Source organism: Sphingobacterium suaedae, assembly GCF_042684625.1.
Classification (GTDB): domain Bacteria; phylum Bacteroidota; class Bacteroidia; order Sphingobacteriales; family Sphingobacteriaceae; genus Sphingobacterium; species Sphingobacterium suaedae.
In genome coordinates this window covers 477,375-592,717 of record NZ_JBHULR010000015.1, presented here as the reverse complement: position 1 = coordinate 592,717, position 115,343 = coordinate 477,375, and the positions used below count along the sequence as shown (strand labels likewise).

Annotated in this window: 83 protein-coding genes (3 of these 83 running past the window's edge); 26 read left to right on the top strand and 57 right to left on the bottom strand. The window is 44.0% G+C overall.

The features are described 5' to 3' along the window. On the top strand, window positions 1–2 hold a 2-nt sliver of the coding sequence (locus ACFSR5_RS18075; protein ID WP_380905878.1) for a ligand-binding sensor domain-containing protein. It extends 3,184 nt beyond the left edge of the window; a 2-nt sliver of its 3,186-nt coding sequence is all that appears in the window; its start codon lies off the left edge, out of view; only part of the stop codon is in view: it crosses the left edge, with 2 bases visible at window positions 1–2. Then, window positions 1–774: the 3' portion of a response regulator transcription factor gene (locus ACFSR5_RS18070; protein WP_380905877.1), read on the top strand. 6 nt of this gene lie to the left of the window's left edge; the window shows 774 of its 780 coding nt (coding positions 7–780); the start codon falls outside the window, past its left edge; it ends in the stop codon at window positions 772–774. Before ACFSR5_RS18075 ends, ACFSR5_RS18070 begins: the two co-directional genes overlap by 8 nt. Window positions 775–1,000: 226 nt before the next feature. After that, window positions 1,001–1,567, top strand: a complete 567-nt coding sequence (locus ACFSR5_RS18065; RefSeq protein WP_380905876.1) for a GrpB family protein — start codon at window positions 1,001–1,003, stop codon at window positions 1,565–1,567. Between the two features lie 96 nt (window positions 1,568–1,663). Next, window positions 1,664–2,116 carry a GNAT family N-acetyltransferase gene (locus tag ACFSR5_RS18060; RefSeq protein WP_380905875.1) on the top strand — a complete coding sequence of 151 codons (453 nt, stop codon included), beginning with the start codon at window positions 1,664–1,666 and terminating at the stop codon, window positions 2,114–2,116. Window positions 2,117–2,192: 76 nt separating this feature from the next. Here the strand turns inward: ACFSR5_RS18060 and ACFSR5_RS18055 are convergent, their stop codons facing one another. Next, on the bottom strand, window positions 2,193–3,008 hold the full coding sequence (locus tag ACFSR5_RS18055; RefSeq protein WP_380905874.1) for a ZIP family metal transporter: 816 nt from the start codon (window positions 3,006–3,008) through the stop codon (window positions 2,193–2,195). A 695-nt stretch (window positions 3,009–3,703) separates the two neighbouring features. On the opposite strand from ACFSR5_RS18055, the gene ACFSR5_RS18050 reads away from it, so the two are divergent. Beyond that, a complete protein-coding gene (locus ACFSR5_RS18050; RefSeq protein WP_380905873.1) occupies window positions 3,704–4,381 on the top strand; it encodes an HAD family hydrolase in 678 nt (225 codons plus the stop codon). 515 nt (window positions 4,382–4,896) lie between these two features. Here the strand turns inward: ACFSR5_RS18050 and ACFSR5_RS18045 are convergent. Beyond that, window positions 4,897–6,312, bottom strand: a complete 1,416-nt coding sequence (locus ACFSR5_RS18045; protein WP_380905872.1) for a Gfo/Idh/MocA family oxidoreductase — start codon at window positions 6,310–6,312, stop codon at window positions 4,897–4,899. Window positions 6,313–6,334: 22 nt separating this feature from the next. Next, the gene (locus tag ACFSR5_RS18040) at window positions 6,335–7,726 is read right to left on the bottom strand and encodes a 3-keto-disaccharide hydrolase (protein WP_380905871.1); all 1,392 of its coding nucleotides are present in this window, start codon (window positions 7,724–7,726) and stop codon (window positions 6,335–6,337) included. A 384-nt stretch (window positions 7,727–8,110) separates the two neighbouring features. Between ACFSR5_RS18040 and ACFSR5_RS18035 the strand changes: the two genes are divergently transcribed. Beyond that, window positions 8,111–8,959, top strand: coding sequence for a universal stress protein (locus tag ACFSR5_RS18035; RefSeq protein ID WP_380905870.1), 849 nt, complete (start codon window positions 8,111–8,113; stop codon window positions 8,957–8,959). 64 nt (window positions 8,960–9,023) lie between these two features. Here ACFSR5_RS18035 and ACFSR5_RS18030 read toward each other — a convergent pair whose 3' ends face one another. Further along, complete coding sequence (locus ACFSR5_RS18030) at window positions 9,024–10,985, bottom strand: polysaccharide biosynthesis protein (RefSeq protein ID WP_380905869.1); 1,962 nt, start codon at window positions 10,983–10,985, stop codon at window positions 9,024–9,026. A 1,246-nt stretch (window positions 10,986–12,231) separates the two neighbouring features. On the opposite strand from ACFSR5_RS18030, the gene ACFSR5_RS18025 reads away from it, so the two are divergent. The 12 genes from ACFSR5_RS18025 (at window position 12,232) to ACFSR5_RS17970 (ending at window position 36,323) form a co-directional block, all read left to right on the top strand. Further along, complete coding sequence (locus ACFSR5_RS18025) at window positions 12,232–13,365, top strand: sensor histidine kinase (RefSeq protein WP_380905868.1); 1,134 nt, start codon at window positions 12,232–12,234, stop codon at window positions 13,363–13,365. 462 nt (window positions 13,366–13,827) lie between these two features. Next, window positions 13,828–14,367 carry a helix-turn-helix domain-containing protein gene (locus ACFSR5_RS18020; protein WP_449325438.1) on the top strand — a complete coding sequence of 180 codons (540 nt, stop codon included), beginning with the start codon at window positions 13,828–13,830 and terminating at the stop codon, window positions 14,365–14,367. A 131-nt stretch (window positions 14,368–14,498) separates the two neighbouring features. Then, entirely contained in the window at window positions 14,499–15,098 is a 600-nt protein-coding gene (locus ACFSR5_RS18015) for a TetR/AcrR family transcriptional regulator (RefSeq protein ID WP_380905866.1), read from the top strand. Between the two features lie 159 nt (window positions 15,099–15,257). Next, window positions 15,258–16,466, top strand: a complete 1,209-nt coding sequence (locus ACFSR5_RS18010) for an efflux RND transporter periplasmic adaptor subunit (RefSeq protein WP_380905865.1) — start codon at window positions 15,258–15,260, stop codon at window positions 16,464–16,466. Window positions 16,467–16,478: 12 nt separating this feature from the next. Continuing rightward, window positions 16,479–19,676 (top strand): efflux RND transporter permease subunit, encoded by a 3,198-nt coding sequence (locus tag ACFSR5_RS18005; protein ID WP_380905864.1) that lies wholly within the window; start codon window positions 16,479–16,481, stop codon window positions 19,674–19,676. 89 nt (window positions 19,677–19,765) lie between these two features. After that, window positions 19,766–21,187, top strand: a complete 1,422-nt coding sequence (locus ACFSR5_RS18000; RefSeq protein ID WP_380905863.1) for an efflux transporter outer membrane subunit — start codon at window positions 19,766–19,768, stop codon at window positions 21,185–21,187. A 472-nt stretch (window positions 21,188–21,659) separates the two neighbouring features. Continuing rightward, window positions 21,660–25,658 (top strand): hybrid sensor histidine kinase/response regulator transcription factor, encoded by a 3,999-nt coding sequence (locus tag ACFSR5_RS17995; RefSeq protein ID WP_380905862.1) that lies wholly within the window; start codon window positions 21,660–21,662, stop codon window positions 25,656–25,658. Window positions 25,659–25,990: 332 nt separating this feature from the next. After that, complete coding sequence (locus ACFSR5_RS17990) at window positions 25,991–29,194, top strand: SusC/RagA family TonB-linked outer membrane protein (RefSeq protein WP_380905861.1); 3,204 nt, start codon at window positions 25,991–25,993, stop codon at window positions 29,192–29,194. A gap of 11 nt (window positions 29,195–29,205) precedes the next feature. Continuing rightward, complete coding sequence (locus tag ACFSR5_RS17985) at window positions 29,206–30,912, top strand: RagB/SusD family nutrient uptake outer membrane protein (RefSeq protein WP_380905860.1); 1,707 nt, start codon at window positions 29,206–29,208, stop codon at window positions 30,910–30,912. 2 nt (window positions 30,913–30,914) lie between these two features. Beyond that, window positions 30,915–32,828, top strand: coding sequence for a heparinase II/III family protein (locus ACFSR5_RS17980; protein ID WP_380905859.1), 1,914 nt, complete (start codon window positions 30,915–30,917; stop codon window positions 32,826–32,828). 311 nt (window positions 32,829–33,139) lie between these two features. Beyond that, complete coding sequence (locus ACFSR5_RS17975; RefSeq protein ID WP_380905858.1) at window positions 33,140–34,387, top strand: glycoside hydrolase family 88 protein; 1,248 nt, start codon at window positions 33,140–33,142, stop codon at window positions 34,385–34,387. Window positions 34,388–34,814: 427 nt separating this feature from the next. After that, a complete protein-coding gene (locus ACFSR5_RS17970) occupies window positions 34,815–36,323 on the top strand; it encodes a tetratricopeptide repeat protein (protein ID WP_380905857.1) in 1,509 nt (502 codons plus the stop codon). A 148-nt stretch (window positions 36,324–36,471) separates the two neighbouring features. Here the strand turns inward: ACFSR5_RS17970 and ACFSR5_RS17965 are convergent, their stop codons facing one another. Continuing rightward, on the bottom strand, window positions 36,472–36,657 hold the full coding sequence (locus tag ACFSR5_RS17965) for an ATP-binding protein (protein WP_380905856.1): 186 nt from the start codon (window positions 36,655–36,657) through the stop codon (window positions 36,472–36,474). Window positions 36,658–37,034: 377 nt separating this feature from the next. Here ACFSR5_RS17965 and ACFSR5_RS17960 point away from each other — a divergent pair, with 377 nt between their 5' ends. Further along, window positions 37,035–38,522, top strand: a complete 1,488-nt coding sequence (locus ACFSR5_RS17960; protein ID WP_380905855.1) for a tetratricopeptide repeat protein — start codon at window positions 37,035–37,037, stop codon at window positions 38,520–38,522. Window positions 38,523–38,768: 246 nt separating this feature from the next. On the opposite strand, the gene ACFSR5_RS17955 is transcribed toward ACFSR5_RS17960, so the two are convergent. The 23 genes from ACFSR5_RS17955 to ACFSR5_RS17845 form a co-directional block, all read right to left on the bottom strand. Beyond that, the gene (locus ACFSR5_RS17955) at window positions 38,769–39,401 is read right to left on the bottom strand and encodes a response regulator (RefSeq protein WP_380905854.1); all 633 of its coding nucleotides are present in this window, start codon (window positions 39,399–39,401) and stop codon (window positions 38,769–38,771) included. Window positions 39,402–39,657: 256 nt separating this feature from the next. Continuing rightward, complete coding sequence (locus ACFSR5_RS17950) at window positions 39,658–42,069, bottom strand: GumC family protein (RefSeq protein WP_380905853.1); 2,412 nt, start codon at window positions 42,067–42,069, stop codon at window positions 39,658–39,660. Continuing rightward, window positions 42,069–42,863 (bottom strand): polysaccharide biosynthesis/export family protein, encoded by a 795-nt coding sequence (locus ACFSR5_RS17945; protein ID WP_380905852.1) that lies wholly within the window; start codon window positions 42,861–42,863, stop codon window positions 42,069–42,071. The genes ACFSR5_RS17950 and ACFSR5_RS17945 overlap by 1 nt, the downstream gene beginning before the upstream one ends. Before the next feature lie 21 nt (window positions 42,864–42,884). After that, the gene (locus ACFSR5_RS17940) at window positions 42,885–44,006 is read right to left on the bottom strand and encodes a nucleotidyltransferase family protein (protein ID WP_380905851.1); all 1,122 of its coding nucleotides are present in this window, start codon (window positions 44,004–44,006) and stop codon (window positions 42,885–42,887) included. Between the two features lie 13 nt (window positions 44,007–44,019). After that, window positions 44,020–45,177, bottom strand: coding sequence for a glycosyltransferase (locus ACFSR5_RS17935; RefSeq protein WP_380905850.1), 1,158 nt, complete (start codon window positions 45,175–45,177; stop codon window positions 44,020–44,022). 6 nt (window positions 45,178–45,183) lie between these two features. Further along, window positions 45,184–46,341, bottom strand: coding sequence for a glycosyltransferase family 4 protein (locus ACFSR5_RS17930; protein ID WP_380905849.1), 1,158 nt, complete (start codon window positions 46,339–46,341; stop codon window positions 45,184–45,186). Next, entirely contained in the window at window positions 46,334–47,485 is a 1,152-nt protein-coding gene (locus ACFSR5_RS17925; RefSeq protein ID WP_380905848.1) for a glycosyltransferase family 4 protein, read from the bottom strand. Before ACFSR5_RS17925 ends, ACFSR5_RS17930 begins: the two co-directional genes overlap by 8 nt. After that, a complete protein-coding gene (locus tag ACFSR5_RS17920; RefSeq protein WP_380905847.1) occupies window positions 47,482–48,735 on the bottom strand; it encodes a hypothetical protein in 1,254 nt (417 codons plus the stop codon). The genes ACFSR5_RS17925 and ACFSR5_RS17920 overlap by 4 nt, the downstream gene beginning before the upstream one ends. 8 nt (window positions 48,736–48,743) lie before the next feature. Then, window positions 48,744–49,745, bottom strand: coding sequence for a glycosyltransferase family 2 protein (locus ACFSR5_RS17915; RefSeq protein ID WP_380905846.1), 1,002 nt, complete (start codon window positions 49,743–49,745; stop codon window positions 48,744–48,746). After that, window positions 49,723–50,634: a beta-1,6-N-acetylglucosaminyltransferase gene (locus tag ACFSR5_RS17910; protein WP_380905845.1), complete on the bottom strand. Its 912-nt coding sequence runs from the start codon at window positions 50,632–50,634 to the stop codon at window positions 49,723–49,725. Before ACFSR5_RS17910 ends, ACFSR5_RS17915 begins: the two co-directional genes overlap by 23 nt. A 3-nt stretch (window positions 50,635–50,637) precedes the next feature. Further along, window positions 50,638–51,585: a capsular polysaccharide synthesis protein gene (locus ACFSR5_RS17905; protein WP_380905844.1), complete on the bottom strand. Its 948-nt coding sequence runs from the start codon at window positions 51,583–51,585 to the stop codon at window positions 50,638–50,640. 12 nt (window positions 51,586–51,597) lie between these two features. After that, on the bottom strand, window positions 51,598–52,458 hold the full coding sequence (locus tag ACFSR5_RS17900; protein ID WP_380905843.1) for a beta-1,6-N-acetylglucosaminyltransferase: 861 nt from the start codon (window positions 52,456–52,458) through the stop codon (window positions 51,598–51,600). Further along, window positions 52,455–53,408 carry a glycosyltransferase family 8 protein gene (locus ACFSR5_RS17895; protein ID WP_380905842.1) on the bottom strand — a complete coding sequence of 318 codons (954 nt, stop codon included), beginning with the start codon at window positions 53,406–53,408 and terminating at the stop codon, window positions 52,455–52,457. Before ACFSR5_RS17895 ends, ACFSR5_RS17900 begins: the two co-directional genes overlap by 4 nt. Before the next feature lie 12 nt (window positions 53,409–53,420). Next, window positions 53,421–54,347: a glycosyltransferase family 2 protein gene (locus ACFSR5_RS17890; RefSeq protein WP_380905841.1), complete on the bottom strand. Its 927-nt coding sequence runs from the start codon at window positions 54,345–54,347 to the stop codon at window positions 53,421–53,423. Between the two features lie 3 nt (window positions 54,348–54,350). Next, the gene (locus ACFSR5_RS17885) at window positions 54,351–54,944 is read right to left on the bottom strand and encodes a serine O-acetyltransferase (RefSeq protein ID WP_380905840.1); all 594 of its coding nucleotides are present in this window, start codon (window positions 54,942–54,944) and stop codon (window positions 54,351–54,353) included. Beyond that, complete coding sequence (locus ACFSR5_RS17880; protein ID WP_380905839.1) at window positions 54,937–55,875, bottom strand: capsular polysaccharide synthesis protein; 939 nt, start codon at window positions 55,873–55,875, stop codon at window positions 54,937–54,939. Before ACFSR5_RS17880 ends, ACFSR5_RS17885 begins: the two co-directional genes overlap by 8 nt. Next, entirely contained in the window at window positions 55,868–56,821 is a 954-nt protein-coding gene (locus tag ACFSR5_RS17875) for a glycosyltransferase family 32 protein (RefSeq protein WP_380905838.1), read from the bottom strand. The genes ACFSR5_RS17880 and ACFSR5_RS17875 overlap by 8 nt, the downstream gene beginning before the upstream one ends. Before the next feature lie 24 nt (window positions 56,822–56,845). After that, window positions 56,846–57,925 carry a polysaccharide pyruvyl transferase family protein gene (locus tag ACFSR5_RS17870; protein ID WP_380905837.1) on the bottom strand — a complete coding sequence of 360 codons (1,080 nt, stop codon included), beginning with the start codon at window positions 57,923–57,925 and terminating at the stop codon, window positions 56,846–56,848. A 16-nt stretch (window positions 57,926–57,941) separates the two neighbouring features. Next, entirely contained in the window at window positions 57,942–59,468 is a 1,527-nt protein-coding gene (locus ACFSR5_RS17865; RefSeq protein WP_380905836.1) for a lipopolysaccharide biosynthesis protein, read from the bottom strand. Between the two features lie 10 nt (window positions 59,469–59,478). Continuing rightward, on the bottom strand, window positions 59,479–60,444 hold the full coding sequence (locus tag ACFSR5_RS17860) for an NAD-dependent epimerase/dehydratase family protein (RefSeq protein ID WP_380905835.1): 966 nt from the start codon (window positions 60,442–60,444) through the stop codon (window positions 59,479–59,481). Beyond that, window positions 60,441–61,601, bottom strand: coding sequence for an MraY family glycosyltransferase (locus tag ACFSR5_RS17855; RefSeq protein WP_380905834.1), 1,161 nt, complete (start codon window positions 61,599–61,601; stop codon window positions 60,441–60,443). The genes ACFSR5_RS17860 and ACFSR5_RS17855 overlap by 4 nt, the downstream gene beginning before the upstream one ends. A 206-nt stretch (window positions 61,602–61,807) precedes the next feature. Next, window positions 61,808–63,007, bottom strand: a complete 1,200-nt coding sequence (locus ACFSR5_RS17850) for an OmpA family protein (RefSeq protein WP_380905833.1) — start codon at window positions 63,005–63,007, stop codon at window positions 61,808–61,810. 700 nt (window positions 63,008–63,707) lie between these two features. Beyond that, the gene (locus ACFSR5_RS17845) at window positions 63,708–64,307 is read right to left on the bottom strand and encodes a helix-turn-helix domain-containing protein (protein WP_380905832.1); all 600 of its coding nucleotides are present in this window, start codon (window positions 64,305–64,307) and stop codon (window positions 63,708–63,710) included. Window positions 64,308–66,501: 2,194 nt separating this feature from the next. Here ACFSR5_RS17845 and ACFSR5_RS17840 point away from each other — a divergent pair. The 3 genes from ACFSR5_RS17840 to ACFSR5_RS17830 all read left to right on the top strand — a co-directional run bounded on the left by ACFSR5_RS17840 (window position 66,502) and on the right by ACFSR5_RS17830 (window position 69,289). Further along, on the top strand, window positions 66,502–66,882 hold the full coding sequence (locus tag ACFSR5_RS17840; protein ID WP_380905831.1) for a helix-turn-helix transcriptional regulator: 381 nt from the start codon (window positions 66,502–66,504) through the stop codon (window positions 66,880–66,882). Window positions 66,883–67,211: 329 nt separating this feature from the next. After that, window positions 67,212–67,397, top strand: a complete 186-nt coding sequence (locus tag ACFSR5_RS17835) for a hypothetical protein (protein ID WP_380905830.1) — start codon at window positions 67,212–67,214, stop codon at window positions 67,395–67,397. 62 nt (window positions 67,398–67,459) lie between these two features. Continuing rightward, window positions 67,460–69,289 (top strand): hypothetical protein, encoded by a 1,830-nt coding sequence (locus ACFSR5_RS17830; RefSeq protein WP_380905829.1) that lies wholly within the window; start codon window positions 67,460–67,462, stop codon window positions 69,287–69,289. Window positions 69,290–70,024: 735 nt separating this feature from the next. Here the strand turns inward: ACFSR5_RS17830 and ACFSR5_RS17825 are convergent. The 6 genes from ACFSR5_RS17825 to ACFSR5_RS17800 form a co-directional block, all read right to left on the bottom strand. Further along, window positions 70,025–71,578: a hypothetical protein gene (locus tag ACFSR5_RS17825; RefSeq protein ID WP_380905828.1), complete on the bottom strand. Its 1,554-nt coding sequence runs from the start codon at window positions 71,576–71,578 to the stop codon at window positions 70,025–70,027. 40 nt (window positions 71,579–71,618) lie between these two features. Beyond that, the gene (locus tag ACFSR5_RS17820) at window positions 71,619–71,792 is read right to left on the bottom strand and encodes a hypothetical protein (protein ID WP_380905827.1); all 174 of its coding nucleotides are present in this window, start codon (window positions 71,790–71,792) and stop codon (window positions 71,619–71,621) included. Window positions 71,793–72,342: 550 nt separating this feature from the next. After that, window positions 72,343–72,582, bottom strand: a complete 240-nt coding sequence (locus ACFSR5_RS17815) for a hypothetical protein (protein WP_380905826.1) — start codon at window positions 72,580–72,582, stop codon at window positions 72,343–72,345. 169 nt (window positions 72,583–72,751) lie between these two features. Beyond that, window positions 72,752–72,925, bottom strand: a complete 174-nt coding sequence (locus tag ACFSR5_RS17810) for a hypothetical protein (protein WP_380905825.1) — start codon at window positions 72,923–72,925, stop codon at window positions 72,752–72,754. Window positions 72,926–73,085: 160 nt separating this feature from the next. Continuing rightward, on the bottom strand, window positions 73,086–74,822 hold the full coding sequence (locus ACFSR5_RS17805; RefSeq protein WP_380905824.1) for a RagB/SusD family nutrient uptake outer membrane protein: 1,737 nt from the start codon (window positions 74,820–74,822) through the stop codon (window positions 73,086–73,088). A gap of 11 nt (window positions 74,823–74,833) precedes the next feature. Then, window positions 74,834–78,043, bottom strand: coding sequence for a SusC/RagA family TonB-linked outer membrane protein (locus ACFSR5_RS17800; RefSeq protein WP_380905823.1), 3,210 nt, complete (start codon window positions 78,041–78,043; stop codon window positions 74,834–74,836). Between the two features lie 737 nt (window positions 78,044–78,780). Here ACFSR5_RS17800 and ACFSR5_RS17795 point away from each other — a divergent pair. After that, window positions 78,781–79,455, top strand: coding sequence for a helix-turn-helix domain-containing protein (locus ACFSR5_RS17795; RefSeq protein ID WP_380905822.1), 675 nt, complete (start codon window positions 78,781–78,783; stop codon window positions 79,453–79,455). A 169-nt stretch (window positions 79,456–79,624) separates the two neighbouring features. Here ACFSR5_RS17795 and ACFSR5_RS17790 read toward each other — a convergent pair whose 3' ends face one another. The 7 genes from ACFSR5_RS17790 to ACFSR5_RS17760 form a co-directional block, all read right to left on the bottom strand. Further along, window positions 79,625–80,599, bottom strand: coding sequence for an Rpn family recombination-promoting nuclease/putative transposase (locus ACFSR5_RS17790; RefSeq protein ID WP_380905821.1), 975 nt, complete (start codon window positions 80,597–80,599; stop codon window positions 79,625–79,627). A gap of 318 nt (window positions 80,600–80,917) precedes the next feature. After that, window positions 80,918–81,895, bottom strand: coding sequence for an endonuclease/exonuclease/phosphatase family protein (locus ACFSR5_RS17785; protein ID WP_380905820.1), 978 nt, complete (start codon window positions 81,893–81,895; stop codon window positions 80,918–80,920). 49 nt (window positions 81,896–81,944) lie between these two features. Further along, a complete protein-coding gene (locus ACFSR5_RS17780) occupies window positions 81,945–83,984 on the bottom strand; it encodes a phosphodiester glycosidase family protein (RefSeq protein WP_380905819.1) in 2,040 nt (679 codons plus the stop codon). A 3-nt stretch (window positions 83,985–83,987) separates the two neighbouring features. Continuing rightward, on the bottom strand, window positions 83,988–85,724 hold the full coding sequence (locus tag ACFSR5_RS17775) for a RagB/SusD family nutrient uptake outer membrane protein (protein WP_380905818.1): 1,737 nt from the start codon (window positions 85,722–85,724) through the stop codon (window positions 83,988–83,990). Window positions 85,725–85,735: 11 nt separating this feature from the next. Continuing rightward, window positions 85,736–89,266: a SusC/RagA family TonB-linked outer membrane protein gene (locus ACFSR5_RS17770; RefSeq protein WP_380905817.1), complete on the bottom strand. Its 3,531-nt coding sequence runs from the start codon at window positions 89,264–89,266 to the stop codon at window positions 85,736–85,738. 182 nt (window positions 89,267–89,448) lie between these two features. Continuing rightward, complete coding sequence (locus ACFSR5_RS17765; protein ID WP_380905816.1) at window positions 89,449–90,621, bottom strand: FecR family protein; 1,173 nt, start codon at window positions 90,619–90,621, stop codon at window positions 89,449–89,451. A gap of 54 nt (window positions 90,622–90,675) precedes the next feature. Further along, a complete protein-coding gene (locus ACFSR5_RS17760; RefSeq protein WP_380905815.1) occupies window positions 90,676–91,260 on the bottom strand; it encodes an RNA polymerase sigma factor in 585 nt (194 codons plus the stop codon). A gap of 813 nt (window positions 91,261–92,073) precedes the next feature. On the opposite strand from ACFSR5_RS17760, the gene ACFSR5_RS17755 reads away from it, so the two are divergent. Further along, window positions 92,074–92,709, top strand: coding sequence for a TetR/AcrR family transcriptional regulator (locus ACFSR5_RS17755; protein WP_380905814.1), 636 nt, complete (start codon window positions 92,074–92,076; stop codon window positions 92,707–92,709). 92 nt (window positions 92,710–92,801) lie between these two features. Here the strand turns inward: ACFSR5_RS17755 and ACFSR5_RS17750 are convergent, their stop codons facing one another. The 15 genes from ACFSR5_RS17750 to ACFSR5_RS17680 all read right to left on the bottom strand — a co-directional run bounded on the left by ACFSR5_RS17750 (window position 92,802) and on the right by ACFSR5_RS17680 (window position 110,974). Next, the gene (locus ACFSR5_RS17750; RefSeq protein WP_380905813.1) at window positions 92,802–93,749 is read right to left on the bottom strand and encodes a hypothetical protein; all 948 of its coding nucleotides are present in this window, start codon (window positions 93,747–93,749) and stop codon (window positions 92,802–92,804) included. A 9-nt stretch (window positions 93,750–93,758) separates the two neighbouring features. After that, window positions 93,759–95,387, bottom strand: a complete 1,629-nt coding sequence (locus ACFSR5_RS17745; RefSeq protein ID WP_380905812.1) for an ABC transporter ATP-binding protein — start codon at window positions 95,385–95,387, stop codon at window positions 93,759–93,761. Between the two features lies 1 nt (window position 95,388). After that, complete coding sequence (locus ACFSR5_RS17740; protein WP_380905811.1) at window positions 95,389–96,495, bottom strand: nucleotidyltransferase family protein; 1,107 nt, start codon at window positions 96,493–96,495, stop codon at window positions 95,389–95,391. Then, the gene (locus ACFSR5_RS17735) at window positions 96,495–96,764 is read right to left on the bottom strand and encodes a PqqD family protein (RefSeq protein WP_380905810.1); all 270 of its coding nucleotides are present in this window, start codon (window positions 96,762–96,764) and stop codon (window positions 96,495–96,497) included. Before ACFSR5_RS17735 ends, ACFSR5_RS17740 begins: the two co-directional genes overlap by 1 nt. A gap of 72 nt (window positions 96,765–96,836) precedes the next feature. Beyond that, window positions 96,837–97,292 carry a S24 family peptidase gene (locus ACFSR5_RS17730; RefSeq protein ID WP_380905809.1) on the bottom strand — a complete coding sequence of 152 codons (456 nt, stop codon included), beginning with the start codon at window positions 97,290–97,292 and terminating at the stop codon, window positions 96,837–96,839. A gap of 361 nt (window positions 97,293–97,653) precedes the next feature. After that, window positions 97,654–98,556 (bottom strand): DUF5106 domain-containing protein, encoded by a 903-nt coding sequence (locus ACFSR5_RS17725; protein WP_380905808.1) that lies wholly within the window; start codon window positions 98,554–98,556, stop codon window positions 97,654–97,656. A 140-nt stretch (window positions 98,557–98,696) separates the two neighbouring features. Continuing rightward, a complete protein-coding gene (locus tag ACFSR5_RS17720) occupies window positions 98,697–100,541 on the bottom strand; it encodes a fimbrillin family protein (protein WP_380905807.1) in 1,845 nt (614 codons plus the stop codon). 33 nt (window positions 100,542–100,574) lie between these two features. Then, window positions 100,575–100,742 (bottom strand): hypothetical protein, encoded by a 168-nt coding sequence (locus tag ACFSR5_RS17715; RefSeq protein ID WP_380905806.1) that lies wholly within the window; start codon window positions 100,740–100,742, stop codon window positions 100,575–100,577. An 840-nt stretch (window positions 100,743–101,582) separates the two neighbouring features. After that, the gene (locus ACFSR5_RS17710; RefSeq protein ID WP_380905805.1) at window positions 101,583–102,833 is read right to left on the bottom strand and encodes an RNA polymerase sigma factor; all 1,251 of its coding nucleotides are present in this window, start codon (window positions 102,831–102,833) and stop codon (window positions 101,583–101,585) included. Next, window positions 102,826–103,170 (bottom strand): YciI family protein, encoded by a 345-nt coding sequence (locus tag ACFSR5_RS17705; protein ID WP_380905804.1) that lies wholly within the window; start codon window positions 103,168–103,170, stop codon window positions 102,826–102,828. Before ACFSR5_RS17705 ends, ACFSR5_RS17710 begins: the two co-directional genes overlap by 8 nt. Before the next feature lie 358 nt (window positions 103,171–103,528). Then, on the bottom strand, window positions 103,529–104,533 hold the full coding sequence (locus ACFSR5_RS17700) for a metallophosphoesterase (RefSeq protein WP_380905803.1): 1,005 nt from the start codon (window positions 104,531–104,533) through the stop codon (window positions 103,529–103,531). An 8-nt stretch (window positions 104,534–104,541) separates the two neighbouring features. Further along, complete coding sequence (locus ACFSR5_RS17695; RefSeq protein WP_380905802.1) at window positions 104,542–106,188, bottom strand: RagB/SusD family nutrient uptake outer membrane protein; 1,647 nt, start codon at window positions 106,186–106,188, stop codon at window positions 104,542–104,544. A gap of 16 nt (window positions 106,189–106,204) precedes the next feature. Then, the gene (locus tag ACFSR5_RS17690; RefSeq protein ID WP_380905801.1) at window positions 106,205–109,246 is read right to left on the bottom strand and encodes a SusC/RagA family TonB-linked outer membrane protein; all 3,042 of its coding nucleotides are present in this window, start codon (window positions 109,244–109,246) and stop codon (window positions 106,205–106,207) included. Window positions 109,247–109,286: 40 nt separating this feature from the next. Continuing rightward, complete coding sequence (locus ACFSR5_RS17685; RefSeq protein WP_380905800.1) at window positions 109,287–110,363, bottom strand: FecR family protein; 1,077 nt, start codon at window positions 110,361–110,363, stop codon at window positions 109,287–109,289. A gap of 86 nt (window positions 110,364–110,449) precedes the next feature. Further along, the gene (locus ACFSR5_RS17680; protein WP_380905799.1) at window positions 110,450–110,974 is read right to left on the bottom strand and encodes an RNA polymerase sigma factor; all 525 of its coding nucleotides are present in this window, start codon (window positions 110,972–110,974) and stop codon (window positions 110,450–110,452) included. Between the two features lie 393 nt (window positions 110,975–111,367). On the opposite strand from ACFSR5_RS17680, the gene ACFSR5_RS17675 reads away from it, so the two are divergent. Further along, window positions 111,368–111,985 (top strand): LuxR C-terminal-related transcriptional regulator, encoded by a 618-nt coding sequence (locus ACFSR5_RS17675; RefSeq protein ID WP_380905798.1) that lies wholly within the window; start codon window positions 111,368–111,370, stop codon window positions 111,983–111,985. 96 nt (window positions 111,986–112,081) lie between these two features. After that, window positions 112,082–114,892 (top strand): hypothetical protein, encoded by a 2,811-nt coding sequence (locus tag ACFSR5_RS17670; protein ID WP_380905797.1) that lies wholly within the window; start codon window positions 112,082–112,084, stop codon window positions 114,890–114,892. On the opposite strand, the gene ACFSR5_RS17665 is transcribed toward ACFSR5_RS17670, so the two are convergent. Further along, window positions 114,889–115,343, bottom strand: the 3' end of a protein-coding gene (locus ACFSR5_RS17665; protein WP_380905796.1) for a hypothetical protein. The gene runs 958 nt beyond the window's last position; the window shows 455 of its 1,413 coding nt (coding positions 959–1,413); its start codon lies beyond the right edge, outside the window; it ends in the stop codon at window positions 114,889–114,891. The two genes, ACFSR5_RS17670 and ACFSR5_RS17665, sit on opposite strands and share 4 nt — an antisense overlap.

The window sequence follows — 115,343 nt, the reverse complement described above, 5'->3', positions numbered from 1 at the left end:
AGCATCGCAAGCGTTAAATCAACCATCCTGGTCGCCGATGACCACCAGGAAATTTTAGATTTCATCACCGAGGATTTGGGTGATAATTACCATGTACTAAAGGCCAAAGACGGCGCCCAAGCACTGGCGTTCCTGGAATCGAGCGCAGTGGACCTAATCGTCAGCGACGTGATGATGCCCGAAATCAATGGATTTGACTTATGTGCAAGGCTCAAAGAGGACATAAACTTCAGCCATATCCCGTTTATTATGCTTACCGCTAAAAACAGCCTGCAATCCAAGATTGAGGGACTTGAATATGGTGCGGACGCCTATATTGAGAAGCCATTTTCCCCAACGTTTCTACAGGCGCAGATATCCAGTCTATTGCGCAACAGAAAGAATGTCAGGGCACACTTTAACCACTCTCCCACCAGTCCCCTTCAAAGCGTAGCACTTAATAAATCTGACCAAATGTTTCTCGAGAAGCTCAATCATTTGATTCTCGACAATATCACAGAGCCGACTCTGTGCGTCGATCTATTAGCTGACCGCATGAACATGAGCCGGCCGACGCTATATCGAAAAACAAAGGCCCTCTCGGATCTTTCCCCGAACGAACTCATCAACGTGACACGCTTAAAGAAGGCCGCCGAACTACTTGGGGAAGGTTACTATAAAGTATATGAGATTTCAACCCTTGTCGGCTTCAGCTCTGCCTCGCATTTCATCAGAAACTTCCAGAAGCAGTTTGGAATCAGTCCTAGGGAATGGGCGGAAAAGCAAAACAAATGAACCTCACAGGATGCATGGCCCGTTAGGGTCTCGCTATGGTAAGGATTTCCGGTAAAGCCTGTGATGTTCGATATGGTATAGCCTCTTTCCTACACGCTAATTATTGCTGATGCTGCATTCTCTTTGTTAACATGCGGATTATTAAATACAGCAGTAGGTAAACTGCTCCAAGAGCGGTATATGCATATCAAAATCTGCGAATTAGCGTTACATTTTTTTTGAACCGATGATTGAAATAGTAGTATACAAAACAGCATGGAAACAGGAGTTCAACGACCTTGGCATGCTGTTAAAGAACGAGCTGGATAGCAACGTTAAGGGGATACATCATATTGGCTCAACAAGTGTTCCGGGTCTGGCCGCAAAGGACGTGATCGATATCCAGATTTCGGTGGGGAATTTTTCCCCTCAAATCATAAAAAAGTTAGCAGGATTAGGCTTTCAGCGGTTAGAGCATATAACGCATGATCACAGGCCAGCAGGAATGGTGAAGCTCGCTGACACTGAACTTTACAAATGGTTCTTTCAAAAAACGAATCGGGCGGTAAACCTCCATGTCAGGAAAACCGGGACTTTTAACCAAAGGTATCCTCTCTTGTGCCGCGACTATCTTCGCCATAATCTTTCGGCAGCCAAAGCATATGAACTTGTTAAGATTAATCTAGCCGCGCGCTTTGCAAATGATATGGATGCTTACTACGATATTAAAGATCCGGTGTTTGATGTCTTGATGGCCGGTGCAGAAATATGGGCTGCTGGGATAAAGTGGCAGCCGAACGATTCTGATATTTAAGTAGGATCAAAGATCAGGAACCAGGGTGATATCGTCAGGATCTCCATGGATTAAAGTGGGATGCTTGCCTGGTATTACAAAGTAGAAATATAACATATGACCAATCAGATATATAAAGCAGTTCCTTCTCAGTTACCGAGGTTGATTGAACTATGGGAGTCTTCCATTCGGGCATCCCATCATTTTTTAAGTGAAGAGGATATCGGATTTTACCGGGAGCTTATCAGGACCTATCTTCCATTAATGGACGTGTACTGTATCGATGAAAATGGTGCGGCAATAGGATTTGCCGGACTTAGTGAAGGAATGCTCGAAGCCCTTTTCGTTCATCCCGGTTATACAGGAAAGGGAATCGGTAAGCAGCTCTTGTTATTCGCGGTACATGAAAAGGGTATCCGGCGGGTAGATGTTAACGAACAGAACCAGCAGGCCCTTTCCTTTTATGAGCATTTTGGCTTCACCATTATCGGACGATCGGAGCTTGATCCGAGCGGCCGTCCCTACCCCATTCTGATGTTACAGCTGGGGGAGGAAGAGATTCAGATGTAAACGGCAACACTCATTTTATTGCCACCGTGCGAGCACGGGTTTGGGTACGAGAATAGCCTTGCGGAAGCGAGGTTATCTACGCCAGCACGACATCGAGCGTCATCATAATGATAAAACCTCCGATAAAACCGATTGTCGCCCAGTCAGAATTTTTATTTTGCTGGGCTTCGGGTATGACTTCTTCTACCACGACGAACATCATCGCACCAGCCGCAAAGGACAGCGCATACGGCAAAAGGGGCGTAAATATACCTACTGCGAGCGCTCCCAGTACAGCCGCCATTGGCTCAACTACCGCCGAGAGCTGCCCATAATAAAAACTTTTAATTCTGGAGACGCCCATACGCCTCAGGGGCATGGATACGGCTATTCCTTCCGGAAAATTCTGCAGTCCGATCCCCACGGCCAAGGCGACCGCCCCTCCAATGCTTGCATCCGGCACACCGGCTGCTACGGCTCCAAAAAGCACGCCCACAGCCAATCCTTCGGGGATGTTGTGCAACGTAATTGCCAGGATCAATAATGTCGTTTTCTGCCATGGAGATTTTACGCCTTCGACCTGTTTGAAGTTGACGTGGAAATGCGGGAGGACCTTATCTAAACCAAGAAGAAATGCAGCCCCCAGCAGGAATCCAATGACCGCCGGCAATACCTTGAGAATCCCTTCACCATCCTGCATTTCTATGGCAGGGATAAGAAGGCTCCAGATACTCGCTGCGACCATGACCCCTCCGGTAAACCCCAGCATGCAGTCTAAGAAATTCCGATTTGCCGTTTTGGAGAAAAAAACCACCGAAGCACCAGCAGCCGTTACGATCCATGTAAATAATGAAGCATAAAAGGCGGCCAGTACGGGAGATAGGTCCGAGAGATATCGTACAATAAAATCCATTTTTAAGGTATTTATGATTGATCACAAAAATAACAAAAGTTAGGATGATCTACCATTCCATGTGAAGGGACGTCCATGTTGGGCACACGTAAAAATCCCGGGGGGATGCCCCGGGATTCCTACACTAATTAACAAACTTAAAATTTATGAAAAAAATTACCTACTGTTATTATTGAAACGCAGTCCGTCCGACATTAGTTTACGGCTGAGGCCCTTTTAACGAACTTTAACAATGCTGCATCAGATACATCACCTATTTGCCTAGGGTCCCTCAGAGCCATTGCCGGTAGCAAAGCATGGAAAAAAGACTGCCCGGCGACCTTTGGGATGTACCACGATCGCACGAGCATTCTTTATAACTAAACAACATATATGAAAAAAGCAGACCGACTAACAACGGTCTTCAACTTTTCCGGGAGAGGGATAAATGGTATAAGAAGTAGGTAGATACTTCACTATACCCAACAAAAGACTAATATTTCCAACAACACAGGTTCATGCCATGCAGCCATTTGCTACAATTCCTATAAAGATACTATTTATTTTCAAAAACTCAAACATTTGATATTTTTTTTTAATTTTTTTCAAAATAACCCTGCTTTTAATATCAAACATCTAGTGACGCGTATCAATAAAGAGTAAAAATGGAGACCTCGAGGATAGTAATATAAACAGGAAACAGTAGTTTTGCCAGCATGAAATTAATTATTTTTGATCTTGACGGCACACTGATAGATACATTGGCAGACTTGGCCAATAGCTGTAATTATGCGCTGAACGCTCACGGCTACCCCGTCCATCCGATTTCCGCTTACCGGATATTTGTGGGAAACGGAATCACCAAGTTGGTACAGCGCGCTTTACCCGACGGACATACCCCCGAGACAATCGAACGCGTAAAAAAGACCTTTGTGGAGTACTACACCTTGCATGCCAACGATAGCACCCAACCCTACCTTGGAATAATGGAGGCATTGATAACATTAAAGGGCAGGGAATATCTTTTAAGCGTTGCTTCTAACAAGTACCATGAGGCGACCGAGGCGCTCGTGGGGAAATACTTTGGAAACATAGGGTTTGACGTAGTACTGGGGCATAGGGAGGGAAAGCCGGCCAAGCCAGACCCGCAGATCGTGTTTGATACACTTGAAACTTTAAATGTCGATCCGAAAAACTGTATCTATGTAGGAGACTCGTCTGTCGACATGAACACAGCCACCGCCGCCGGGGTGACATCGGTAGGCGTTACATGGGGGTTTCGTTCAGAATCGGAACTAAGGGAACACGGTGCTGACCATCTGATCCATCATCCTCGAGAATTACCTGCGTTGGCCGACAGGTTGCTGCGTAGCGTTTCTACTACAAAAACATAAAATAATTTTGAAAATTAAATCAAACACACGACATTTGCACCATCATAATTTAGGTTTATAATTGGTTAGCTAAAGGTTTTCATTCTCCCCGTTTGAAAACCTTTTTTTATTTATCGACCCGGCGTTAGACGCTTGAATTCAGGCACCTATAATTCAACAGCTATAAAGACTCCAGAGCTAGAGACGAATGACAGGAAATCTGTGGCAGGCACGATTCGGATAATAAGTAGATAATTGTCTCTAGTGGACTTCATTTTATAACAAACTCAGAACATAGTAAAGAGCCTGGACGATGGCATCATCCACCTGCAAATTAAAGGGCGGGTTTCCTTATAGCAGATATTTTTTGCAGCGTGATTAATCTGAAAAAACTGCCAAACCGGAATTTATAGAAAGAAAAGGATTAAGGAAAGGACGGAAGTATCGGATCATACAAATCCATCGCGACAACATCATGAAGAACTCGTCCTAAAAAAAGAACTACGGCACGGGTCCGTAGTTCTGGTGATGAATATCTAAACTTTATAATATTGCTCCCACCCTTTCTCCGGCGGTGGACCAACCAATAAGGCCTGCGCGAAAGGATCGTTTGTTATCGTTTTTTGCTGCGGATCAAATTCTATTTTGCCTCCCAGACGTTGGGCGATTACCCCTAAACAAAATACTTGGCTCAAAGGCCCTGCAACATGAAACGGAGAACGCGTCTTCTCCTGGCCTTTACAGGCCTTCAAGAAATTGGCAAAATGGTTTGAAGGGGTCTGCTGGACCTGTGGCAGTTTGCTTTGAAGGTCTTTTGCTTTCTCCTCAGGGATAATCTGCAATGTACTTGCATGCGATCCCCCTTTGAAGGTAAGATCTTTTGAATAAATTATTTTTCCCGGATTAAGCTTGACTGGCTCAATCTTGCCTGTACTTGGCGGTGGGATATTTGGATCGAGTCCAGAGACGCCGTAACCGTCCGGGATAGGTGGTAGGTTATCAAGACCATCGTACCAGTTTATATCAAGAGCTGGCATTCCTTTGCGCTTGGCAAAATGAAATTTCAGCGTAGACGACATTGGGAAAAAGAACGAATTATGCCCGTCCAATCGTGCGACCTCTACAGATGTTGGAAGTCCCAGATCCAAAAATTCATGCGCGGTATCCAGGATATGCGCGCCCCAGTCTCCCAGTGCCCCCATACCGAAATCAAACCAACAGCGCCACTGACCGTTTACGAAATCTTTATTGTAATCATGCCCGATGGTCTGCATTTGCCAAAGGTCCCAGTCAAGGGAGGTCGGTATCGGTTCGCCCTTAGGAAATGATTTGATGTTCGGATCCCAGCTATGCCAGCGCCGGGGCATATTCATATGGGCATCAATCCGCGTGACATCCTTTATAATGCCGGCGTCCTTCCACGCTTTAAACTGAAAATAGTTAGCCTCCGAATGCCCTTGGTTGCCCATTTGGGTAACCACTTTTGGGAATTTTTTCGCCTTTTGCATCATAAGCTCTACCTCCCAAAAGGTCCGGGCCATAGGCTTCTCCACATAAACGTGTTTCCCTTGGTCTATAGCCTGCATCGTTATTGCAAAGTGGGCAAAATCCGGTGTGCCGATGGAGACAGCATCAAATTTATTACCCATTTCCTCGAACATCTTCCTAAAATCCTGATATCGCGGTGCATTAGGAAACATTTTAATGATTTCTTCTGTTTGCTTTGCGCCCATGTCCACGTCGCACAGTGCGACCACATTGCAAAGTCCAGTTTTATATAAATCTTTTATAATTTCGCCACCACGGTTGCCGATACCGATACAGGCTAAATTGACGCGTTCGTTAGCCGATGCCAAGTTAACTTTTCCCAAAACGCTATTTGATAGCAACATGGCTCCTCCGGCCATGGCGGTCTTACTTAGAAAACTCCGACGTGATAAATAGTGATTCATAGCCATTAATTTTTTCGTACCGTTATTTAACTTTCTTGACCTTTATACTTCTAAATGATACATTATCGCCATGATCCTGCAACAGAATATGACCCGAGGCAGCCTCTCCAAAGTTATCCCAATCCTTATATTTACTGATCGCCACCAGATCCCTGAAAGCTTTCGATCCACGTTCATAACTTAACATTTTGATTCCATTGAGGTAATGGGTCACTTTATTATCAGCTGTAACAACGACGCGACCACGGTTCCATTCGCCTATCGGCCGTCGAGCACGCCCATCTTTGTTGGAAGTTATTAAATCGTACAAAGAGGCCAGGGTTCTATTACCGTCACGGCCTAATTTTGCGTCTGGATGTTTTTCATCGTCCAGTACCTGAAATTCCAGCCCAATCGCAGATCCAGCGGTTTTCTCCTTCAGCGTCACAAAGTACTTCACGCCGCTGTTCGCCCCTGGGGTCAGCTTAAATTCAAAAGATAGGTCAAAAACCGCGTACTGGTCCTTGGTAATAATATCTCCGCCATTTGTAGACTCACCGCCATCGGATTTCTGGACTTTAATTTGGCCGTCGGCAATTTTCCATCCCTTTGCGGGAAAATCGGGACCTTTGACACTTCTCCAACCGTCCGCGTTGGTGCCATTAAACAATAACTTATAACCCGCTTTACGTTCTGCCGTGCTGAGGTTGTTTGGTTTCAAGTTGACCACATACACATCCTTGGAAAAATCCTTAGGTTTCAAATTTTCGGTCTGTATCTTGATATTCTTAAAATATACTTTTTTTCCATCGAGCGCATCCGGGACACTGTGTACTTGCAGTCCTATAAACCCTTTACTATCTATAGTATCGATCACATGGGCCACTGCAATTCCGTTGATCCAGGTTTTTAGTTCATCCCCTATGGCTTCAATGCGCACATGATTGAATTCTTCTGCCTTGTATGCGCTTCTCGACTTTTCATTTAGGTCAAGCGGATATAGCCATCCGCGGCGCGCCTCATCGTAAATTCCCCCTGTCCAAGCCCGAGGTGTAGGATCAAATTCCACTTGCCGGCCATATACTCTTCCCCGGCCGCCATTCGCATTGGGATCTAGATGGCTACGGGTCTGTACACCAGAATTCGTCTGATCGCCTTCCAGCTTAATATCTAGTTCCAGGATAAAATCGCCGTATTCTTGTTCGGTAATAAGAAAAGAATTAGGCGTTCCTTTAGTCATTCTACCCACTATGACTCCCTCTTCAATGGTGTATGGGGCTTTTCCCCCCACCGCTTTCCAGCCTTGCAGGGTCTTTCCATCAAAAAGCTCCTTCCACCCTTTTTCCTTTTGAGCGCTAACGGCCACCGGCCATACGAGAGCCAACGCCAGGCCGTAGGCAGGTAACGATTTCACAAACGATTTCATATGTTTCATGATTTTCCTTTAGTTTTTAATTTTTTGTGCTATTTGGTTTATGTTGTTTAGGCCCGCGGATAACATGGTCAAGAATCTTGGGACATGTATCCGTGACCGGCTAGGGCCGATACTCCCGACAATAAAAGCTTAACGCAATGGTTTATACGTGCATGGCCTTACAATTATATCAATAATTTCATTTGTTCGCCAGTAAAAAGTCTTTTATTTACGAAAACGTTTGAGTCACATTTTCAGTATAAAACAATCAAAATACAGCTAAAAACACGGAAATACCGGTTATGCTTCCCATCAAAAGGACACCGGATCGCTGTCCGAGTATAGGAAGCATTGTATTTCCATTCATTTTTTGTTAAGTTTGGTATAGGCCAACTTACCCTGCTCATGAAAAACGCCATCCTTGTTCCGATCGACTTCTCCGAAAATTCGCTGACAGCACTACGATATGCAGCTCAGCTTGCTTTAAGACATAGTTGGCGCGTACATATTCTTCACACGTATACTGTGGTATCCAGCAATCGGATCTCCGCAATAGAAAAGTCTCGATTACAGGACTCTCTGATAGAAACCAACAAACAAAAAATGGCACAAGTGGAGAACAATGTGAGGGAGCGCTATCCTTCCCTTTCGTTCACTTCTGCATGTATGGCCGGCAATCTACGCAAGACGGTCGTTAAATTGTTAGAAGCCGACAGCTATGCTTTTATTGTTATGGGGACAAAAGGCGCCGGAAAGATTAAAGGCACCTTGTTGGGCAGTAATACGTTTGAGCTGATAAAAGCAAGCCCAATAGGCGTTCTTGCTATACCCTCGGATACTCCTGTATTCCGGTTGGAAAAACTTGGTCTACTCACCAATTTCAAAGAAACCGAATGGCAACTTCTGGAAGCTATCACCAAGCGTATCACAGGCAATCTTGAACTAGCGCTACTGCATGTAACCGAACGTGATGAATCTCCGAAAAAGGAGGACGTTGAGTTTTGGGAGGCTGAAATCAGTCGTCGATATCCGTTAGAGTCTATCGAATATGTTGAGTATAATGCCGTATATAGGTTGGATTATCATATGCCAATCCCAAAATGTATCGACTGGATGGTCCAGGCCAAAAACGTAGACCTTTTACTGGTCAGCTATAATCGAAAAAGTTTTTTTGAACACGTTTTTTCACGCAGTTTAACCAAAGCCCTCGCGCACAACCTTCGCGTACCCACATTCTTCAGAAATGTGGAATGAACTACAGAAAATTAAAAAAGGGCACATGCCCTTTCAAGTGAATATGTATATAAAGACCGTAACACTAAACAATATCCTTAGTGATTTCCCGCTTTGCCTCTGTTTCTTCCGAATTGTCTAATTGACTAAATATAGAATTCTGGGAGACAAATTCAGGGACAATCATTTTCAATCGACGGACTACTTCAATCTCATTATTCTTCTCTGTGAGATCTTCTTGCTGTACATAGAGGCAGAGAGATTCAATTAGCCCTCGCTTTTCCGGCAGGTCATCCGTACACACGTTAGCAATCATAATCTTCGGATGATGGGTTTTCTTGGTGTTTTCGTTGTTTGCCAACAGTTCCTCGAAAATTTTCTCTCCTGGACGTAGACCGACGATCTTGATGTCTATATCTTGCGGATAACGATAACCTTTAAGTTTGATCATCCTCTTTGCCAAATCAATGATCTTTACAGATTTACCCATATCAAACACAAATATTTCACCACCTTTTCCCATTGTCCCTGCTTCCAACACCAGCTGACATGCTTCGGGGATTGTCATAAAGTAGCGCGTGATATCCGGATGTGTGAGCGTTAATGGACCTCCTTTTTCCATTTGTTTTTCAAAGAGCGGAATAACCGACCCATTCGATCCCAACACGTTTCCAAAACGCGTGATGATAAAGTTTGTACCACTCCGTGCATTACACGAATTGATATAAATTTCGGCGGCCCGTTTAGAGGCTCCCATGACGTTGGTCGGATTCACCGCTTTATCCGTGGAAATCATGACGAATTTATATACTCCAAATTCCATGGATAAGTCTGCCATAATACGGCTGCCATACACGTTCGTCCAGATCGCCTCATACGGGTTGTCCTCCATCAATGGAACATGCTTATACGCGGCGGCATGAAATACCACGTCAGGTTTATATTTTTCAAATACACGGCGCATAAACACTTTATCCCGCACGTCGCCTACAATAAAATAAGCTTCTTCAGGATTCGACATGTGGATCGTCTGTTGAACATCATACAGTGGCGATTCGGCCTGATCCAACAAAACGACCTTATGGTAAGGAAGACTTGCTATCTGCCGGGCTAGTTCACTCCCGATAGATCCCGCTGCCCCTGTTACCAGGACGGTCCGCCCTTTCAGTTCCTGCTCCACCACAGGATTATCTAATTTAATGGGTTTACGCCCTAACAAATCCTCGATCCGTAACTTTCGGATCTGCCGCTTACCCCCTCCATTTAATAAGGAGCGTCCAGGTTGCATAATCTTTAACTCTAGATTCAATTGTTGGAAATGGTCCGTCACCCGTGACAGACGCTCAGGATCGTTATTCTCCACGGCAATTATCACTTCATCGATATCGTGTTTGCGCACAAATTGTTCGTCGATATCGGTGATGTGCATGATACGAATACCCCGAGAATTTTTTCCAACACGGTTAGGTTTATCTTCCACAAAAGCGAGCACCTTATTCTTAGCACGGATATCATCCTGTAACATCGCATAGGCGACCAAACCGGGGCGCGATGCGCCAAATATTAATAAATGTTTACTTTTCCGCTTGGTAAAAAAGAGCATCTCATACACCTGTCGATATACTACTCGAGCAGCAACAAGCATGACCATGGTGAAAAAGCCGTGTGAGAAAATAAGCGCATAAGATAGTCGGAGATAGTCTCCCATGACCGTGTCTTTGGGAACGAAATGCCTGATTCCTAGACTCACGATAAATAGCAGCATACAGGCTAACCAAACGGTCTTGAAGATACGAATGGCCTCACTTAGCCCCGTATGACGCACAATATCCCGGTAGGTTTTCATCCATAAGAATGCCACGAGATAAATGGAAAGAATCAATATGCTCTTCTTTACCATCAACTCTACATCGAACACTCCTTTGAAACTGTTCACAATAAAATGTGATGCCAGATAGCATCCAAATACAATGATCAGATCAATCAATAAAATAACCCAGCGCGGATTATCTTTTCGCAACTTCCTCTTCAACAAACTTAGATCCATCTTAGGCGATCAAATTTTTATGGTATTTTATAAATGACTTATGCATTGTTTCGCAAATATACTTAGATATCACCCAACAACTATCCTGCCGACTTATTTAACAGTTTTTTAATACAATTAAATTTGGGTGCTGATTATTGGATTCTTTAATTCGAACACAAGTAAACGATGGATGTTAATGTGCTCATGCGGTTCAGGCATGCTAATTATTCCTTTTGTCCAGTTCTTTCTAGGGGGGCGGTGCGCTCCATCAATTTTACCGCATAATTAAAAGATTGGTTAAACTATAGCGGACAAAATGTATCATTTTCGATACAAGTTGTCCTAAATCTTCATCGGTAGAATTGTTGTCGAGCTACTATCCGATCAACTAAACTGCTGGAGCGTGACCAACTGGACCATCACAATTACTGCAAATAATATCACCAACCAAAAAGCGCGTTCAGCAAATGGGGCCCGTATATATCGATTTCTTAATCTATTCATTTCTTTTTCACTAATAATAATTAACTCGCGTTAATTGACTTTTTTATAGGTAGTCGGACTGTTTTAGTCAATAAGCATGCCGAACACCTGCTGTTTTTCTTTTTTTGTATTAAATAAACATTAATTAACACACAACAGCGAATGCACATCTCAAAATTACTTCAAAGTGACCCGGATTAAAATACCACTTTCTAGGTATTTTCCTTCCAGAACGTATTTGTAAAAAGACTGTCACAAAACCGTTTTAGCTTGACAGATCAAAAATCGTGACGTATATTTGTGCTATCATAATTTAGGTTTATAATTGGTTAGCTAAAGGTTTTCATTCTCCCCGTTTGAAAACCTTTTTTTTGTGTACTTAGCCGAGATGCTCCGCTAATTGTTTTCAAATATATCCTCGTCTTGCCCCTCCTCTGACTTTTATAGATTACCCCGCCGTCTTTTCAAAGCAACGCTAGTAGACCCATCGCACTTTTCTGAAATAAAAGAAAGCAAAAGATTAGATTATACTATTTTGGGTATATTTTTTTTCGAAATACACGTTTCCACACCCTTTAAGTATTTTTAATAGTACAATAAACTTTCCAGCGAATTCCATACCCTGTGGACTTATAAAACAAGCTCCATCTCACACCACAGGTACTTGCCATACATTAAGATATCCGCTTATCGCAAACTTTATTTATTGTTTTTCGAAAATAATAGTCACTAATTTTAAGAGACAATAGTTTATCTTTATACGCTAGACTTGTCAACGTATATGAAAAAACCTGCTGAATCGCTTTTAAATATCCTCACGCAGTCGCCCGAAGCAACAGCGGTGTATGATTCGCCTGATCTACATATTGCGTTTGTGAATCAGGCCATGCTGGATATATGGGGCAGAGAAGACAACATTATAGGACAAACGTTTGGAACAGTCTTTCCGGATTTCACCGAGCAGGGATTTACGGATTTGCTTCTCCAAGTTTGGCACACTGGAAAGACACATCGAGCTAACGATTATCCGGCTGACATCACCGTACAAGGGTATACCGAAACGCGGTATTTTGATTTTGAATATAAAGCCGTACTCGATGAAGATGGCCACACTGTCGCCATTTTGCATACCGCTAATGATGTTTCTAGCAGGATATCGGCGTGGCATATCGTAGAAGAACAAGACGCACTGATTTCATTCAACAATGAACTGGAGGTGCTAACCCACACCCTATCCCACGACCTAAAAAACCCTATGGCCATCATAAAAATGAGTGCTCAGTTCATGCGTTCCAAAGACCCTCTAGCAACATTTGACAAAAACAAGTGGTGTGAGACGGTACTGAATGCCGTAGGCAGCATGGAGAATATCATAAACCATACCATACAACTTAATCAAGCACGGCTTTACGGAGTCAATAAATCTACAGTTCTCTTAGAAGACCTGGTCCGTTCGGTCTGCAAAGAAGCTCAGGTACTACATCACTCTCCGCATTGTTTCTTTGATATTGGCACACTTCTACCGCTTCAAGTGGAAAAAAGTGTCCTGTATCAGGTCTTCCTAAATGTGATTGGCAATGCCGTCAAGTATAGCGCGCATTGCGAAAAACCTCAGATTGAAATAAATAGTTTCACTAACGGTATGAACACGACCTATGCCGTCAAAGATAATGGAATAGGCATTCCAAAAGAAGATCTGCCTAATGTTTTTCATTTGTTCAGTCGCGGTTCCAACACCGAAAATCATATGGGAACGGGTATCGGACTATGTGTGGTAAAACGGATCATGCAGCGTTTAGGGGGGGATGTGCTGATTGAGAGTCAGGTAGGCCATGGCACAACAGTTACATTGGTCTTCAATAACCTAAAACCTGATAAAAATACAAACATACCGCCAAAAAAGCTTAGTAAATAAGTACGTCGGAAGTATGCTTTAGTTAGCATGAGCAACTAATGAATCAAACGGTCTTGTAGCGACAAAATTGATGCACAGCCTTGTGAAAAAATATCAACAATTCGCTTCTGTTATCCGGCTGTAAGATAACACTGATCATTGCCTGTTCTTTTAGTAAGAAAGCTCACCAAGTTGAAAACGACCCCTTGTAGCACAAATCCGGTCGAAATATTCAATTCGTAATGGAGACCGTGAATACGCTATCGTCAATTTATGTAGGATCGGCCTATCACACTGATAAACCACGGTCCTAGACTTCCTAAAACAGGAGCAAGTCATATTTCACCCATAATCTCCAGTAAAAATTCTATTGTAATCAAAATATAGAGTGATAATATCTAAATTAGCAGGAAAGCTACCTAAGAATGGCTAGTTTCAATATTGAACCCAAGCATAGACATGGAAACTTTATTTGTAAAAAACATGGTTTGCAATCGTTGCATTTTAGTCGTCCAACAGGAAATTGAACGACTACAACTTACGGCGAAAACGATCAAGCTGGGGGAAATTTACTTCGAAAGCCCACTAACAGCCTCCCAAAAAACAGCGCTTAATAACGCGTTGACACCGTTAGGTTTTGAACTTATCGATGATAAAAAAAGTAAGGTCATCGAAAAAATAAAAAATACCATCATCGACCTGGTCCACTATCAGGATGGCGAAATAAAACACAATCTTTCCGATATTCTTAGCAGGGAACTCGGGCATGATTATAATTACCTCTCTAACGTATTCTCTGAAGTGGAAGGGACAACTATAGAAAAATATCATATCGCGCAAAAAATCGAGAGAGTTAAGGAACTCCTGGTATATGATGAGCTCTCGTTGAGTGAAATTGCCTACAGATTGAACTATTCCAGCGTGGCGTATCTCAGCAACCAGTTTAAAAAAGTTACAGGACTAACCCCTAGCCACTTTAAGCAAATAAAAGAAGATAAAAGGAAGCCCCTGGATCAGGTCTAACATTTACTTCTACCTCACGAGAACGATCGCCCTAATCCTGATATTTTACTTAATGACATTTCGATGTCAGTACAGAAAATAAAAAGGTGCAACTTTGCTTAACATTGTTAAATGATTTACAGGTTTAAGATATGGGTAGCAAGGAACGCATACAACGACAGAAAGACGACAACCGGAATTCCATTCTGGAGGCGTCCCTTCAAATTGTGAAGGAAGAAGGTTGGCAAGCGCTCAGCATGCGTAAAATTGCGGACATTATTGAATACACTGCACCTATGATCTATGAGTATTTTGCTAACAAAGAAGCTATTCTTAATGAATTAGCAAAGCAGGGACACTTATTACTTTCCAAGCGGGTCAAAGAAGCACAGGCGACACAAAATACGTTAGAAAAGCAACTTGAAGCGATGTGGTTCAGTTATTGGAATTTTGCATTTGAGGAACGTGAGTTGTATCAACTGATGTTCGGTGTTGGCACAGCTTGCTGTGGCGCCGACAAAGGCGATAAGGGACGACCATCTTTTGGCGAACGCATTGCAGATGTTATCCGCGACATTATGGCTGATCAAAACCCGTCAGAAGACCTTGTCTGCAGAAAATACTTCACCTATTGGTCCATCATTCATGGCTTGATTTCGATAAATCTAGTTAATAAGGGCAATGGGGAAATTACCAATCAACAGGTGTTGAAAGATGCTATATACGGCATCACAAGGTCTTTGAACGACTAAATTTTTTTGAGCACAAATATACAATGTTTAATAATTTAACACTGTTAAACAAAATAAAAAGTTAATTACGGATCCCAGCCTGATTTCAAGCACACTTGGAAACGGCAAACGATCCAATAGAAAATATTTAGCACATATATCGTTTAAAACAAATTTAAGATGAAAATGCAACTATTTAACCATTCACTTAACCCACGCGCAATAACACTTAACACTGTTAGGTTATTTAATCACATTAAAAACATATCCTTTCTAAGTGCCGTACTTTTTTTGTATAGCTGTACAACCGGAACCAGTAAGCCCGCCGCATCTGCTCCGCCAGCAGTACCAGTTGTCGCTTTAACGAGTGGCGAAGAGACAATTTATCAGGAATATCCAGCAGCTATCGAAGGATCCGCAACTATCGAAATCCGACCACAGGTAGAAGGTATTCTAGACCGCATCTACGTAGATGAAGGTGCAAAAGTTCACAGCGGCCAGCTTCTGTTCAAGATCAATGACCGGCCCTATCAGGAGCAGCTTAACCAAGCAAAAGCGAATTTGCTAGCAGCTGAAGCTGCACTAGCAAATGCAGCATTGGAAGTTGAAAAAAAGACAAAGCTCGTCGCCAACAAGGTACTGACGGATTTTCAATTGAAAGCGGCTGTCAGCGCCCACCAAGCTGCCAAAGCAAGCGTACAACAAGCAAAATCAGCGATTGAAGCTGCAAAAATCAATGTAGGTTATACCGAAATCCGAGCCAATACGACGGGATTCATCGGACGGTTACTAAAAAAACAGGGCAGCCTTGTTACCCCATTAGACGGCGAACCCCTGACCCAACTTTCCAATGTACAGACCCTGCATGTTTACTTTTCGCTGGGCGAAAACGACTTTATCGCTTTCAAAAGCAATACGCAAGGAGAAACGCTGGAACAGAAACTTAAACAAATACCTCCGGTCACTCTAATATTGTCTGATCAGAGCGTGTACGAACATAGAGGAAGAATAGACATGGTGGATGGACAGTTCGATAAAAACACCGGCGCCATCACCCTCCGCGCGAAATTCCCAAACCCAGAAGGCGTGCTTCGAAATGGAAATACTGGAAGAATTCGTCTGGAAAAAAAATACCATCAGGCGCTACTTGTGCCTCAACTGGCGACAATTGAAATTCAGGACAAAACCTTCGTTTACACGGTATCTAAAGACAACAAAGTTAGCCAGCAACCGATTCGTATTATAGGAAAAAGCGGTGAAAACTACCTGGTCGACGACGGCGTAAAGCCAGGAGACAGGATCGTATATAAAGGTATCGATCTTCTACAAGATGGTCAAGTCATCACGCCACAGGCAACTTCGTCGGAAAACAAGCATTCATCTCGTTAATAACAACGCAACATGTTCAAAAAATTTATAGAACGTCCCGTCCTTGCGACGGTCATCTCTATCCTTCTTGTTATTCTAGGAATAATAGGTATCCTCAAACTCCCTTTACAACAGTTTCCTGATATTGCACCTCCCGCCGTCCAAGTTACAGCATTGTACCCTGGGGCAAATGCGGAGACAGTGTTACGGGCTGTAGCCCCCTCATTGGAAGAATCGATCAATGGTGTGGAGAATATGAGCTACATGAGCTCGACAGCAAGTAACGACGGTTCGTTGATGATCACCGTCTATTTCAAGCTAGGGACTGATCCCGATCAAGCGGCAGTGAATGTACAAAACCGTGTTTCGCAAGCAACCAGTCAACTGCCCACTGAAGTTGTTCAGGCCGGTATTACGACAGCGAAACAACAGAACAGCTTAATCATGGTTTTAGATCTCTATACCGAGGATGAGGCAAAATATGATCAAACATTTATCACGAATTATGCGCAGATCAATATCATTCCCGAACTAAAACGGATTCCAGGGGTAGGACAAGCCATAGCCTTCGGAGGGAGTAAAGATTATTCTATGCGTGTCTGGCTAGATCCGAACCAAATGGCCACCTATAAGCTGATACCTGCTGAGGTTATGGCTGCCATTCAAGATAAAAACCTGGAGGCGGCGCCCGGCAAATTTGGTGAAAACAGCAAAGAAGCTTTTGAATTTGTGATCAAATATAAAGGGAAACTCAATCAACCGGCAGATTATGAAAATATTATTATCCGCTCCAATGCGGACGGATCTGTTTTACGCTTAAAAGATGTCGCACGCGTGGAACTCGGTTCCTACACCTATGCCAGCCATACGCGAATTGACGGCAAAGCCGGGTTGAATATCGGCATTATGCAGCTCGCTGGCTCCAATGCTAATGAAATACAGATTGCTATACAAGAATTCATGGATAAAGCTTCCGCTAATTTCCCCAGAGGTGTAAAACATCTTGTTCTGTATAATACCAAAGATGCACTTGATCAGTCAATTGACCAGGTGAAACACACGTTAATCGAAGCATTCATTCTTGTATTCCTCGTGGTCTTCTTATTCCTACAGGATTTCCGGTCGACACTGATACCAGCAATAGCCGTCCCGGTTGCTATTATCGGTACGTTCTTTTTTATGCAACTCTTTGGATTTTCCATCAACCTGCTTACACTATTTGCCCTGGTGTTAGCTATTGGTATTGTAGTGGACGACGCCATTGTTGTTGTTGAGGCCGTGCACAGCAAAATGGAGCATACACACCTGCCCCCTAAGCTTGCGACGACTTCTGCAATGGGGGAAATCACTGGAGCTATTATCTCTATTACGTTGGTCATGTCGGCCGTATTCTTGCCTATCGGATTTATGGAAGGGTCGACGGGGGTATTTTATCGACAGTTTGCATTCACGCTGGCTATTGCCATTGTCATATCCGCAGTCAATGCTCTAACGCTGAGTCCAGCACTTTGCGCTTTATTTCTAAAGCCCACACATCACACCAACGACAGCGGCAAAAAGCTCGGTTTTAAGGAAAAATTTTTTGCTGGATTCAATATCGGCTTTGAAAAGCTAACACGCAACTACGTAGGCAGCTTACGCTTTTTAGTTCGCCATAAATGGGTCGGGCTGTCGGGTCTGGCGATCCTACTTGCCTTGACCATCTTTATGATTCGAAAAACACCGACTGGCTTCATTCCTTCAGAAGATCAAGGGTTTATTGCGATCTCGCTCTCGATGCCAGCCGGAGCATCATTGGACAGAACATCACAGGCCTTACAGGAAGCAGAACAGCAGCTCCAGCATGCCTCCTTTACTAAAACGCTGAATGTCCTGGCGGGATTTAATATCCTCACACAGTCCACGAGTCCTTCCGCCGGTGTGGCATTCATTCTTTTAAAACCGCATGAGGAGCGCGGCGAAATAAAAGACATTGACGCCATTATGGCCGAGGTAAACCAAAAACTGTCGACAATAAAGGGAGCGAACTTTTTTGTCTTTACCTTCCCTACCGTACCCGGCTTCAGTAACGTCGACGGTTTAGATATGGTTTTACAAGATCGGACGGGCGGGCAACTTGGAAAATTCAGTGAGGTTGGTCAAGGGTTTATCGGTCAACTGATGCAGCGCCCAGAAATCCTGATGGCTTTCACCTCCTTCCGAGCAGATTATCCACAATACGAGCTACAGGTCGATGATATCAAGGCAGAACAATTAGGGGTTCGTACAAAAGATATTCTGCAGACTATGCAGGCATACTTCGGCAGTGCACAGGCATCCGATTTCAATCGTTTCGGCAAATATTACCGCGTCATGGTACAAGCCGACTTTCAAAACCGCACAGCACCTACTTCCATGGATGGCATCTATGTAAAAAATAGAATCGGTGACATGGTCCCCATAAACACTCTTGTGCAGCTGAAACGCGTGTATGGTCCCGAGACGGCGTCACGATATAATCTATTCAATTCCATGGGAATCAACGCGATTCCAAAGCCCGGTTATAGTTCCGGAGATGCCATACGCGCAGTGGAAGAGGTTGCTCGTCAACAACTGCCTACTGGCTATACATATGAATTTTCTGGCATGACAAAAGAGGAACTTATTTCGGGGGGGCAGTCGACCATTATTTTTATCTTGTGTCTTGTCTTTGTCTATTTCCTCCTTGCAGCACAGTACGAGAGCTATATTATTCCTTTAGCGGTTATCTTATCCATCCCAACAGGTATATTTGGCGTCTTCGCAGCCATTGGATTGACGGGAATTTCCAATAATATCTATGTGCAGGTGGCCCTAGTCATGCTGATCGGATTGTTGGCAAAAAATGCCATTCTTATCGTAGAATTTGCTCTTCAGGGACGAAAACGCGGACAATCGATCACGAAGGCTGCCTTAGAAGCCGCTAAATTGCGTCTGCGACCTATTATTATGACCTCGCTCGCCTTTATCGTGGGTATGATCCCGATGATGAGTGCAGTTGGTCCATCCGCGCAAGGTAATCATGCCATCAGCATTGCAGCTGCCGGCGGTATGCTTTCAGGCGTGGTGCTGGGACTTTTTATTATTCCTGTATTATTTGTTGTTTTCCAGTATCTACAAGAACGCATCAGTAATTCAGCTCCCGGCAACGACACGGAATCGTCCCCACAAGCAGAACATATATGGATGGACACGACCTCTATACATTCTTAATTTATTAAACGATCACGGATCTATCCAATGGAGTACATGTTCACACACTTCAACATTGGATAGATCCTCCACTAAAAACGTGCATACCCATGAAAATAAAAAGTAATTTTCTTTATTCTCTAGCCATTTCAACAACACTGTGGGCATGTCAAGCCCAGAAAATAAATCCTGACATCACCGTTTCCACGCCTGCTACCTTTCGAAGCGAACAATCCACAAAACCGGACAGCAGCATAGGCAACATTCCTTGGCGGCAGTTTTTCCACGATCCCGTCTTACAAGAATTGATCGATACAGCACTGCAACAGAATATCGACATGCAATTGGCCTTAAAGAACATCGAATCGGCACAGCTTCTTTTTGCGCAGGCAAAAGCGGCTTACCTGCCATCGGTACAGCTACAGGTACAGGCCAACAGCACGAATCCTTCCAACAACAGCCTCAACGGGCTCAGTTTAGGTCAATTCCTGGGACAAAACCATTTGGAAGATTACACGGCTAGCTTAGGTCTCTCCTGGGAAGCAGACATCTGGGGTAAGATAAAAGGTAAGAAAGCAGCTTCACTTGCGGCTTATTTACAAACCGAAGAGGCCAGAAAAACTATTCAAACAGGGCTGGTAAATCAAGTTGCCAAGGGATACTATCAGCTACTCATGCTGTACCGCCTTCAAGATATCGCTAGAGAAAATCTAAAGCTGAGCGATAGTACGTTGCAAGTGGTTCAGCATCAATACGAGGTAGGCGACATCAGCCTACTTGCAGTAGAACAAGTAGCAGCACAGCGGCAGGCTGCTGCATCGTTGATTCCTGACTTTCAACAGCAGATCGCCCTCCAAGAAAATGCACTGCGCATCCTGAGCGGCGAATTTCCAAAAGCGATCCGTACAACGGCGAGTTTGGACGAGGTACGCCTTCCATCGGCCTTGGCTGTGGGAATTCCGGCGGAGCTGCTCGGGAGACGGCCAGATGTAAAACACGCAGAGCTATCAGTAACAGCGGCACAAGCGTATCAACAGGTTGCCCGAGCACAGATGTACCCGTCGTTAGCCATCACTGCCCAGGCAGGCGTGAATGCCTTTAAAGCCAGCAACTGGTTTAATATCCCAGCCTCGCTATTCGGTTCACTGGCGGGTAGTATCACCCAACCCATCTTTCAACGTAAAGAATTGAAAACACAGTACGAAGTCGCCAGGGTCGAGTACGAGAAAAGTGTCTTACAGTTTCGGCAAGCCGTTGTCCTAGCAGTCGGGGAAGTGTCAGACGCGTTAATTTCCATACAAAAACTTCAGGAAAGACACCAGATCGTGCAAGACAAAACAAATCGGTTAAAGACCGCCGTGCGGCATGCTGATCTACTTTTCGAAACCGGAAGCGCTAGCTATCTGGAGGTAATTACCGCTCAAAGCAATGCGCTACAAAGCGAACTGGAACTGGTCCAGCTCCGTAAGGCAGAACTCGTTGCAGTGGTAGACCTGTACCGATCGCTAGGCGGCGGCTGGTCTTTAGACTAAGGGCACAGCTCGCTGTTTTGTCAATAGAAGCAGTTGTCATAAAAGAAGGAGTAATCGCCAAAGAGCTCTCTGATCGCTTTGGCGCGAATGAGCCGATTATGATTCGTAATCGGCTCATTGCGTTGACGTACATAATTTAGGCTGATGATTAGTTTGGTAAAATCCAGCTTCCCCGCTACAGGATTTTCTATTTATAAGCATATTTCATTATATTGATGGATTTTGTAGACAACTTGTGAGATAATTGAATCCTTAGCCGTTAATAAATCATTAAGCGTTGTTCTGCTTGCGCAATCGCGCGAAAAACACAGTTAAAACAACGAAATAAGGAATACAGAAGCCAATCCCGGTCAACACCTCCTCCTCGAGCGAAAAGGATAGAGATTATTTCTAAGTCGACGGTCCCTTGCTGAAAACAGCTAAAAATCTAAATATAATCAAAAGTTTAGCGTACATTCGCACATGTGCCTATATGATAAATCGGAAAAGAAACTTCATCGCTTTATTACTGTTTTTCAGCTTCCTACTCATTTCTGGAGGTAGCACTATTGCTCAGCATACCTATATTTTCAACCGTTTAAACGTAAAGGATGGACTGTCTCAGAGTTCGGTTTTAGATATCGCCAAAGACGGACAGGGCTTGATGTGGTTTGCAACGCGCTACGGATTGAATCGATACGATGGTGTCCGCTTCAAAGTATATGAAAACAATCCATCCGACACTAATAGCATTAATCACCATTACATCAATCGCGTATTCACGGATGCTGCTGGTCAACTGTGGATCGGCACACAGAAAGGCCTCGACGCCTACGATCAAACACTCGGACGTTTTCAGCATTTTAAATTTTATAAGCAAGACACCGCACTAGTGTCCGTCTCTGTCCTCAAGATTATCGAAGATCGTTCAGGAAATTTATGGCTAGGGACGAATAAGGGGCTTTTTATCAAACGCCATGGGGCCACGATTTGCCGATCCGTGAACGGCTTACCTAAACGTCTTCAAGACGAAGCTATTATTGAGATCTTTGAAGATAGTGAACGGCACTTGTGGATCTCGACGACCAAAGGCCTACATCGTTTGCATTTTGATGGCAAACGCTTGATAGAAACGGTAGCCCCAAAAGATTTGAATCGCGTACGAGGCACTATTCGATCTATTGTGGAAGATCCGAATAGCAACATCTGGTTAGGATCCGAGACTGATGGTCTTTTTCGCCTCCATATTCCGTCACAACATGTAGAGCATTACACGTACAACAGAAGCAAAAAAGGGCTAATCCATTACTCAATCAGAAAGCTCCTGATCGGGCGGAATAAACGTCTCCTGATCGGTACGCAAGACGGGATAAGCGTTTTTCATCCCGAACTGGGAACATTTGACAATTACCAAAACGACACACAAGATCCGCACAGCTTAAGTCAAAACTCCGTATACTCCCTCTATGAAGATGAACAGGAATCCCTCTGGGTAGGCACCTATTTTGGTGGCATTAATCTGGCTTACGGCGTGGAGACACGTTTTCATACATTAACAACAAATAGTTCGCCTACGTCGATACCCCATAATGTCATCCGACCTATCCTCGAAGACAGCAAGCGAACGTTGTGGTTTGGAACCGAGGCGGGCGGTGTATTTAGCTTGGATTCGACATTTCGTCATATGCGGACCTTTCCGAATCCAACCCGTGGTTTTGTTGGTTCACGTTCGAATTTTGTTAAGATATTGTACCTCGATCGCCGGGAAAGACTGTGGGTGGGTAGCAGCGGTGGAGGGCTCTATCTGTTAGACAAAAATACAGGTCAATACCAGGCAGCTTCCCTCGGTGTCGATACATTACAGATCCGAAATTCCAACATTCTGGCGCTCTATCAAGACCGGAAAGACCGTTATTGGGTGTGTGGAGAAGGCTATAACAAAGTCTTGTCTTTTTCGGAAACACGTGGCACAGACCGCACACCCGCCGTCATAGCACGTGCGCTTGCTAATCAAGCTGTGGTACAACTCACGGAGGGGTCTGACGGTAGCCTTTGGATACTTACCACCACTACATTGTTCAACTATCAAATAGATACCGGCGTCCTTCGCCGGTATCTGCAAACTGACCAGCAACCATTACATGCCTTCAATTGCATGTACGAAGATGAAGATGGCCTTATCTGGATCGGTGTTGATTACGAGGGCCTGGTGGTGGTTGATCCCAAAAAAAACAGCGTCATCCGGCGCTACACCATGGCAGACGGCTTATCGAGCGAAAATGTTGTAGGCATCGTCGCCGATCGGGATAACAACCTATGGATAACCACTACAAATGGGCTCTCAAAGCTAAAAAAAGACCGGCGCACAATTCAAAACTATTCCCATCTCGATGGCATTGCCAATGATGAATTTAATTATAATTCCGCCTATCTTACACAAGACGGCAAGATCATTTTAGGTTCGCTTGGAGGCTTAACTTGGTTTTTCCCAAAGGAAATAGAAATCAACCGCCGAAAGCCTACCGTTAGATATACGGGACTTCTGCTTTTTGGGTGGGAGTCCCTTGACGTCCGTTCGAAACGACGTATTCTGGTAAAAGATATTACACAGACCCCTCATTTAATCTTCGACGACGATCAGAATATATTTACCATTCAGTTCACCTTAGACAATTTTATTAAATCTGCCCAGAATCGGTTTATGTACAGACTAGAGGGCAGGCAACCCGACTGGACGGTGCTCGACAAGCCGGAAGTAAGTTTTTCCAATCTTTCTCCTGGTCATTACACATTAGTAGTGAAGGGAGCCAACAGCGATGGGATCTGGAGTGATGAAAGCCGCATTGCTTTTACCGTACGTCCCCCGTTTTACCTAACATGGTGGGCAATGTTGACATATGCGTTGTTACTCGCACTTTTCTTGTTTTTCGTTTTGCGTTATTTTTATCTGCGTCAAATCTTGGAAAAAGAAGAGGAAATGCACCAAAGCAAGCTCAATTTCTTCAGTATGATCTCGCATGAAATCCGATCACATCTTGCGTTGATCATTGTTCCGATTGAAAATGCACAAGAGAAAGCCAAGGACGAATTTATCAGTAAGCAATTGCAAAATGCAGCCAGCAACAGCGAGCGTTTGCTTCGGCTAACCTCGGAACTAATCGATTTCCGAAAGGCGGAGACCTCCAACTTTGTCTTACATCGGAAACAGGCTGACATCGTCTCCTTTGTCGAGGAAATCCTTCTTGCCTTTCGGGAAGTGTACACGCAACAAGGCTTTATTTTTACGCACGAAGCGGAACATCCTTCGATAACGACGGTCTTTGATCCATTACAACTCGAAAAAGTTGTATTCAATTTATTGAGTAATGCCGTTAAACATGCCTTACCCAATAGTCCTATCCGAATGCATAGCCGATTGGCCAACGCGAACATATCGATCAGTCTTTCAAACTACGGAAAAGAAATACCCCACGACTATCTGGTAAAAATCTTCGATCGCTATTTCCAAGTCGACCGACTGGACCGGAAACTCGGATATGGCGTGGGATTGGCATTAAGCAAACAGATCATGATCCTACATGGCGGAGATATCACCGCACAGAGTGATCAAGGACTAACGACATTTACGCTTACGCTTCCCTACATCTATACGGCTGAATCTCAGCTGCCGATATCAACGATAGCCCACTCAGACGGATCCCAGATGTCCGCACAAGACGATATGCTGTATCTAGACGACGAAGAATACCAACCAACGATACTTATTCTGGAAGACAATACTGAACTTATGGCGTTGATGGAAGAATTGCTCTCTCCGCACTATGAGCTGCTGAAAGCTTCCAATGGAGAAACTGGCGTACAAATTGCAAAGCGACAGCTACCGGATCTAATTATTTCCGATGTCATGATGCCGCTCAAAAACGGAATCGAGGTCTGTCAGGAACTGAAAGCTCATGTAACAAGCAGCCATATTCCGATTATCTTGCTCACGGCCATGAGTGCGGAACAAGACCGGGTCGCTGGCTTACGTAACCACGCCGACGTCTATCTGACCAAACCTTTCAACAAGAAGATACTGCTTCTGCATATCCGTAATGTACTTCGGGCTACGCGCATACAACAGGAAAAATATCGACAACAGTATATCCTCGAACCAACACAAAAAATTGTAGACAGTACCGATGAAAGGTTCCTCACCAAGGTCATCGCTATTGTGGAAGAAGGAATTGAATCCTCACAGTACAGTGTAGACTATATCGCACAGGGTGTGGGAATGAGCAGCTCGGTCCTCTACAAAAAAATCAAATCGCTTACTGGACTGACTGTTAATGATTTTTCCAAAAGCATTCGACTAAAGAAGGCAGCTCGGCTACTCAAAGAAACAAGTTATTCAGTTACCGAAGTGGCTACTTATGTTGGTTTCATGGATAGTAAGTACTTTACTCGTGAATTTAAAAAGCAGTTCGGAATCCCCCCGAGTCAATATCAATAGATAGATGACCTAGATGCGCCATAAACAGGAACACACATCCCTACACGAAAAAAAACAACGATTTGTAGCTTATTTCGAATTTTCCCCCATAAAAAATAAGATTATCCCCCCTTACAATACAACAAGATAAACAACTTTGTATAGACACAGCTCGAATTTAAAGCCGTGCGGATAACCAAAACAAACGTAAACAGCTGACCATAAACATCCGGTATAGAAACCTTAGGTATAGATATATCGTGGCTGGTACCGAGATAGATAATAATTATATTGATGATATAGCTCTACTAGCGAACAATAACTATACATAACTATAAAAACCACGACAGATTATGACAAAGAAGTGTATTCCATTTAGGAGATCCGGATGGCGCATAAAAAAGTCCTTGTACTGCTCCATCTTGCTCACAACATCGCTTGGCTTCGCAGCGACTGTCCAAGGAGCCTCCGTCGATATCCTCGACAAGATTTCCGGTCGGCCTTTCCAAGTAACCATTAAAGGAAAAGTTGTCGACAAGTTTGGCGAGGCCATTGTTGGTGCAACCATACAGATCAAAGGAGCAACCAGTAGCACCTCGTCGGATCCCACAGGTTCATTTACGCTCACGGGTACGACATTACCGGCAACACTCCTAGTAACCAGCATCAGCCACCTGCCTAAGGAAGTCATCGTTAGCGACAACAGCCCGGTCAATATCATTTTAGATAGCGAATCCAAGGGTTTGGATGAGGTTGTCGTAGTCGGTTTCGGCGCGCAGAAAAAAGAAAACCTTACCGGAGCCGTTTCCTCTATTCAGATGTCTGACGTTGTCGAAAATCGACCGATCACGTCTTTATCCGCCGGATTGTCCGGACAAGCACCTGGACTTTATGTCAATCAAGGGTCCGGTAGACCGGGTGCCGACGGCGGAACACTGCGCGTAAGAGGGCAAGGCACTTTAAACAACGCGAATCCGCTAGTCATTATCGATGGTGTTGCCGGTGATATGAACCTCCTCAACCCGCAAGACGTAGAAAGTATTTCGGTACTCAAAGATGCTGCTTCCGCATCGATCTACGGGTCCCGTGCAGCGAACGGAGTCATCCTGATTACGACCAAACGCGGAAAAACCGATCAATTTAAAGTCAACTACAGTAACTATTTCTCCACACAGCGGCCATCCAATATCATCGGTATGGTTTCCAACTACGCAAACTATATGGAGCTGGTCAATGAGGGGTATCGCAATGGAGACCCCAAAGCTACGCCTATCTTTTCGCAGCAGAGCATTGATCTATGGCGAGACAACGAAGGTGTTGATCCGCTGAAATATCCAAACGTAGACTGGGTCGATGAGGTATTGCAAAGCAAATTGAGTCAAAACCACAACCTGTCCTTCACGGGCGGATCGGAAAAGATTAAACTATTCGGTTCCTATGGGCTACTCCATAACCCCGGTATCATCGAACAGGCGACCTACAAGAGGCATACGGGCAGACTTAATGCGGAAGCCAATGTGAAGCCTTGGTTAACCCTGGGAGCCAATGTCAGCGGATTGGTTTCGAAAACCGACATTGGCACCGACGTTATCAACGACGTATTCACATTCGCGGCTGCCAGTACGCCCGGAATGGTTCTTCGCGCACCAGATGGACGTTTCGGCGCACCGAATAACCCGGAAGACGATCCCCAGTCCAACAACGTGCTTCACCGCCTATACTCCCGTAAAGGAGACCGAAATAAACATCAGTTTGTCACGCGCTTCTTCGGGAAGTTAACACCCGTCAAAGGATTAAGCCTTGAGGGCTCCTATACCTACACGTATAACGACGATTTTATCTACTCACAACCTTTGTTCAATGACCGCTGGAACTTCCTCTCCAATTCTGTATCTATTGCGGGAACGGGACGGACATCGGTCACCAATGAGTCCATCAAATCTCACCGTTACTATATGGATGGTATCGCCCGTTACAAAAACGGGGCAGTGGACGATAGGCTACAATATGAAGTCATGGTGGGTGCCAGTCAGGAGTACTTAAAAGACGGTTGGTTTGCGGCCTCCAAGCTGGATTTGGTTGATCCATCACTTACCGTACTCAATGCAGCGACCATGGATGCATCTGCCACTGGTAATATCACCGATTGGGCGATGCGATCGTTCTTTGGCCGGGTCAACTTGTCGTGGGATGACAAGTATCTCTTTGAAGCTAATCTACGTACCGACGGTTCGTCTCGCTTCATGTCGGGAAAAAGCCGCTGGGGGACTTTCCCCTCTGCGTCCCTAGGTTGGAAAATCTCTTCTGAAGACTTCTATAGCGTCGCCTGGATGCCGACCTTGAAACTACGTGCGTCGTACGGTTCTTTGGGGAACAACGGCACCATTGATGACTCCTTCCGATCAAACGCCAATATTAATAATTACGAATATTTAGCGTTGTACAATCCGGCTAATTATGTCTTGAATAATCAATTGTTTGTTGGTTTCGCACAGACGGTACTGAGCAACAGCCTGCTCACCTGGGAAAGCACAAATATTCTCAACGCCGGGCTCGATTTTGACCTTTTCGGTTATAAACTTAGCGGATCGTTGGATGTTTTTAACAAAACCACAAACAATATCCTGATTAACCTTCCGGCCCCCTTAGTTGTAGGCGACGCGACAATTCCGCGTACGAATGCCGCAAAGGTACGGAACCAAGGGGTAGAATTAAATCTGAACTACCGCGATAAGATAGGCGAAGATCTGAACTTCCAAGTAGGCGGAAACTTCACCTTTATCGATAACAAGGTCGTTAAATTCAAAGGGGACGATCGTTCTATATCGGGAGCCAATTTAATCCAAGAAGGTTATGCCATCAACACCCAATATATTCTGCTTACCGATCGTCTTATACAGACCGATGCGGACCTTGCGCTGGTGCAACAATTCATCGACAATGCCCCCATCAACCCGGCGACCAATGCCAAAGTTAACCCTTTTGCCGCTTATGGGACGCCACAAAAAGGAGATATCCTCTATCAGGATGCTAATGGAGACGGTATCATCAATGACGATGATCGTGTGCCCGTAGGCAACGGCACCGCACCGCGTATGAGTTTTGGTTTCAATCTCGGCTTCGATTACAAAGGATTCGATTTTTCAGTTTTTCTTCAAGGAAATGCGGGGAACAAAGTGGTTTATGTAGATAATTACTATACGCCAACAGTACGTTGGGGCTATCAAATTAACCAAGAAATCGCTGATGGCCGTTGGGTGGATGGAAAAACAGATGCGAGCTACCCCCGTTTATTGCCATATACCAATACGATCAACACGCGTAATAGCGATTTTTGGCTGCAGAATAAATCCTTTGTTCGGGTCAAGAATATACAGCTCGGTTACACGATTCCGAACAACCTCACGCAGCGTTTTTCGGTACAGAATCTGCGCGTCTTCGGTTCGCTGGAAAACTATTGGACCCTTACCAAATACAAGGGATTTGATCCAGAAGTAAGCGGAACAAATTATCCTACGATGAAGCAGGCCGTTTTTGGTGTCAGTCTCACTTTTTAATACAGATCAAGATGAAAAAAATTGCATCCATTATAGCATTAGCCGGAACTCTTAGCCTCACGTCCTGTTACAAATTGGACACCGTTCCGTATAGCCAAGTTAGCGCCAACAGCTTTTGGCAAAATGAAAATCAAGCCCTGGCCGGTGTCCTAGGCGTATATAATGACCTGAAGAAAGAGAACACGTTCGGTCTACAATTTTCGTACGACTGTTTGACAGACGTCGGCTTGGGTTACGATCCTCCAGGGCTAGGCGAAATTATCGCAGGAACATTTACCGATCGATCCAGTATCGTCGTCAATCGTTGGAAATCCGGGTATGACCTTATTCAACGGAGTAATCACGCCATCGGTCAAATCCAGCAAATGGGTATCGAAGAAAACAAGAAAAACACATTCATTGGCGAACTCAAATTTCTACGGGCGCTGATGTACTTTCAACTATCCAACCTATTTGGAGAAATCCCTTTATATGATGAGACGGTAGATCTCAACAAGGATTTTGCGGACCTAAAAAAAGAACGGTCATCTTTGGCCGATGTTCGTCGCTTTATCTTAGCAGACCTTGACTTTGCGGTGGCTAATTTACCGGTATCGTATCCCGAGCAGCACTACGGCCGCATCACCAAAGGAGCAGCATACGCCCTACGTGGCAAAGTATATCTTTACGATCGATCGTGGAAAAACGCGATTCAGGATTTCGAGGAGATTGTCTATAACAAAAGCAACGATTACGGTTATGCCCTATCGGCAAACTATGCTTCCCTCTTTAAAATGGAGGGCGATCAGGCGGCCGAGATGATTTTTGCGATCCAAAACCTGGGGGGAACCGGGTTCCCTTACGGTATGCCTATGACATTTTATATGGGTTCCCGTTCGACCTTTGGCAGCGATTGGAACAACGTTTTGCCAAGCACGAGATTTGCCGATAGTTACGAAAATAAAGACGGTTCTCCTTTCAATTGGAACGACCATTTCCCGAATTATACCGCCGACAATGGGGTAAAAAAAGCCGCGATGATTGCCACTCACTCCAACGGGATTTTCACGCATGTACCCGATACCGCTAAACTCCGGCAAATCTATAGTAATCGTGATCCCCGCATGAACCAGACCTTGATCGTGCCCTATTCTTTTTACCTCGGATGGAATGCCAATGCCGAACGCAACATGCAGCTTGTACTGGCGACTGGAGTAAATGAAAATTTTGGACAGATCCGAAACAACCGTGGGTGGTTAACCTATATGTGGCGTAAGTTTGTACCGGAAGGTAATTTAAAAGGCGCCCTTACCGACCGCGCACATACGCCCATAAACTTCCCTATTTTACGATTAGCCGACGTGCTCCTTATGCTCTCGGAAGCCTACAACGAAGACGGGCAGTTAGCCAAGGCGATAACGGAACTTAACAAGGTTAGAACACGCTCTAACATGCCCGGGCTGAATAGCGGATCACCCTTCCTTCTGGTTGGAAGCAAAGCCGATATGCAACGCCGTATCAGTCACGAGCGGAAAGTCGAGCTGGCCGGCGAAGGATGGCGCTACTTTGACCTCAAGCGTTGGAACCAATTGGACGATCTTTCCACCAATTTTGTGGAGCAAAGTATTGTGGGAGACAACTTAGTCACGCGCGGTTATCAAACCAGACACATACTTTGGCCTATCCCGGGTGAAGAACGGGAGATTAATCCGAATCTAACACAAAACGAAGGATGGTAAGAATGAAAAGAACACATCTTATTGTACTAGTGATCCTGCTCCACAGCCTGCTGTGGAGCAGCACGCATGCACAAAGTTTAAATCTGTTGGCTGGTCGTTTCGACCAGGCCTCCCTACAACGTGTACTACAACCCGAACAGCAGTGGGTTCCTCTCCCTCTGGCCAGTGACCGATCGGCATGGGTAAAGTTATTTGCACCCATAGCAGGTAGCGTGCTGGAAGAGGGTAATCAGGCCTTGGACTACCAGTGGCAAGTGATCAAAGCAACAGACTATCTGGCCTATGAACGTACAGGTTCACGGGTCATTATGGAAAAGCCTCTTAATGAAAACGCCATCGCGCTCAGCCGCCTATTCTTCGCTGAGCTTGCCGAAGGCAAAGGCAAATACCTCGACCAGATCATCAATGGCGTCTGGTATTTTACGGAAATGAGCACTTGGTCGCTTTCCGCCCATGTCCCTGCTTTCCAGTCCTCCAAACGAACACTTCCGCAGGCAGACACGCATGTTGTCGATCTGATGGCAGGTGATCTTGGCTCCATGCTTTCCTGGATCTACTATTTTTACAAGCCCGCTATGGATCAGGTCAATCCTGAAATCAGTGCGCGCTTAAAAAAACACATTCAAGAGCGTATTATACAACCCTATCTGAGCCGAAACGATATGTGGTGGCAAGCTTTCGAGTTGAAACCCGAGCAATTAGTCAACAACTGGAATCCCTGGTGCAATTTCAATGTTTTAACTTGCCTTTTGCTGGTGGAAGACAACCCAGAAACCAAGTTAGCAGGCGTTTATAAGACCATGCGTTCTGTTGACAAATTTATCAACTATGTAAAATCCGATGGAGCCTGTGAAGAAGGACCATCGTACTGGGGACACGCAGCAGGCAAACTCTATGACTACCTTCAGCTGTTGTCACTGGCTACAGATCGTCAAATCGATATTTTCAACCAGCCTATCGTACGCAATATGGGCGAATACATTGCTCAATCCTATATTGGTGGCGATAACTGGGTAGTCAACTTCGCTGATGCATCTGCAAAAGGAGGCGGAGACCCTTATTTGATTTTTCGCTACGGAGAAGCGGTACAAAGTCCAGATATGATGCAATTTGCTGCCTATCTGGCGGAGAAAAAAAATACCAGTCTCAAAAGTAGCAGGGATATTTTCCGCGGTCTGGAAGACCTCCTAACCATTCCTAAACTTGCTGCCACAGTTCCTTCCTTACCCTCCAATCCGCACAAGTGGTACGCAGAAACGCAGTTTTTGTACCTCAAGCAGGGTGATGTATTTTTTGCCGCGAAAGGAGGATATAACAACGAAAGTCATAATCACAATGACATCGGCACGTTTATCTTCTACCGGAACCAGCAACCTATCTTCATTGATGCTGGTGTGGGAACCTACAACAAGAAAACCTTTAGTAACGAGCGCTACGACATCTGGACGATGCAAAGTGGCTATCACAATTTGCCTACTATCAATGGCCGTGATCAACAGTTCGGATCGAAATATCGTGCCCGGGAAGTTAAGTTTGATGCAAAAAATAATCGGTTCGAGCTAGACATCGCCGGAGCGTATCCCGAGTCCTCAGGCGTAAAAACATGGAAACGCAGCTACCAACTGGAACAAGAAGAACTGGTGATACGAGATATATTCGCTATCGACCGGCCTACCAAACCCGCAGTTATTCATTTCCTTCTAGCGGAAAAACCGCAGCTCACCAAAGACGAGGTAATTCTCAATCATGGACAGTACAAACTACTTTTTGACGCCAAGCTATTCGATGCGGCTATCGAAGAGATCGAGCAGGACGATCCACGATTAGGCAATGTTTGGGGAAAAGCCATTTACCGAATTTCCTTTACTGCGAAAAAAATCGTTCACAAGGGGACTTACCAATTTATTGTGAAATGATGCACAGCTAAATAAGCGGTTGCATCCTGATGCGACCCGCTACTTTGAAGTGGCTCAAAATGAAGCAGTCTCCCAAACGATTACCCCTGGAAAAAGGAATTTCTCGTTCGGATACTGCTTCTCTCTTCCGAGCAACCGAAATACAAACACTGTTATCGACAGATGTGGTAGCATATATTACTTAGAAAATAACTCGGGCTTACAAGCTCACGAATAAATACATATAAAATATCCAGGATTGTTACATACAACCATAGACTAGAAATAATCTGGACATTCCATACGACCATTAAAAAATGAATTATCTGTATATGAAACAACGAACGACAATATCCGCGGTGAGCTTTTATTTGACCGCGTTAGCCATTAGTTGCAGCCCCCAATCGGAGTTTGCTATTGACACGCAATTCGCTGCCGCGGAAAAACAGTATGACTACCTCGCTACGGAGGCGGCGAAAACCGGACTTTTTCCGCGAACGACGGATAAGACGGGTAAACTTGTGGGTACAGACGAATGGGATTGGACAGGAGGCTTTTTCCCTGGATCGTTGTGGTACATTTATAATCAAACCCACAATGAGCAAACAAAAAACACTGCCATTAGGTGGACTGAAGCGCTAGAAGCCGCAAAAGATTTAGATCAGCATCATGACATTGGCTTTGTCATGTACTGCTCCTACGGAAATGCTATTAAGTTTCTCGCCGACAGCCAAAAGGTCGCCTATTATAAAAACATCCTCGTACATTCTGCCAATACGGCGCTTAAGCGATATGATCCAAACGTCGGTTTGATCAAATCCTGGAACAAAAAAAAATCTTGGGATGGCAAAACGACTTGGAAATATCCAGTGATCATCGATAATATGATGAATTTAGAAATGCTATGCTATGTCTCTGACCTCACGGGTGATCCGAAATATCGCCAGGTGGCGATAAGCCACGCGGACAAGACCATGGAAAACCATTTCCGCGAAGATTATAGCACATATCACGTTGTCGACTATGATTCTACAGGACAGGCCATCCATCAGCAGACAAACCAAGGGTTTGCTGACAACTCCACCTGGTCCAGGGGACAGGCCTGGGCGATCTACGGTTTTACCATGATGTATCGCGAAACTAAGAAAGAAGGTTATCTAAAGACAGCTCAGGAAGCGGCGAAATTTTATATGAACCACGCTACATTGCCTGCCGATAAAATCCCCTATTGGGATTTCAATGCCGAACAAAAAAGATACACACCGGATGTTGACTTTTCAAGCCGAAAACTGGGGTATATTCCGCGGGATGCCTCGGCCGCGGCTATTGCTGCATCGGCGTTGGTCGAGCTTTCGACCCTTACGGAAGGACCAGAAAGTCAGACATATCTTGACTTTGCGAAGGCGACGTTGGAAAGTCTATCCTCCTCGGAGTACTTTGCCGATCAAGGTACAAACGGAGGTTTTCTGCTCAAGCACAACGTAGGCAGTTTTCCTCACGACTCTGAAGTGGATAGGCCGTTGACATATGCTGACTATTATTACTTGGAAGGCTTGACACGATTAAAGGAAATACGTTGATTTAACAGTAGGAAAATTAGTACGAGTTAAATATAGATACAGAAGAAATGCATAATAAGGGTGCATTTCTTCTGTAATTTCGCCTTTACAGATCAATCGATCGTTAAGCACCTTACGCTTACACAATAGAAATCTAGACGTACCATCCACCCGTAACTTTGTCTATCTATTAAAAAATAGAACCTCAAGTGCTAGCGACAATCGTCCTTCTATATGTCTGATCTCACGATATACAGAAGCAGACGCCCGCTTAGGCGTTTTTTTATTCCAAACTGGAACATCGCGAACATTAACATTAAAATACATTTTTTCATAACGATGAAGAATAAACATCGATTTAATATTCAAAATACCTAGATTTGCCAAAAATTAAAGTTGGACTCAGCTGCGACAAACAAATACCTAATAAAAATTGATGACCTATAAAATGAAAAAACAGGTTCTATTTGTACTCATATTATTATTTACGTTTAAGGTAAGCGCAGGCGATCGCCAGAAACAAGAGATCGATTCACTTATAAGTAAAGCAAGGGAATTCGAAAGTAAAGGTGAATTCCTTTCGCAATTAGAGATTGCTTTGAAGGCGATTGATCTGTCTAATCTGTATAATTCCGATGAAGGACGAGCGAGATCCCACTTTTCCGCGGCAAACGCGCTTGTTAATGTTGGAGTGTTTGAAGAAGGGCTTAAGCACCTTGAAAGCATCGAACCTACGAAATATTATAAGGAAACAATACTTATGCAATCCGAAGTCCATCGGGTACGAGGTAGGGCTTATACAAAACTCCGGTTGTATAAACAAGCCATCCGTGAATACCGTTTACAGTTAGGATGCATTAAGAATCTGACAGGAGAGAAACAAACAATATCCTACCTCTATACCTACGGAAATTTAGGTACTGTCTTTGACCATACGGAGCAACTCGATTCCTTGCAGAAATATATAGAACTGCAGTTGGAAGTCTTACAAAGTTTTGGGGAAGAAAGCGCCGCCGCCATGTTTCTAGGAGCTTATAATGATCTAGGGCAGCTATACATTAAAAAGGAAGATTATGCCAAAGCTAAGCAATACCTCAATAAATCTCTTGCCCTTATTGAGAAATATAAAATTCCTGTATTTTATAATACATATACTTTCTTGGCCAATTTGGAAAAGAAACAAGGTAATCATCAAAAAGCGTTAGCTTTTCATGACAAGAGTCTAGCAAATATGCGGGAGGTGGGAGATCGAAACGCGCTTAGAAATACGTATCGTTACTTATCCGATTATTTTCGAGAGTACAATCTAAATAAGACTAAAGCTAACGAATATGAACTGGCCTTTAGTCGGCTCAACGACTCCTTGGAAAAGGAAAATAGACAAGTCATCGACATTGCACTCAACCAGATTTTGAAATCGAAAGATAAGGAATCTGCCACTAAAGTATCCCAATCACTTACAGTTTCAGTAACAGTGTCGATATTGCTTGCTATGTCAGTCACATTTTATGTTTGGAGATCAAGGCGTAACCGAAAGATTTTAGGTCAAAAAGAGGAAGCTTTGCAAGAAACAGAATCGATTAATAGAGAGCTCACGGAACAAATCGGGGAAAATAAATTTAATAGCCTGATAGAAATGGCAAAAAGCAATAATCCAGAATTCTTGACCTTATTTACAGAATTATATCCTCAATTTATAGAGGCATTGAAATCTTTTGACTCCAATCTTAGAAGTACAGAGCTTGAGTTCTGTGCCATGGCATTTCTCAACTTTTCAACAAAAAATATAGCAGAATATACCTTTGTTACGATCAGAGCTGTACAGGTTCGAAAGAACAGATTACGTAAAAAATTTCAAATCGCTTCGGACGCAGATTTTAATAGCTGGATGCGTGGACTGGCTACTACCTCTGATCAACCAGAAGTTATCGGCTCGCTAAGTCGGAGGGTCATTTAATTTTAGTAGCTTTGTCTTGTGTCCCTGATCGCTGTTAATCGATTGGTCGTAGAGATATTAAAAGCAAGCGCTTAGGCTTTTTTTTAATATTACTGTGTATATTCCATTAATATGCACCAGTTTTAGTGACTGTGCTTTTTGTAAACCATTACAAAGACCTTTTTTTTAGTAAACTTGCACCGACTACATTAAATAGATGGACAGTATGGACCATCCTATTGAGCATTGTATCATCAATAGTTTGTTCAAAAAAAATAGCGAGCCATATGGCTACAGGCATGTGGCTTACGATAATGGTAGATTTGCGCGAATGCATGTCCTCAATTATTTCCATGATATCATTTTGTCGTTATCTATCCAGAACGTTAAGTACAAAGTCTCGAGGATAATTAGGTCAGCTCAGCTAGCTTCTCCAGCCTTTTCATTAGTACGCCTACCGATCTTGCCTACTAAACGTATTGGCATCAGACACAATTTTGTTCTGCTGTTGAGCAGCACCAAAAACTATTCATCGATTTATGCTCGTGAAAGGTCATCAGTTTGCCTCTATATCCTATCGACCAAAGACAACAGATAGTGCTAAGCTGCTCCGTCGTTTTACTCTGATTAACGTTTAAAATATTTAAATTAGCTCACGATAAGTTGCGGGCTGAAACCAACCTGAACTAGCTTCGGCAAAAACTACCTGACAGAAAATTTGATAAAGTACAAATGAAAAAAGAGACTATATTTTTAATCCTATTACTAATTACACTTAAAGCAAGCGCGGGTGACGTTCGGAAACAACAGGTTGATTCGCTGTTAAATAAAACAAGAGAATTATCTAATTCTGGGCAGTTGGTACCATACATAGAAACTGCCATAAAAGCACTTAATTTATCCTACGAATCTAATTATGATGATGGAATAGCAAGAGCCCATTCATGGATAGCAGAGGGACTAGTGCATGTTGGACTGTTTAAAGAGGGGCTCAAACATCTTGACCGCGTGGAGACTACAAGGTATTATAAGGAAAGAATTCTCGCGCAGTCCGAAGTTCATCGAGTCCGAGGGAGAGCCTACGGGGAGCTCAAGCTCTATCAGCAGGCTCTACAGGAATTTCGTCTGCAATTGGGTTTAATCAAGCACCTGACAGGCGAAAAACAAAAAAAATCCTACCAGTTTACCTACGAAAATTTAAGTACTGTTTTTGACGCTTTGGGTCAGCCTGACTCTGTAGAAAAATACAACCAACTTCAATTGGAAATCCTACAAGGTACTAATGAGAAGAACGAGATCTTCCGCTATTTGGTGGTATATGACAACTTGGGCAGGTTATACGTGAAGAAGGGTGAGTTTCTTAAAGCTCAGCAATATCTTGATAAAGCACTGGCACTTGTAAAGAAGTACAATGTTCCTGTCGTTCTGAATACATATAGTTCCTTGGCTCTTCTAGAAGAAAAGAAAGGGAATTTTGAAAAAGCCGCCACTTATTATGAAAAGAACCTAACCAATATGCGGGAATTGGGCAGCAGAAATGGAATAAAAAACTCGTATAGACAATTAGCGGATTTTTATCGTGCGAATAATTTGGACAAAATTAAATCGGATCAATATGACTTAGCCTTCAGCCGACTCAATGATTCCCTTGAAAACGAAAATAGACAGGTCGTGGATATGGTGCTCAGTCGGATTCTGAAATTGAAAGATCATGAATCCGCCACAAAAATCTCAAAATCGGTTACAATTTCAATTGTTTCATTGACAATGCTTGCTTTGGCGATAGCGTTTTTTGTATGGAGAGTTGGGCGTAACCGTAAGATTTTAGATAAAAAAGATGAGGTATTGCAGGAAACAGAAACGATCAATAAAGAATTAACGGCACAGATCGGGGAAAACAAGTTTAATAATCTGATTGAACTTGCAAAAAGTAATAACCCGGAATTCCTGACCTTATTTAAAGAGTTGTATCCAGAATTTATACAAGCGCTGAGATCATTTGACTCTAATCTTAGAAGCTCAGAGCTCGAATTTTGCGCTATGGCCTTTCTAAACTTTTCGACAAAAAATATTGCAGAGTATACCTTTGTTACCGTAAGGGCTGTACAGATCCGAAAGAACAGATTGCGTAAAAAATTTCAAATCCCTTCGGACGCAGATTTCAATAACTGGATGCGCGAATTGTCGGACGTCTCAGATCAAGCACAAGTCATCGGCTAGTTTTGAGGTGTTTGTTGAGCAGCTACGTTATATTCGGCCTATTAGGCACTTCGTTAAACCATAAGTCTGACTTACCTTTCCGCTCGTGTATTACACAGGTAACTTGAGGCTTCGGCCTGAATGCATTACTTCTAAAGTCAAAAGGTCCGAAAAACTTGTTTTTTCCTCATCGGTGATATCAACTTTATTTTCGTAAACTAGCCATACAAATTATTCAAAAGATTTGATTGGCGTATATTATAACCTTCATCCATCAACGGTCTTAACTCCAGTTCCCAAATAGGTACCTCCCTTAACAAGGGCGTCCACCGCATTTCGGAGCTCAAAAATACCAGAGATTTTGGAAACAAATCCGTTTGCTCCACTTTCCAACATCTTCGAAACAGTTTTAGGATCCGTCTGGTTACTAAAAGCTAAAATTTTCATTTGCGGGTAGCGTTCACGTATCAATACGGCTGTCTGAAATCCGCCTAAATCGGGCATATTAATATCTAGAACGCATATTTCGGGGATAACGTTTCCGTTTTTTATTAGCTCTAGGATTTCTTCTCCGCTATTGGCTCTAAGAAGAACATCGTACCCAAAACCGGTCAGTACATTGTCTACGACCTCCACGATTAATCGATTGTCATCAACGATTGCCACTGTTGTTTTTATTTCTTCTTTCATATTCAGGATATCCAATGGTATATACCACGTACGTTCTTTAAGCTTAGGTTTAAAATAATATTCATTATCAAAGGATTTATATAGACTAATAGAAAATGTATTTCGCCCCCGTTTCCATATAAGGTCATATTCGGTTTCAAGTCGACAGATCATGTAACGATAAAGAAGAACCGATGTATTGCCGGGGTGACAATACATGGTTCTGTTCACCTATGAAATTTCGAAAACATTTACAATTACCAATGTGGCTACTACACCAACTTTAGATATTGGAGTGAAAACATCCTCTGCCACAAAGATGGCAAACCTCCGAGATTCTTTATTTTCCGATAACAGAATTTTCTAGGCACGGAAATATTTAAATGCACCAATGTTAAGTAGAAGATATGAGTCCATTAAATCTTTCGATCATTTGGCAACATGCGTATATGATATTTTAAGCTTCTTCGTAAACAAGTCTCTTCCTCTATTGCCTTTTGAAGAAACGCTTGATCCGAGAAAGGAACTTATTCTGGACATTACGACCTATTTCCTGACCGTAACCATAGCCGTAACCATAGCCATAGCCGTAGCCGTACCTTCTACTTCCAAATTCCACGCCATTGAGCACGACAGCCAAGTTTGAGAGCCTTTTTTGAAGATCGATCTTCTCTATTTCTGGCAATTGTCTGCGATCCATTTTTCCCGCGCGTATAACAAACAATGTCAAATCAGAAATTCGATCGACAATCGTAGAATCAGCGACAATCCCCAATGGAACGCTATCAACAATGATATAATCGTATGTTTGCTTAAGTTCCAAAATAAGGTTGTCCAGTCTTTTACTCAGGAGTAGCCCGATAGGATTTGGTGCAATCGCTCCTAAGGGAATATAGTCGACGTTTCCATTTTCAAAATTTTCATAAACAATTTGATCCAACGTTATACTAGTGTCTGCTAAGTAATGACTAATTCCCTTAGTCTGGGTCAGGCCGATCCTGTTGCTGAGCGTTCCTTTTCTGAGATCGAGATCTACGACGATGACTTTCTTGTCCAAAAATGAAAGTGTTTTGGAAAGATTTAACGAAGTAAATGTTTTACCGACCCCGACTGTAAAGCTTGTTAAAGTCAGCACCTTAGGTGCCATGCCCTCGGAGGTCATAAAGCCAATATTGGTGCCCAGTATCCGGAAAGCTTCGGTCAACGGATCACGCCCAGTTGCTTTCACCAATAAATCTTCCCCATCTTTTCCCTTCCTGCTAATAAATGGAATTTCACACAGCAGCGGGGTAGCGATTACAGTTTCGATATCCTTTCGGTTGCGTACTTCGGTGTCCAGCATTGCCAGTGCAAGTAATATTACAGCCGGTATAACAAAGCCTATCGCTGCTCCAAGTGCAACCTTCCGAAACTTATTTGGATAGATAGGCGCTGAGGAAACAGTGGCTGGATCGATTACCCTAATGTTGTTTTGCGTCATTGCCTGGTTGATGGCATTTTCCTCTCTCTTATTGAGGAGATATAGATAAAGTTCTTCTTTGACTTTTTGCTGCCGTTCCACAGAAAGCATAACACGCTGTTGTTTGGGCAATTGCATAGCTTTTCCTCTCGCCGCTGACTCTTCTGCTTCCAGGTTCCGTGACTTTACCCGAAGTCCAACAATAGCGTTATCAATTGCCCTTGAAATATTGCTTTTCATAGCCTCCAGCGCACTATTGAGATCTTGCACTACTGGATTAGCGGGACTGCTTCCTTCGATCAACCTATTACGGCGTAACAGGTTCTTATTATACTCATTGATCTGCTCTTCCACGTTCGCTTCTACCAACCCGGTGTTGTTAGGGATAAGTTCGTTTTGTTTGTCGCTATCATTAAGATATTCGCGCATCATTTGGGCAAGCTTGACATCTGTTTCTATTTTCGTACGTTCCATTTGGTACTGTCTGGAATCAGAAAAATATACCTGACCCACTGAAGAGACGTCGACGCCCTGATTCCGGGTACGTAAGGCTTGAATATCAGATTCCACGGAACTCAGTTCACTCTCAATAATCTGTAAGCGATCCCGAATGAAGTTTGCCGTATTTACTGCTATTTGGTTCTTGTCTTCCAGGGACAGTCTGTTATATACCTCTACCATTTCCGTAATTAGATCTGCCGCCCGTTGTGGATGCTGGTCTTCAATAATAACACGGAGTAGCGAGGCATCATCTTCCATCTGCTTAATGGAAAGACTGCCCATAAATTGAGCTGCAGTCTCACTAATAGGCCGCCGATGGATAAAGATTTCCTCATTCAAATATCCTTCGGAAAACTCTGCTCGAGCCAGGATCATTAAGTTTCCGATAGGAGTTGCAACAGTATCGCCAAGCGATACTTTCATTTCCTTTTTTTCACCTTCATTATTTGGGAAATATAAAACGGCTTCTTTAAGATTTTTAAGCACGATTGAAAAGGCCCGATTGACATCCGATTCTATACCAGGGAAAGAAACTTCAATCGGAGATTCTTTATAAAGTTCCACATGCCGTAATCCCCGAATAACCGAATAACTGACGTTTGCAGCAGTGGATTCGACAGTCTGTCGCATAAGCTCTTTTGACTTTAACTGTAATATTTCACTGGCTACATTTATCGAGTTATAAGCGTCATTAGTCCTCGAAATTCTCGCGGTCACCGGGGTGTTCATGGGCGTCTTAATGATCACGGTTTGAGAACTCTGATAAATAAACGGCGATTTTGCAAATTGATAATAATAGATCGCAGCAAAACATACTATCGAGAGGAGAAACCACTTCCAATGACCAATTAGATATTTTACGACATCCAAAATGTTAATCGAACTCTGACTCTGCCCGGAATTGCCTTGCACCTCCGGACTAACTAGATTTGATGACATTATTTAAAAAGGTTTAATAATGTAAGGGTTAAGGTAAACATCCCTATGCCTAAGGACCAATACCTCCATGCTCTATCCTCTGCTACGGATGTTTCCGCTGACTTTGGTTCCACGTACACGATATCGTTTTGCTGAAGATGAAATGTTGGGGAATTAAATAGCTCTTGCGAACGGATATCATTATAAACCTTCTTTCGTACGCCGTTTTCTTCACGTATCACTGTGACTCTGTCAGGCGCAGCGTTACGGGTCAGTCCGCCCGCTTTGGAAATGACTTCCAATAGATTTATTTTCGATTCCGGGACTTCTATAATACCGATCGAACTCACCTCGCCCATAACGTTAATTTTTAGATTAAGAAGGTTCACTTTAACGACTGGATCGTTAATCAGCCCCTTATCAATCAACATTCCACGTATTAGATCACGTACTTCCTCGGTACTAAGGCCCTCCAAAGCCAGCTTTCCCAATACTGGAAAATCAATATTACCTTGTTGATCCAAAACATAGTTGTCAACAACGGAAGCCTCTCTTTCCCTCGTCGATATTGTTCCATTCTCACTTACCGTATATGCACCTGTCATTGCGTTAAATGGTGCAGCGAGTTCTGGATCTTTTGAATGAACAGTAATACTTACCCGATCCGCCTTCTGCAAGCGGAGTGGAGGTGCTTTTACGACATTGTAGATTGAATCGGTAGTCATATCACCAACGTACACAACCTTTTTTGACAGACCACAAGAATGAAACAATGCTAAGCCAAATAGCAATGCCAGAATGTTCAGTGTTTTCATTTTTTGTATCATACTTTATATCTATTTATATTTTTTAATTTTTGCTGCTCTGAGCAGATCTGAGAAAAAATGGGTAAAGGGAAAACTTACAGCCTCAAAAGGTGCATAAGGAAGATACCGTGCCGTATTCTTCATTACGGTAATTAAAGACCGTGACTTCCCTTGTATATTATTTTTCATATCGGGAGTCTGCCCGTTGAAGAAACCGAAATTTCCAGCATTTAAGACATCATTTAAAATCCGGTCATCAGAACTCGGCGGGCAGTCGCCAAAAGGTAACAGGGAAGTCGACATCCCAAGACTATTGACTAGCGTATTATGCAACAGGTTGACCCACTTATCTACCCGAAGGGATTGATACACCTTCTTTAACATTTGACCGTCAACTGAATGCGCATGAGCAACGTATAACCTAGCAATATCACATATCTGACGGATACCAACGCCAAAGGCGAGCATATGCTTTAAGATATGTAAGGTAACCTGTATCACTTCGACCGTCGGTGCAGGAACCATAACCGGACAACCTTGAACCATATAGTTTACTGGATTTAATTCACGTTCGATTTCCTGCAGCGATCGACGTGAGAACGGTCCGTACGAATCGAACATTTTGCGGTGATGATCCACGACCTGCCCTTTCCAGTTATAGACAAAATTGCCGCTTCTGTCCACGCTCGGGCGGATCCCAGTCTTAATCAACAGATCAAAGGCGGCCCGGAATTCCTCTGGACTGGAAAAATACCAATCAATGTCTCCACAAACGCGTCTTAGCGGTTCTATGTAATGACGCGCAACCCCCTGCCCCTTTAGCAGGATAGGATTTAGGCTTTGTTGCGAGAAGAAAGCAGATTGTTCCATAATTACATCGTTCATTCTACTATTGGCCCGTTCAATAGCTTCAACCCGAATAACTAGCCTATAAATCATCTGTCTATCAACATGTTGTAAATCATTTAATTTTTGTACCCCTGCAAACACTAGCCCTTCCACCGTTTGTTTTTTGGCAAGATCGTGTACTGCCGACCATTCGTTAGAGGTTAAAGGAAGCAGGCATTCCAAATCAGGCTCACGATTCCACAGACCAGCTCTCAGCAATTCCAAGAAAGTCTCGGTAATTTTGTTTTCATGTTCTTTTTTCATTCTCCCCTTCTTTTTAGCAATCATTTTCACGGCTGGGTACTGGTATATCAGGAAACTTATCGAGAAGTTTCCGATAGACAGTTTGACAAGTATCTAGCATGTTTTTGTCCGTGAAATATTGAGTGTAACGGTCTCTACTCCCTTGTTTCAGACGTTCTTTTAAATGGCTGTCTCCACATATGCGACTGATCGCGTCAGCCAATGCTACCGCATTCTCTGGCTCGACAACAAGGCCTGATTTACCGTTCTTATTTACCCAGCTTACCCCGGATCCGGGTATATCGGTAGAAACTACCGGCACACCAAAGGCCATAGCTTCAATCTGTACGATAGCGAAAGCCTCTGTTTTCCATATCGAACTCAAGCAGAATATGTCACTTGCCGCGAAATAACTGGGAATATGCTCATCGGGCAGAAAACCCAGCAACGTGACGCGGTCGTTTACTCCCAGTTCCGCTATAAGCTTGGTTAGCGTATCGTGTAATGGACCTTTTCCACCGATCAACACTTGACATTCTGAGGGCAGCAGGGCAGCTGCCCTGATTAAGTATTCATAGCCTTTATATGCAACCAAACGACCGAGTGAAAAGATAAGGGACTTCCCCGGATAGCGTTTGCGAACCGATTGAACTACGTCATCATCCGCCAGTGTCTGAGACACACCGATGGGTATATAACTTAATTTGTGCCGGACATGCTGTAGGAAAGGGGACTCCTTTACATACACAGGTGTTGTACCTACAATGATATCTGCGCGCTTGATAAGCCAATTTTGTAATGGTCCATACAATTTCAATAACGTCTTTTGCTTTAGGATGTCCGCGTGCCAGTGCAGTACCACTTTCCCCTTATATCCTGAAAGCCAAAGTGCCAAACAGGCCATCGGATCAGGATGATGGATATGAATGATATCGTATGATCCAGCTATCTTTCTAAGGGTAGTGACCATCGACGGCGAAATCATCGTCGCTGCCACTTTTATCAGGGTAGGCACGACTATCAGGCGACCAAAACCGTTCAAAGTGAACGTTCCGGCGTCTTGGCCCTCAGTAGACGCGCAGAGCATATCGCAGAGAATACCCCTTGAAGAAAGCCCCGATGTTAGATCATACATGACCTTTTCCACTCCGCCACGAATTGGATAAAATTTTCCTAACTGTAAAATCCTCATGCGAAACTAGTTATCATAAATACCTTTATTAGTTGAATGAACCGATTTATCGCCGGTCAGAAGAAGGGAAAAAAGCTCGCACCAGGAGGTGGCTGTGGGCTCGTTATAGGCGGGTTGAGGAACTGGTTTTAAAAAAGAGATGTCCCCCATTACAAGTTTCCTCATTTGTGAGGCCAATACCTCAGCGCAATCCGGATCAAAAAAAGCGACAAATCTGCTACCACCAGCAGTTTCCTCTGCGTAAGGAAGCGAAGCCAGGAGCATAGGCTTTTGCAAACTTGCAAACTCGGATATCGGTAACCCCCAAGTTTCTACTTTTGAGGGGAATATGAGGCAATTGGACTCTTGATACAAATCTTCAAGCCTCCTCCGGCTTACAAACCCAATAAAGTCTATCGTATTTAAATGCCCCCAATGCCTATATAGCCATTTTGCGTAACGGTTTTCAGTACCTTTCACTGTTATACGCACAGTGAAATCATGAACACCAGCTTTTTCCAGTATTGCCGCCGCCCGGCAAATAACCTCAAAATTCTTATGACTGTTCGGAGACCCTGCGAATAAAAAGGTATATTTCCCGCTCCGGCCGTTATTTGCACCGATTATGCCATGAACAAATGGCTTTACCTGAGGCGGGGAAACAATAATAAGTTCAGGATCCAGGCCAAACATACTGCTCATGCCTTTTTTGAACCATTCCTGCTGCACGATCAGAAAGTTGTTCTTTTTGATATTTGTTGCATAAATGTACTTTGTAAACAAAGCAAACAGTGCAATCTTAGGGGCAAATAGTAGATCATGAAACCGCCACCTGTAAAAAGAAAAAGCATTATGGCAATATACCGCCCTAAAATGTGCCTTTACTGACGGTGTAGTGTCGTGAAGGGAGAGCCAAAGCTGCACGGGTGACAAATCCTCCGATATACGCCCTAAAGAGACATATTCATACCACAGCCTATTTATCCAACGTTTCTTTGGCCACTGGGTCTCGATGTATTCAATGTGCGGATAATCTGCCAGCTCTTTTTTATAGACTATTGCAACCACCCGATAGTTCGCCTCCCCCGCAAGTAGCGACAGATAAGACAAACATTCCCTAAGAATGGCTAAAGGCCCAGCTTCTACGAGGTTGACTGCCGAAATAACGATTGTTTTCCTATCCATTTCCTCTGTCTTCTCCTTCCCGATTCAGACCGTCGAACAATCTTATCCACTGTTCCATAATACAATCCTTTTCATATATTTTCGATCTATTTTTCGACGCTTCCCCCATTTGTATACGTAGTTCCGAATTTTCCATCAACAACATTAGCTTACTTGCCATCCCCTCTTTATCGTATTCCTCCAAGAGAAAACCGTTTTCGCCATTCCTTATAATGTCCTTGGGACCACATTTACACGCATAGGCGACCAATGGCAGCCCGCATACCTGAGCTTCCAAAAGAACCATAGGAAGTCCCTCGTATCTGGAAGTCATCGCTAAAATAGAACTCGTCAAATACTCGTTTTCAATTTGGAAAACCGGTTCACGTAGCGACACGACTTCATCCAAATGAAGTACTTCTATTTGCCGTTGCAACTCGTTCCGCAACGGTCCCCTGCCGAAAATATCGAGCCGCCAATCTGGATATTGTTTATGGACGTGCGACCATACTTCGATCAGTTCATCAAATCCTTTTTGATAATCGTAGCGTCCTACAGCGATCACCCTCTTGGCTGTCAGGGGCGCCTGACGGGGTGAAACAAAGCTATTGGCGTTTGGAATTACGGCGATCCCAGAAACGTTCCCCCAATACCTTTTGTCTTCTTCTGTAAGCACCACAAAGCGATCATACCGCTCTGCTAGCCGGACATCCTGTCTGCTTCTCCACCGGTCGGCTATTCCCCATACTCCCCGGCGACTATATTGAATCCGCTTGAAGCGTGAAAAATGTACTTCCAGCACTTTCCTGCTTCCGTCCCGGATGCTATATAAAAAAGTGGCATCGTGATCAAACATAGAAACCACAATATCCGCACGTATTTTAAGTAGTAAATCCTTCAACCGTGCTTTATGCACACGTTGCTTATTTAAATAATTCAATGTCTTCACAAATAAACTCTTACCACGTTCTTCAACATAGTTGATAGCAAGATCGAAACAACGAATTTCTGTATCCATCTTGAAGTACGCGGGCTTATGCTGCTGATCTGTCGTCACGATAATCACTTGATGCCCCCTGCGCACGAGTTCATTTGCCTTATTGGCCAACACCCTTTCCATCCCTCCTGGGCTGTGGGTTGCCGCTATGGAATATACGATCGTCATGAAATAGCTATTATAGTTTTACGGTTTGTGCCCATGCAGTAGAGTAGAGCGTAGATGACAAATATGTCTGTTGCTACTTTAAGCCAGACAACGAATGAGAGCATGAGGAATAAAGCAAACATTCCGCGATAAGCGGGATACACGTAGGCAAAAAGCACTGCATTGTAAACAAAAAAAAATGCAAAAACGCTAAATCCAATTACGCCGCAATAAAGAATAAAGCGACAGTAACCGATATCCGAACTGTACACCCAATTATCAAAGAGACCGGACCCAATTACCCAGGTCTGCAAGTCTGACGGCCACACCCACATTTCCCGATTTAGCTTATCGGTAGAATCTGTCCTCCATTCGCCATGTTCAGCCCAATTAAAAAAACCTTCAAATGCAAACCTGATCTGGTCATGGAAATCTTCGTTTGTCTGATAAAGGTAGCTCGCTATAAAAACGGCCAACAATAACAGCGTACCGAACCATACCCCAAGGTTTATGGATTCATATCTAACGATAATCCGAAAGAGACCGGATGCGTAGACAAAATACATGGTTGCCATACCCACGCCGACCATTGTCGTACGGGAGATCATATTTCCGATCAATGCGATTGTAAAAAAGGCGATCAACAGGGATATGATTAGCCAAGGATTCTTACGAACTTTTGGATCGCGGCTCAATACACCTGCAATCATAATCAGGACCACCGAGAAGCGGACACCGGCTGTATCCAGCGCGGCGCCAATACCGTATAAACGGTCGACCTCTTCGAAAAATTCCTGTCCCTGATTGATGTAGCTATCTACAGCAACCTGAACCGCGGGTATGTTATCGATCAAGAGCGCCACCACGCACTGCCCAAAACATACGGCCGCCAGATAGAATGTAATGAGCTTTAAGTCCACATATCCATGCCGCATACGCAAGCATGCAAATGCGCCATAGGCAGCAAAAAGCCAAACTGCGAAACTGGAGATATACGAGGCATACGAATAATCGCTAGTTCCATTTATATCCACCGAAATAAAACAGATTAGCGAAAACAGCACCGTTAGACAAATAGCTCCCAACAGCGCCCTGGATACATTGACCGATCTAACCTGAATACAATCTAGGGCCAAAAAAACCATTCCAACCACAGCAAGCATTATTTTCGTATTCAACGAGAAAGGGAGAAAGCTAAAGCTGACTGGAAAAAAATACAGACTCACCAAGATGGCCAATAACAAAAACTGAAAAAAACGAAACAGAGCCATCACTTCAATTATTTATAAATTAATCCGTAAACAACCCTCGTGAGCATAAAGTAGTGCAGCTGGAGCAACCAATATTGCTGCTGGAGCGCCGCCCACCGCAATACCCGCAAACGGATGGACAACCTACCACCCATATCTGTTATATAGTTGATTTCTGGAAACCATTCCATCCAGATTCGATAGCTTGAACCCTTATCTGATATTAGAAATGGTAGCTTTATGTGGAACTTTAGCAAATCAATGGAAGAACCTAACCGGTGTTTAAATCTCGAATTTTTAAGGCAGCGCTCTACCTGATCCACGTGGAATGTAACTTCTTCCCGGTGCCGAAGGGAATATACCTTTGTCAGGGAATTTCCGTTGGTCTGTTCATAGTGGTAAAGCGCCTTGTCAACATGCACTACACGCTCTGCCTGAGAAAATAACCGCACCATTACCATGAGATCCTCTCCCATGTTCATACCTTCAGTAAACCGGATACCAAAATCATCGTACAAGGCCCGCGCGGTAAGGAATAACCAAAGATTCCATCGCATGTTTCCCGCCAACATCTGCGAGATTGCCCCCCATGGATCGCTGAAGGAAGGCTGGTTCATTTTCCGTTCACCGCTTGCAAAGGATAGAAACCAATTGCATCCCACTATTTCGGCGTTATTTTCTTGAGCGGCCTCGACAAGTACGGCGATTGCATTTGGTTCAATCCTGTCATCGGCATCGACATAGTAGATAAAAACTCCGGTCGCTAGATCCAGCCCAGAATTTCGGGCCGCCGCGACGCCTTTATTTTTTTTGTGACGGAGCACCCGTATCCGTCCGTCCTGTTGTTGGCCAAAGTCCTGGAGTAATAAGGAAGTATTGTCGCTGCTACAGTCGTCAACAAATATTAATTCTAACTCCACGTAGGTCTGTTTTGCCAAAGAGGCAAGGCACCCAGGAAGCGTCTTCTCCGCATTATACACCGGAACGATTATAGAAACCAAAGGACTGTTACTCTGCGTTCGTTTTTTCATTAGCCTCTGAGCTTAAAATATGCTTTAAAATTTGATCGACGACCTCCATTTGGATACTGTTAAATTTCCGAGCGAACATATATCCCGAGTTAAGTAGCTCTTCAATATCTTCGTTCCCCCAGTCATGCAGTATATTGTCCTTCCAACGAATAAAACGCTGCGACCCCACCCCCTCGTTATCAACATCGTACAGCTGTCCGCGGAAGCGAGAATGCCAACAGATGGTCTGCAATACGACCTCATCAGCACAGAATGTCATCTTGTACATCGCTTTGATCACTTTTTCCTTATCGAGTAGATAAGACACAAAATCTTCGGTCACACTGACCCATTGCGTTCCTTTTTTGAATTCTATATGGTCGTTACGTCGAAGTCCAACAAGCAGCTGAAAACGAAGGACGACTGCGCGAATTATCCGCTTTAATTCATAAGCAATTCCGGCATCCTTACGGAAGCTACCCGGAAATAAATGGTACCGTTGGACCTTCCTGCTAAGTTGTAACGATTGATCTCCACAAGAGTAACCGATAAACTCTTTGCCGGAATGCTTGCGGAAGAAAGCATGGATCTGCGATTGGTTAAGCAAAGGCATATCCACGCCGGAAATCAGATGGTAGTAGGCATAGGGACCTTCATTAATGGCAGTCCGAAAAAGAAGCAGTTCGGCTTCCACGACACTAAGGTCTCCCCAGCGCACATCGATACGATTCTCCAAGACGTGCAGAACACCAGAGTGTACCTTAAGCTCTGGCCATGAAACGACCTTACTGTCAATGTGTATGTATATACTGTTCCTTTCATCATCAAGGGCAGCCAACAAACGCTCCAGAATGCCGAATTCATGATGGGCAAGTATCAGGTAAGCATGTCTATCCGTTTTTATTCCCATATGCTAAGCAATTGTGTTTTTTAAGATTTCCTCAACCATTTGATTAAAGCGCCGGATCGACTCAGTTCCGAAGTATGACATCTTGTGTATACCGGTATGTTTTAAGGCCTCCTGGTAGGAAAATCTACTTGCCGGGTTATTTATCTTTGTCTGAAGAAGATGGGGGAGCGTATCGCTCACTAGGGGGCATGTCTTATAGTTTCCGTTACTTTCGAGCAACACGTTGTATAATATCTGAAAGAAAAAATAATTTAAAATAGACTCTTGCCCTTTCCAATAGTACAAAAGCAAATCTTGCAGTGCCCTGATTACAGGAGTTCCTTTCTTTGCGACAAGGATACTATTCAACATACGCACCCTAAAGCGCTTGTTCCATCCCCAATAGTACGCGTAACTGTGTTCCCAAAATTGCTTTTCAATTACAGTATCGTCTCTCTGAAAGACAAAATAATCAAGCTGTTGCCAGTAAGATGGTAATGGCTTGGTCAACAATATGGTCGCGTCAAGCCAGACTCCGCCATAGGTGTTTAAAAGGCATACACGTAACAGATCAGAAAAAAACGTTCTGGTAAATTCGGGGTTATAACGCTTTTTCAAGACAAATGAGGGCAAGTCCAAATAGTCCGAGATATTATTATCATCTAACCGTACGATGTGATAGTCATCTTTATTTACATCTACCGATGCTACGCACGTGCGGACTACTTCCGGAAGTGTACCGTCAGCAAACCCTTGTCCCCAATACTGCCAGATAATCTTATCGGTATCAAACACGACCTTGGCTTTAAAATCATACTGGTCTATTTTGTTGTGATGATAGTCTTCCACTATAGGTTTCCAAAAATCATACACTTTATCATGTCCGAGCCATATCTTCCGTTTGCGGATAATATGCCATGCTGTCTGAATAGGGCCGGGGCGCGATTGCTTGCTGAAAAATGAAAAGTTCATCCTATACGCCAATTAATTTTTTAAGGTTCTTAAAATCTCGTTTACAACATCCATATCCTGTTCGCTGAACTTTCGGGCGAACATGCTTCCCGATTCTTTTAATTTTTTATAATCTTCACGACCCAGGACGCGGGCGTTTGCATTTTCCTGAATATCATTATAAAGAAATGACTCGTCATTTCTTAGCTTAAACCTATTCTCTCCTTTTTGCAATAGATACGGCACAAAATATTCATCCCCACAAAATGACCATCTAAAAACCTTTAAGATTTCCGCTTTGCTGCGAACGATATAGCCTACGGCTCCATCGGTAAGACTCACCCAATTATTGGCTTTGATATTGACAGGTGGAACTGCACGCTGGATCCCAAAAAAATACTGTATTTTCAGCGCAAGATGCCACATTTTAGAAAACAACCACCTCACCCACAAAACCTTATGCTTATAGCCATTCAAGAAGAGATGGTATCTACCAAGCTTCATGTTGACTTCGTACGCGTTTGTATAGATATATCGTAGCAGTTCCCACTGAAAGTTCTCCTGCTTGGCAAAATAGGCATGAAGGAAATTCTGGGTTCTCAGGGGCAGGTGTGTACCAGAGATCAGATGGTACCTCGAGTACCCCTGGCCGCGACGGTATGCTTCTTCGAAAAGAGCATACTCTGCTTTAATCTGGGAGACACTTCCCCATCGGACATCAATTCTTTCCCGGATGTAATAGAGTCCAGCGGAAACGGTCCTAAGCAAAGGACATTCGGCCACTTTTTTGTCGATATGGACAAATATGTCATTGCGCATATCGTCCAATGCTTCAACAAGCTTTTGCAGCACCCCAAATTCATTATGCGCCATGATTAGGTAAGCATGCCTCATACTTTTTTAGTTTTTATATACCTATTGAGCTTGCGAGCTCCATCAATCAATCCTTTTCCAATACGGCTCCCGTAAAAACTCGCCAGTGGATAAAGGCCTTTAGGAAAATCCATCATCTCCCTGATATCTTTCGGCAACTGTTTAAAATGATACCACCATACGTCAAACCCGACCGTGAATGTATTCCATGGTTTGGCACCGGTATAATGTATATTTCCTCGATCTTGGATATATTTCCAATCCTTTAACGTATAGTACTTTAAAAAATCGGGCTTATACTGTGGCAACCAAAATGTCCGGATACTATTCCAGTAAGGTTGCAATCCCATAATCCTACCCTGACATAGTTGATTGATTACATCCTGATCGGGAAACTGCAGATGGTCCTCCTTAGCGGCATCCAGAAGTTTCTCAACCATATTGTCTTCACGCAGTGCCCGAAGGTTCATCAACAGCATACCGGAATTAATATATTCACCCGCTTTACATCCTATCGTAGATAAATAGGGTTTCTGAAATTCTAATGTAGCTTCAAATACACCAGCCATATAATAGTCCCCTATTTCGGTCATTCTATAGAGGTCAGCAAGGTTATTCCTGAAAATCATATCACAGTCAACATACAATACCTTCTGAAGACTTGTCAAAATTGCCGGCAACAGTAACCTGTAAGAAGCTGCTATGGTATACTTCTGGTCAACATAAATTTCAGGTAGGGCGCCGTCCAGATTGATATAAGAAAATTTCGCTCGGCCTTCAGCAAGTCTTCCAAGCTTGTCCTTATAAGACTCTTGTAATGGCTGCGTCAGAAGGCAAATAAAATGAAACCGGTCGGAAGGTCTTGACGACGTCAAAATAGAGAATATGCAAGTTGCCGCCGGTACAAAATAGTCCGGAGTAAAAGCTAGCACTACAGGTACATTGTCGTTAGAAAATTTGCTGTTGATCATCCGTTATCCTATTTACTGACCTATCACCTTATCCTTGCAGAAGCGCAAGAACATTAAAACCTTGTCCTTAGTTGTCAACAAACGACATTTCTGAATCCAGTAGAATTTGAAGAACGGAAGATGCTTAATGACTAGATTATAATAATCGTATCTACATTTAGCATAGAGGACCGGCCAGGATGTCCTTTCAAACATAAAGCGATCCAATATCCCTTCAGGCTTGTGGTATCCTAAACTACCGATCCACTCAAAAAGCAGCGTGTTTGCCTCTAGCTTTTCGTCGAGCTTGCCCAGATCACTGGAAAGGTGTATATTGGATATCCGGAAGCTAAACAGCATCAACGGGCTGCTGCCCACTCCTTGTTCACTCATCTGTACGGCTGTTGCCGTATCAGAACCGAAAGCACATGGCAGGTCCACGAATCCTTTTCTTTTAAGGACATCCGTTCTGAACATCATGTTACCCATACAGGTAAACGCTGCGGCCTGCAACCAATAGAATAAATACTGGTACTTACTGCAGTGCTCAGGAAGTATTCCATCAATGCCGATCAGCCGGCCCTTTTCATCGATCTGTTTCGAACCGGTCCTTGCCATATTCACATTTGGATATTTATCAAAAAGCGACAAGCATGTTTCAAGAAAGTAAGGATCGTAAATGTCATCATCTGCTGCCAGGACCATAAACTTCCCCGTCACGTACTGCAAACAGTTCGTCCATTGCGCAACTAGGCTTTTTCCTCCGATGTTCTCAGCGTTTCTGTAATACCGGATCCTCGGATCCCTGTATCCGCAAACCACGGTCTCTAGCTCCTGAGGTGAAGCATCATCCACGACAATGATTTCATGGTCAGTAAAGGTCTGCGATAACATGCTGTCGAGCGCCTCCTGCAGGAACCTCGCTTTATAGGCTGGTACTAGGAATGATACTAAAGCCATATCTTATTGATTCGAATTAGTGATTTTTGCCGGGATACCGACTACTGTGACATTAGGTTCTGGTACAGAGTGAACAACTACTGCCCCGGCACCTATCTTTACCCCGTCTGCTATGGTTATATTTCCAAGAACTTGGGCTCCTTGCCCGATATCGACCTGATCTCCAATACGAGGCGCCTCTTCCACCAACGTACCCTTGCTTCCTATACAGCAGTTACCGTGCACCGTACAATTTTTACCTATCCTTGCTTTTGGATTGACGATAACAGATCCATAATGATAGATTTTTAATCCGCTGCCAAAGCATCCGGCCGGGATAAAAAAGCCAAGCTTTCTACCGTAAATATTTTTTTTTCGACGGTAATAGAACCGAAAGATGCTATTGGGTCTGATAAAAGTGAAATACTCCTCTTTGCGTAAGCTTTTCACAAATCTCCGTAACCAGAACTGTTCGGTCTGAAACAGAAAATCCAGCAAAAAACCTTTCGAGAAAAACGAATAATAGTCCATCCTGTCACCGTTTATATAGTCCTTAAGTTTGACAGCACATGGCTGCCCGTGTTTGTTCTTCAAGTCCTGCATACGTTTTCTATACATTAGATATCTGTTTCTGCAATAACTGTCCTATAATGCTGCCTTTATCGATAAGTCCCCATTTTCGGTAATAGTCCGTGAACTCCCGGTCGCGGGAAGTAAGTTTTATTATCCTGTATCGCTCCAGAGGCATCTGCTGGCGACAGAGGACAAAATTTATCCTATTAAAATCCCACTCACATTGTTCCTGGATATAAAAGGCACTGTCTTCACATCGCTTCAGAAACATATTTACGTCTCCCAATTCCCTACTGGCCTGCTGCTCGCAAAGATTTAGCAATAGATAACTGGGATCGGACATTCGTTGGGATAGCAGAGCGTAATCCTTTCTGGATTTCAGCTGTTGGAAGAAATCTGTGCTTCCGTAATCAAGGATTGGTGAAAAAAGCTCCAGCCATAATAGTATAAAGCGATTTTCGGGCGGAGCCGCAAGAAACCACGTTTCCACGATCGGGAACGAATAATCCAACGTACTTTTATCGCGATAATATCCCAACAGGTCGAACTGTCGGTCATTATTGACTTTTTCTATCCAGCCAAGCCCTTCGATCAGTATTGTAGTTGCGTCGACCCATACCCCACCATACAGCGCCAGTAGTTGAAGCCTGATATAATCGGCTTTGTGTGCCCTTAGCAGGTCTTTCGGGAAATCAACTTCAGGAATAAAATCGAAAACATTTCCGGGGGTCAGGACAACAAATTCATAATCCGGACTTGAATCCCTATTAATGTCGATAATTGTCTGAACGGTGTAGGGTATCTTCTGTGAATCCCAATAAATCCATACCTTTTTCGGGACCGACCTCAAAGGCCCCGTTTTATCTTTATTTAGGACAATATCCTTCTCGGCAGCTCCCAGGCAAAGATGAATCTGCCTTCCCTTTAATAGGTTTGCCGCAAGCCCTTTCATAAAGCACACAAATTTGCTATCCATGCTGCAATACGTTAGCGCCCCGCCCTGGCGTAAGCAACTGTCCTATAAAACTTTTTCTCCTGATCAGCTTACATTCAATAAATCCGTTCAACAGTTTCCGATCTCCTGAAGTAAGTTTGATTATCTTACTCCCGCACTTTGTAGCATCCAACCTGGTTAATGCATAGGTGATCACGTTTGCGTTCCATTTATAATAATCCTGGAGGTAAAAAGCCGTATCTTCGGCGCGTCGTAGATAGAAGCTAACATTACTGGTCTTCCTGAGGGCAATCTGACAAGCCAAATATACCAGCAGGTAACTTGCTGGCTCAATGTTCGCACTGATGACACGGTAGTCATCTCGCTTTCTAAGGAGCTCGAAATATGCACGGCTACCCAACGTACGGATAGCACTAAATTCCGCTAGCCAATTTTTTATAAACACACTTCCCGGAGGTGATGCTAGAAACCAGGTTTCAATGACTGGGTAAACTTCATCGACAGTGTTAGTTCCCCGATAAAAGCCGGTTAGCTCGAACCCGGAGTCGAACTGAAGACCATAGATCCAATCCAGTTTTTCTTTTAAAATAATTGTTGCATCTAACCAGATTCCCCCGTATCGGTATAGGAGATCCAACCTTATGAGATCTGTCTTATTGGCGATCGGCACATCTTGATGACAAAAAAAATCAGGCAGATATTGGTCAAGAGTGGCCCTGGATAGCACGTTAATTTCGTATTCCGGATGTTTCACCATGATATCATTCACAAAACCCATGATCAGGTCGGGAAGCTGGTCGTCCTCCCAATAAATCCATACCACTTTCGGCACCGCGCTCGACTTTGTAGCCGTCGTCCGCACCAGTTTTACTTCTTGCTGCGGAAACATCGGCAAACGGAGAATCCGCCTGCCCAAGCCCGCCATTAAAGCTCTTAATATGCTTTTGTAATTGATCGTATCCTGCATAGGTCAGTTTTTCGGGCAAAATCCTTACAGATCGGCGTTATTAAGAATCGATTCTCTCCACTTGGCGATCGTATCAAAGGGGAGTTTGAGTAAGCTCGTTTTCGGACTATTTATAAACTGTTGGATATCTTCCACTTTTTCCCTTTTTACCATGTCCATCCCAATATCTTTGGCTATTTCCGAAGCACGATTATCAATGCCGATAATTAACGTGCGGATATTCCTTTGCATAGCGTATATCCCTGCGTGCAAACGAGTTCCTATATAATCAACTCGGTGGGCGTTAGTATCAAGAAAATCGCGATAGGCTTCTAAAGAAGGTGGAATAAATATCAATTTGCCCTTTTCGGTTATGTGCATTTTTTCGATATACGCTATATCTTCTATACTCTGGATCCAAATATGAACCTGCTCATAGTTCGCCAGTAATATGTTTATCATCTGACTATCTTTGTCTGTGTCCTGATGGTAATCTGTAACTGTCGTCACAGCAATACCCTTTTTTGTCACGTCAATTTCCCGACCCCGTATGTTCCAAGTCGTTGGACAACATGTGTTTACCACATTGCTAATGCCGATAGAGTTCAACATGTCCTTTGAATATTCGTCCCTGACTGAATGAAGCACCTTATCCGATAACATGTGACGCAACATTTCTGCGGTTCCTGTGGTTGGTCGAACGTCATATTTCCCCCATCCAGTGCCGACCAGGACGCAACGCTTGTAATAATAATTCCAGTCCTCACGTCCGACATGCCACTGTAGATGCTCGTCCATCCTTGAGTTCAACAAGTTTGTTCCACAGACAAAAAGCAGTTCCTTTTCAAGCAGCAGCATGCGGTCTTCTTGTGTTATCCGAAGATGTGTAGGAAACGTAGTAAAATAAGCCTTGTTACCGAAGAGTCGGTGTAATTCCGTATTGATAGCCTCCATGATTATGAAGTCCCCTAGATTTTTAGAACCTACGCTGGTATCCAAAATTCCATAGTTAGGAAAGTAACGGTTCTTTTTAACGGCTGCTACCGAGTCCGCTTCACTTATATTTTCTCGCCGGGTAACGTCATAGCCGCAGCGGTTAACATACGATTTTATCAAACTTTTCATATTTCTTATATAAATCTCACGTGAGCCCAAAAATTTTTGATTTCACAAGCGTCAGTATATTAGCGACTTCGCTCCGACGCAGCCCCCAGAAAAAAACATAGCCGCATACGACCGCCTCACAGCAGAGCGAATAGATAAGGAGGTCACCCAGTCCGTTTATGGAGATAAATTCCGATAAAGGGGCGAGCGCAAATACCATTACAAAAAGTGGAAGGATCCTTCTTACATATAACATCAGTACGCTGTTCTTAATCAGCAGTCTGCTTTTAAAGTAATACACCCTAAAAATCAGCAAGAGCATATCCAGCAGTAACTTCGCTCCCATCACCAGAAATGGGTCGCGTTTGTACAGCATGACCAGGTAAGCTATCGGAAGTACTGCTAGGTTGACCGCAGCCACACAGAACTGGTAGCGTTTAATGTTGCCCACCGCATATGCTGACATCCATAACGGGCCGGCTAAGGAGGTAAGGACGGATGTGAGGATAATAAGCCGCGTAAACCCCACCGAATATTGTGGGTAATTTGCCCCCAACCAGAGCGTCAGGATATAATCGGTACCTAAGAGCACCGGAATGCAAAGAATGGCAAATAAAAAGAACGAAAACCTGGATGCTTGCAAAACCAATTTTACATGTCTTTCATGCTTATTTTCGGCATAAGTTTGGACAATTTGCGGATTAAAAGCCATCTGTGCGCTGGAAATGAAATTATACACGGCGCCGGAAACCTGCCCAGCAATCCCCAACGCTGCGTTTACCACTACTCCGGCAAATACATTAAGTATCATCCCCATCCCTTGGGAGGAGCCTACGACGGAAACTTGTCCTAAAAGGCTCCAGCTGGAAAATGAAATTAGGCTCCTAAAAAGTTCCTTGCTTTTTTCAAATCGATAGTGTACCTGGTACCCGAAGTTGAGTTTGCAATACACGAAAAAAGCGATACTGCTGAAAACATCCAGTATCATCATTAAAAAAGCATATACTATCAACCGGTCCTGCGTAATCGACATACTTATCGACATAACTATGGCCAGACGTGCAACGGCCTGAATAATACCTACCACCGCATAAAATGACATACGCTCGCGAGCAAGAATGATCGCATCATAAGGCACCTTGAGAACCCCCACAAAGGTGGTAGCTATCGAAAACTGAAATACGAGGTTGGCGGCAAGAAGCCTTTCTTTAGGTATATTGAGCTGATGATTCAACAGCCAAAGTCCTACAATTTCAGATAGTACCAATATGGTGATCGCTATGAGAAAGTGGATGTTCAAGCTCATGCTGAAAATCTGTCCTACGCGCTTGCTATCCTTTGATGCTATTCCTATGTTTAAAAAGCGCTGAGTTGATGAGGACATCGCGTTGTTCAAAAAAGAGAAAAGAACCACAACCCCCCCTACAAGGTTATAAACACCAAAATCTCTCACACCCAGAGTCTGCAGAACTGCTCGGGAAGTATATAATGCAATTCCCATGGTAAGCAGCATCCTGCAATAGAGGTAGATAGTATTTTTCGCTATCGTTCGGTTCCCTGACATCGCAATCACATTACTTTTTAGCTGAGAACTCTTCCAACAGCATCCTTTTCAGACCATCCTGCAGAGGATACGGAGGAACAAAACCAGAGCACATAGCCTTTTCCGAATTGTATTTGGTAACTGCACAAAACTTCTTCACACGGACGGAGCTGATATTAAGCTTTCTTCCTGTCACACGTGCGAGCAGGTCGAAGCCGTATCCGCCCAGCATCCCCAGCCAATAAGGAATATGGATAGCTGGGATCTTTCTGTTCAATATCATTCCGGTATGATATACCAGATCAGCCGTAGTAAAGTCCGGCTTATCACCATAGTTGTATACGTTATAACCTGAAATTTTCTCCTTGATCAAAAACTCTACAAATGCCGTGATGTTACCTATATACGACATAGACTTTTGATTATGCCCTTTTCCTATCATCATAAACCGGCCGCTTGCGATCTGACGCAACAGGTTAAATACATTACCCCGATTGCCTTCACCGAAAATGACCGTCGGGCGGACGATATTGATATTCCAGTCAGGATGATCTGCGTACCATGCCTGGAGAACTTGTTCGGCCTGCCATTTACTTTTTCCGTAATCATTAAAAGGATCGGTCGGTGCGAGCTCATCCGGTTCTTGCTTATCCAGTCCGTATATAGCGACAGAACTCGTGAAGACAAGACGTTTTATTTTGTTATACTCCATCGCTTGGAGTGTGCTACGCATGCCTTCAACATTTACATCATAATATAGTGAAACCGGCGTTACATCATCCCGGTGTTCAGCCGCGAGCAGCACAACAACATCCGAACCAGTTAAATGTTCCCTTAACGCTTTTGTATCCAAGACGTTTGCGATCCGGGTAATATTTGCGTGCACGGGACTTTGCTGTATATCAATATTACATACCTCGCACGCTGAATCCTGTTTTAGTAGGGAGATCAAGCGCGTACCGACAAAACCGGAGCCACCAATAACTGCAATTTTCATATGCGAAAACTTAAAATCGATCTTAGAAAAACTTCCCCTTTCGCAATTACATTCCTCTTTTCCAATTTATTGAAGACATAATGGAACACCAGCCAACTCAATATATCCAATAGGACTACAACATTGATGTCCATCCAGCGCACCATAGTAATGTTGAAAACACAGAAAAAGACCATCAAAAGGAGGATTGAAACCATAGCGCTATGCCTACTCATCCCTGCCCGGAGAAATTTATGGTGTAAATGATTGCGGTCGGGCCTGAAAATAGCTTTCCCTAACCGCCACCTGACCAACATAACGCGGCCAACATCGAAAACCGGAACAATAATCACTGAACAGGCAACCACCAGAGCATCTGTAGAAGACGGTTTAATGAACTGGTTATCCGTTGCATAACTTATCACCAAGAACGCCAGTGAATATCCCAAGGTCATACTACCGGTGTCTCCCATAAAGATCCTTCGCCCTCTGCGCCAGGTTCCGAACACGTTGAAATAAAAGAAGGGCATCAAAACACCTGCAGTGATAAACGCGAAAATGGCATGCAACCATGCCCCCTGAATACTGAATAAAGCGCCCAGAAACAGGGATCCGATGACGACAATTCCGGAGCAGAGCCCGTCGAGTCCGTCAATAAGATTTATTGCATTAATGATTAGAACAACCAAGAAAATGGTCAATGGTATACCTATTTCCGCAGGAATATGGCCAATACCCCCTAAACCATAGAGATTATTGATCCACAGTCCCCCCATTGGAAGAAGAAGAGCCGTTAAGGCTTGAATCAAAAACTTCCACTTGTATCCCACGCCTATCAGGTCATCTCCGATTCCGACAACGAACAGCATAACTAACCCACATATCAACAGCATCATACTCGGGATGATAATCCAAGAGGAGACGTGCAAATTAATATCGACCAAGGCCAGTTTATATAGAAATACCAGCGTGATCACCAATACACAGCACTGTACCGGAGCAAAAGCTACCCCCCCCAAACGGGGCACAATATTTTTATGGAGTTTCCTTATATCAACCGGATCGAATAATCGTTTTTTATAAGTAACCAAAAGGATATAAGGAATAAGGGCTCTGCCCAATAACACAGCAGCGAGAAATGGTAGTCCCACAACCAGTAACTTTATCGTGTCAAACACCGTTAATCATTTTTACGAGTGATGGAGAAATTCTCCGCTGGGGCATAGGAAAAACCCTTCCGGCATAGCGAAGGCATTTTAAACCTAAGAAATGCCAGAAGGCTTCACACGGATTATGTCCTGGTGACTTTTTCACAATGGTAATCCGTCTTTACATGCAGGGCAGATGAAAATTTTCCGTTACCTACCCACAGCGGTTAAATATGTTATTTAGCGATTGTTATTACTGCACGACTTAGACGTGGGTCATCATAGTACATGTTGTCCACTCCGCCTTGGTGAGAAACCTCCAATTGGGACGGGTCAACGTTAAACTCGCGTACTAGCACATTATAAATTGCCTGCGCCCGCTCACGACTTAGACGCTCGTTTATCTCCGGAGTACCCGTACCTTTATCGGCGTAGCCGGTAACCTTGTAAACAACGTCTTTGCTGCCTTGACCGATGACCTTAGCAAAAAATCCTAAATTAACTCGGGCTTCATTGCTTACCACGCTCTTGTTGATCGGGAAAGTAACAAGGATCGGGGCAGCGAGAATACGATCTTGCGTTTTGATCTCTGTTATCGTTTCAGTGTTTGAAGCAGCTAACTGTCTGCGCAATGCATCGTTATCCTCAGATAACTGTCTAACCTTTTCCCTCAAACTGTTCAAAAGTTCCTCGCTATAGGTTATCACAGCTGTTGAGGATTTATCCCATCCGCGTTTTTTAAAATTATAGGTTATTCCAACCATGGCACTTAAGATACCGTCCTGATGACGGTTGCCGGTTTCCCCATCGAAACGGTCATTAACCATCGCACCACGCACATCAAGTATAACATCGAAAGCATTTGACAACTGAAAGCTATTGTATATACCAATATTAGCACTTACTTCTTTCTGTTCGGGAGCATCATTGGTCACCATCCACCCAAGGCCAGCATAAGGGCTGATATTGTAAAAGCGGTCTGCACGGTATCCCCCGAAAATATTTGTTAGGTTAAAAAGCACATCTCCGTGCAGATGAAAGTAATTGAACTCCTGTTCGGACAACCAGTAACCGTCCCACGGCTTGCCATCGTAGCGCTGCCCTGTAGAATGACTCCCATTCTGGGTAACACCTTTGATCTTGTATCCATTTGCTCCTGCACGCACACCGATTCCCGGACTGAACCATTTTCCGACATTTAATTCAAAGTTAGGCGTCAAACGCTCGGAAAATTTCATTTGCTTGTTATGGTCACCAAAGTACATCTGTGCCCCTCCGGCCACACCCAAAAACCAATTGTCCCAAAAGCGGTTCGTCTCCACCTTATAACGGTCAGTATCAACATAGACAACCGTATCTTTCTTAATGTCGTTTTGTTGCGCAAGCGATACGTTTGCAGCTGCTGCGACGAGAACTGTAAAAAGTGCTTTTTTCATTTATAATTTATTAATTAATAATAGCTTGATCTGATTCTTTGCCATATCACAGTTCGCCTTGGCGAAGCAAGTTTAGGACTGCCTATGTCCTCAACACGGGCATTTTGCGGCAGTAAATTTCAACAAAACAAAAATTATCTGAAACAGAACCATAGGTGACAGAAGCTTTACGTTTATCGAAAAAAAACGACCTACAGTACTAAAAACAGGCTTAATGGAATCGTGACGCAATAAATTCCAAATGACTTGCCGACACACTGGACATCTTGTTTTCACGTTTCGATAAGTTATTTTCCGAAACCGGCAAACTCAAACATATAGCATTCCGCTCGAGCAGTATAGTCGGACGAGAAACTATTAACAGTTTGGCCCGTACGGATCATATAGACCACTTGCCGGTTAGGTTCTTGCACTTGACAGACGAATATATAGGAGGTCGTTAGCAACATGATATCTAGCAAACGTGTGAGCTGGGATCAGCCACATGATCAGATAAAATAGTCTCTAGCGATTTTTTTTCCTTGGTTCTTTAAGTAGGTAAGCACTTTATCTAACCATCGCAAAAGACGAACAAAACTGCGGCGCAGGAAGACGCGTTAATAAGGAATGATTGGAATAACATTCGGCTCCTGCGTAAAATCTTACAGGGCGAAAAAATACTGGACGATAATATAAAATTGAAAGTGTGAAGGGAAACGGATCAATAGCCGTCAATTTCCAGGTCCCTTTTCATAACTTGGAAAAATTCAGATGGAGAAACACCTTTTATTAACTTAAATACAGATGAGAATTTACTCGTACTGGAAAACCCGACCTTGTCAGCTAACACCGCAAACTTTTCATTTAGCAGATCAGGATCTTTCTTTACACATTCTATCAGATGATCAACGCGACCTTTCTGAACGAAGGTATTGAAATCCATTCCCGTACTCTTATTAACGATATATGTTACGTAACGTTGATTCGTGCCAAGTAGCTCTGCCAGGTCATTTAGGTTGACACCTTTCTTCAGATAGAACATGGAACGTCTGGCTTTTTCAAAATCCTCCATTAGCCGATCCTCTGTTACCTTGCTCATTAAAGGGCTTATCTTCTTGCATTGCGAACGTTTAGGTGCTGCCTCGACCGCAATAGCTTCCTCCTTTCCTGTCGTCACGATATCTGACAGCTCCGATAAAAATAAAGACATGGCCGAACGCTGCCGCAAACTGGACCTGATGGATAGAACCAGAAGAAGGACATTGGTGATCGACAAAGCTACCACGAATAAAACAAGAGCATCAATATTAGTACCGTCCATATTTTAAATTAACCTCGTTAAGGGCTCAATTGATTTTTTGTTAATAATGCCTGAACAAACAACCAAGGCCAAATGCCAGTGAAGGTTCGCACACCTATCCATGCTTAGCGGTATTCAAAACACATTAGATCAGGGATATCGACATTACCGCTAACGCATTTTTCTCTTGCAAAGCACGTGAAGATTTTATGGAATATGAAAAAACAGGATACCCATCATATACCCCTCTCCAGGACAGGACAGGGAGAGAATAATCTTGTTAAATGTATATGGGCAATGTTAGATCGGTACAATTAAGAAAGAACTTCCAGCCCTAGGTTATCATCAGCGCAGTCGGCAAAGGGCAAAGGCGAAGAAGAGACGTAGCAGATTCTTAATTTTTTAAGGCTAACACGTAGCCGTCGCTTGGCTTTTTCCATTTCGCGACATAAAGCAGGTGACGCGGAAGCACTGTAACGAGATAAAACTAACATAATCACTGTATAATCGCAATCTGCTTGCCGTTTGTTCTGTTACGCTATGAAGTGACTAACAGGTTTCCTTTCTTATTATCAGACGTTTCGGATCCTTGTGAACGGTTACCCAGCCGCTCCCGAACCATCTTATCGTTCAGATTCCTTTGGAATGTCATGGTATTGAAATCGACTTTTACATCGTTTCCTTATCAGGTCAAGCGAGTGCCCTGGATATTTCCTAGCTTTGACAAAATTTTCGTTTTCCTCTATGGATTTCCCCATATCATTGTACGCATTCATGGGGTTAAAGTACATCTTCTTTTCGTCAGGTTTTTTATAGTTCTACCTGAAAAAGTCCATAGTTTTCAACCGAATCCAGTTGGTTTGTTCGCTTGAAAACATCGGAAAAATTGCGTTATCTATACAATGTAGCCATCGTTTCTCGTTTGCCGTCAATATAATTGATGATCTTTGACTGCGCCCGAAGTTCATTTATTGCGAGCTGATATAGCTTTAGTTTAGAATATAAAATAGCCGTCAATCGTTAAACGTCGGACCGAACTATGGGTCTTGTTTTTTATGGGATGTTGTTCTCTTAACCGACTCCAAATAACTGAACGGTTGTGTTTCTATAAACCGATATGCAGAAGGGCATCACCCGCAAAAAAATACCCGCGTCCCATTCCTTGATGATATTTATGCTCTTCGGCAAGTTTAGACGCCTAGGCACTTACTTCCAGGGCCGGCACAAGCTTGACCTGCGTATAGTATTCCCCCGCTTTATCAAGATTGGAATCTATTTGCTGTGCCTTGATCTCTTGTGCGGTTGCTCGTAGTGTAATGAACAGGCACACGAAAAAATGACATATTTCATCCTGGTTAAATCTTGCAAAAAAAATTTATCGAATACGACAAACACCCGTTTCTATTGATCTACCGCCGCAATGTTCTGTAAGTCTATTTTGATCTTGCAAAATACATATAACAAAATCCGTAACGGGATTTTCTCAATATTAACAAATACGGAGGCATCCTTGCCAACACCGATGTTGTACCCATCTCCCAAGCTGAATGTAGCATATTCGTTACATATGCACCATAGAGGTTTCGGCCGCTGCAATTTCAAGTCATAGCTTGTTATAGTGCTTATAAAAACAGTGGTATTATAAGCCGATAGCTATCTAGAATTTCCACAAATATAAAGTGTGATACATATGTGATACCCGAAAAATACCGCTTTATGTCCCAAATAACGACCTTCGGAGCATGTTATCACTTTATTTGTTATGCGTAACCTGGCGGTCGGAGAAACTGTTTATAAAGTCAGTGCAGCTGAATTGTCCGCCTTAAGATCGAGCACAGCTATCCTTTTTTGCATTAAGGGAGTGCAACAGAAAAAAACACATCGGTCCAAAAACGGGACTGTCCTCGTTTGCCGAGCGAAGCAAATTCAAAAAGTATATAACAGAAAATAATGGAGTGTTTGTGAATCTCCAAGAAACCTAAGCAAGGTTATCGACCATGATTTTAGGTTAAGATGGTGGGGCAAAAAGCATCAAAGGTAGCTGATGGGTATGTTATTTTTTTTTCCCCGCAATCATTCTTGTTTCTTTTGCGTAAAGTTTAGCATAAAACCGTTGAACTTTTCCAAAAAGTAACCTTGAAAGTCCGTGCCTAAGCGTGATGACCATGCCTAGGAAATCTCTACGATAATGAGTAATAAAAAAAAGAGACAAACTATGAGAGAAGAAATAGACGCTCAGATCAAATTCGTTCAGGGGATGGACAGCGCCGAAGTCCAGAACCTTAATGCTCATGACCACCCCACCTTTGAGGAGATATTAAACCTTGCAAAGGGCAACCATGCTAATTTTTTTGCACGTTTCCAGCAATACTACCCGTCGTTCCAGTCAAACCTTTTGCAGATCAACCCGAACCTGCAAAACAGCGAACTGACACTTCTGGCTTACATTTATTTAAATTTTCAGACAAAGGAAATCGCTGCTTATACGTTTAAATCACCCAAGACCATACAGAATCGCAAGCACCTTTTACGAAAAAAATTACGTATAGCGAGCAACGAAGATATATATGTCTGGCTAAGGGCTGTCTGCTCGTAACGAACAAAAATAGGGTATATCATGGGTATATAGACGTTTTTTTCGCAGAAAAAAATTATATTTCTTTGCAGGAACTTCAGGAAGTCAAACCAAACCAAGGCTATTGAGCGAATGGCGAAACTGCGAAATATTCTTGAATGACGCACCTTGAACATGTTTTTTCAATAATGGGTACCTATTGGGTATCCATTATTTTTCCGTTCTCTTGTTTTCTTTATTCTTTTACACTTGAATATAAACAAGAGTATTGACTTAAATTAATTTTATTCCAAACCGGAAATCACATGTGAAGATGTGGAACCATAAAGGATCATTCTAATTATATAATTATGGAAGAAAATCAACCAAAGAGATCATATAGCCCCCCAGCTATAGCACATTTTGTCCTACAAATGGAATGCGGAATCGCAGCGGGATCCGCCACACTAAAGCCTGGCGACTCCGGCACCCCCGACATCCCAAAAATTGACGATTGGCAGGATACAGGAAACACGAGTACGGATTACGATTTCTAATCGGGTACCAACATGAGTTTCACGATGCAATTACAGACCAGTACCAATAAGTTAATGTTCATATGAAAAAGAATCTAACCAGCGCGCTACTATTAATGGCTAGCGTCCTTATATCATTGTCGGCCTGCAAAAGCACCAACGACGCCCCCCCCACAGATCAGGCAGGGAAAGCTAAAATCCATCTTAATCCTCAAATCGCCGCCGACGTCCAGATCAAAGGACTTTCTCGGGCTTCTCTGGCCAGCAACCAATCGATAGGCTCCAAACAAAGCGGATACTCCAAGCAGACATTGGTCTCAGCTGGCGCATTTGACGCACTTATCAGCACAGGGCCGATCGTAACTCAGCAGGCAGAAAAGGAAATTTTGAAATCGGAAGGAAATTCGACTTCCTCTCCATCGGCTAACAAGTCCAGCGAAAAGTCGCTCGTTTCTGCCAGCAGCCTGGGTACGGGTATCTCCTACCTGGTCCGTATCTATTCGGACGATAACGGTTCCAGAGGACCGCAAGTCGGTAGCGATTACATCTTCCAAGTCGGACAGGCGAGTCCCGTTATTACCGTAGATGGCGGAACAACCTATCACTGGATCGCATTTTCAGCAAACAGTAGCACCCTTCCAACGATTTCCGGAAACAGCATAACAAGTACTAATGCAGCAAACAGAGATATAGTCTATGACTCCGGACAGCTAACTACCGCGGCGGGAGAAAATTACCTTGACATTATTTTCGAGCGTAAATCGTCCTCCATCGATGTAGCTCTCGACAGTAAAGGGATGTTCATGCCGTTAAACGGAAATAGTGACGCTACAGCCAATGTAGTTAAATTTGAAGTGACGGGAGCACCCACGGGAGTCATTATGACGCGCTCTTTTGACCTATTATCGGGATCGTATGTCGGTGCATCCACCGTAATTCCAACCGATATACCTTTAAGCTCAGTCGTTCACGCTGAAAAGACAGTATCATTCTATAGCTCCGACCCTATAACCGTTCCAGCCTCGATGCTCGGTGTAAAGCTTACAAATTTAGAGTTCAGAGAGTGGTTTGTGACCGGAACAGTAAAGTTCAACCGGACCTCATATTTAGGAACGGATAACACAAGCATTTCTTTGCAGCCAGGAGATCGTTTCACTGTCAATGTCCGGTTGATCATGTCTGCAGTAAACGTCAGCGGCGTACTTTGGTCGAGGGATGTGGTTTCGTTAAGGCCACAGACGACTTATGGGATGCAGGCCTTACGGTTACATCAGCCTTTCGGTAACCACCCGATACGTCTAATGAGTCCCTATCGCGATTATTGGAGATGGAATTCACTAACTCCAGAAGGAGCTGCTAACACCGGAGCCTATAGCACGGCGAATGATCCCTGCTTGGCATTGTACCCCGCCGGAACCTGGCGGCTTCCTACTGTCGCGGAAGCTTCGACATTGATAACAAGAACCCCAAACCGAATTAATCTAGGATGGCAAAAACCTGCTCCCGAAGTAGCAAATTCTTCATCGTTCTCGATGATTTTCAACCGTACTTCGGGACCGGCTACTCCAGAATACGTTCAACCGCAAAATGAAATGGCGATCATCTTCATGGGAAGCCGTCTAGCTACCTACCCTTCAGGGGATCCTGTCCCTTATATAAACAGTATAACTGGCTTCATCCCTGAGGTGTGGCAAGATGGAAGGGCCGACTATCCGAACGGAGTAGCGATGTTCTGGACCAGTGAGCCCGGAAGCACGGCCGGAACAGCAAAGGCTTATGTCAGGGAAATTGACTTTAACAGGAACTCCTCTGGAACTGAAACCACAGCTACATTACTCAACGGAAGCATTCAGGACGTCAATCGTAATCTAGGGTTGAATGTCCGCTGCGTCAGGACCGTTGGTACCAACTAGTGTGTAGTATTCCATCATATACGACGATCCCCATACTATGTTGAAAGTATGGGGATTTTTTTGTCCTACTGTTTATGTACATCCGAACAGGACTTGCTAAAACCCACATTCCTATAGTTCGGATACTAAAACAACAGGCTATTAAAGCTATGACAGCACGCCGCGCACCTCCGGTCTCTGCGCCTTGTCTTCACATAGTCAGATAATTGCCAGCCGGCAGGAGTCTGATTCTGCCGATCCTAAGAGTTGTGCAACAGAGTCCCCCAATAACGATCTATCGGTCGGATACACATTCTTCTTACCCCTACCAGTTAAAACGCGACCGATTTGATAAATGCTGATTTCGATAATATCAACCTATCGTTTCGAATTTCCACAAGATAAGTAAGTATTTAAATATCGATATGCCGCTTTCGTCCTGATGAAAGAATTGTGGTTATGTCCAAACTTGGTGACTGAGATACAAGAAGCCAAAAGGAATGCAAAAGAGGCTGTCTGGCGAAAGCGTAAGATAAAGAATTAAGTCTAGCATCTTTATAGGTCAAAGATGGATGCATACATGGACCCGAAGAAGCGCTATATATACCTTAAACAAACTGTGGTTAAGCATTCAAAAAACGGCTGTCCGTAAAGACAGCCGTTCATATTATCAGGCAAAAAAGACCGGATTTTAGCTTATGCTCGCCCTCCGACCCTGTTGTTTGAAAATACAAAAGTTTTGCCTTGCCCACTAGATCAATTCGTACCGCAAGGGACTATTCTCCGCCCATATCCCGATCCACTCATATGCGTAGCTCCAACGACCGACTGTGTTGCGGTTACAACATTTGAACCCGTCGAATTCCAGGTTATCTTGTTAAATTTATTGCCGTTCGTTAGTACAAGCGGCTCTAAATTCCCTCCTGAAGAACTCTTGCTACCAAACATCGAGACATCCCCCGTAGGACCTATCACAACCCTTATAATTGGCGCTGTTGCAGACCCCGTCATGCTATAGATTTGCGGAACATTGTTTATGCCCCAAAGTGATCCGTCGGCAAACTGAATATTCCTTGCAGGCGTAGTCGAAGCCTGAAACTGGATCTCCTCAATTGCTAACTGAGTCCCATTGATTAGCAAGTTAAAGGAATTGTCCAGCTGGATTATATCAAAAGTAAAACCAAAATCAGCGCCCGGCATTGTGAAAGTCTGTGTCTGTCCATCAGCAACCGTAAAACTACCACCACCGCTGACAATTTCTGTACAAGGACTTTGAAAGGTAAGATTCATATTATATCTAAGCCCAGGTGAAATGTTCAAATTTTGAAAGGTTAGACCAGTTTTGGTAACCCCGTTAATTGTTAAACTTCCTAAACGTAATTCCCCTTCCGTAGTAGCCGAAGCAATAAGCATAGTTGGCGAACTCGATATACTCCGGACTCCAGACCCTAAAGAGGGAAATGTTATGGCCTGTCCACTGGTTAAAGCGTTGTTATAAGTCAAAGCTCCGTTTGAGAGTTTGATGTTCGCGCTGCTATATGCCGGGTGCAATGACGGCTGGCTTATTGCTGTTATATTACCCAAGGCAGTAGCATCAAGCACTAGGTTTGTGGTAATTTCACTAAACTGGTGCTCTAAGATAACGTCTAGATTATTAACACCGTAAACTAGCTCCACAGTTTTACGGAAATACATCAGTTCAGCAGACACGGAATTCACGGTAGCCGTTGATAAAGCACCTTTACCTGTAATCGCAGGAATTGCAGAGGTACTATTGATCGAGTAAGCTACAAAAGTATACGTTTCTCCTGCATCGAGTACGATCCCCTCTTCCGTGCCTTCCTTACCATAGGCATAATCCTTTTCGGCAACAAGCGCCCCCGTCTGGTCATAAACCAGAAAACGGTAAAGGACATCCGGCGCCAACGGATTTTGTGAAGGCACGGCCATCCGATTGGAAGATGAGGCCTTCAATTTGTTCGTGGTTCCAGTAGTATTCTCACTGTGTAGGGGACTTTGAGACAAGGTCGCAAACAAAGCAAGGTTATCACCAAAAGGTATCGCCTCGGTTTGTAGTCCGGATTCCTCTTTTGACGCATTCGATGATGCGGCCTTCATGCTTTTAACTGCCGAAGGAACCCCATTATCTGTTTTCGTTTCTACACCTACCAGATTAATTTTTACAGTTGCGGCGCCCTCTACAGAACCGCTTTTTTCATCCTTTTTGCAGGATAAAATTCCTAATAACACCACCACTGCCATAATAGGCATCGCCGCAAAACGCGGCATGAAAAATTTCATTGTCTTCATAATTCCTTACAAAACGTTACCGATATTTTTTCCAAATATGTTACCAATTGATTATCCTATTATCGTCCGGCTCAACCTGCCATTGTTCGTATACTTCTATGTCCGAGTTCTCTGGTCGAGCTGTCGCCGAACCGGCGGCGATTCCACATTCCAATTCAATCTCCTGAATCGAAAAAGTAGGCGAAACATATTGTTTCTTTAGTTTTTTTTTCATTATTTTATTTTCTTCTAAATTTTTACATTAAAAATTTTTAAACACTAATAATATTTGATTACCTATAAATTAACAATCAGCATATAACGAACGTGTGCCCCGGATTCAAACATTACTGAATAACATTTAAAAAATATCATCGCTCAATAGTATGGGCTGTCCAGATTTTGAAGAGTTTCCATTTTAGAGAATGTTAATAATTTTCATATGTAGACTTTGTTCTGGTTTGCCAGGAACAAGTTCTTGTGGTAAAAAATTCAAGTGTCAAAATTACAATGATTCCCGTGAAGCGAATCATTACAAGATACCCATCGATATCCCGAAATATCGTAACAGCTCGGCTTATCTGATTTTATAAAGAAAATCCGGAGAGAAAAATTAACTGAAATTTTCGTGGCTACATCAACGAGAGGGGGAAATGCCCAGCATTCGCTGCGATCCATTATCATTTGGAAGGGAAACCCGTCTTATAGGATGAGGGAAATAATTTCCCTCTTTGATACATGTCAAGAGTTCTTCCTTGTGCTCGATAAGATAATCCCCAGGGGATTCACACCCATTTTATTGATACCATCGGCACTTCGGTCACCAACTGCAGGTAGGCAGCATTGAGGTTGTCGCGGTCAATTAGACGCCCTAGAAATTCATCTACTTTTGTGTCTGTGTCCGTGAGGTTCTCTTCAACCATCCCGATAAAAGCCTGCCTTCCCACATAACCTTTCGGATCCGCCCTATTCTTTTGTGGACAGGTTGATAAAGCGATATCAATTTTATGCATTCTTCCCTTCATCAGGTAACTTTAATGTACTCTTCACTAACTTAAGGTTCATTCCGACCTTACCGGAGCAAAGGCAAGTGCTATGATTCTGCAGACTTCTCACAGCAAGCTTTACTCCCTGCTTCCGAAAAAAAACTTCCACAGGTCTGTTAGGTCTCCCCCGATAAGAACGATAACTTTCCTACCATGGGTCTGCTACATTTACCTTGATGTTTCCGTACGGTATAGGACTTGCCCACTCATCCAGCAACTTAGGCCTTAGATGTAGTTTCGAGAGTTTGCCTAGCGCTTCCATCAGATTCCACCTCCGGTGGACACCCTTGCATTCGGCTAACACTTCCAACTGTAATGACATGTTCGGAACTTCCTTCTAGAGTTATCGCCCACGCTGGGTGCATAAAGGGAAAGGCCCTTTAAAAGGGGCCTTTCGGTTCATACTATGAAACACATTCATATCTTTAGTGATATTGAAAATGAAATTTTGCTACATGATTATCTTTTCGGGTCGTAAAATATCAATCCCAATTCGGATTCTGTTCCAGCTTCGGATTCTTTGCGATCTCCGAGGTCGGTAATGGCCAAAGATAATCTTTAGCAGGATCGAACCTCCTCAAAGTTGAGGATTGTAAGATAATATATTTTTTATCATTAACGGGCGTCGAAGCCGACCAGTTTGCACCGCTGGTCGTTAAATATTCGTTAAACAAATAGCTACCTAACAATGTCTTAGGTAATTCTATCTCTGCGGTTTTCCATCGAATCAAATCCCAATAGCTGAGACTTTCAAATGCGAGTTCCACCTTACGTTCCCGGCGTATTTCCTGACGCATATTCAACCCATTGGCTGCAACAAACGCATTCGTCAGGGCCGGCATGGATACGTAATCTGGCGAAGCTGTTGTACCGGCATTTACTTGAGGTAGGCGTGCGCGCAGGAGATTAATGGTTTTGTTCAAATCTTGATCTGAGATTTGCCCATCCAGTTCATACACCGCTTCAGCATAGTTCAGTAACACTTCTGCGTATCGAAGGACCGGCCGGTCTATATAGGATGCCTGCAAATTCCAAAACTCTTTATTGGCATATTTTCTAATTCCATAGCCGCTCCGTTGCAGTGTAGAGTTCGGGATAGTGTAATTGCTACTCGTTATAAATTCGTCTCCTCGTTTAAAGATGGTAAAATTCATTCGCGGATCTTTCTTTTCGAAGTATTCTGCATGCGTCATCGTAGCATTTGGTTCCTGATACAACGGTGATTTATCTTTTGGTAAACCATCGATCATCAAATAATTATCTACAAAATTCTGTGTTGGAATAATCGTATTACCTTCTAGATAACGTTGCACTGGCGTACTAATAACTGCATTTTCGCGATTAACTCCATATGTTCGTACAATAATATTTTCTTTATTGGCCCGTCCCTCTCCTTGTAATTGAAAGAGATTAAAATATGCATCATTTAGTTGCTGTCCCTCCGCTCCTGTCCGAGGTTGGCTGAATAAATTGTGTGCTTCGGAGGCCATTACCGCCTCAGCAGCCTGTTTTGCTAAAGTAAGGTGTTTTCTGAAATCGCCATATTCGTGAAACTTTGCACGTGTACCCTCAAAAAGAGCAACCCGGGACTTGAACGCTAGCGCGGCGGTTTTAGAGATGCGTCCATACTCTTTCGCTGCATTAATTTCGTCTGCGGTTCTCAGTACAGTTGCCGCATAGTCCAAATCGTCATAAATCTGCTGTAGAATCTCTTCCCGGTTTGCTCGAGGGGCATATACATCCGGATCGCTAACACCCATTGTCTTTGTAATCAGCGGCACTCCCCCGTAACGTTCGAACATTTCAAAATAATACATAGCTCTAAAAAAGCGAGCCTCTCCGACGTACCAATCGATTTGTGTCTGATTCCCTCCTTTAGCAGCAACTTCCGGAGCCTTTTCAATTAATTTATTTGCTTGATAAATTCGATAATAACTATAATCGCTATCCGTTGCCGGCGCAATACGGGATCCATCACTGATTGAATTTCCATTACTTCCAGGATAAGCGTCGGTCGACCAGTTATCTTGAGATATTTCAGCGGAAGTCAACCCGGGAAGCGTTGAATAAAAGTAGTTAGCTGCCAATCGAAGATCGGCGGTTGTATTCCAAAAATTAGCGTCGCTCACTGATGTCTCCGGGATTTCTTCAATATCACATGACACAAAAAGACCTAAAACCAACGAGGATCCAATTATATATTTTGCAATTTTCTTCATCGTACAAAAATTTAAAAACCAATATTTAAGCCTACCGAAATAGTCGTTGCAAACGGGTAAGGCGAGACTTTGCCATCTTCAGGTTTCAATTCCGGGTCAATCACGCCCTTAAATACGCCCAACTTAGACACCGTTAAGAGATCCTCTCCCGATGCGTACACACGTAGAGTTGAAAACGGAAGACGTTTAACTTTCGATTTACGTAAAGTATAACCCAATTGTATGTTTTTCAATCGAGCATACGCCCCACTTAAAAACCATCTGTCCGCATTCTGGAAGTTCTGATTTCCTTGTAAGTAAGGCCTTGGAAACGCTGCATCTGTGTTTTCAGGGCTCCAGTAGTCCATATGAAAGTTCATTGGCAGATACCAAGAATATAATTGCGGCTGTATTAATTCGTTGCTAGGTTTGAATTTCCGCTTACCAATTCCCTGAACAAAGAAGCTAAAATCGAAATCTTTATAATTCAAGTTTACATTAAATCCATATTGATAGCGCGGATTTATGTCACCAAAATAAACAAGGTCACCAGTGCTTCCTAGACGATTATCGCCAGGACTGATTTCGCCGTCACCATCTAGATCCAGATACCGAACGTCCCCTAGCCCCGGTACGCCGGCAGCGTTCAAAATTTTTTCGTAACTCGGTGCATTCTGTAAATCCGCCTCTGTTTGAAAGTATCCATCACTTTTGTATGCCCAAATGGAATTCAGAGCGTATCCTTCGACCAGATTATTTACCCCTGAGTAAACGACGTCATTCGCACCTCCGTACTTTATCAATTTATTTTGGTTGTCGGCTATATTGAACGACACGCTGTAATCAAAGTCTTCGCCTACCCTATCCTTATAAGTTAATGCAGCTTCCCATCCCCAAGTTTTTAGCTTCCCGTCGTTCGACTTTGGTACCCCTATTCCAATTGTAGCAGGCAAACTAACGGTCACTAGCATATTGTTGTTGTACTTGTGGTAATAATCAAACGATCCTGTTAATTTATTTTTCAACATACTGAAATCTAAACCAATATTCCGTGTTTCAACCGTCTCCCACGTCAAATCAGTAGCCGGTATCAACCCTTGATACAAATAAGTTTGCCTTAGCTCTCCTAACAAAACATTACTGCCAGACGACAACAACGAAAGATAGTCATAGTAGCCAATACCTTGCTTTGATCCTACTTTTCCCCATGATACCCTCGGTTTTAGCTCGTTCACAAGATGTGAGATCCCGCCGAACCATTCCTCTCGCCCTATATTCCAACCCGCGGAAAACGACGGAAAAACTTTCACTCGTTCACCCGCCGACAGCCTAGAGCTTTCATCGCTCCTCACGGTCGCTTCAAAAAGGTACTTTTGATCGTAATTGTAATTGAAACGCCCGAAATAAGATTGCATTTTTTCTGCTTCCGCATATTGATTATGCGATTTGTTCAAAGCGTCCGATGTAAAGTTTAGACTGGGGTTGTCATTGACATAAAGATTTTTCGTACTGGCTAATAGATACTTATAGTCATAGGCGAACAATTGATATCCTCCCATGATATGGATATTATGTTTCTCTGCCAATTTCAGATCATAGTCGGCAATGGCTTGGTAATTTTGGCGGAGCGTGTTATAGTTCGTAATGCTGTAATTATTGGGGTTATTCAATTGACTGGCGGAAGATGCTTCCGGTCCAGAATAAAATGTAACGGTCCGTCTAAAGTTTCTATTCTCATGAACAACATTTTCACGGCTATACATGAGTTTCACCTCTAAACCTTTTACAAGATTATGGACAGTGGCTGTAACGTTATTAAAGTAGTTGGATTTCCTATCCGTATTAAATCCGCCATCTTTCAAGAGTGCATAACCAAAAGCTGATGAAGTTCCGCTTCTATAGTATGTGCCGTCCTCATTAAATATCGGAAAACGCATACGCGAAGAAAAAAACTGGCGTAAGATCGCATTGCCGCCTCCGTCAATTCCATATCCCCCATCCTGTGGATTATCTGTTGCTTCATTGATGTAAGAGCTCCCTATATCCAGTTTTAGATATTCATTTACGTTGGCTGAAATATTTGCTCTTGCATTCCATCTCGAAAAATGGTCGTTCCCAACCTTAAACATCCCCCCTTGGCTCATATTTCCCACCGATGTCAAATAGGTGACTTTTTCGTTTCCTCCTGAAATCTGCAGATTATTATTGTACATTTCGTAGGACTTTTTTACCACCTGATCAATCAAGTTCTCTTTATTGTACGTTCTCCACAAGTTATTGTCGCCCAGAACGAAAGTCGGTCCGTTTACTGCGTACGCCAAATCTTCTTCACTGTACTCAGGAGCCATATTGGCATTTGCTCTCGCTAGATTAACATAATTCATCTCGTCAATGAGCGACAACCGCTCAGGAATATTTGCCGGGCGCTGCCAGGCTGTGTTACTAGATATTGATATTCTAGCAGGTCCATTCTGTCCTTTTTTTGTCGTTACCAAGAGCACACCACCGGCGGATTGAGCGCCGTAAATTGCCGTTGCTCCCCCGTCTTTCAGTACTGAAATATTCTCAATGTCGCTGGGATTTAGAGCCATAAAGGTCGTCGCTGCACTAACCACTCCATCGATTACAATCAGTGGCGGAACGTCTCCGTTGGCAGATGTAGCTCCACGCACCTGAATGCCTAAGCCTTGTGCCCCCGGTCGGCCCGAGTTGCGTGTGATGACCAGTCCCGGGGATGCCCCTTGCAACATATTGGCTACAGTAGGAGAAGGTCTATCTTGCAATAGCTTGGTATCAATTTGTGATACAGCACTCGTCAGGTTCGATTTTTTTTGTGTCCCAAAGCCCACGACGACAACCTCTTCTAGCGTATCCTCTGCTGGACTTAGTACTACTGAGGCGGCGTTATCCGCTTTGATATCCTTAGGCATGAAGCCTACGCTAGAGACAGATAGTAGCGCATTAGGATTCGTCAGCCGAAGGACGAAATTACCATTCGTATCGGATGTTGTGGCGTTGGTGGTACCTTTTTCGGCTACGGTCGCTCCCACGACGGGTGCTCCGGTTTGATCCACAATTTTTCCTTTAATCGTTGTTTGCATGTCGGCTACTTCTTCAATCACCAGACGATTGTCTCGTGGTGCAGCCTGACCATCCGTTATCGAATAAAGTAGAACGGGAAACAGAACCGCCAATTTCCAATGCAATTGACGCTGTTTTTTAGCTGAGTAATGTTGGTTCATACTTACTTGATTAGTTATAGTTATCGATTACGAATCTATCGAAGAAAAAAGGGAATAAAAGATATTGCGTGGCAGTCAAACGTTTGCACAACTAACGAAAACGTTTTCTTTGTAATAACACAAACCACTTTATAGTATATTTGTCACCAATGTAGCCTTTATGCCTATTTTTCTAAAAGAAGTCTAAGACGCATAACACTGAACCAGTCTATAAGAGTTAATTAGCAGAGACCGGGAATCATACACAGAAGCAATATTTGAAATAGCATTTATTTTATCTCCTTCAATATCAAGAGATTTGATAAAAGATCATCCAAAGCACTATTTTTTATCAAATTCGTGACTCAGTAATCTCACCAATTCTTTTACCTATCCTGCATTGAAGGTTTGTCACTTTCCATATACCGACTATTATGTTTTTCGGTTACATCTTATGTTTTAGTTATTCTATGAACATCCTGACAGGCAATCAAGGTTCCGCATTCGAAAATAATTGCATGAGTAATCATAATTCTACTATTTTAGATTAGCAATAATTGATTTTTTGCGTCGCAACCGTATTACTTTGCAAATATATTTCTATATTCAGTTTTAGTAAAGACCCCATTAAAGGTTCTTTGCAACAAATGGAATTATATAGAACCAAAACATCAGTCCAGAAAAATGAGGTACCAGATTTTTATCGTATTTTTTTAACTTATACCGATTAAAACCAACGCCTATTAACTACATAAATCATGAATAATTATCACGAACTATACCTAGAATTGGACCGTATTTTTTCCGCATTGAGCCAAGCCGACTTACTTTCGACATCCTGTTGTCAAGATGAGCTGTTTCTACACATTATAAATCAATCCAATTTTTATATTACCGTACATGATGTGGAATTTTTCCGTCCCTTGTCTATCAATGAACAGATGCGCAGTTTTTACGGTTTTGAGGAACAAATTTTCCGAGGATTGGATCATTTCTATTACCTCCGTACTATCCACACGTCAACCTATCATTCATTAATCGAATCAATGGCTTTTTTCAGAAAGGATTTGCCCGGAAATCTCGACTTAACCTATAAACTATTGCACGCTAGCGGAGAATGGAAACAAACTATAGGCACAACCAAAACAATTGTTCGTAATTCCCGTAACAGGCCAAAGATAGCGCTTACCATCATGCGCGAAAATACTAGCGAATTACCGAAGTCCGTTTACGAAAATTTTGCAGCCCTCACTACTCGCGAACGTGAAATCATAGGTCTGCTTATCGCAGGATTAAGCAAAAAGGAAATTGCCGATAAGCTCTTCATTTCGTCGGGAACTGTAGTCACCCATACCAAGAATATCTATAGGAAATTACAGGTAAAGAAAATAACGGAACTTGCACATCTTGTTGATCTTTTTGATATGAAGTGAACTTCCGCGGTACAATTTTAAGAAACAGATGTCACTTTCAACGATCTGGCTGGTGGGGATGAATTTGCAGGTCCTTTAGGGAAATCGGACATCCTTTTAGAAAACGAAAATTCCGGTGGTATATAAAAAAGGCCGAACAAATTCGGCCTTCCAATATCATAAAAGCTGACTACTTCAGCTTTTCTATTTCCTTTTCGGACAGTTTTGTAAAATGCGCAATCTGGTCAATTGGAAGCCCTGCGTTAAGCATTTCAGTTGCAATATCAATGGATTTTTCGCGTTCACCCTCCAGTTTACCTTCTATAATCCCTTCCCGTTTACCTTCTATAATCCCAGCTCGCTTACCTTCTATTAAACCCTTTCGTTTACCTTCAGCGCGACCGGCCCGTAATGCCGAATTAAATGCACTTTCAGCATCCCGTTTATGTTTTAAACTTGCTTCGTACGACATAAGGTCCTCCTTTGTTAAATTTCCAACCTCTCCTACCTCAAAGATACGACCAAATATCCGCTTATCCAAAAATGACGGCAGACGATCCATTTGACTCAAATGCTTTAAAAGGTAGATCCATTGATCCATGACCGAAGCTAGCTGTTTATCTGTTTTGGTGAATGTGGGCAAAGAGATCAACTTGTAGCCTAGTTTATTATAAAAAACCTCATGCGTTTGTCTGTCACATAGGGCCACATCATGGAAATACGGCCTTTCTGTATCATGTGAGACAAGCTCCGGTCCATTACCCACCATACTAAATTCCAATATTCCAATAAAATAGATCTCCGGTAAACAATAATCATTGCCCTTCTTCCCACGAGGCAGTTGCTTATTTATCAGTCGCGATGTATAATAAACCGCTCGATCCTTAAAGAATTCCTGAAATAATTGCTGCATTTCAACAATGAAGTGTTCACCGTCTTTACCGATACACAGCAGATCGAATACAACACGACGCATCTCTTTGCTGTCTCCGTCATGTTCAACAGCCGTATATCGAATATCCGTTATTTCTTTTTCCCCCTCAAAAAGACTATTGAGAAATGCAATAAGTAAAATCTTATTCTCTTCTCTACCGAAATAAAATTTCCAGCCGAAATCGGAAAGAATATCGACATATTTACCGAGTTTCTGTTTAGACTTGCTCATAATTTCTATAATTTGTTACCGAGCAAATATATCAATAAAATATGAAAACTAAAAATATTAGCATTATATTTTAGTTCTGCAATATTAGGCAACTCGAAGATGTTTATTGAGATCTAAAAAGGGTTTTCATCTGACTATAGCCCCACATGCTGTCATTGGGCCTCGTTTTTCACATTAAATGTCCATTAATATGTATACGTACCGTGAATACGAATGATCCTTCTCCAATATTACTTTAAATGATATCGAAGCAAAAGTTTGCCCTATGACACCGCTCGGTGCACGGGGCAAACAAACAAAATTTATTCCTTTACAATTCTACTGCCATAAGGCCGATCCTTGCAATGTGTTATGGTCACTGATCGGATTGGGAAACCGGGACTTTGCATCTCCCTCCATACCGCCGAAATGCACCGCAGAGAAGAAGATATAATCCAACTTCTTTGTCTCGTTGAATGTATATTCCCCCCCACGGCAAAAAGTCAATGGCGTAGCACAGTTATGTGATTCGTCACATTCCTGAAATTGCCCCGTTCCGGCACTATGGGAATACATCAATCCCATTTCCGGTGCCGTCGGTAAGGCGTTAAAGTCTCCGGTAACGATCACCGGTTTCCCTTGCGCGATCCATGCCGAAGTCTTATCCACAATATATTCGATCTGTTTTAATCGCCATGCGGCATCGATAGACAGGTGCGTGGTGCAGACCCGGATTGTCTTTCCGTCCAGGGGCACATCGGTATACAGCAAGTGCCGCGGTTCGGCTCCCGTGGCATTCGGCAAGACAAAATACGTGCTGGAAGCAGGAGAAGTTCCTTTAAAAAAAATGGCATTTCCAAAGCCGGTTCCCCAACTTGCATCATAATTATCACAGCCTCCCGCTGTCGTGGTACTCGCATAGGTGGCGCCATACCCCCTAGCAATGAGGGATGAACGTATCGCCCTGTACTGTGAATAACAGATCTCGTTGAAGGTAATGATGTGTGGCGTGTAGCTATCTATGGCCGCCAGTACCTTGGTCATCCGACTGGTGGAACCCCGGGAATCCACACCACCGCTTTCTGGATGCGTCGCAACCCAACACACGTTGCCACAGATATTTAGATGCATTACTTTTTTCCGAATATTGCTGCTAAGCGCCTGCGCTGTCATCGGCTCCACAGCGGCTAGATGCTCCAAATCGGTATCCTGCGTATCTAGAGGAGAGCGATCGCAACTTAAAATACTCATTAAGCCGAGCATTATCCCGAGAGGGCCAAATAAAATACTACTTTTTATCCATTTATATGTTTTCATAACTTTACAAGTTTATAGGTATGATTCATCGTATTACCAAGACGCGCAATTAATAATAATCAGCATAGTCGCCTCTTAAAAATAACCATTGCAGGATCGGTCTGCCTTTCGCATCCGTGGTGGATGCCCAAGGGTTATTCGGCCCCAGTTTCCAGCCCAGCACCGAATTATAATTGTTCATATCCCGCAGGAAGGTATCGGTCTTCGTTTCGCCATCAAAGGCTGTTTCCTTAACAGTGACCTCTCCCGTGACATAGGCAGAAGCAGGCACAGGCAACCCACTTTTCATGACGACCACATCAGCTGATGCCCAACAGTTTTCGCCCTGGGCGATCACACCGTTGACCAAGCCCATCGCCGAAGAGATTCGTCCAGCCGTACCGTCTCCCACATTACTTACGCTGCTATTGAACGACACCAATCCTTTAAATTTCGAATCTGCCCATCCGACCACACCTCCTGCACCTTTTCCTGAGCTCGTATTGGAAAGGACTTTACCGGAGGAGAAGCCGTTTTCGACAACGCCACCATCGTATATGATTCCGACCAGGCCTCCGGCGCGGCTGTTACTGCTACCTGCATTGGTAGCGATCACTTCTGCTGACGAGAAACAGTTCATTATCTTGCTGGGTTGACCGCTATACGGTTTACCGAGATTACCGATCAGCCCTCCAACGGCATCTGTACCCGTAACTTTTCCGGTAGAAAAGCAATTTTCCAGTAGTCCGGTCTTCGCGGCCTTGTCTGGCGACCGTAATCCTAGATAACCGCCAAATGCGCCAGCCCCATTGCTGGATTCAATGTCCACGTTGACAAGCCCCAGATTTCTACAACTACCAAACAGTACCCCGAAGAAACTGCCGTAAGACGATTTGGCGACCTTGAGGTTTTTGATCACATGCCCGTCGCCGTCAACATGCAGGTATTTTGCGTAGGGATCCACATTGTTGAGCGGTATCCAGTTACGGCCTGCCATATCAATATCCGAGGTCAGCTTAAAATAATAGGGATTGCTTTCACTGTTGGACCAGTTTAAAGTGTGCATGTTCTGCAAATGTGCAGCTGTAGCGATTAAATAAGGATTGCCCTGCGTGCCGTCGCCTCCGGCAAAGGTATCCCCATCCTGCCCTTTCTTCTTGACCAGAATGAAGGTACGAAGCATACGTTGTCCATAGTGGTCACGCACTCCGTTATCCGTCGGATAATTGACGACCCCTTTATATCCCTTCTCCTTTACGTACATAGTGGAGGAACCACCGCCATCCATATTTAACGCATATTGGGGCGAAAAGTAAGTCGTCATAAACTGGGTTACTTCTTTAGCTGTCATGCCCGCTGATGCTGGAAACCGGCCATCGATCGTAACTAGCAAGAGCTTATTATCTTCCGTCAGAGCGATGACCGTCCGCGGATGCCGCACCCCTTGGTGTCGTCGGTAATCCTCGTAATCTAAGTTGTTTAGATTAATACCGCTCACATCCCCGATAAAGTCTTCACCCACTTTTTGATAGTTATCGACCAGCATCGGTGCTCCAGAAAAAATATTCAAATAAGGTGACACCGCATAGCCGTCCTTAGTGCCATAGCCTATCGTCAGATCCTGTCCCGAATTGTAGGAAATGGCACCTTCGTGTTTCCAAAAGCGCAAATGCCCCGGCGACAAGGTGATGCCCGAATGCGTCGTGCCGTTCGTTTTTATAAAACTGGCATCAGCTTCATATGTCCCGTTGATACCTATGATTGCGTCCCGGTTGGCCGCTACCGCCGACAGAGTATCTTGTGCGCCCAAATGAATAAATTCCAGTTCATACTCGGGGTCCGTCAGGTCTACCTCGACCACGTTGACAAATTGATTGGCGGTCTGGGTCTGTATGTATTTTGAAAATTGATAATGGATCAAACCGTTATCCATGGTGTCGATCACCCATCCGTCCCTGTCTTTTAATGTTTCATTGGAAAGGGGTGGTGCAGGTTCTTTGACCTCTGGTAACAAGTTTTCGTAGGCAGAGTTATCCAAAAATCGCTTACTGCATCCCGTAACCGAATAAAGAGTGATGATCAAACCTATGTATGCTATTGTTCTTTTCATGACTTACCAATTTGGATTTTGAGTGAGTGTTTTATTGGAAAGATTGATCTCTTCCGAAGGGATCGGGAACAGGTAGTCCCTGTCTTCCCGGAATACCCGGTCGATATTTCCGTGCACGACAATATAGCCCTTGTTTCCCTCCGACAGCACAATATCTTTGCCGACTTCCAGAAAGATGCTGGCAGGAGATGAAGGCTTAGCCCCCTGGTAGAGGCAGAGATCGGCCGTACCATTGTTATCCAGGTCGAAGTTACCCAAACGACCGAAGTACATTCCTAAAAACGGTTTCTCAAAAAGTTTGCCGGCTTTCCAGCGCATCATATCGTCGTAGCGGAAACCTTCCATCATAAGCTCCACAGTACGTTCCCGTCGAATCTCGAGGATCACCCCTTTGTCAGTTCCTTCGACATTCGGAAACCCATAGGTACCCTGCGTCAAATACGGATCCGGGTTAGCATTGGCTTGCGTTAGGTTTAGCGCTGGCATCCCCACACGCGCGCGTAGCAGGTTTACTGTTTTATTCAAATCGTCCTGTGACAGTTCGCCCAGCACGGCCTTAGCTTCCGCGATATTAAGGTAGATCTCCGCTATACGGAAGAGCGGGATATCTGCAAAACTCTTGCCCGATGCATCGTAGACCTGTTCCATACTGTATTTCGTCAGGTGATAACCGGTAACAGAAAAGGTAAGATTGGGAGCAACCAAAATACTGCTCCCCAGCCGGGAATAACCGGGCGTGCGGATCGTTTGGGCCAGACGAGGGTCCCTGTTTCTGGTTTCCTCGACGAATTCCAGCTTATCGTAGTTGGGAATATCGGTAAACCGCCCACCCGATGTGGTTAGGTAATAATTCACCACGCTTTTTGCTAGGCCAGGACGGCCACGTGTGCTGGAGTTCTCAAAGTTCTGTGCATCGTGCAATAAACCAAGCCCTTCGTCGTAATCCCGCGCCAGGATAACTTCCTGAGCGATAGCCTTCGTGTTGGCAAAGAGATCCCTATAAGGTTGCGCTCCGGTTTTGTACAGCGTGTAGCCACCGTTGTCGATCAATATTTTCGAGGCCTCCACGCAGCTATTCAGGTACCGCTCGGCGTCCGGCATCCCATGATATGTCCGGAACGTACCTTCAAATAAGGCCATCCGCGATTTCAGGGCCAAAGCCGTCCACCTATTCACCCTATAGACATCTTTGACCTCAGATAAGTTGTCGATGGCAAAGTCCAGGTCCCGCAGGATAGAGTCGGCGATCAGCGTTCGGCTATCTCGGGGCTTGAACAGGTTGGGATCCTGCGAGCCCAAAACCGTATTAAACCAAGGAACTTCTCCGAAACGCTTAAGTTTTTCAAAATAGAAATAAGCCCGAAAAAACCGCGCCAGCGCGTTATATTGATTTCTGACCGCCAGATCGGCCGTTTGATGCGAATTGGCCAACAAGTAGTTTATCCGTCTTAAAGCCTCCCAGTCCCATCCGCCGCCGGTAGCGGGTACAGTTCGCTGTCCAGATATCGCGGCACTTAGGGGTGTGATGACTAAGTCATCTGCATTCTCTCCGTACAGACTCGCTGCCGAAGGTAAGACATCCGAATAAAATTTGTTGCTGTATAAGCGCAGCTCCTGTTCATTGGAGAAGAAGGTTTCCGGTGACAGGGCGGCAAGCGGCGTCTTATCCAGGTCACACCCCGTCAGCAGGGCCAGGATAAACATCGCGCCAATGATATATTGTTTTATAGCAGTATTCATGATCATAATATTTATAAGCCTATATCAATACCAAACATAAATGTCTTCGCCCAGGGATAGGTCTTCGCTGTACTTGTCGACACGCTATAGGTGTTGGCAGTAGATGCCTGCTCCGGATCGATATACTTGCTTTTAAGCTTGGTGTAGGTCCAAAGATTTTCCCCGCTCAGATATACACGGAGTCTTGACAGTCCGATTTTGGCGATCTTGGCTTCGGGCAAGCTGTACCCTACTGTCAGATTTTTTAGCCGTACGTACATCAAGTCTTGCAGGTACTTTGTATTGGCTACTCCTAAGGACCGGTTGGTAGCATTGAGCGCGACATAGCCCCGCGGTCTGGGAAAGTAAGCGTCGGGATTTTCCTCGCTCCAGACCTGAGATAAAAAATCCCGGGGGATAAAGGTAGCATACGGCCGGGAATAGGGACCCCAAAAATTTGAAGCTTCGTGTCCCGGATACCAGTGCTGCCGACCAATCCCTTGAAAGAATATCGAAAGGTCAAATCCCATCCAGGACCCGCCGGTATTGACGTTGAAGTTATAACGGGGCAATGAATTGCCGATAACCTTCCGGTCGCCAGGGTTGTCCAGCGTATTGTCACCAAGAGAGATCACCTTATCCCCGTTCAGGTCTTCAAATTTCAGATCCCCGGCATGCAAGCCCTGATCTATAGCAGAAGAATTTATAATGGTATTGACTGATTTTTGATCGACGTCGTAGTTCTTGGCTTCCTCATCGGTCTTGAAATAGCCATTTACCTCGTAACCCCAAATCTGCCCCAATGTCTGCCCTTCATAAAAACTGGCCAGATTTCTGTTGGGATTATCAAAACGGGTGATCTTCGAGGTGTTGTCCCCGATACCGGCGCCGAAAAAGTAATGGAAGGGTTTTGCATCCAGTTCGAAGTTATCTCTCCAGTTGAGGCTCAGCTCCCATCCTTTGGTCAGCAGGTCAGACGCATTCTCCCGCGGTATATTAGCACCATAGTATACGGGAATTGCCTTACCAGCCGTCAGCATATTCAATGTTTCGCGCCAATAGATATCGCCCGCGATAGACAACCTAGAGCTGAACAGCGTCATATCGAGGCCGATATTGGTCGTATTGACCGTTTCCCAGGTCAGCTCGCTCGAGTTGGGTGCGGTTTCTGTCGCGTACGGAGCGCGTACACCGTCGCCAAACGTGTACCCCAGTACACTACCGGCATTTATTGTCTGAATGTAGTCGTAGTATCCCACCTGTTGGTTGCCCAGTGAGCCATAGGAAGCTCGGAGCTTCAGGCTCGACAAGGTGTTCTGTTCCCAGTTCTGGAAGAATGCTTCCCGGTCCAATCGCCATCCCGCCGAAAATGAAGGAAAAAAACCGAACCTTCGGCCTTTGGCAAAGCGGGAAGTACCATCATAACGGCCGGCAACCTCCAGCAAGTATTTGTCTTTGTAGCTGTAATTGGCCCGATAGAAAACACCAAATAGCGCGTATTCGTTCTGCCCGCCGTTGACCTCGATCACTTCACCCGTCGCTAATTCCAGATCGGTAAGCTGATCGCTTAACAAGCCATCTCGTGCAGCTTTTACGTCCTTTATGTACTTCGTCTCATAATTGTATCCGCCCATTAGTTTGAAAGTATGATCGGTATGTAGCTCTTTCTCGTAGGTAGCATACATATTAACACCTTGAAAATAATGGTTAATCTGCGATTCGCTTAGCTTATTATTACCAATACCGGTACTGATCGTAAGTACCTCGCCCGGGTATTTGGAATAGGGCACATTAGCGGTCCGGTTCATATTCTGGTAATTGTAATGGATAAAACGGTAGCTCGAACGCAGTTCAAGGCCGCGCATTGGCTTAAGCACAGCCTCGATCGTTGGCGAGAATTCGCTGATCTTATCCATATTCCTATGCAGTCCATGCGTCAGCATGGCTGCATAACCATCCATGACGTTGTAATTGCTGATCGTCGTGGCGTATACCAAGCTACCGTCGGGATTTTTTGGGACGATGCTGGCTAAGCCGTGGCTGGTAGCGACGTTGAACGTGTTTTCGACCCCGCCCACCCCCGGGTACCCGTAAGCGGAATTAAAGTAACTTATGTTGGTATTAATATCCAGCCAGGATTTAACTTTAAAATCTACTTTGGAGCGAAGGTTATATCGCTTGATATTGTCCGGATTATGCCTGAATATGCCATCCTGGTCGAAATAATTGCCCGAAAGACTGTATTTGATATTGTCCGAAGCGCCGACAATACTGATATCGTGCGATTGCATCGGCCGCCGATCGTTAAACAGGTAGCTGTACCAATCGGTGTTGCCGTAATACACATAGCTATCCCGACCATCCCTTTTATCGATGACAACCCAGGGTCTGTCGGGATGTTCCGTTTTATCGTCCCGTCTGATCCAAAGCTGGTAGTAATCGTCGTCCGTATAGCGGGTGTAACTGGTGCCCGCGTATTGCGAAAAAAACTTGTCATTGATTGCTGCCGAATAGTATCCTCTAGTTTCAAAATCAGTCGATGTGGTCGGTCTGCTGATCGAGGTTTGTCCGGTGTAGGAAATGGCGACCGGCCCGCTGCTGCCCGTTTTTGTGGTGACGATTATCACACCATACGATGCCCGTGCCCCATATACTGCCGCGGCAGATGCATCTTTCAGCACCGTGACGGATTCGATGTCATTCGGATTGATCCTATTGATATCGCCTTCGAAACCATCAATAATCACCAAAGGGGATGCGGAGCTCGATATGGAGTTGACCCCACGAATATTGAAACTCCCACTTGCTCCGGGCCTTCCGGTAGAAAATTTGACTTGTAAGTTCGGTATGGTTCCCTGCAACAACGAAGAGGCATTGCCAGCAGGTCTGCTTTTCAAGAGCCGCGGATCGACGGTGCTGGCCGCCGCAGTCAGGTTATCTCGCTTCTGCGTACCGTAACCTACTACCACAATGTCATTTAGTACGCTGACGGTTTCTTCGAGGGTCACGTCCAGGATAGTAGAGGCTCCCGGCTTCACCTCTTTGGTCGAGTGGCCTATGAACGAAAAACGAAGCGTACTTTCCGGGTTATCCAGTGCAATCGTGTAGGTACCTGTATTGCTGGAGATCGCACTGTTAGAGGTCCCTGCTTCAGATACCGTTACACCTACGAGTACCTCTCCCTTTTGATTAGTCACCCTGCCGCTCACCTGTCTTTGCCGTATCACCTGTAGACCTCTATCTTCGCCCGCATTCGACTTATCCTGTACACGAGATAGGACGATGTTTTTATCGATGATTTTATACCCCAAGTGATACCGGACAGATAGTTCGTCCAGCACCAATTTCAAGTGCGTGTTGGAATAAGTGACATCGAATCTTAGTCCTCCCGGAATGGCAGACTCATTGAAGAAAACATTATAGCCGGTCTGTTTTCGTACCTCCTTGATGAGTTCCTCGATCTTCAGGTTTTTCTTTTTCAGGGTAATGGTTTGTCCTATCGTCACCGCATGTACATTCAAACTGGCGACTACAAGCAGGGGAACAGCTAGGCTCAACTTCATGAGAATAGATTTAATGGGTGGAATTTGCCTTCGGTCCTGAAAGCTTTTTCCTAGTTTTTTTCCATACATTTGTTGTTGATTGTTAATTAATTGATAAGAGGTTATTTTTCAATCTTGTCAGCGTGCTGACGTTGATCAGGGGTGTTGCAACCACTCCTGATCTTGATTTTTTCTTCCGACAGTTATTTCTTTACCGTTATCTTCCTCCCTTCTCTTGAAAAATGAACAGACCCCGTAAACTCTATGGTTTGTAATAATTTATCAATATTTTCGTATCGGGAGAGGGTTCCGGTAAACACATCTTCCTTAAAATCGCCTTGGAATTCCACCTGCACATCGTACCAACGCGCAATGCTTTCCATCACTTCTTGAATGCGTGCACGCTGGAAAGCGAAATCACCCTCTTTCCATGCAATGGCATATACGGGGTCTATCGGCTGCACGACAAATTCATCGCCCCAAATGGCTTGCTGATTGGGCGAAAGAAGAACTTGTTGCTTACTATCTTTCAGGCGGACCTGGCCTTCGACTAAGGTCGTAACCACGGCGGTACTGTAGCTGTTCACATTGAAGGTCGTACCTAGCACCTCTAGCTCCTGTCCCCGGGTGAACACTTTAAAGGGTACCCGGCGGCCTGCTACTGTTCTTTTCGCCACTTCAAAATAAACCTCGCCCGCACATTCTATACGACGTTCCTGATCGAGGAAGCGAGCCGGAAATTTCACGGTACTTTCGGCATTCAGCCATATGTTGGTGCCATCGGGCAGTTCTAATTGGAACTGCCCTCCTTTGGGAGTGGACAGCGTATGATAACCGGAACCAGCCAGCTCCCGATCTGTCGGGTCATACTTAAATACTATTTGCCGGTCTTTGCCTCTGGATAGGTAGAAACCTTTATTGGCCAGCCCAGAGGCATCGCTCAGACTGTCCAGGTCAAATACACGACCATCGTCCAGGCGAAGCTGGGCTTTGTCTTGTCCGGGCACGATGGCGACTGTAGTAGCGGCAGACGGGCTATATTTGGCGGTATGTAGGGAGTATAACCCCCCGAATCCCAACAGCAGAACCACAGCTGCCGCTGTTGCATAGTACAAACCGGATAATCGTTTGCGCCGCGACAAAGCTTGCTTTCTTCCTCGTACCCTGACATCATTCCGGATTCTAGCCAACACCTGATCGGCATTGACAGTGCTACCCATAGATTGCACCTCTTGCGGCAAACTGTCATAATATTCCTCCAGCAGGCCGCTCTGTGCCGGATCCGCTAAAAACTGTTGAAGTTCTGCGTACTCTTCCGCCGTACATTTTCCCTTCTGGTATCTAAAAATAAGTTCTTTAAGTCGATTCGCTTCCATCTTTCCTGAGGCTTCTATACCGATACACGCACCAGTCGGAAAGATGTACTATTGCTATTGGAAAAATTTTAAGAAAAGGAGCAAAAATAATAGTTTATCCACTTTCAGACGGATGATCCTAGTCGCGCTGGCAATCTGGTTGCGTACGGTATGGGGCGAGACACCCATTAGGTCGGCAATCTCTTTATAACTCATATCATCCAGTTTATTCATCTTGAATACTTTGCGCTGCTGATCGGGTAGTTCATTGATCAACTCTTGGAGCTTTATAGACAAATCGTTCTTGAAAATCAGGGACTCACTTTCCTGGCTCTCTTCTTTGAAAGTGTGCTTTAAGTATTGCTCATATTTGATACGAACGACCGATCTGCGGAATGCAGAGATGGCCAATCGCTTGGATACGGTGTATAGAAAAGGATATAGCGCTTCTGGCTCTCCGAGTTTTCCTTTATGTAAAAAAAGCTGTACGAAGGTTTCCTGAACGATCTCGATACTGAGTTCTGTATCGTTACACAAGCGGTTTACGTTAGCAAAAATAAGGGGGTGATACGCGTGGTATACAGACTCAAACGCCTGTTCATCTCCGCTTTGGAGCTGCTCAAATGCAGTGACAGTGATTGTAAAGCCAGCAAGGTCCATAAGCCAAAAGTATTATTGCGAGGTTAACCGTACATAAAATTGCTATTAATTTTGTAAATAAAATAATTGGTCGTACGAAATTTTAAAAAATCAAGAGAGAAAAACACCGGAATATGCAGTTATATCATCAAAAATATAAACAATAATGTACCAAACAGTCTCGTATTGTCGGAAACGCTTAACGTTCGCTTTCTTGGCTTTAACCTGCAGAAGAATGGATCATGGACTATTTTTTCAATATCCACGCCACCAGACTGAACTTACTGACCTGTGGGATCTTGTTATGAAATACACATCTACTGTATCCAGACTCGACCTCCAAGATCAGCTACCACTCATCTGTAGATTCACGGTGCCCTTCTCTTAAGCCAAGCCATCTGCAGGGATAGCACAAAATATGCTAAGGATAGACGCAAAACATTATTACGAGATCAATAATTAGAACAAAACGCCAAATAACCTCTTGATTACGAAGAGTCGCCTTATGATGAATCGAGTTTGCGTTACGTCTAACATCGAACGGTCGAGACTTGGATAGATAATACGACAAATAGCTGGCAGATATATTTCGAAACTCTTTGCTGAGTTCCAATCAGGAATCGATTTGTCAATCCAATCCAGCAACATTGCTACGAGAACACACCCCCTTCATTGGAAAAAATTATTTTTCTATATTTAGGAGTCAAACAGAAAATTATTTGCTAACTAAATCGCTTGCTTAAGTGCCGATCGCTTCGCAAAACGTCAGATTTTATTTAAATCTTGAAAACAGGTGGCACAGCGGGCCCTCAATACTGTATAACACCAACACGTATGAGCAAAAACATCAGAAAAGTAGTTTCAGGCCCACAGCGTAACGCCGAACGCACAAAAGAAGAATTGATATCAGCAATAGGTGATGTTCTTGCGGAAGACAGTTATAGCAGCCTTTCTATCGCGCATGTAGCCAAAGTATCCAAAAAAAATCCAAAACTCCTTTATTTATACTTTCAAGATCTTCAAGGCCTAATTAGCGCTTTTTTCCAAAAAAAATTGAAGGGCGAATCGATCGCTGACCTCAGCCATGCTATACTCAACAATTTAGATCACATCCTGCTGGAAGATGTGATGTTTTATATCGAACAGCAATATACTGAGCTACTTAAGGACAAAGAATGGCAAGGACTGCTCCACTGGTCCGCTGGCAAAAGCGATAAAGCTTTACAGGAGCTTGTTAAACAACAGAACGAACTATTGACCCTACTACGTAGCGTCGTTAACAAAACAGCAGACAAACGACTCTGGAAGGAAGAAACAATCGATGAAATTGTACTGATCACTGCAGGCTTACGTTACCTGGCAATCTATACAAAAGGAACAGAGCGGCCTTTCTTCGGGCTAGATTTAAACGATCCTGTCACACAAGAGCGGCTGAAGGTCGCTGTCAACAGGTTAGTGGTACGCTCCTAAAAAGAGAGTAGTTATACCGCTAATGATGAAGCTGTCATCACCCGGCCCGTATTATATTCTGGATGAACAGAACGAATCTTATAAGCACATAATCAAGAAGACGCTGATGCGGCCTTGTACTCCAAAATCTTAGCAAAACACAATGCTGCGGCATCCCTATCGGGAAGACATCGTAAATAGCCTATCGGAACTCCTTGTATAATAACCTCTAAGGTTTTCAGCATACTATCAAACAATTCAGGGTTCCAGCGGATAGCCGACCCACTAGGAAGCAAGGCAATGAGCGCCTCCTTTGCCTTTTGCCACTGCAGCTTGTTATAGGGAGCTTGCTCTAAGCGAACTACTGCACCAAGCTTAGCCTCTATAGGTTTGTAACACGGCGTCTTCCCACTCCAAGGCGTACCATAAATAAATACTTCCGCATTGTCGTAGACGCGCACCACTGGATTATCATCATTCATCAACTGTGTCCCCTCAATATGCTTGACCCACAACCGACTATGTGTACTTTTACCGGTACCGCTCTTTCCTAAAAAAGCATACCCCACGCCATTACGTTCAACCACAGAGGCGTGCAACAAGATTGTTTGATGTTGCAGGCCTGCTTGTCCAAAAGCAATCATCAGTAGCCAAGCTGCTTTGAACGTAGTATATAGTTCGTCTGCTTGCGCATAAATCACTGAATGTTTAAAGTCCTTTGTACTGATCATTTTCCAAGGTCGCTCATCCACCCCGGCCAAGATCGTCGTCACGTAGTGGTCGGACGTCTCCTCGAAACGAAACCGTTCTTCCCAAATGACAGAAATATCGCTAAGCAATTTTGTATCTGGGTCGTCGGCAGGGGCAGCTCTGGTTGTCAGTTCTACAGAAAGCATAGCGGGCTCCAGTATAGGTTCCACGACGAACGAGGAAAAACTAGGCAGACACCTATCAAGGTCAACCTCCGGCGGGTGAACGAATTGAAGGATATGTCTGGCAATCTGAAAATAGGAAACTTGTTTCTCTGTATGCGGGTCGATATGATGCTCTTGAATATTCATGTATATTATTTAACGTATTAAAATGGTTTGACTGCATGCATCAGCCAAGGCTAAATCGTGCGTCACGAAAACAAGTATTTTCTCTTTTCCGGCTTCCAAAAGCTGCGCTGTGAGCGCTGCTGCCGTGGGTGGGTCCAGAGCAGATGTTACCTCGTCGAATAGCCAAACATTACAGTCACGAAGTAGCGTCCGCGCTACCGCTATCCGTTGGGCCTGCCCTTCGGATAAGCCATGCCCTGACTCGCCGACCACCGTATCCAGCCCATCGGGCAAATCATAAACAAACAAAGCGCAGGCGGTAGTCAAAGCCACACGCATACGTTCTTCAGATATCGGAGACTCGGTAATCTGCAAGTTCTCCCGGATCGTCCCACTGAAAAGCTTATCGCCTTGAGGAACATACGCGAAGTTCACACGGTGTTTGCGCTCCAAAAGAACCCGATGACCGTTGGAATCGATCCAGATATTCCCCTTGTTCGGCCGGAGCAAGCTCAGCAATAACCGGATAAGTGTCGTTTTTCCTTTACCGCTTGCTCCAACAATAGCTGTCGGCCTGCCCTTCACAAACGTTGCTTGCAAATCGTTCAATACCTCCTTATCTTCATATCGAAAACTCAGTCCCTGTAATTCAATCTGTCCAATATTTGCCAGATATTCTGGCGCTACCTGCTCTTCTTGTTCTGTCAACAAGATCTCATTCAGTCTATCGAGCGAAGCACGAAAGCGCACAAATAAAGGAACAAACCCCATCAAGACCAGAACAGGCCCCTGTATTCGGGATACAAGTTGTAAAAAAGCAGATAACGTTCCGAAGGTAATCGCTCCGGCGTGCAACTTATACACTCCCCAAGCAAAAGTTACCAAAAAACCGGTATTCACAACCACATTCATCAAGCCTCTAGAGACCGTGGAAAAATTCAGGACTCCCATCTTCATTTGATAGATAGCATCCTGGCTTTCGTCGACCTTTCTCCAACGCAGTGCACCCAAATTAAGCGCCCGTATAGACAAGCGAAAACGCAAGTTTTCCTGCACCACGTTCCCCAAATTACTTTCTGCTTGCTTGAGGTGTTGATTTAGCTTTCGGAACCTACGGAAATACACCTTAGAAAAAACAATCAACGGACAAATAGCCAATAACAACACGGCCAACATTGGATCCATCCACCAAAGGAATCCTGTTGCAGCCAATATGCGGAGTACGGTCACGAGGGAAGCAATAGCTGAATTACCAATTACCTGCACCACCTCCTGACAATCCGTGTTCACACGCACCATGATGTCACCCGTGTGCCAGTTCTTAACCAGCCCCCACGTTGCTTGCATTTGTGTGCGTATGACGTCTTTCTGCAAACGGATCAACATGAGCGTCCGCGTGCGTTCATTTAACCAACCCGAATAAAGGCCGATACCGACGCCCAGAACAACACTGCATACTGCAAAAATCAATGCTTCCTTCATTTGCGGCGTGTCTGCCGTAACAGCGAAATCTATGGTGCGTTTCGACCACCAAATAAACAGCAAACCTAATGTCAAGGAAACGACTTCCAGCAAAAAATAGAGCAACAGTTGATATCGGTATGGCTTTGCAAACCGCCATGCCCACTTCCATTGATATTTAAAGGATGTTTCCTGCATGTTAGTGGTCTATTTTCGAAAACATGATCATAAACGGGGAAGAGATAGTTTCTCCGGGAGCCAGACGGGCGTATCGGTAAAAGCGACTAAAAAATTTCTTAACTCGGGCAGGCTTGTCTAACGATTTCGTCTCATCCTTCCCTTCTGTATTGTAAAAGCCGAAATTCCCTCCCTTTAAGATATCCGCCATCATCCAGGCAGCATCTTCCGGAGCCTCCTGCTCAAATGGCAATTTTTTCCGATCAAGTCCAATATAGTTCACAAGCAATTCGTGCAGCACGTAAGACCACTTCAAGATTCCGGTCCGCTCATACACATCACGTAATGCATTTGGATCGAATTGATTATGCAGAGCATCATATAAACGCGCCGCATCGCACAGCTGGCGCGTTCCAATTCCATAGACCACCAAATGTTTTAAAATATGCGCATTCACAAGCAATATATTTAATATCGGATGCGGAATATATGCAACTTGTTCACCAAACTCCACTGGAACGGGTGGATAAGAGGTAGAACGTGACAGACCTTTCAGATATCCTTGCACAAACGGATTTCTCAGTTCAACCAAACGCTGATGGTGCTCAATGTCGCACCCTTTCCAGGTATACGACAGACTATATCCGTGCCCTATTTTTAATCCTTGTCCATGTTTCTTCATGAGCGCTGCCGCCCGATTATACTCCTTTTTATCACTGAAACACCAATCAATATCCCCACACACACGGCTTTGGGGCCGACGGTAATATCGAGCCACCCCTTGTCCTTTTTGAAGGAAGGGATGCAGGTTATGTTTCTCAAAGAATGCAATCTGATCCGACAAAACCTCGTTCATCCAACCGTTTCTCTCTTCGATATGCTGCAACCGCACCATCCATTTTGCCAATATATCTTTCGGAGGCAAAACCTCTGGAGACAATTGTTGAATACCTTCACAAACGATACCTTCAACGGTTTGTAAGGTGGACAATTTGTATAATCTCGACCACTCGTCCCGGGATAGCGATTGAAAAGCGGCGGGATCGGGTCGCCGTCCCCACAAACCACTCCGTAACGCCTCAAAAAAGGCCTTATGAACAGAGGTCTCCAGTAAATCTACCAGACTCATCAATCCACTAACAGACCTTGCCCGCGGAAATGGTCAAGTAGCGCGATTGCATCTTGTTGCGCCTGATCTTCATCGACATCATAATTATCCATAAGCAACTGAACAACAGCATCTTTTTCAAAATCCTGTCCGTCGAGTTCTTTCCATAAAAACGCGGCAGTCTCGTTCAACGTAAACACTTTGGAAAGATCTACCATGCCCTGGTTTGGTTCTACGATAATATGTTCATTTCCTACCTGACGAAGGGTTAAATTTGCTTTCAATTTCATATATATTTTATTTTGTTTTCCATGGTTATACTGGAATAGTTCGCTTTTAAGACGCGGAAAGTCCCGATCGATTTATACATATTCCTTTCTTATCAATCTGATTAATTTGGCACCAACTATTCGGAGCGGACGTGCATGAAACCATAGCATCCCCGCCAATCGTGTCCAAAACGATTGATTTAGGACTCGCTTCTCTCCTCGGTATGCACAAACTACTACGGCAATTATTTGGTCGACGGATATTTGTTCCAGCTGCACCAAATTATTATCCCCTGCCAGCCATACAAAGCCCCCCTGATAACGCACGGCACGATGCAGCACGTATCCGTCCTTCCAATGCGCAAGCAGAATGGCACCGCGCTGATAATCATGTTGGTTAGCCTCTTGGATAACGACTTGGTCCCCTTCTCGCAGAAACGGGCGCATGCTATTTCCCACCACACGGAATTTAACCCGATTTCCCACCGCGAGGGATTCTTTGACTGCGTCAAAAAACGAATGATTATTTATTTTTACGACTTGCTCCATCGGTCTTTACCCAGCTAACACACGTGTCTATCTCCTCACAACGCCTTAGCTTAATTTCCAAGGCTGAATTTACTAAATCGAGGTGTAGTTCTCAAATTTAGACGCGATTAAATAGCCTAGCATTGTTAATACTAATGTCATTACGAGAGCAATCATGGAAAAACGGTCCATCTTCCTTCATGAGCAATTGTAGTAAAGGGATTACTTCGGCGTTTTTCGTGATTCGCAATAATAATGGTTTTTAGGAAGGCTACCGATATTTCCAGTTTGCAAGAGCGAAACGTATCGCGGATAATTATCTGGCAACCCGCCGTTCCTTTTTTTCGCTCAAGCCTCAGCCATTCTAGCCCAAAAAAAGTCTTTAGCTTTTAGCTTTCGCCAAGAGATAGCGCAACGTCACATCTAAAGGCGCGTCTTTCAGCACAACCTTATTTGCCTTGTCCAACAAAAAGATCGTCGGGTATGCCTGTATATTATACCATCCTTTGCTGATCACCTCTCCTTTCGCATCGAGCCCATTGATCCATTTTTCGGGGATCTTACTTTGGTAATCTTTCCATGGCTTGCGGTCGGCAATTGGACATATTGCCAGAATTTCCAATTTACCCTGATCGATCATGCTGTTTGCATCGCTCGAATTGGCCAAATCGGTTAATACTTCTGCGCAATGTGAGCAGGTTGGATCATAAAACAGCAACATCTTATAATTCGCCGCACCCTCACTCAATTTATGTTCTCTTCCATCACTTTTTATATATGAAAAATCGGTCGCTGTTGTTCCTGGTTGATTTCTGGCAACTAATTTCAACAAAGTTTGGTAGCGGATTCGATCCACATCACTTGTTTTTGGAGACTTCACCAGATAGGCGAGAACCGGCTCGTAATACAGTTCACTTCGCATCGGCGAATTAGGATCATAGAGATAATGCGCATACCTTTTGATGTAATACTGCCAACTGGTTTCGTTCACCTCCGCAGCTTTCAACATGGATTGTATCGCTTCAGCAGCTGCCGAATCACTTACAGAAGAGAGCATTCCAATAAAATTGACAAGCTTCTGCTCTCCGATCTGTGGACTACTGACCAATGCCGTATCGTTAAAATCAAACCCATTCCAGTAATTAAACAGCTCGGCCTCCGCAACATTACCAGCAGACTGCGACCCTTTGGTCGAATCTGGAGACTTTTGTTCCGTTGTATGCGCACTATTATGACAAGCCGTCGTCAGGACGATAAAAGACACGAGTAGTAAAAGATTCTTCATTGTACAAAATTAAGTTTTTTACCTATTATAGGAGAGCCGAGACGAACGAACTCGCCACATTTCATCATTGACCGCACAATACAAAGCAAGCGGCCCTCCATTCAAGGGCCGCTTGCACTATACAATCGTTGACTGGTTCGTTAATTTCTAACGCAACGTACGTTCTTAAATGAAGTACTTAATACGTTAACTCCTAACACCCCTACACCCGACAGCAATTCTGCTGAGCGCGCAGCTTTTACAAATGGATCCCCGACAGGTATTCCTAGAATTGCTTGGTCAGCTGTAAAACCAACATATGCGTATGATCCAGCTGAAGCTAGTCCAGGAATAGAAAGTGCCTGAGTACGTGTCCAGAATGCAGTTTGTGTACCATATGTTGGCAAAATTGGAATATTCGTACCAATAATGTTAACGCCAGCAAGGTCTGCTGATAGCGAGGACAATCCAAGATTAAGGAGGCCATTTTGACCGATCTGCGTAAGCACGCCCACGTCAGTTATCTGACCGTTATAATAAAAGCGTAAGTTATTAGATCCTGAAGCAGCATCTCCATATGCAGAATTATTGCCACCTGCCAATGCATACTCCGCGTAGTTACTTCCCAACGTAGAATTTGGTGCTTCGTCACGAGCTCCCAATAAGGAACCGATAGTCCCCAATAATGAAGATAACAATCCTTGACTAGTCGTGAATGGCTCTAACTCCACACGATCAGGCTGTCTCCAGACTCCCGCAGGGTAAACCAAAGCACATGGGTCTCCTTCATTTCCAGTCGTAGCAAATTGACCAGGGATAGTTCCTTGGAATGAGAAAAAGCCGTCAGCAGATGATCTTTGAATATTTCTTGCATAAAAGCCATATTGGCGAGATGCATCCGGTCCTGGTGTATAGTACACATTAGAGCGGGCCCATCTTACGGTCGATCCTACCGCTGTAATCGGAGATTCCACAAAGTTAACCAACAAACGGTGACTATTTCCAAGCTCTGGAGTGACATTAAAGCTAAAGTTAACCGGCGTTGCTGAGAAGTTACGTGTTACTAACTCGTCGCGGTTGTCTCTATGCTGAACAGACAAGCTCGATACACCTACTTGAACTCCTGTCAATTGCGCAGGACTCGCTGTATATGCATATGCTATTTTTGCATCTTGAAATTGTGGTTCAACATCGGCAAAACTGCTGTAATCAATCGTTGCTGTATATGGTGTCAAGTTAGATAAGTTTCCCGTAGCGACATCGATCGTTGCTGTTTGCAAGTTTAAGCCACTTACTGCAACCCCAGCACTTAATATATTACCAAACATACCCTTTGAGTTCAACTCGATCGCTATACGCGAGAATTTATGTGCAAAGGTAATGGCAATTGGCGCATTGACATTTCCGCTACCTGTAGGCACATCAACGGTACCGCTTGCGTATAATACATCTTTACCACCTGGAAGAGCAATTTGCGTACTACCAGCAGGAACCTCAGGGATATCCTCGTTATTATTATAAGAAAGCGCTACCCACTTATATGACGTGCCTTGTGATACGTCGATTGTTCCAGCTGTACCAGATACAAATTGCGCTGAGGTTACTAATGTAGTACCATCCGCTGAGAACAAGAACAACCGGTACGAAACGCCATCCTCAACAGCGGCAGCTTTTATACCAGCTCCGCCAGTTGATTGACGCAATGCTTTGGCGGCTTTAAAAGGAACGTTGTTATCCACCGCTAAAACCGCATCAAACTCGTCAAATTCCAACACCTTCGGCTTAGCAGCAGCATTCGTGTTTGCACTTGACTTCAGATTACCCACAGGCACATCCTTACCCTCGTTGATACCCGCGACCGATACGACCAGTTTGGTTCCCTCGAATTCAGAGACTTCTTCTGTCGGGTTTTTATCTTTGGAACAACTTGTTACAAGCATTCCTGAAGTAGCTAACATGACAGTGGCGACTATCCAATTAGCCCGTTTAAATCGTAGTAAATTCATAAATTTCTTAATCTGTTAATTAATGTTCAGTTACTAAAAATCACCGTTTTGTGTATCTCCGCCACCGGATCCCCAATCATCCACAGACGGTGAAGCGCTTGGTGAACCTGTTCCCGAGCCAGCGGCGATTCCTTGCTCTAATTCGACGACTAGCACCTCCATGGTTGGCACTACGTACACCTTTTTTTCATGTTTTTTCATACTATATACTATTTGGTTAAATTTATTCTAATATTAATATTAGTTAATCGCATATTAACAATCACATAGTGTAAAACTTACACTAAAATTTCCTAGTATTTAAACAACAAAATTAACCCGCAAATAGCGTCGTAAAATCAATAGAATGATTAAATGAATAATGTAGCTTATTAGTTTTCATTGCAACTAATTAAAAATCAATAATTTCATAGGGTCAATGTTGCTTTCGCAAATTTCAAAACAATATTAAATATAAATTCGAACTTACGCAAGAAAAAATTCAATATTTAAATTAATTACTAGTAACAATGAAGTTATCACATATATTTTCCTAATTATATAATAATTTTCAAATTTTATTATTACCTCTGAATAAACATCTTAGATGTTATTTTGTTTTTGCTTTTTGTTTTTTTAGCAAAAAAATAAATGTTGACCTATTTAGTTGGAAGACGCGCTCTCTTTATCCGTTTAATGACGATGCACACAATTCAAGATCGAAACAGGACTACTTTCAAACACCTCGCAAAGGAGATTGGTAAGTCCTCGAAAGGAAGATGTTAAAGGACAACTCACGTAATGAGAGGTAGGATGAGATAACAAATTATCTTAAATGCGGATTAAAGCTTTAAGATATTCACGGATAGCTGATTCTCATGTGAAATCTTAGCCAAAATCCAATCGGCAAACTCATAAAGTGCTTGAGCTATAAAAAAGTGCCTCACAACTAAAAAAATCACAGGAGATGCCATCTAGCAGAAAAAGATAAATTCGTCAACGGTTCACAGCACGCCTTAATGTACTTCCCCAGCAAACGAAGAAAACGAAAGATATTATCCACTAACTAGCAAATCGACTTTTGAGCTGGGTAAGTTGCTTTTCCAAGGTTTGCTTTTCGGCGTTGGATTTACTGAGTTGAATAGCTTGTTCATAATGTCCAATTGCTTTTGTCATATTACCATCGGAATACAGATAAGCTAATAACCCGTGGTAATAACTGCTATCTAGCAAGTTTAATTTTTCCGCTTCGGAAATCGCTTTGCTATTACCTTCAATTTTGGCGATTGCAAATATTCTATTCAGCGCTGTAATTGACGAGTATTCTATTAGAATAAGTTGATTGTAAAGTTGTAAAATATGTCCCCATTTGTTCTTATCTGTCGGCGTTGTATGCCAATAAGCAATGCCAGCTTCCAGGTGGTATTTCGAAATTTCGTTTCCATTTGTTGCGTTTATCAAATAATAATTCCCTCTTTCAATAAGCGAAGTATCCCACAAACTCCTGTCCTGATCATCGAACAAAACGGTTTCACCTAAATCATTCATCCTGGCAGCAAGCCGTGAACTTTGAAAACACATCAAGGACAGTAAGGCATTTGTCTGCGGACCATCTGTCAATGGATTTTCGGTTAGCAGTAACGTGAGCCTCATAGCTTCTAAGCACAGATCTTTTCTGATAAACTGATTGGCCGTTCTAGAATAATAGCCCTCGTTAAAAAGTAAATACAAGGTTTTTAATACAGCTTCCAATCTCAATTGCACATCTTCTACGGTTAGTTCTTTAATCCGGAAATTCGTGTTACGAAGATTATCTCTCGCCCTTTGCAGTCTTTTTTTTATGGTTTCTGTCTTGGCTAAAAATGCATTGGCTATTTCTTGAACGCTGAAGCCACAGAGTACCTGAAGGGCCAAACAAATTTGCGCTTCCATGGAGTTGGTTGCCTCACACACAGCAAAGATCATGGCTAATTGGCTATCAGAAATAGTTTGAGAGGAAAACTCTACTTCCTTTTCTGATTCAGTCAGAACCGGTTCTATCGCTCCTTTGACCCGAGTCTGAAAAACTGCGACATGCTTGAAATGGTCCTTTGCTTTGTTTTTGGCCACTGAATAAAGCCACGCGCTCGGATTTTCAGGAGTACCATGTATTGCCCAGTGTTCGTATGCCTTTAAAAAGGTATCGCTTACCAAGTCTTCAGCAATATCCATATATTGCAAACCAAAATGACGGCACAAAACAGCCGTCATTTTAGTATACTCCTGCCGAAATAAATGGGGTAAAAGTTCGTTATGGGACTTTAGGCTAGTCACGTTTCAAAACTTCCCTTACTTCAATCGTTCCACCAACCTGTTCAAAGATGGGATTAGCTTTGGCCATCTCCACTGCCTCATCTAGATCCTCTGCTCTGACAACGATATAACCACTAATAAATTCTTTAATTTCTGTATAAGCCCCATCGGTTACTACCTTGTTGGATTTTATTGTTTTTGCGCTACCTGCTTGTGGCAATAGTGTGTTGCCCTTATCCACGAGCTTGTTTTGCGAGGCAATTCCTGCCAACCAGTTCATACGTTCCTGCATCTGTTCAGGAGAAGGCCTGAAATCGGCAATGTCTTTCAATCTAAAGATTAATGCAAATTCTTTCATTTTATTACAATTTAAATGTTCACCGTCATAACGATTGAGCTTGCAGATCAGGGACAAAGTTCGTGATTTTTTTTAACATTTCTTATGAATCCCCTCAGTTCACCAGATAAGACAGCTCCCGAAAAATCAGTGATTTCCATCAACAGGCAGCATTGCATTGTTCTTGTTAATCACTGCTGTTCTGTTTCCTATCTCTTTGATGACGTTTGGCAAACCAGAAATAACAACAATATGTCTATTCTCACTACAGTGTCGCAAAATGCAGTATACCGCACTACTTCAATAATTAGTAACTAACAAATGCATCAAAAGTACATTAAAAAGCAGTTTTATTTATTTTTTTAAACGGTAGGCCAACTTACATCGTGATCGATGTTGAATAAACAATTTGACCTTCGTGATCAACACATTGGACCCTAAAATCATCTTTCCGGAATGAAAAGTACATGAAGCCATAACTAGACGCCTGGAAGCGACTGTACGGTATTTCTGACTTGACGGATGTAGTTTCTGAACCGGAGCCGGAAATAAACTGGTGTGTAGTTTTCCCTTCCGCACGTAGGTGTTGTAAAGAATGTTCGTGCCCAGAGAGATACAACGGAATCTTATGCTTTTCAAGCAATGGCTCGAGCACCTTTCGTACAGCTAACGTATCATAATTTTCTGTTCGCGGCCCAGCCGTATAGATCGGATGGTGTCCTACCACGATTTTCCACTGTGCATCGGACGTAGATAAGAGATCATCCAGCCAAGATAATTGCATCTCAGGTTGTTGTCCAGTCACATGGGGGCCGTACTCGCTATTTTTATAAAACTCCGGAATCAACGGGTTGGTATCAATAAATGCAATCAATAGCTCTTGTTGATTATCAATTTTAAATACCTTACTGTAGTAACGAGCCGGCATTTTCCAACGGCGGCTGATAGCTGTATATCTTACCTGGGCATCAGGGTTAGATTTATAATCATGGTTGCCTAGTATCGGATACCAATCCCATTGCAGTGCAAATGCCGTATAAATATTTTCGAACGAATAGTGCCAAAGCGGATCGTGCTCGCTCACCACACCTGACGGGTAAAAATTGTCGCCAGTTGAAATAATGAAATTATTTGGATGGGTGGATGCCCAGTTCCCCATCTGTTTTGCTACCTGCATTTGATGATCTTCTCCGTTTCTGCCCCAATCTCCTACAGCGATAAAATGTAAGTCATACTCGTCCTTTAGTCCCGCGCGGCTGTTGATATCACCACTATCAACCTGTGTCGGTTCTTTAGTAGCGGCAGTTGCAAGGGGCAATCCCGAAAGGCTAGCACCCAGGGCCGTGCCCAAGGTGCTTTTCATAAAATCTCTTCTCTTCATCATGCCATTCTTCAATAACCGCTATTCTGCGTCCAGTGTGTATTTACATTGAGTACGGTTGTGGGCACTGGAAATATCCGTCGGAATCTTTCTGACATACCAGCAGGATAAAGGGAACGAAACCCCCAGTTGTCCTCAAATTTTCCATAGCGGATCAGGTCATTTCTGCGCCACGATTCATCCGCAAATTCGCGCGCTCTCTCATCCAGAAGATCTTCGAGCGTCGGAGTCTCCGTCAGTAGCGGCGCACCGACGTAAGCACGCACCTGATTAATAAGCGACTGCGGTGTTTCGCCATTGGTCGGTAAAGCTCCGCGGAGTATCGCTTCCGCCTTCATCAGCAGTATGTCTACATACCGGAAGATCGGAACATCGTTGCTCTGGTTCCTAGCGTTGCTGGCCGTCACAGCTACGTCCATATAGAATTTAACGGAACGGTAACCCATAGAACGACCGTTCTGATCATTCCCTACATTCAGCGTAGCCGCTCCGTCAGGGCGCAGCACTATTTCCTTGGAAGTTTCCAATTGCCAATCAAATTGCACGTCTGCATCGGCTCCATTATAGTCTTGATCTATGCCTTTCTTTGACGTGCGTATCAAGAATGGTCGGGATTTATCCTCGGTATAGTTTGACCAATAGTACTGCTTGCCCCCGATATACGATGCGTTACGTTCATCACCTGGCAGATTAAATTTCTCTAAGAACTCAGGTAAAACTCGAAAAGTCCCTCCAACACTCTGTGGCAGCGGGGCAAATTGATTTTGTGCGCTGCGGTGTATCCAGAAACGGGAATAGGTCATCCCCTGTTGCTTCTCCCGGTCGTACGGCATTGCAAAAATAAAATCCTTGATCTGATAACCGTTATCGGGACGGAACTTTTCCATAAACCGGTGGCTTGTCAGATTAAATTGTCCTGACAAGATAATACTGTCGCACATGGCTACTACTTGGTTAAGCTTCTCGTTTGTAATGGAAGACGTATAAGTTGCAACGTCCTGAGATGTATAAACCGACCAGTTCAGGTACAGCTTTGCCAAAAGCGCTTCTGCCATATATTTCGTTGCTTTTCCATAGGTAGCAACAGACACTGTGGCGGGCAAAAGGTCTTTTATCTCTAAAAGTTCCGCCTCAATAAAACGGCATACCTCCTCCCGGTTAGCACGATCTGGGACTTTTTCGACCGGCCCGGTGATCAGGGGGACCGCACCAAAATTATCCATCAGAACAAAATAGTAGTAAGCACGGATCGCCCGTGCCCGCGCAATCAGGCTTGGCTGCAAATCTTCAAAAATCTCAATGGCATTATTGGCTAGGGTTATTCCTGTAGAAGCCGAATTCCACATACCGGGCAGGAGTCCATTATCAGCAGTCCAGTTGTGAAGATGAAATTCGCGGTAGCGCCCCCCATCGTACCAGTCTGTACCCATTGACACGCTAACAGCCTCGTCCGCCGAAAGCGTTTGTGCCATCCAGTGGTCGCGGCCCAAAGCCCCTCTGTATGCGGCGTACACATCTGCCAGAATAGCCTCTGCGGCACGTTCCGAATCTGGGAACTCCGTATTTTGGGATTTGATATCCACGTCTAAATCCGTACAAGCGGTACTTAGAGCCAAGACGGATATGGAAAATAATCGTAATATAAATTTTGGTTTCATCTGTATCTTTCGGTCGTTATAAGTTAAAATTAAGTCCAAACATAACTGTACGTGTACGTGGATATGTCTGACGGTTATCTATTCCAGGCGTAAGCCCTCCTAATCCTACTTCAGGATCAAGACCTTTGTATTTGCTAAGGACAAACACATTATTCATGGTAGCATAAACTCGTAGATTTTTGATAGGCAGATTCTTAACGGGAATATTGTAGGCCAATGTTAGATATGCCAGGCGCAAAAAGTCGCCATCTTCCAAATATCTATCGGAAAGATAGTGCGCATTGACATCTGTCATCTGCTCAGACTCTAGCGCACTGGCCAATACATTCTTCTGTCCCGCATTACCTACTACATTTGAATGTCGTGCACGTGTTGCGTTCATAATCTTATGCCCGAAAACCCCTTGAAACATTCCCGTGAGGGAAATATTCTTATACGCAACGCTGTTATTCCAACCGAGCGTTAGTTTCGGTTGGGGACTACCCGTAATGGTTTGATCCTTACGCTGTGGCGTATCGGTTGTCTCGCCTGTAAGTTCACCGGTCTTTTCGTCCCTTACGTAAAATACGGACACACCTTCTTCATTGTACCCCGCCCATTCCCACGTATAAAATTGTCCAATGGGTGCGCCTGGGGTAAGGCGCTGTTGAAAGATACTGGTTTGGCCAGCTCCACCTAGGTCGGATAATTCGATATAGTCCCGGGTAAATTCCTGATTTGCTATGCTAACAACCTTATTCGTGTTATGTGACAACACCACACCTGTTTTCCACTGTGTGTTTCTAGAATCAATGACTTTTGCATCCAAATTCAACTCAACTCCACGGTTCTCTATTTCTCCAACATTGGCAGTCAGTAGTGGATAGATATATTTGAATTGACTGACAGGATAGTCGTAAATCAGATCACTGGTATTTTTTCTGTAAACTTCCACCGAACCTGTCAACCTATTCCGTAGAAAGCCGAAATCCACCCCGATATTGATCATGCTGGTTGTCTCCCATTTCAGATCGGGATTAGCGTTACGCAAGGCTGCTAGGGTACGGATCGGCGTGATCAGCCCGTCACCGTTAACGTAGTCGAAGAAACTAGTAGTTGCACCGTATACACGTTGTGCCGTAAAAGCGTCGAAGCCGAGCGAGTTACCACTAACACCATATCCGGCACGGATTTTCAGATCATCAAAGATCCCCGTGCTCTTCAGAAAATTCTCTTCCGATATGCGCCACGCGGCAGAAACTGAGGGAAACGTTGCCCATCGGTTGTTCACGCCAAATGCCGATGACCCATCACGACGCACAGTGGCCTGAAAAATATATTTACTGTCGTACGCGTAATTCAAACGGCCATATACCGAGATCATGCGGAGCGTGGAGAGATAATACGGTCCGAATCCGAGCATATTCACCGTATTAGCCATCCCCGGATTATAATAGCTTAATCCATCATCATAGTAATCAGACGTGGTCAATTGAAATCCGTCATTATTGTTGTTTTCTTCCCAAGAATATCCTGCGAGCGCACCGACTTTGTGTTTACCTCCAAAAGTCTTATCGTAGCTCAGATTCATCTCCATTACCTTCCGTTCGTCCTCTACGGCTGCCCGGATCGACCGTCCGTTTTCATTGCGGGCTGCCATCGATCTGCTCGTATAATACTGAGAATTATTGAACTGTCTATTCTGCATAGAGAGATCGAGATTATACGTCAACTCCGGTAGAATCTTGTAACCTATTTTTGCATGCGCCTGGATCATCTTTGTTTTAGTGAAGTTGGTATTTTCTTCGATTAACGATACAGGGTTGGCATATTGGGATCGATCTGGCTTTTCGAACCATGAGCCATCCTCGTTGCGCACTGGGGATACCGGTAAATAATAATACATCGCATCATACACACTTAACCCTTGGTCCAATGCGAGAACGTCATTTTGTTTGGTAATGCTGGTGTTGATGTTGAACGATGCAGTTAACTTGTCGTCCAATGCCTTGGTTTGCAAAAAACCACGGCCAATCTGTCTCCCCATATCGGTCCCCTTGATTACTCCATTATTTTTAATCGTGTTAAGACTCACGCTATACTGCGTTTTCTCGGTTCCACCCAAAATGGATACATTGTGGTTATTAGAGATACCCGTGCGCTCCACCTCCCGCTGCCAATCGGTATCAGCTCCAAGATCATCCGTAGGTTCCATAGAAAAACCATTGTTGCTAACAAAATCCCGGTACTGATCACCATTCATCATCTGGTATCGTTTTGCTACATTATCTATCGCCAAATAACCGTTGTAACTAATAGTGGATTGACCGGCTTTCCCTCGCTTGGTAGTCACTATGATCACGCCGTTGGCGGCTTTAGATCCATATATTGCGGTTGCTGAAGCATCGCGCAAGACATCGATGGACGCTATATCGTCGGGCGCCACCAGGGCTAATGACGCTCCGGGAACCCCATCGATCACGTAATACGGTTCCATAGCCTCGCCGCTGCGCAAGGTAGAGGCACCTCTCAAACTTACCGAAGGGGTGGCATTAGGGTTACTATTCGTAGAGATCGTCAAGCCCGGAACTTTTCCCTGCAACATCTGTGCTGGCGAGGTGAACACACCGACATTCATGTCCTCTGCTTTTACCGTAGTAATAGAACTCGTTACATCTTTTCTGGAGACGCGCCCATAACCGATCACCACCTCCTCCAGCGCCGTAGTTGCCGCTTGCAGCTTGACACTCAAAGCCAAGGTTTTGCCGGTATGAATGGTGTACCCGGAGAGCGTGTCGGGTTGAAATCCGACATAACTAAATATAAATTGATAGGGTCCCCCCTCAGGAAGTCCGGTAAAGCTGAACAGCCCCTTCTCACTAGAACTGGTCGCATAGGATTTTCCGGAAGCCGTATGAACCGCCTGGACACTTACGCCTGAGAGAAACTCGCCAGATTCATTTTGCGTTGCTCCTTTTACCTGCTGCTGTTGCTGCGCTTGTGCATGGATCACTCCAGCAGTGAGCAGAACGACGAACAACACACTCTTTTTTCTTAATGGATACGATTTGTTAAACATGGTTGTTTACTTATAGGTTTTATTTTCTTGTTTTCTTCTGTTATCTATGGATACTATACGAGCCATCTTCCTCGAGGACATACCGCAAGTCGTTGATCAGGCAAATAACAGACAGCACATTTTCGATCTTTTCACGACTCGGATCGATTGTCCCGGTATATAGTATTTTGGAGATCGCCTGATCTTTGATAATAATGTCAACACGATAATTTTTCGCAAGCTTATCGAAAACTTCTGGAAGGGGTACATTCTCCAAAACCAACCTACCATCGTTATAAGTTGATTGTGAGGACCGTGCGACCGGTGATCCTGATTTTTTATGCTTGTCCAAATGCTTCGCTATACGCGATTGCGTGTCATATAGCAAGCGATCACCCTGATTATCAAGGAACACTTGCTCAAATGCAGGCTTCGATTCAGTAGAGGCCACAACGACCTTACCGGTATGAAGTTCGACAGAAGTTTGCGATCCTTTGGTTCCTGTGTTGATCGTGAAGGACGTGCCTAGCGCCGTAGTCTTCGTTCCTCCTGCAAATACGCTAAATGGCCGACTGCTATCCTTCCTCACAGAAAAATATGCTTCACCATTTAAGTAAATCTCTCGCTCAGTAGCCGGCATTTTAGAGGCATATCGAATGGAGCTGTTCGCAGACAGATGCACAACAGACTGATCGGGCAAATAAATCGTGTCTACGTTATCGGTATCGTTAGTAGTTGTAACCCATAAGCTCTCGGCCTTTCCTTCAGCCAAGGTCCCCTTCTCCGTATATGACACATTTCCTTTGTCATCGCTAGTATCAGACCAGTACCAGATATTAAATGAGATGAACAGCAGAAGTGTTGCTGCAATTCCGATTTGTATCGCGGCGTTCGAACGATAGAACCGCATTTCCTTTCGCTCGTCTTGCTTCTCTTGTTTGCCGATTTCTTCTTTTATCCGACGATGCATATCTTGAGAGGGGATAAGCGATTGATCGGGTCCATCGTACGCGTTCCATTGCTCGTCAGCAAATAGCTCTTCGATGATTGCTGGCTCCTCCCATATTTCCTTACGGATCCTCCTGTTAAGGGACTGCTCTGTGTTTGACTTTTTACGTCTTTTTCTTCCGAACTTCATATATAGATATTACGTGGCTCGAAAGGGTATCCCTAGCTGCTTAACAATTATTTAATACAGAATGGAAATGTATCGCCGTTGGGCGTTTACAACATGATTGAATACAAATGTTGTTTTAATTGAAGCAGCGCCTTGCCGATATGCTGTTCGACGGCTTTGGGGGTAATAGAAAATATTTGAGCAATTTCTTTATGGGATAATCCTTGCTTCCTGCTGAGCTCAAACACCATACGCCGCATCTTGGGCATTTTTTCGATATCGCGTTCCATGAGCTGCAGCAGATCTTTACTTTCAATAGCATCGATTAAACTATCCGTGAAAGGAGTTTCTGCCATATCTCCTTCATACTTAAACCGGGTAGCTTCTTTGCGAAGGATATCAATCATGACCTGTCGGGCGATCCCGAAAAGTTGTATCTGGATTTGCAAGCGTTCGCTCAGTATCTCCCGTTGCTTCCAAAATTTAATAAAAGTTAACTGCGTTACCTCTTGAGCAATGTACTCGGATTTGGTACGCTGAACGATAAAACCAAAGATCTGCTGGTGATATTGATCAAAAACCTGTTTGAATACTTGTTGGTTACCTTCTTTTATTGCTTTGATTTGCTCCATGGGAGCTGCAAAGTTAGTCAGCTGGTCTTAACGAAGATGTTAATTTCCTGTTATGCTTTTGTAAACCTCATCAAAGCGCAACGATTAAATGAGCCGTTTTGATGAGGTCTCCGGATTTTTTTGGCATCTTACCAACTGTTTTCCCAATTAGCCTAGGATTTAACACAAAGAATAGATATTTTTAGGCGATGATTATTAACTGAACAGCAACCGGATTTTTTTAAGGAAAAGGGCACATCTCGTGTATTCTGCCTAATTTCTTTTAAACTTGAAATAACAAAAACTTTAACAATGTCTTGTTGTTAAATACATACGTTGCTTCTTGTATAAGAGTCCTTTTTCGTATTTTCTGTGAATACGGCGCAACATCACTTATGAAATAAACTGGATACTATGGTAAACGTAGGAATTATTGACAGCGATGCGTCAGCGAGGAATAATACAGTTACACACCTCCTTGCGGATCATATCGGTCGGGAAAAACGTCCCATTCATATTCTTTTTGAAGTAGAGCGAGCAACCCTTGTCCCGGACGCCATGCCGCACTCACCGGATGTCGTATTGATCGATATTGCCCGGCAGGATCCCCGCACTATCGAAAAAGTCAAGCGCCAATTTCCTGATGCTGAAGTTATTGTGCTTACAAATATTTACGATGTAAAAACCGTACGAACCTGTTTTAGAGGCGGAGCAGTCAGCTATCTCATCAAGGAAACATGCTTATCATATCTACATTTTACTATTTCGATTTCCCTGAATAACGGTTCCTTTATCAGCCCGCGTATCAACCGCGCTCTAATTGATCAAACGTACCTGACAAAAAAATACGAAGATATGTTGACCGCCCGCGAGCTACAGATTGCAAATGGTATCGCCGAGGGGTTGAGCTACAAAATGATTGCAGATCAATACCATATCTCGCTCGATACGGTTCGGATTTATATCAAACGGGTTTACCGAAAACTAAACATCAACAGCAAAGGCGAGCTCATGGCGCAATTTTCCATATAAATTTACATTCCATTACATGAAAATGTGACCTGCTCGGCTTCGTTAGTCGCGAATTTAGTGCGACCTTTATGTACCTGTGAAATTTCAACTACGCGCATGAAAAGTCTGTGGACTTTCCTGTACATCTTGCTTTGCACTCTTGTTTTCCTCTCTCAGGCGAGAAGTCAACACGCATTCGCTGTGCGTTATCAATTTGAGCAGGACACCGTACACATTCGTGGCAACGAAACCTTTGCTAACAAACTCTTGATCGAAAACCTAACAGAGGAAAGCTTGGAATTAACGCCAGATGCGCAAGAAACCATGTCGTTACAAGGATTAATTGGTTTACCTCCCCGGATCCAATTGGGACCAAAAGAACAAAAACGCTACCCATTGAAATACATCGCCGACCGGCGTACCATCCATCAACATCTCCAAGCGTTCACAATTGGTTTTTCTTCCACTCAACAGATCATTCTAGCTCCACCGATATCCTTTTATACGAAATTGGAGAATCAGCCAGCATTAAAAATACGCACCGAACAATCCGAATTTTTCTTGGATCCGGCTGTCCGCCGCGTGCAGTTTATGGTACAGGTTTCCAATACCGGCTTGGTACCACTTACCTTACAGCTCGAGTTCAGCGGTTTTCCGCAAGGTTTCGAACTGCTCGAAAGTCCTGGTCCTACCACGCTTCAACCCGGCGCGCAAGCCTTGATCCCTTTTACGGGCAGAGCTTCGACCGGGGGGGGCACTCTTGATTTTGATCTTCGCATAGAGGCCCGAGACAATGCGGGCCTACTGCTCGCTCATCATCGTGTCCGCGTGGCACAGGCGGGCAGTGTCCAACGCTTTGGGCAAGCGCGCACTAGCATCGCGGACCAACAAAACAACAGCGTTGCTCTGCGGTACATGGACCTGAACCAGTTCTCGACGGTTTATCAACTACAGGCCCAAGGTCGTCTCGATTTGACCCCTACCAAACAGCTAAGCTATCAGGTGCATACGGATTACTACAAAAACCTCAACGCGGTGAATATATATGATACCTATCTGCACTACGAAGACAAGAAATGGGGTGTACAACTGGGCAACATTTATGAGAACCTAGATCATACCCTCAGCGGACGCGGTATCAAAGCTTCCTACAAATTAACCGATAAAAAAGCGCTCCGTGTATATGCGGTAGATAATAACTACATGCTTTATAGCCAGCTGAATAACCTGATTCCAGGCGCTAAAATTGTCGCAGCCAGTTATGCTTTTCAAGCCGACGATCAGCGGGAAGGATATGCGCATTACCTACACAGCGAAAACGACTTCCGAGGCATTCGCAGCGACCAATGGAGTGTGAAGGCGCCGATTTCGATCGGATCGAATCAACAATTCACTTTCGAGGGCGGATATAGTTTCGAACAAGCCTATGAAGGGGGCGCGGCCCATGGCCTTGCCGGCGGCATTTATTATCAGTTGCAGGCAGGTTTGTACCAACTCTCATCAGCCAACTACTACAGTTCACCGTACTACACGGGGCTGCGCCGTGGATATTTTCAAAGTGATTCCCGAATCCGGCGCCAACTCAGCGATACAAAAAGCATTTACGGCCGCATCAGTTTGATGCACAATACCCCGCAATACCAGTCAGAAGACCGCGGCTTTTTTTTTCGTAATGCGCAGCAGCTTGACATCTACGAACTGGGCTACCAAAGGCGATTCAAACAATTCAACGTGGACGTGCGCCCCTATCTGATGGTGCAACGTTTGGAAAACAATCTGCCCATGTTGCCAACATCCTTTAAACAGCGCTGGCGGTCCAGTTCGCTTCGAACGGCGGCCGATATACAATTTTTTAGCGTCAACCATCGCGCATCGGTCCGCGTTGATTACGGATATACGTACCGGAATACTGCCAATAGACCTCTAGCACCATACCATTCCTTGCGTGTTAACGGAAACTACAGTAACCGATTTGTTGGTTTTAGCACGTTTATCCAGCTTAATCCATACTACCTAACCGATCTCATGTCTTCCGCCACCCGAGCCGACTACCGCATCTATTCATTTGGTCCAAATACACAACTTAATCTCTTTCAAGGAAAATTACAGAGTCAGGTATCTGCTATGTACAGTTATTACGGTTTTTCTCGTTCTAATAACTTTTCTATCCAGGCTGATGCGCGTTGGCATCTAAAACGTAACTGGACAGTTACCGCCGATTTATATTACGCGCTGATCAAAAACACCTATTACTACCAAGCCCAAATGCTTCCAATACCCAATACCACTTCTTTTCACAGCCGACAATTCCGTATTGGAATCGAAAAACGATTTGCTGCTGGCCATGCATCGAGGGTTTACACCCTCCACCTTACCTTCTTCGACGATCAGAATAATAACGGTGTGCGCGACAATGATGAGGCTACACCGGAAGGATTGCTCATCCGCTTAGATAACAACGTCGCCTTCTCGGACCACAAAGGTCAGGTGAAATTTACCCAAATGACGGATGGCACCTATACCCTGCAGGTAGAAAATAACCGCGGATGGACAGTACAGGGCCCTATCCGGATCACGGTAACCAAAAACAAACGGCTAAATATCCCACTCGTAAAAACACGGGCATTAACCGGAAAAGTTTATTTGACAAACGCTAAGTATCAAGCAGATAAACCCTCCCTTGCCGGCATCCGGGTATGGGCAGTGGATCGCCAAGGAAAAGAATATAGTACGTTAACCGACGCGAGCGGGACATATTTGTTCTATCTTCCCGTTGGTGCATATACGCTCTCCGTCTCTACCGAAGGCATGCCATTCCGTATCGAAAATCCGTCCATTCCCATAATCGTCAAAGAGCACAAAAAAACTGAGGTGCCAGATTTCCGTTATCAAGATGAACGTCGGAAGATAGGCATCAAAAGATTTTAGGGAGCTACAAAACTGAAGACAACATTCACCGAATACACGCCTGCCGGCTTACCCATAATCTGACCGACTTCCGAAGCGGGGATAGTGTACCGTACATTCAGATTTCGATCTATCACCGGGTTAGCAGCATTGATAAGCTGCTGTGGTGTTGCAGACAACGTGACAGTATTCATACCGCTTTCTCCGGGCATGGGGCCAATACGCAAGACGCTCAAAGGAATTGTATTCGTACCCGAGGCAAAACTCGACGATGCAGCGCGTACATATAAATTGTAAGGAGTCGTTTTACTTATACGCAGATGCGCCGGCATATCTTTTATAACCCCTTGCTGATAGTCACCGGTGGAGGCAAAAACGAGCGGTACCGCATTTTGATTGGCAACGAGCTCTCCCAAATCGCTAACAACAATATCGACACTGCCCGTTCGACTTTCTTGAATTGGTGTTGCCG

What these genes read in the sequence shown, in the direction of transcription:
- ACFSR5_RS18025 (WP_380905868.1), top strand. Translation starts at nt 12,232, where the DNA reads ATGAAAAAACCTGCTGAATCGCTTTTAAATATCCTCACGCAGTCGCCC.
- ACFSR5_RS17850 (WP_380905833.1), bottom strand. Translation starts at nt 63,007, where the DNA reads ATGAAAAAAGCACTTTTTACAGTTCTCGTCGCAGCAGCTGCAAACGTA.
- ACFSR5_RS17885 (WP_380905840.1), bottom strand. Translation starts at nt 54,944, where the DNA reads ATGTATAGAAAACGTATGCAGGACTTGAAGAACAAACACGGGCAGCCA.
- ACFSR5_RS17940 (WP_380905851.1), bottom strand. Translation starts at nt 44,006, where the DNA reads ATGAAAAAAGAACATGAAAACAAAATTACCGAGACTTTCTTGGAATTG.
- ACFSR5_RS17785 (WP_380905820.1), bottom strand. Translation starts at nt 81,895, where the DNA reads ATGAAAACATATAAATGGATAAAAAGTAGTATTTTATTTGGCCCTCTC.
- ACFSR5_RS17775 (WP_380905818.1), bottom strand. Translation starts at nt 85,724, where the DNA reads ATGAATACTGCTATAAAACAATATATCATTGGCGCGATGTTTATCCTG.
- ACFSR5_RS18045 (WP_380905872.1), bottom strand. Translation starts at nt 6,312, where the DNA reads ATGAATCACTATTTATCACGTCGGAGTTTTCTAAGTAAGACCGCCATG.
- ACFSR5_RS17700 (WP_380905803.1), bottom strand. Translation starts at nt 104,533, where the DNA reads ATGATGAAGAGAAGAGATTTTATGAAAAGCACCTTGGGCACGGCCCTG.
- ACFSR5_RS17845 (WP_380905832.1), bottom strand. Translation starts at nt 64,307, where the DNA reads ATGGACGGTACTAATATTGATGCTCTTGTTTTATTCGTGGTAGCTTTG.
- ACFSR5_RS17770 (WP_380905817.1), bottom strand. Translation starts at nt 89,266, where the DNA reads ATGAAGTTGAGCCTAGCTGTTCCCCTGCTTGTAGTCGCCAGTTTGAAT.
- ACFSR5_RS17905 (WP_380905844.1), bottom strand. Translation starts at nt 51,585, where the DNA reads ATGAACTTTTCATTTTTCAGCAAGCAATCGCGCCCCGGCCCTATTCAG.
- ACFSR5_RS18015 (WP_380905866.1), top strand. Translation starts at nt 14,499, where the DNA reads ATGGGTAGCAAGGAACGCATACAACGACAGAAAGACGACAACCGGAAT.
- ACFSR5_RS17820 (WP_380905827.1), bottom strand. Translation starts at nt 71,792, where the DNA reads ATGAAAAAAAAACTAAAGAAACAATATGTTTCGCCTACTTTTTCGATT.
- ACFSR5_RS17705 (WP_380905804.1), bottom strand. Translation starts at nt 103,170, where the DNA reads ATGAAAGAATTTGCATTAATCTTTAGATTGAAAGACATTGCCGATTTC.
- ACFSR5_RS17970 (WP_380905857.1), top strand. Translation starts at nt 34,815, where the DNA reads ATGAAAAAACAGGTTCTATTTGTACTCATATTATTATTTACGTTTAAG.
- ACFSR5_RS17945 (WP_380905852.1), bottom strand. Translation starts at nt 42,863, where the DNA reads ATGAAAACACTGAACATTCTGGCATTGCTATTTGGCTTAGCATTGTTT.
- ACFSR5_RS17995 (WP_380905862.1), top strand. Translation starts at nt 21,660, where the DNA reads ATGATAAATCGGAAAAGAAACTTCATCGCTTTATTACTGTTTTTCAGC.
- ACFSR5_RS17745 (WP_380905812.1), bottom strand. Translation starts at nt 95,387, where the DNA reads ATGCAGGAAACATCCTTTAAATATCAATGGAAGTGGGCATGGCGGTTT.
- ACFSR5_RS17780 (WP_380905819.1), bottom strand. Translation starts at nt 83,984, where the DNA reads ATGAAAAGAACAATAGCATACATAGGTTTGATCATCACTCTTTATTCG.
- ACFSR5_RS17990 (WP_380905861.1), top strand. Translation starts at nt 25,991, where the DNA reads ATGACAAAGAAGTGTATTCCATTTAGGAGATCCGGATGGCGCATAAAA.
- ACFSR5_RS17685 (WP_380905800.1), bottom strand. Translation starts at nt 110,363, where the DNA reads ATGAAGTTCGGAAGAAAAAGACGTAAAAAGTCAAACACAGAGCAGTCC.
- ACFSR5_RS17750 (WP_380905813.1), bottom strand. Translation starts at nt 93,749, where the DNA reads ATGAATATTCAAGAGCATCATATCGACCCGCATACAGAGAAACAAGTT.
- ACFSR5_RS17760 (WP_380905815.1), bottom strand. Translation starts at nt 91,260, where the DNA reads ATGGACCTTGCTGGCTTTACAATCACTGTCACTGCATTTGAGCAGCTC.
- ACFSR5_RS17900 (WP_380905843.1), bottom strand. Translation starts at nt 52,458, where the DNA reads ATGAGGCATGCTTACCTAATCATGGCGCATAATGAATTTGGGGTGCTG.
- ACFSR5_RS18005 (WP_380905864.1), top strand. Translation starts at nt 16,479, where the DNA reads ATGTTCAAAAAATTTATAGAACGTCCCGTCCTTGCGACGGTCATCTCT.
- ACFSR5_RS17675 (WP_380905798.1), top strand. Translation starts at nt 111,368, where the DNA reads ATGGTAAACGTAGGAATTATTGACAGCGATGCGTCAGCGAGGAATAAT.
- ACFSR5_RS18065 (WP_380905876.1), top strand. Translation starts at nt 1,001, where the DNA reads ATGATTGAAATAGTAGTATACAAAACAGCATGGAAACAGGAGTTCAAC.
- ACFSR5_RS17930 (WP_380905849.1), bottom strand. Translation starts at nt 46,341, where the DNA reads ATGGATAGGAAAACAATCGTTATTTCGGCAGTCAACCTCGTAGAAGCT.
- ACFSR5_RS17805 (WP_380905824.1), bottom strand. Translation starts at nt 74,822, where the DNA reads ATGAAGAAAATTGCAAAATATATAATTGGATCCTCGTTGGTTTTAGGT.
- ACFSR5_RS17735 (WP_380905810.1), bottom strand. Translation starts at nt 96,764, where the DNA reads ATGAAATTGAAAGCAAATTTAACCCTTCGTCAGGTAGGAAATGAACAT.
- ACFSR5_RS17875 (WP_380905838.1), bottom strand. Translation starts at nt 56,821, where the DNA reads ATGCAGGATACGATCAATTACAAAAGCATATTAAGAGCTTTAATGGCG.
- ACFSR5_RS17800 (WP_380905823.1), bottom strand. Translation starts at nt 78,043, where the DNA reads ATGAACCAACATTACTCAGCTAAAAAACAGCGTCAATTGCATTGGAAA.
- ACFSR5_RS18020 (WP_449325438.1), top strand. Translation starts at nt 13,828, where the DNA reads ATGGTTTGCAATCGTTGCATTTTAGTCGTCCAACAGGAAATTGAACGA.
- ACFSR5_RS17865 (WP_380905836.1), bottom strand. Translation starts at nt 59,468, where the DNA reads ATGTCAGGGAACCGAACGATAGCGAAAAATACTATCTACCTCTATTGC.
- ACFSR5_RS17790 (WP_380905821.1), bottom strand. Translation starts at nt 80,599, where the DNA reads ATGAGCAAGTCTAAACAGAAACTCGGTAAATATGTCGATATTCTTTCC.
- ACFSR5_RS17890 (WP_380905841.1), bottom strand. Translation starts at nt 54,347, where the DNA reads ATGGCTTTAGTATCATTCCTAGTACCAGCCTATAAAGCGAGGTTCCTG.
- ACFSR5_RS17985 (WP_380905860.1), top strand. Translation starts at nt 29,206, where the DNA reads ATGAAAAAAATTGCATCCATTATAGCATTAGCCGGAACTCTTAGCCTC.
- ACFSR5_RS17960 (WP_380905855.1), top strand. Translation starts at nt 37,035, where the DNA reads ATGAAAAAAGAGACTATATTTTTAATCCTATTACTAATTACACTTAAA.
- ACFSR5_RS17810 (WP_380905825.1), bottom strand. Translation starts at nt 72,925, where the DNA reads ATGTCATTACAGTTGGAAGTGTTAGCCGAATGCAAGGGTGTCCACCGG.
- ACFSR5_RS17815 (WP_380905826.1), bottom strand. Translation starts at nt 72,582, where the DNA reads ATGAAGGGAAGAATGCATAAAATTGATATCGCTTTATCAACCTGTCCA.
- ACFSR5_RS17935 (WP_380905850.1), bottom strand. Translation starts at nt 45,177, where the DNA reads ATGAGGATTTTACAGTTAGGAAAATTTTATCCAATTCGTGGCGGAGTG.
- ACFSR5_RS17825 (WP_380905828.1), bottom strand. Translation starts at nt 71,578, where the DNA reads ATGAAGACAATGAAATTTTTCATGCCGCGTTTTGCGGCGATGCCTATT.
- ACFSR5_RS18050 (WP_380905873.1), top strand. Translation starts at nt 3,704, where the DNA reads ATGAAATTAATTATTTTTGATCTTGACGGCACACTGATAGATACATTG.
- ACFSR5_RS17725 (WP_380905808.1), bottom strand. Translation starts at nt 98,556, where the DNA reads ATGAAGAATCTTTTACTACTCGTGTCTTTTATCGTCCTGACGACGGCT.
- ACFSR5_RS17755 (WP_380905814.1), top strand. Translation starts at nt 92,074, where the DNA reads ATGAGCAAAAACATCAGAAAAGTAGTTTCAGGCCCACAGCGTAACGCC.
- ACFSR5_RS17680 (WP_380905799.1), bottom strand. Translation starts at nt 110,974, where the DNA reads ATGGAGCAAATCAAAGCAATAAAAGAAGGTAACCAACAAGTATTCAAA.
- ACFSR5_RS17690 (WP_380905801.1), bottom strand. Translation starts at nt 109,246, where the DNA reads ATGTTTAACAAATCGTATCCATTAAGAAAAAAGAGTGTGTTGTTCGTC.
- ACFSR5_RS17860 (WP_380905835.1), bottom strand. Translation starts at nt 60,444, where the DNA reads ATGAAAATTGCAGTTATTGGTGGCTCCGGTTTTGTCGGTACGCGCTTG.
- ACFSR5_RS17740 (WP_380905811.1), bottom strand. Translation starts at nt 96,495, where the DNA reads ATGAGTCTGGTAGATTTACTGGAGACCTCTGTTCATAAGGCCTTTTTT.
- ACFSR5_RS17980 (WP_380905859.1), top strand. Translation starts at nt 30,915, where the DNA reads ATGAAAAGAACACATCTTATTGTACTAGTGATCCTGCTCCACAGCCTG.
- ACFSR5_RS17730 (WP_380905809.1), bottom strand. Translation starts at nt 97,292, where the DNA reads ATGGAGCAAGTCGTAAAAATAAATAATCATTCGTTTTTTGACGCAGTC.
- ACFSR5_RS18040 (WP_380905871.1), bottom strand. Translation starts at nt 7,726, where the DNA reads ATGAAACATATGAAATCGTTTGTGAAATCGTTACCTGCCTACGGCCTG.
- ACFSR5_RS17870 (WP_380905837.1), bottom strand. Translation starts at nt 57,925, where the DNA reads ATGAAAAGTTTGATAAAATCGTATGTTAACCGCTGCGGCTATGACGTT.
- ACFSR5_RS17975 (WP_380905858.1), top strand. Translation starts at nt 33,140, where the DNA reads ATGAAACAACGAACGACAATATCCGCGGTGAGCTTTTATTTGACCGCG.
- ACFSR5_RS17670 (WP_380905797.1), top strand. Translation starts at nt 112,082, where the DNA reads ATGAAAAGTCTGTGGACTTTCCTGTACATCTTGCTTTGCACTCTTGTT.
- ACFSR5_RS18000 (WP_380905863.1), top strand. Translation starts at nt 19,766, where the DNA reads ATGAAAATAAAAAGTAATTTTCTTTATTCTCTAGCCATTTCAACAACA.
- ACFSR5_RS17830 (WP_380905829.1), top strand. Translation starts at nt 67,460, where the DNA reads ATGAAAAAGAATCTAACCAGCGCGCTACTATTAATGGCTAGCGTCCTT.
- ACFSR5_RS17720 (WP_380905807.1), bottom strand. Translation starts at nt 100,541, where the DNA reads ATGAATTTACTACGATTTAAACGGGCTAATTGGATAGTCGCCACTGTC.
- ACFSR5_RS17910 (WP_380905845.1), bottom strand. Translation starts at nt 50,634, where the DNA reads ATGGGAATAAAAACGGATAGACATGCTTACCTGATACTTGCCCATCAT.
- ACFSR5_RS17880 (WP_380905839.1), bottom strand. Translation starts at nt 55,875, where the DNA reads ATGGATAGCAAATTTGTGTGCTTTATGAAAGGGCTTGCGGCAAACCTA.
- ACFSR5_RS17840 (WP_380905831.1), top strand. Translation starts at nt 66,502, where the DNA reads ATGAGAGAAGAAATAGACGCTCAGATCAAATTCGTTCAGGGGATGGAC.
- ACFSR5_RS17915 (WP_380905846.1), bottom strand. Translation starts at nt 49,745, where the DNA reads ATGAAAAAACGAACGCAGAGTAACAGTCCTTTGGTTTCTATAATCGTT.
- ACFSR5_RS17925 (WP_380905848.1), bottom strand. Translation starts at nt 47,485, where the DNA reads ATGACGATCGTATATTCCATAGCGGCAACCCACAGCCCAGGAGGGATG.
- ACFSR5_RS18035 (WP_380905870.1), top strand. Translation starts at nt 8,111, where the DNA reads ATGAAAAACGCCATCCTTGTTCCGATCGACTTCTCCGAAAATTCGCTG.
- ACFSR5_RS18055 (WP_380905874.1), bottom strand. Translation starts at nt 3,008, where the DNA reads ATGGATTTTATTGTACGATATCTCTCGGACCTATCTCCCGTACTGGCC.
- ACFSR5_RS17965 (WP_380905856.1), bottom strand. Translation starts at nt 36,657, where the DNA reads ATGGAAATAATTGAGGACATGCATTCGCGCAAATCTACCATTATCGTA.
- ACFSR5_RS17920 (WP_380905847.1), bottom strand. Translation starts at nt 48,735, where the DNA reads ATGGCTCTGTTTCGTTTTTTTCAGTTTTTGTTATTGGCCATCTTGGTG.
- ACFSR5_RS17765 (WP_380905816.1), bottom strand. Translation starts at nt 90,621, where the DNA reads ATGGAAGCGAATCGACTTAAAGAACTTATTTTTAGATACCAGAAGGGA.
- ACFSR5_RS17895 (WP_380905842.1), bottom strand. Translation starts at nt 53,408, where the DNA reads ATGATCAACAGCAAATTTTCTAACGACAATGTACCTGTAGTGCTAGCT.
- ACFSR5_RS18060 (WP_380905875.1), top strand. Translation starts at nt 1,664, where the DNA reads ATGACCAATCAGATATATAAAGCAGTTCCTTCTCAGTTACCGAGGTTG.
- ACFSR5_RS17695 (WP_380905802.1), bottom strand. Translation starts at nt 106,188, where the DNA reads ATGAAACCAAAATTTATATTACGATTATTTTCCATATCCGTCTTGGCT.
- ACFSR5_RS18030 (WP_380905869.1), bottom strand. Translation starts at nt 10,985, where the DNA reads ATGGATCTAAGTTTGTTGAAGAGGAAGTTGCGAAAAGATAATCCGCGC.
- ACFSR5_RS17835 (WP_380905830.1), top strand. Translation starts at nt 67,212, where the DNA reads ATGGAAGAAAATCAACCAAAGAGATCATATAGCCCCCCAGCTATAGCA.
- ACFSR5_RS17950 (WP_380905853.1), bottom strand. Translation starts at nt 42,069, where the DNA reads ATGTCATCAAATCTAGTTAGTCCGGAGGTGCAAGGCAATTCCGGGCAG.
- ACFSR5_RS18010 (WP_380905865.1), top strand. Translation starts at nt 15,258, where the DNA reads ATGAAAATGCAACTATTTAACCATTCACTTAACCCACGCGCAATAACA.
- ACFSR5_RS17715 (WP_380905806.1), bottom strand. Translation starts at nt 100,742, where the DNA reads ATGAAAAAACATGAAAAAAAGGTGTACGTAGTGCCAACCATGGAGGTG.
- ACFSR5_RS17795 (WP_380905822.1), top strand. Translation starts at nt 78,781, where the DNA reads ATGAATAATTATCACGAACTATACCTAGAATTGGACCGTATTTTTTCC.